This is a genomic window from Halalkalibacter lacteus (genome assembly GCF_036663595.1).
Taxonomy (GTDB): domain Bacteria; phylum Bacillota; class Bacilli; order Bacillales; family Bacillaceae_D; genus Halalkalibacter; species Halalkalibacter lacteus.
Genome location: NZ_JAWRVL010000002.1, coordinates 115343 through 230685, shown reverse-complemented (window position 1 = coordinate 230685; position 115343 = coordinate 115343). Strand labels below are relative to the sequence as shown.

Annotated in this window: 108 protein-coding genes, 1 pseudogene and 3 riboswitches (2 of these 112 running past the window's edge); of the genes and pseudogenes, 3 read left to right on the top strand and 106 right to left on the bottom strand. The window is 38.3% G+C overall.

Annotation, left to right across the window (positions count from 1 at the left end):
- Window positions 1-783, bottom strand: partial view of a GTP-binding protein gene (locus tag SAZ04_RS02565; RefSeq protein ID WP_332690544.1) — the 5' portion only. The gene continues 420 nt to the left of window position 1, outside the view; only the first 783 of its 1203 coding nucleotides appear in the window; it begins with the start codon at window positions 781-783; its stop codon lies off the left edge, out of view.
- Window positions 784-952: 169 nt separating this feature from the next.
- On the opposite strand from SAZ04_RS02565, the gene SAZ04_RS02560 reads away from it, so the two are divergent.
- Window positions 953-1294 carry a hypothetical protein gene (locus SAZ04_RS02560; RefSeq protein ID WP_332690541.1) on the top strand — a complete coding sequence of 114 codons (342 nt, stop codon included), beginning with the start codon at window positions 953-955 and terminating at the stop codon, window positions 1292-1294.
- Window positions 1295-1571: 277 nt separating this feature from the next.
- Here the strand turns inward: SAZ04_RS02560 and SAZ04_RS02555 are convergent, their stop codons facing one another.
- From SAZ04_RS02555 to SAZ04_RS02410, 30 genes are all read right to left on the bottom strand, one after another.
- Window positions 1572-2000 carry a bifunctional adenosylcobinamide kinase/adenosylcobinamide-phosphate guanylyltransferase gene (locus SAZ04_RS02555; protein ID WP_332690539.1) on the bottom strand — a complete coding sequence of 143 codons (429 nt, stop codon included), beginning with the start codon at window positions 1998-2000 and terminating at the stop codon, window positions 1572-1574.
- Complete coding sequence (locus SAZ04_RS02550; RefSeq protein WP_332690536.1) at window positions 1955-2590, bottom strand: histidine phosphatase family protein; 636 nt, start codon at window positions 2588-2590, stop codon at window positions 1955-1957. The genes SAZ04_RS02555 and SAZ04_RS02550 overlap by 46 nt, the downstream gene beginning before the upstream one ends.
- Complete coding sequence (cobS, locus tag SAZ04_RS02545; RefSeq protein WP_332690533.1) at window positions 2542-3300, bottom strand: adenosylcobinamide-GDP ribazoletransferase; 759 nt, start codon at window positions 3298-3300, stop codon at window positions 2542-2544. Before cobS ends, SAZ04_RS02550 begins: the two co-directional genes overlap by 49 nt.
- Window positions 3297-3842, bottom strand: coding sequence for a bifunctional adenosylcobinamide kinase/adenosylcobinamide-phosphate guanylyltransferase (locus SAZ04_RS02540; RefSeq protein ID WP_332690665.1), 546 nt, complete (start codon window positions 3840-3842; stop codon window positions 3297-3299). Before SAZ04_RS02540 ends, cobS begins: the two co-directional genes overlap by 4 nt.
- A gap of 2 nt (window positions 3843-3844) precedes the next feature.
- Entirely contained in the window at window positions 3845-4933 is a 1089-nt protein-coding gene (cobD, locus tag SAZ04_RS02535; RefSeq protein ID WP_332690530.1) for a threonine-phosphate decarboxylase CobD, read from the bottom strand.
- Between the two features lie 15 nt (window positions 4934-4948).
- The gene (gene cbiB, locus SAZ04_RS02530) at window positions 4949-5929 is read right to left on the bottom strand and encodes an adenosylcobinamide-phosphate synthase CbiB (RefSeq protein WP_332690527.1); all 981 of its coding nucleotides are present in this window, start codon (window positions 5927-5929) and stop codon (window positions 4949-4951) included.
- Window positions 5930-5985: 56 nt separating this feature from the next.
- Window positions 5986-7512, bottom strand: a complete 1527-nt coding sequence (locus SAZ04_RS02525) for a cobyric acid synthase (protein WP_332690524.1) — start codon at window positions 7510-7512, stop codon at window positions 5986-5988.
- Window positions 7513-7744: 232 nt separating this feature from the next.
- Window positions 7745-8296, bottom strand: coding sequence for a cob(I)yrinic acid a,c-diamide adenosyltransferase (locus tag SAZ04_RS02520; protein ID WP_332690521.1), 552 nt, complete (start codon window positions 8294-8296; stop codon window positions 7745-7747).
- Window positions 8297-8325: 29 nt separating this feature from the next.
- Window positions 8326-9369, bottom strand: a complete 1044-nt coding sequence (gene cobT, locus SAZ04_RS02515; protein WP_332690518.1) for a nicotinate-nucleotide--dimethylbenzimidazole phosphoribosyltransferase — start codon at window positions 9367-9369, stop codon at window positions 8326-8328.
- Window positions 9366-10754, bottom strand: coding sequence for a cobyrinic acid a,c-diamide synthase CobB (locus SAZ04_RS02510; protein ID WP_332690513.1), 1389 nt, complete (start codon window positions 10752-10754; stop codon window positions 9366-9368). The genes cobT and SAZ04_RS02510 overlap by 4 nt, the downstream gene beginning before the upstream one ends.
- Window positions 10755-10797: 43 nt before the next feature.
- Window positions 10798-12264, bottom strand: a complete 1467-nt coding sequence (locus tag SAZ04_RS02505) for an adenosylcobinamide amidohydrolase (protein ID WP_332690510.1) — start codon at window positions 12262-12264, stop codon at window positions 10798-10800.
- Window positions 12261-13331, bottom strand: a complete 1071-nt coding sequence (locus SAZ04_RS02500) for a FecCD family ABC transporter permease (protein WP_332690507.1) — start codon at window positions 13329-13331, stop codon at window positions 12261-12263. Before SAZ04_RS02500 ends, SAZ04_RS02505 begins: the two co-directional genes overlap by 4 nt.
- A complete protein-coding gene (locus tag SAZ04_RS02495; RefSeq protein ID WP_488803316.1) occupies window positions 13297-14310 on the bottom strand; it encodes an ABC transporter substrate-binding protein in 1014 nt (337 codons plus the stop codon). The genes SAZ04_RS02500 and SAZ04_RS02495 overlap by 35 nt, the downstream gene beginning before the upstream one ends.
- A 166-nt stretch (window positions 14311-14476) precedes the next feature.
- Window positions 14477-14674, bottom strand: a riboswitch (cobalamin riboswitch).
- An 81-nt stretch (window positions 14675-14755) separates the two neighbouring features.
- Entirely contained in the window at window positions 14756-15397 is a 642-nt protein-coding gene (gene bluB / locus SAZ04_RS02490; protein ID WP_332690501.1) for a 5,6-dimethylbenzimidazole synthase, read from the bottom strand.
- 54 nt (window positions 15398-15451) lie between these two features.
- Complete coding sequence (locus SAZ04_RS02485; RefSeq protein WP_332690498.1) at window positions 15452-16234, bottom strand: ABC transporter ATP-binding protein; 783 nt, start codon at window positions 16232-16234, stop codon at window positions 15452-15454.
- Window positions 16231-16947, bottom strand: coding sequence for an ABC transporter ATP-binding protein (locus tag SAZ04_RS02480; protein WP_332690495.1), 717 nt, complete (start codon window positions 16945-16947; stop codon window positions 16231-16233). Before SAZ04_RS02480 ends, SAZ04_RS02485 begins: the two co-directional genes overlap by 4 nt.
- Window positions 16944-17771, bottom strand: a complete 828-nt coding sequence (nikC, locus tag SAZ04_RS02475) for a nickel transporter permease (RefSeq protein WP_332690492.1) — start codon at window positions 17769-17771, stop codon at window positions 16944-16946. The genes SAZ04_RS02480 and nikC overlap by 4 nt, the downstream gene beginning before the upstream one ends.
- 14 nt (window positions 17772-17785) lie before the next feature.
- Entirely contained in the window at window positions 17786-18715 is a 930-nt protein-coding gene (gene nikB / locus SAZ04_RS02470; RefSeq protein WP_332690662.1) for a nickel ABC transporter permease, read from the bottom strand.
- Window positions 18716-18730: 15 nt separating this feature from the next.
- Window positions 18731-20269, bottom strand: coding sequence for an ABC transporter substrate-binding protein (locus SAZ04_RS02465; RefSeq protein WP_332690489.1), 1539 nt, complete (start codon window positions 20267-20269; stop codon window positions 18731-18733).
- Window positions 20270-20318: 49 nt separating this feature from the next.
- Entirely contained in the window at window positions 20319-20885 is a 567-nt protein-coding gene (locus SAZ04_RS02460) for a nitroreductase family protein (protein WP_332690486.1), read from the bottom strand.
- Window positions 20886-20969: 84 nt separating this feature from the next.
- Entirely contained in the window at window positions 20970-22094 is a 1125-nt protein-coding gene (locus SAZ04_RS02455) for a cobalt-precorrin 5A hydrolase (protein WP_332690483.1), read from the bottom strand.
- Window positions 22091-22864, bottom strand: a complete 774-nt coding sequence (gene cobM, locus SAZ04_RS02450) for a precorrin-4 C(11)-methyltransferase (RefSeq protein WP_332690480.1) — start codon at window positions 22862-22864, stop codon at window positions 22091-22093. Before cobM ends, SAZ04_RS02455 begins: the two co-directional genes overlap by 4 nt.
- Entirely contained in the window at window positions 22864-23565 is a 702-nt protein-coding gene (cobI, locus tag SAZ04_RS02445; protein WP_332690477.1) for a precorrin-2 C(20)-methyltransferase, read from the bottom strand. Before cobI ends, cobM begins: the two co-directional genes overlap by 1 nt.
- Before the next feature lie 2 nt (window positions 23566-23567).
- Complete coding sequence (gene cbiE, locus SAZ04_RS02440) at window positions 23568-24776, bottom strand: precorrin-6y C5,15-methyltransferase (decarboxylating) subunit CbiE (protein WP_332690474.1); 1209 nt, start codon at window positions 24774-24776, stop codon at window positions 23568-23570.
- A complete protein-coding gene (locus SAZ04_RS02435; protein ID WP_332690659.1) occupies window positions 24760-25872 on the bottom strand; it encodes a cobalt-precorrin-5B (C(1))-methyltransferase in 1113 nt (370 codons plus the stop codon). Before SAZ04_RS02435 ends, cbiE begins: the two co-directional genes overlap by 17 nt.
- A gap of 9 nt (window positions 25873-25881) precedes the next feature.
- Complete coding sequence (locus SAZ04_RS02430; protein WP_332690656.1) at window positions 25882-26529, bottom strand: precorrin-8X methylmutase; 648 nt, start codon at window positions 26527-26529, stop codon at window positions 25882-25884.
- A gap of 16 nt (window positions 26530-26545) precedes the next feature.
- Window positions 26546-27322 (bottom strand): precorrin-6A reductase, encoded by a 777-nt coding sequence (gene cobK, locus SAZ04_RS02425; protein WP_332690471.1) that lies wholly within the window; start codon window positions 27320-27322, stop codon window positions 26546-26548.
- Window positions 27319-28158 (bottom strand): sirohydrochlorin chelatase, encoded by an 840-nt coding sequence (locus tag SAZ04_RS02420; RefSeq protein ID WP_332690468.1) that lies wholly within the window; start codon window positions 28156-28158, stop codon window positions 27319-27321. Before SAZ04_RS02420 ends, cobK begins: the two co-directional genes overlap by 4 nt.
- A gap of 21 nt (window positions 28159-28179) precedes the next feature.
- Window positions 28180-29820, bottom strand: a complete 1641-nt coding sequence (cobJ, locus tag SAZ04_RS02415; protein ID WP_332690465.1) for a precorrin-3B C(17)-methyltransferase — start codon at window positions 29818-29820, stop codon at window positions 28180-28182.
- Between the two features lie 218 nt (window positions 29821-30038).
- The gene (locus SAZ04_RS02410; RefSeq protein WP_332690462.1) at window positions 30039-30422 is read right to left on the bottom strand and encodes a (2Fe-2S) ferredoxin domain-containing protein; all 384 of its coding nucleotides are present in this window, start codon (window positions 30420-30422) and stop codon (window positions 30039-30041) included.
- 151 nt (window positions 30423-30573) lie between these two features.
- Window positions 30574-30757: riboswitch (cobalamin riboswitch) on the bottom strand.
- Between the two features lie 168 nt (window positions 30758-30925).
- Window positions 30926-31108: riboswitch (cobalamin riboswitch) on the bottom strand.
- 343 nt (window positions 31109-31451) lie between these two features.
- Here SAZ04_RS02410 and SAZ04_RS02405 point away from each other — a divergent pair.
- The gene (locus SAZ04_RS02405; RefSeq protein ID WP_332690459.1) at window positions 31452-32633 is read left to right on the top strand and encodes a GTP-binding protein; all 1182 of its coding nucleotides are present in this window, start codon (window positions 31452-31454) and stop codon (window positions 32631-32633) included.
- A 97-nt stretch (window positions 32634-32730) separates the two neighbouring features.
- Here the strand turns inward: SAZ04_RS02405 and SAZ04_RS02400 are convergent, their stop codons facing one another.
- The 11 genes from SAZ04_RS02400 to SAZ04_RS02350 all read right to left on the bottom strand — a co-directional run bounded on the left by SAZ04_RS02400 (window position 32731) and on the right by SAZ04_RS02350 (window position 42119).
- The gene (locus SAZ04_RS02400) at window positions 32731-33123 is read right to left on the bottom strand and encodes a (2Fe-2S) ferredoxin domain-containing protein (protein WP_332690456.1); all 393 of its coding nucleotides are present in this window, start codon (window positions 33121-33123) and stop codon (window positions 32731-32733) included.
- Between the two features lie 58 nt (window positions 33124-33181).
- Window positions 33182-33904, bottom strand: a complete 723-nt coding sequence (locus SAZ04_RS02395; RefSeq protein WP_332690453.1) for a class I SAM-dependent methyltransferase — start codon at window positions 33902-33904, stop codon at window positions 33182-33184.
- Window positions 33905-34056: 152 nt separating this feature from the next.
- On the bottom strand, window positions 34057-35232 hold the full coding sequence (locus tag SAZ04_RS02390) for an FAD/NAD(P)-binding protein (RefSeq protein ID WP_332690450.1): 1176 nt from the start codon (window positions 35230-35232) through the stop codon (window positions 34057-34059).
- A gap of 56 nt (window positions 35233-35288) precedes the next feature.
- Window positions 35289-36287 carry a CobW family GTP-binding protein gene (locus SAZ04_RS02385; RefSeq protein ID WP_332690447.1) on the bottom strand — a complete coding sequence of 333 codons (999 nt, stop codon included), beginning with the start codon at window positions 36285-36287 and terminating at the stop codon, window positions 35289-35291.
- A 72-nt stretch (window positions 36288-36359) separates the two neighbouring features.
- Entirely contained in the window at window positions 36360-36515 is a 156-nt protein-coding gene (locus tag SAZ04_RS02380) for a hypothetical protein (protein WP_332690444.1), read from the bottom strand.
- 72 nt (window positions 36516-36587) lie between these two features.
- Window positions 36588-37748 (bottom strand): nucleoside recognition domain-containing protein, encoded by a 1161-nt coding sequence (locus tag SAZ04_RS02375; RefSeq protein ID WP_332690441.1) that lies wholly within the window; start codon window positions 37746-37748, stop codon window positions 36588-36590.
- Window positions 37732-38850, bottom strand: a complete 1119-nt coding sequence (locus tag SAZ04_RS02370; protein ID WP_332690438.1) for an NAD(P)/FAD-dependent oxidoreductase — start codon at window positions 38848-38850, stop codon at window positions 37732-37734. The genes SAZ04_RS02375 and SAZ04_RS02370 overlap by 17 nt, the downstream gene beginning before the upstream one ends.
- Window positions 38851-39039: 189 nt before the next feature.
- Window positions 39040-39987, bottom strand: coding sequence for a CobW family GTP-binding protein (locus SAZ04_RS02365; RefSeq protein ID WP_332690435.1), 948 nt, complete (start codon window positions 39985-39987; stop codon window positions 39040-39042).
- A 6-nt stretch (window positions 39988-39993) separates the two neighbouring features.
- Window positions 39994-40512, bottom strand: a complete 519-nt coding sequence (locus SAZ04_RS02360; protein ID WP_332690432.1) for a MogA/MoaB family molybdenum cofactor biosynthesis protein — start codon at window positions 40510-40512, stop codon at window positions 39994-39996.
- 22 nt (window positions 40513-40534) lie between these two features.
- Window positions 40535-40975 carry a Fe-S cluster assembly sulfur transfer protein SufU gene (gene sufU / locus SAZ04_RS02355; protein ID WP_332690429.1) on the bottom strand — a complete coding sequence of 147 codons (441 nt, stop codon included), beginning with the start codon at window positions 40973-40975 and terminating at the stop codon, window positions 40535-40537.
- A 172-nt stretch (window positions 40976-41147) separates the two neighbouring features.
- The gene (locus SAZ04_RS02350; RefSeq protein WP_332690426.1) at window positions 41148-42119 is read right to left on the bottom strand and encodes a metal ABC transporter substrate-binding protein; all 972 of its coding nucleotides are present in this window, start codon (window positions 42117-42119) and stop codon (window positions 41148-41150) included.
- 508 nt (window positions 42120-42627) lie between these two features.
- Here SAZ04_RS02350 and SAZ04_RS02345 point away from each other — a divergent pair.
- Complete coding sequence (locus SAZ04_RS02345) at window positions 42628-43620, top strand: tyrosine-type recombinase/integrase (RefSeq protein WP_332690423.1); 993 nt, start codon at window positions 42628-42630, stop codon at window positions 43618-43620.
- A gap of 427 nt (window positions 43621-44047) precedes the next feature.
- Here SAZ04_RS02345 and hfq read toward each other — a convergent pair whose 3' ends face one another.
- The 64 genes and pseudogenes from hfq to hslU all read right to left on the bottom strand — a co-directional run.
- A complete protein-coding gene (hfq, locus tag SAZ04_RS02340) occupies window positions 44048-44275 on the bottom strand; it encodes an RNA chaperone Hfq (RefSeq protein ID WP_332690420.1) in 228 nt (75 codons plus the stop codon).
- A gap of 30 nt (window positions 44276-44305) precedes the next feature.
- Window positions 44306-45247, bottom strand: a complete 942-nt coding sequence (gene miaA / locus SAZ04_RS02335; RefSeq protein ID WP_332690653.1) for a tRNA (adenosine(37)-N6)-dimethylallyltransferase MiaA — start codon at window positions 45245-45247, stop codon at window positions 44306-44308.
- A 43-nt stretch (window positions 45248-45290) separates the two neighbouring features.
- Entirely contained in the window at window positions 45291-46070 is a 780-nt protein-coding gene (locus tag SAZ04_RS02330; protein WP_332690416.1) for a class I SAM-dependent methyltransferase, read from the bottom strand.
- A 219-nt stretch (window positions 46071-46289) separates the two neighbouring features.
- A complete protein-coding gene (gene mutL / locus SAZ04_RS02325) occupies window positions 46290-48206 on the bottom strand; it encodes a DNA mismatch repair endonuclease MutL (RefSeq protein ID WP_332690413.1) in 1917 nt (638 codons plus the stop codon).
- Between the two features lie 19 nt (window positions 48207-48225).
- Window positions 48226-50820: a DNA mismatch repair protein MutS gene (mutS, locus tag SAZ04_RS02320; RefSeq protein ID WP_332690410.1), complete on the bottom strand. Its 2595-nt coding sequence runs from the start codon at window positions 50818-50820 to the stop codon at window positions 48226-48228.
- A gap of 301 nt (window positions 50821-51121) precedes the next feature.
- Complete coding sequence (locus tag SAZ04_RS02315) at window positions 51122-51685, bottom strand: outer spore coat protein CotE (protein ID WP_332690407.1); 564 nt, start codon at window positions 51683-51685, stop codon at window positions 51122-51124.
- A 368-nt stretch (window positions 51686-52053) separates the two neighbouring features.
- Window positions 52054-52485, bottom strand: coding sequence for a YlbF/YmcA family competence regulator (locus SAZ04_RS02310; protein WP_332690404.1), 432 nt, complete (start codon window positions 52483-52485; stop codon window positions 52054-52056).
- Window positions 52485-54098, bottom strand: coding sequence for a tRNA (N6-isopentenyl adenosine(37)-C2)-methylthiotransferase MiaB (gene miaB / locus SAZ04_RS02305; protein WP_332690402.1), 1614 nt, complete (start codon window positions 54096-54098; stop codon window positions 52485-52487). Before miaB ends, SAZ04_RS02310 begins: the two co-directional genes overlap by 1 nt.
- A gap of 420 nt (window positions 54099-54518) precedes the next feature.
- Window positions 54519-55385 carry a 2-oxoacid:ferredoxin oxidoreductase subunit beta gene (locus tag SAZ04_RS02300; RefSeq protein ID WP_332690399.1) on the bottom strand — a complete coding sequence of 289 codons (867 nt, stop codon included), beginning with the start codon at window positions 55383-55385 and terminating at the stop codon, window positions 54519-54521.
- Window positions 55372-57150 (bottom strand): 2-oxoacid:acceptor oxidoreductase subunit alpha, encoded by a 1779-nt coding sequence (locus tag SAZ04_RS02295; protein WP_332690396.1) that lies wholly within the window; start codon window positions 57148-57150, stop codon window positions 55372-55374. Before SAZ04_RS02295 ends, SAZ04_RS02300 begins: the two co-directional genes overlap by 14 nt.
- 345 nt (window positions 57151-57495) lie before the next feature.
- The gene (locus SAZ04_RS02290; RefSeq protein WP_332690395.1) at window positions 57496-57756 is read right to left on the bottom strand and encodes a stage V sporulation protein S; all 261 of its coding nucleotides are present in this window, start codon (window positions 57754-57756) and stop codon (window positions 57496-57498) included.
- Between the two features lie 169 nt (window positions 57757-57925).
- Complete coding sequence (locus tag SAZ04_RS02285; protein ID WP_332690392.1) at window positions 57926-58720, bottom strand: TIGR00282 family metallophosphoesterase; 795 nt, start codon at window positions 58718-58720, stop codon at window positions 57926-57928.
- Window positions 58721-59000: 280 nt separating this feature from the next.
- Window positions 59001-60563, bottom strand: coding sequence for a ribonuclease Y (gene rny / locus SAZ04_RS02280; protein ID WP_332690390.1), 1563 nt, complete (start codon window positions 60561-60563; stop codon window positions 59001-59003).
- 168 nt (window positions 60564-60731) lie between these two features.
- Window positions 60732-61397: an OLD family protein gene (locus SAZ04_RS02275; RefSeq protein WP_332690388.1), complete on the bottom strand. Its 666-nt coding sequence runs from the start codon at window positions 61395-61397 to the stop codon at window positions 60732-60734.
- On the bottom strand, window positions 61390-61638 hold the full coding sequence (locus tag SAZ04_RS02270) for a hypothetical protein (protein WP_332690386.1): 249 nt from the start codon (window positions 61636-61638) through the stop codon (window positions 61390-61392). Before SAZ04_RS02270 ends, SAZ04_RS02275 begins: the two co-directional genes overlap by 8 nt.
- 15 nt (window positions 61639-61653) lie before the next feature.
- The gene (locus SAZ04_RS02265; RefSeq protein ID WP_332690384.1) at window positions 61654-63078 is read right to left on the bottom strand and encodes an AAA family ATPase; all 1425 of its coding nucleotides are present in this window, start codon (window positions 63076-63078) and stop codon (window positions 61654-61656) included.
- Window positions 63071-64060: a metallophosphoesterase family protein gene (locus tag SAZ04_RS02260; RefSeq protein WP_332690382.1), complete on the bottom strand. Its 990-nt coding sequence runs from the start codon at window positions 64058-64060 to the stop codon at window positions 63071-63073. The genes SAZ04_RS02265 and SAZ04_RS02260 overlap by 8 nt, the downstream gene beginning before the upstream one ends.
- A 60-nt stretch (window positions 64061-64120) precedes the next feature.
- The gene (gene recA, locus SAZ04_RS02255; RefSeq protein WP_332690379.1) at window positions 64121-65170 is read right to left on the bottom strand and encodes a recombinase RecA; all 1050 of its coding nucleotides are present in this window, start codon (window positions 65168-65170) and stop codon (window positions 64121-64123) included.
- Window positions 65171-65401: 231 nt separating this feature from the next.
- Window positions 65402-67012 (bottom strand): DEAD/DEAH box helicase, encoded by a 1611-nt coding sequence (locus tag SAZ04_RS02250; protein ID WP_332690376.1) that lies wholly within the window; start codon window positions 67010-67012, stop codon window positions 65402-65404.
- A complete protein-coding gene (locus tag SAZ04_RS02245) occupies window positions 67009-68262 on the bottom strand; it encodes a competence/damage-inducible protein A (protein WP_332690373.1) in 1254 nt (417 codons plus the stop codon). The genes SAZ04_RS02250 and SAZ04_RS02245 overlap by 4 nt, the downstream gene beginning before the upstream one ends.
- A gap of 21 nt (window positions 68263-68283) precedes the next feature.
- Window positions 68284-68862: a CDP-diacylglycerol--glycerol-3-phosphate 3-phosphatidyltransferase gene (gene pgsA, locus SAZ04_RS02240; protein ID WP_332690650.1), complete on the bottom strand. Its 579-nt coding sequence runs from the start codon at window positions 68860-68862 to the stop codon at window positions 68284-68286.
- Window positions 68863-69163: 301 nt separating this feature from the next.
- The gene (locus SAZ04_RS02235) at window positions 69164-70054 is read right to left on the bottom strand and encodes a helix-turn-helix domain-containing protein (RefSeq protein WP_332690370.1); all 891 of its coding nucleotides are present in this window, start codon (window positions 70052-70054) and stop codon (window positions 69164-69166) included.
- 12 nt (window positions 70055-70066) lie between these two features.
- A complete protein-coding gene (locus SAZ04_RS02230; protein ID WP_332690367.1) occupies window positions 70067-70840 on the bottom strand; it encodes a DUF3388 domain-containing protein in 774 nt (257 codons plus the stop codon).
- Window positions 70841-71099: 259 nt separating this feature from the next.
- Window positions 71100-71351 carry a DUF3243 domain-containing protein gene (locus tag SAZ04_RS02225; RefSeq protein ID WP_332690365.1) on the bottom strand — a complete coding sequence of 84 codons (252 nt, stop codon included), beginning with the start codon at window positions 71349-71351 and terminating at the stop codon, window positions 71100-71102.
- Window positions 71352-71602: 251 nt separating this feature from the next.
- Window positions 71603-72331 (bottom strand): elongation factor P 5-aminopentanone reductase, encoded by a 729-nt coding sequence (gene ymfI, locus SAZ04_RS02220; RefSeq protein ID WP_332690362.1) that lies wholly within the window; start codon window positions 72329-72331, stop codon window positions 71603-71605.
- Window position 72332: 1 nt separating this feature from the next.
- The gene (gene yfmH / locus SAZ04_RS02215) at window positions 72333-73628 is read right to left on the bottom strand and encodes an EF-P 5-aminopentanol modification-associated protein YfmH (RefSeq protein WP_332690359.1); all 1296 of its coding nucleotides are present in this window, start codon (window positions 73626-73628) and stop codon (window positions 72333-72335) included.
- Complete coding sequence (gene yfmF / locus SAZ04_RS02210) at window positions 73625-74917, bottom strand: EF-P 5-aminopentanol modification-associated protein YfmF (RefSeq protein WP_332690647.1); 1293 nt, start codon at window positions 74915-74917, stop codon at window positions 73625-73627. Before yfmF ends, yfmH begins: the two co-directional genes overlap by 4 nt.
- 34 nt (window positions 74918-74951) lie before the next feature.
- Window positions 74952-75671 (bottom strand): GntR family transcriptional regulator, encoded by a 720-nt coding sequence (locus tag SAZ04_RS02205; RefSeq protein ID WP_332690356.1) that lies wholly within the window; start codon window positions 75669-75671, stop codon window positions 74952-74954.
- 34 nt (window positions 75672-75705) lie between these two features.
- Window positions 75706-78030, bottom strand: a complete 2325-nt coding sequence (locus SAZ04_RS02200) for an FtsK/SpoIIIE family DNA translocase (RefSeq protein ID WP_332690353.1) — start codon at window positions 78028-78030, stop codon at window positions 75706-75708.
- Between the two features lie 118 nt (window positions 78031-78148).
- The gene (locus tag SAZ04_RS02195; protein ID WP_332690350.1) at window positions 78149-78370 is read right to left on the bottom strand and encodes a YlzJ-like family protein; all 222 of its coding nucleotides are present in this window, start codon (window positions 78368-78370) and stop codon (window positions 78149-78151) included.
- A complete protein-coding gene (locus tag SAZ04_RS02190) occupies window positions 78367-79110 on the bottom strand; it encodes a ClpP family protease (RefSeq protein ID WP_332690640.1) in 744 nt (247 codons plus the stop codon). Before SAZ04_RS02190 ends, SAZ04_RS02195 begins: the two co-directional genes overlap by 4 nt.
- A 270-nt stretch (window positions 79111-79380) precedes the next feature.
- Window positions 79381-81048, bottom strand: coding sequence for a ribonuclease J (locus SAZ04_RS02185; protein ID WP_332690348.1), 1668 nt, complete (start codon window positions 81046-81048; stop codon window positions 79381-79383).
- 333 nt (window positions 81049-81381) lie between these two features.
- Window positions 81382-82263 carry a 4-hydroxy-tetrahydrodipicolinate synthase gene (gene dapA / locus SAZ04_RS02180; RefSeq protein ID WP_332690346.1) on the bottom strand — a complete coding sequence of 294 codons (882 nt, stop codon included), beginning with the start codon at window positions 82261-82263 and terminating at the stop codon, window positions 81382-81384.
- 26 nt (window positions 82264-82289) lie between these two features.
- On the bottom strand, window positions 82290-83522 hold the full coding sequence (dapG, locus tag SAZ04_RS02175) for an aspartate kinase (protein WP_332690343.1): 1233 nt from the start codon (window positions 83520-83522) through the stop codon (window positions 82290-82292).
- A 15-nt stretch (window positions 83523-83537) separates the two neighbouring features.
- Window positions 83538-84578, bottom strand: coding sequence for an aspartate-semialdehyde dehydrogenase (gene asd, locus SAZ04_RS02170; RefSeq protein WP_332690340.1), 1041 nt, complete (start codon window positions 84576-84578; stop codon window positions 83538-83540).
- Between the two features lie 149 nt (window positions 84579-84727).
- The gene (gene dpaB / locus SAZ04_RS02165; RefSeq protein WP_332690337.1) at window positions 84728-85321 is read right to left on the bottom strand and encodes a dipicolinate synthase subunit B; all 594 of its coding nucleotides are present in this window, start codon (window positions 85319-85321) and stop codon (window positions 84728-84730) included.
- 14 nt (window positions 85322-85335) lie between these two features.
- Window positions 85336-86220 (bottom strand): dipicolinic acid synthetase subunit A, encoded by an 885-nt coding sequence (gene dpaA, locus SAZ04_RS02160; protein WP_332690334.1) that lies wholly within the window; start codon window positions 86218-86220, stop codon window positions 85336-85338.
- Window positions 86221-86598: 378 nt separating this feature from the next.
- Window positions 86599-86841 (bottom strand): YlmC/YmxH family sporulation protein, encoded by a 243-nt coding sequence (locus SAZ04_RS02155; protein WP_332690331.1) that lies wholly within the window; start codon window positions 86839-86841, stop codon window positions 86599-86601.
- A gap of 195 nt (window positions 86842-87036) precedes the next feature.
- Window positions 87037-88278, bottom strand: coding sequence for a M16 family metallopeptidase (locus tag SAZ04_RS02150; RefSeq protein ID WP_431308943.1), 1242 nt, complete (start codon window positions 88276-88278; stop codon window positions 87037-87039).
- On the bottom strand, window positions 88262-89269 hold the full coding sequence (locus SAZ04_RS02145) for a polysaccharide deacetylase family protein (RefSeq protein WP_332690325.1): 1008 nt from the start codon (window positions 89267-89269) through the stop codon (window positions 88262-88264). The genes SAZ04_RS02150 and SAZ04_RS02145 overlap by 17 nt, the downstream gene beginning before the upstream one ends.
- Window positions 89270-89375: 106 nt before the next feature.
- The gene (gene pnp / locus SAZ04_RS02140; protein WP_332690322.1) at window positions 89376-91490 is read right to left on the bottom strand and encodes a polyribonucleotide nucleotidyltransferase; all 2115 of its coding nucleotides are present in this window, start codon (window positions 91488-91490) and stop codon (window positions 89376-89378) included.
- Window positions 91491-91651: 161 nt separating this feature from the next.
- Window positions 91652-91921 carry a 30S ribosomal protein S15 gene (rpsO, locus tag SAZ04_RS02135; protein ID WP_332690319.1) on the bottom strand — a complete coding sequence of 90 codons (270 nt, stop codon included), beginning with the start codon at window positions 91919-91921 and terminating at the stop codon, window positions 91652-91654.
- Between the two features lie 464 nt (window positions 91922-92385).
- Window positions 92386-93333: a bifunctional riboflavin kinase/FAD synthetase gene (ribF, locus tag SAZ04_RS02130; protein ID WP_332690316.1), complete on the bottom strand. Its 948-nt coding sequence runs from the start codon at window positions 93331-93333 to the stop codon at window positions 92386-92388.
- A gap of 29 nt (window positions 93334-93362) precedes the next feature.
- A complete protein-coding gene (gene truB, locus SAZ04_RS02125) occupies window positions 93363-94286 on the bottom strand; it encodes a tRNA pseudouridine(55) synthase TruB (RefSeq protein ID WP_332690313.1) in 924 nt (307 codons plus the stop codon).
- Window positions 94287-94414: 128 nt separating this feature from the next.
- Window positions 94415-94765 carry a 30S ribosome-binding factor RbfA gene (gene rbfA / locus SAZ04_RS02120; RefSeq protein WP_332690310.1) on the bottom strand — a complete coding sequence of 117 codons (351 nt, stop codon included), beginning with the start codon at window positions 94763-94765 and terminating at the stop codon, window positions 94415-94417.
- Between the two features lie 23 nt (window positions 94766-94788).
- Window positions 94789-95070, bottom strand: coding sequence for a DUF503 domain-containing protein (locus SAZ04_RS02115; protein ID WP_332690307.1), 282 nt, complete (start codon window positions 95068-95070; stop codon window positions 94789-94791).
- Window positions 95067-97187 carry a translation initiation factor IF-2 gene (gene infB, locus SAZ04_RS02110; protein ID WP_332690304.1) on the bottom strand — a complete coding sequence of 707 codons (2121 nt, stop codon included), beginning with the start codon at window positions 97185-97187 and terminating at the stop codon, window positions 95067-95069. The genes SAZ04_RS02115 and infB overlap by 4 nt, the downstream gene beginning before the upstream one ends.
- Before the next feature lie 16 nt (window positions 97188-97203).
- On the bottom strand, window positions 97204-97506 hold the full coding sequence (locus SAZ04_RS02105) for a YlxQ family RNA-binding protein (protein WP_332690301.1): 303 nt from the start codon (window positions 97504-97506) through the stop codon (window positions 97204-97206).
- Window positions 97503-97775, bottom strand: coding sequence for an RNase P modulator RnpM (gene rnpM / locus SAZ04_RS02100; protein ID WP_332690298.1), 273 nt, complete (start codon window positions 97773-97775; stop codon window positions 97503-97505). The genes SAZ04_RS02105 and rnpM overlap by 4 nt, the downstream gene beginning before the upstream one ends.
- Before the next feature lie 15 nt (window positions 97776-97790).
- A complete protein-coding gene (nusA, locus tag SAZ04_RS02095; RefSeq protein ID WP_332690295.1) occupies window positions 97791-98912 on the bottom strand; it encodes a transcription termination factor NusA in 1122 nt (373 codons plus the stop codon).
- Window positions 98913-98973: 61 nt separating this feature from the next.
- Entirely contained in the window at window positions 98974-99444 is a 471-nt protein-coding gene (gene rimP / locus SAZ04_RS02090; RefSeq protein ID WP_332690292.1) for a ribosome maturation factor RimP, read from the bottom strand.
- 218 nt (window positions 99445-99662) lie between these two features.
- On the bottom strand, window positions 99663-103964 hold the full coding sequence (locus SAZ04_RS02085; protein WP_332690289.1) for a PolC-type DNA polymerase III: 4302 nt from the start codon (window positions 103962-103964) through the stop codon (window positions 99663-99665).
- Window positions 103965-104169: 205 nt separating this feature from the next.
- Window positions 104170-105870, bottom strand: a complete 1701-nt coding sequence (locus SAZ04_RS02080) for a proline--tRNA ligase (protein ID WP_332690286.1) — start codon at window positions 105868-105870, stop codon at window positions 104170-104172.
- A gap of 33 nt (window positions 105871-105903) precedes the next feature.
- On the bottom strand, window positions 105904-107160 hold the full coding sequence (rseP, locus tag SAZ04_RS02075) for an RIP metalloprotease RseP (RefSeq protein WP_332690283.1): 1257 nt from the start codon (window positions 107158-107160) through the stop codon (window positions 105904-105906).
- A gap of 20 nt (window positions 107161-107180) precedes the next feature.
- Entirely contained in the window at window positions 107181-108329 is a 1149-nt protein-coding gene (locus SAZ04_RS02070; protein WP_332690280.1) for a 1-deoxy-D-xylulose-5-phosphate reductoisomerase, read from the bottom strand.
- A gap of 51 nt (window positions 108330-108380) precedes the next feature.
- Complete coding sequence (locus SAZ04_RS02065; RefSeq protein WP_332690277.1) at window positions 108381-109178, bottom strand: phosphatidate cytidylyltransferase; 798 nt, start codon at window positions 109176-109178, stop codon at window positions 108381-108383.
- A 16-nt stretch (window positions 109179-109194) separates the two neighbouring features.
- Window positions 109195-109962 carry an undecaprenyl pyrophosphate synthase gene (gene uppS, locus SAZ04_RS02060; protein ID WP_332690274.1) on the bottom strand — a complete coding sequence of 256 codons (768 nt, stop codon included), beginning with the start codon at window positions 109960-109962 and terminating at the stop codon, window positions 109195-109197.
- Between the two features lie 146 nt (window positions 109963-110108).
- Entirely contained in the window at window positions 110109-110666 is a 558-nt protein-coding gene (gene frr / locus SAZ04_RS02055) for a ribosome recycling factor (protein WP_332690271.1), read from the bottom strand.
- Window positions 110666-111385, bottom strand: coding sequence for a UMP kinase (pyrH, locus tag SAZ04_RS02050; protein WP_332690268.1), 720 nt, complete (start codon window positions 111383-111385; stop codon window positions 110666-110668). The genes frr and pyrH overlap by 1 nt, the downstream gene beginning before the upstream one ends.
- Before the next feature lie 75 nt (window positions 111386-111460).
- A complete protein-coding gene (gene tsf, locus SAZ04_RS02045; protein ID WP_332690266.1) occupies window positions 111461-112342 on the bottom strand; it encodes a translation elongation factor Ts in 882 nt (293 codons plus the stop codon).
- Between the two features lie 123 nt (window positions 112343-112465).
- Complete coding sequence (rpsB, locus tag SAZ04_RS02040; protein WP_332690264.1) at window positions 112466-113185, bottom strand: 30S ribosomal protein S2; 720 nt, start codon at window positions 113183-113185, stop codon at window positions 112466-112468.
- Window positions 113186-113361: 176 nt separating this feature from the next.
- Window positions 113362-113666, bottom strand: a pseudogene (locus SAZ04_RS23320) (FapA family protein).
- A gap of 159 nt (window positions 113667-113825) precedes the next feature.
- Window positions 113826-114605 (bottom strand): GTP-sensing pleiotropic transcriptional regulator CodY, encoded by a 780-nt coding sequence (codY, locus tag SAZ04_RS02030; RefSeq protein ID WP_332690259.1) that lies wholly within the window; start codon window positions 114603-114605, stop codon window positions 113826-113828.
- Window positions 114606-114624: 19 nt separating this feature from the next.
- A protein-coding gene (hslU, locus tag SAZ04_RS02025; RefSeq protein ID WP_332690256.1) for an ATP-dependent protease ATPase subunit HslU crosses the window boundary here: on the bottom strand, window positions 114625-115343 show its 3' portion. The gene runs 673 nt beyond the window's last position; 719 of the gene's 1392 nt are visible here — the last part of the coding sequence; the start codon falls outside the window, past its right edge; the stop codon is at window positions 114625-114627.

The window sequence follows — 115343 nt, the reverse complement described above, 5'->3', positions numbered from 1 at the left end:
AGAAATCCCATACTCTTCTGTTTCTGGCGTATGTTGCTCGTGCCCAGCTGTCAGTTCACGAATCCATCCAGCTGAATTGCTTGCTTCTTCAAAGTTAAACAAATGTGTATTCAAGATCTCTTTTGGGTCAACATCAGCTTGAACAGAGCGAATGATCTTTGCCTTTGGTTGCAATGTTCTTAATACTGTTTCTAGTTTTTCTAACTCTTGTTCTAATACAAGATCACACTTATTTAAAATAAGAACGTCACAAAATTCTATTTGATCGATAAGTAAATCAGCAATCTCTCTTGTATCATCCTCACCCAATGATTCTTTTCGATCGAGCAAGCTATCTCCTGAACGAAAGTCTTGCCAAAAACGATTCGCATCAACGACAGTCACCATCGTATCTAAACGGCAAAATTTTGTTAAATCAATATTTAATTCCTCATCTATATATGAAAACGTTTGTGCAACTGGCGTTGGTTCACTAATGCCAGTTGATTCAATGACGATATAGTCAATATTTCCAGCAAGAGCCAACTTCTCCACTTCAATTAATAAATCTTCCCTAAGCGTGCAGCAAATACATCCGTTAGACATCTCCACTAATTTTTCTTCGGTTCTTGATAACTCGCCACCTTGCTTGACTAATTCAGCATCAATGTTGATCTCGCTCATGTCATTCACTATAACTGCCACTTTCAGTCCTTGACGATTTTTCAAAATATGATTTAATAAAGTCGTTTTCCCTGACCCGAGGTAGCCACTTAAGACTGTTACCGGAATAGTGTTATTCATAAATACCTCCTGTCACCTAAATAAATCGTAATGATTACTATTTTCATATTTTAAACTAGGTCTTCACTATTGTCAAAGGGTTTCAATTAACGAGCATCTGTTTAAACGTCGATTTATGCGGATAAGATATAAGAAACGAATTCATACTACATAAAAAGGAGGGTTGAAAATGGAACAAGAACATCATATTCATGAAAAACATCCACATAAGCACAGTGTGGCATGTGGTCATACAAAGATTAAGCATGATGATCATATTGATTACGTACACAATGGTCACCTTCATCATGAACACAATGGACATTGGGATGAGTGCAAGATTCCTGTTACAGAGAATAACCCAGACAAATGCCTTCCCATGAATTGTGGTTGTACTCACGATGGAGATTGCGGTCACGAACTAGTACCTCATGGCGATCACATGGACTATTTAGTCAATGGACGCTTGCATCACGTTCATGGCGATCACTGTGACGATCACGGACCTGTAGAATTGGTAAGTGTTCACTAACCCTATATACACCCAATTACTTTAAGGTGGAACTAATTGGAACATAAACATCCCCTTGCAACACAAGAGGGCTTGAAAAAGTCCTTTTTAGCAGATTCGAGGAAGTAGCAATGGCTCCACACGTTGCGCGGTTGCTATGAGAAACCCACTCATAGCAGCCTTTAAAACAAAGCAACGGTTCCGCTCATTGCTTCGAGGCCACTGAAAAAGGTGAAAAACGTACCTTTTTCAGTGGCCTTGCAACGCAAGGGGATTATCTTATGACTGATAAAGATAGTTATTTCAATTTTTTTGCCAATCCATTCCATGCATAATGGACCTCATTTGCAACCTCGGCTGCATCTTGCGCGATCCATCCAGCAAGATCTCTCAACATTCTCTCATCCTTATGCAAAGGGACAATCCCTCTACCGACCTCTACCATAATAAGAACGATTTCATTCGCTCTTTTCCGTTCTTCTTCCTTTAATAACTGAAAAAAAGATTGCATACTCCTTCGAATTTCATGACTGTTCTCTTTTTGCTCTAACTCATCAGCTACCCACTTTTCCCAACCTTCCATCACTAACGTTGAATCTTTTTCCCATCGTGCTTCCCACTCTGAAAGTGCATCGCGGTTGTATGCAGATAGCCAATTACAATTTGGATTTCTTTCTCTCACTATTTTTCTTTTTCCCGAAAAGGCACCTCCGATAACGAGCTGCATACCCATTCTCCTTTCTGCCAAACGAACGACAACCTTATTCCTTGTCCATGTTTCACTATAAGGTTCCAAAAAGTGTGAGACGAAACCATTTTTGAAACAAAATAGCGAATGACCCCTCCATGAGTCATGACCAGAACTTGCTGTTTGGAATGTAAAGTATTTTCTAAAATACGTTGAAATAATTCGTCAAAAAAAGCGTTGATTCTAGCTTTAAAATCTTCACCAGACTCTCCATTTGGCACGTCAGAATGTTCCCAATTATCGATCCATTTCCGATATGCTGGATCATGTTTTAACTCTTCATAGGTTTTCCCTTCCCAATCCCCAAAGTTCATTTCTCTTAATCTCGTATCAATAGAAGTATGCGAAGAAAGATTTAAATAGGACAAAGTTTCCTGGCAACGACGTAAATCACTCGTAAATACATGATCAAAATGCATTCTCTTTAATTCTTCTTTCAAATCTGTTAACTCAGTTAGTTCACTATTTATCACTTCTCGGTCAGTATGTCCTAAGTAACGTTTCTCTTTATTCCAATCCGTTACCCCATGACGAACGAAAAATAAATCCATGTAATGGCAAGTCCCCATAGTTCGCCTCCTTCAATAGCTGTTCCTAATAAGTCCCCATTTGTCCCTTTAAACGTATGTTTGATCCAAAACCCAAACAATACGATGAATAGAAAATATGCTGGTAGTAAATAGAGGAATTCATGAAAGAAGAACAGGATTACACCAATAGGGACAGCAGCATATAAACAATCAAGTCGATTTATATTTTTCTTCCATTCCCATGCCAAGCCTTGTTGTCTTGCAGTAGGTAGAAAAATCATTAAAGCAACAGCTCCTAAGCGGGAAAAAGCTAAAATGAAAAGGAACAAATATAGGGGAACAAATGACTCGAGCAAAACATAAATCAACATCACTTTCCAAGCCAATAAAAATAGAAGCGCAATGTTACCAAAACTCCCGACATGAGGGTCTTTCATAATCTCCCATTTTCTTTCAAGCGGGGCGTTTGAACCTACTGCATCAGCTACATCCATCCAACCATCTAAATGTAATCCTCCTGTAAGCCATACCCATAAAGTAATAATGAGTAAAGTCATAATACTTATAGGAAGATACGATTCAAATGACCACGTAATGGCCGTTATAATTGAGCCCAATACAATACCGACAAGAGTGTAACTTCTAATTGCCCACTTACTCGTATGTTTGTTCCATGGACAATGAAAAGGAACTGGTAGCCGCGTAAGAAATTGAACGGCCAGTATAAAACCAAACATCATTTGTTTCATTGTTCTTCTCCCTTCCAATAAGTGGGGAGTCCTGCAATAACTTGAATAGCATGTTCTGCGTCTTCCACAATGGTCTTATGTATCGATTGCAAAGCATACATATATGTCAGAACTCCTTCAGAAGAATGAGGGAACCCTTCATTTACATCATTGGATACAAAAATAAGATGAAATCGCTTTTCTTGTGCAATGGTTAACCAACTGTTCACAGCATCTTCTAATGTTTTCGTGCTATATTCTAAATCGAACATGACATTACTTAACCAGATGGTTAAACAGTCGATAAGGATAACATCTTCTTTGTTACAATTTTTAAGAAACGATGAGAAGTCATAGGACTCTTCAATCGTCTCCCACTCTTTTACTCTCTCTTCTTGATGAATTCGGATTCGTTCTTCCATTTCAGTATCGCTTCTTTTGGATGTTGCTATGTAATACAAGCGCGCATGTTTATTTGCTCTTTGCGTTTTTTTAAAAGTAGAAACAGCTATATGTTCTGCAAAACGACTTTTACCCGAACGAGCACCACCAGAAATAAACATGATCACGATTCATTTCTCCACTTCCTAAGAACAGAAAGTAATTGCTCATTTTCTTCCTTAGACCTAATCGCAATTCGTATGAACTCTCCATTTAGTCCTTTAAAATTATGAGTATGCCTAGTGACTATTCCATGTCGTAATAAAAATTGAAAGAGCTCATTTGTTCGTTGCAGATGCATTTTATCTTGCAAAATATAAAAGTTTACTTCTGAGGGCGAAACGTAGAAATCTAAAGCTGTTAAGGTCTTCGATACATATTGAGATTGATCAATTAGCCATGTTTTTGTATCGTCAACAAACGTCGTATCTTCAAGAAGTTTTGGAACAATAGCATCCGCCATCGAATTAATGCTCCATGGAATTTGCTCATCTTTTAACACGGTAATTATTTTTGGATGAGCCATAATATATCCGATTCTAAGCCCAGGAATTGTATACATTTTTGTTAAAGAACGTAATAGAATTAAATTGGAGTATGTAGATAACCATTTAGAAAGAGAAGGAATAGAGGACGGTAGAAAATCTACAAACGCCTCGTCTACTACAATGCTCGTTCCCGTTTTTTTTCCTTCTTCTAAAAGCAGTTGTAATTCTTCCTCTTTCACTACCGTACCTGTTGGATTATTAGGGCGACACAAAAAGATAACATCTGTTTTATTTAGTTTTTCACAAATGTATTTTAACGGTAACTGAAATTCATTTTCCGACTCAAAAAAGACATCTTCCACATCAATATGATAGTGGTTACATGCTCGTTCATATTCCAGGAAGGTGGGATGAACAATTAATGCTTTCTTATTTTCAAAATATTTCGCCACTAAAAAGATAGCTTCCGCTCCACCATTTGTTAGTAGTAGCCTATCCTCTTCTATTCCTTCATGATTAGCTAACGAGACGCTGCTGCTAGAATACGCCGGCTCAGGGTAACGAGTAATCGTATCATAAGAATCACGTAATGCTTCTTTTAACCAAGATGGAGGTCCTAGAGGGTTTAAATTCGCACTAAAATCAAGGATTTCAATATCCTTTTCCATCTTAAAAAGTTGTTTTATCGTTTCTGGCTGCCCACCATGATTTGGCCACTTCATCATTTCACCTCATTTAAACTATCTAAACAAAAATAAGAAACCCACTCCCATAACAAAAAAAACAATCCAACCGCCATGCATATATAAAATTGATTTTTCTATATCTGATCGTACTAACTCTCGTAACGGATCCCCCATTGTTGCCCGTATAGATTTGACCCCGCTATAATAATTAATTCCACCTAATTGGATTCCTATTAATCCAGCTACCATAGCCTCTGACCAACCACTGTTAGGACTAGGGTGTTTCCTTGCGTCTCTCCATGTTATTTTCAACCCATGTTTCATTTTAGATCCTCTTATAAAAAAAGAAGCAAGCCACATCGAAAGTGCTGTTACCCTTGCAGGAATCCAATTTACTACATCGTCAAGCTTTGCTGAAGCCCATCCAAATTGCATGAATCTTTCATTTTTGTATCCAACCATGGAATCTAATGTATTAATGGCTCGATAGACCAATGCAAGGGGTGCACCACCAATTATGGCCCAAAATAATGGAGCTGTTATTCCATCGACTGTATTTTCAGCTACTGTCTCGACCGTCCCTCTAACGACTTCACTTTCAGGTAAGCTTTTCGTATCACGGCCTACAACCATGCTTACATTTTTCCTTGCTTTTACTAAATTGCCGTGAACTAGAGGAGTGAGGACGTTTTTGGCAGCTGTTCGAAGACCTTTTATCGCAATGGTAGTTGAAATAAGGTATATTTCGACTAAAACACCAGCAAGCGGATGTAATTGATACGCAAAAAAGACGATCGAAAAGGAAATGCAAAATATACTTAAAATGACTGTTGCTGTCAAAATAATCCCTTTTCTCATTCGCCTTTCTCCTCGGTTCCACCTAGTCTCTAAAAATGAGATTAGCTTGCCCATTTGTACGACAGGGTGTGGAATCCAACAAGGATCACCGATTATCAAATCTAATAAAATAGCAGCCAATAAAATGACACATAATATAATAATTGGATCGTTAAATGTACTAAGATAACCTAACATTTTTTTTGATTCCTTTTTTCATAGTTTCGTTTTTCATCCTCTGTATCATATATCAATCAACCTTGGATCCCGGTCTCCTGTTCCTTTGCTTGAAAATCGATGATCATTCTATGTATGCGATCTAACTGAATATTTTCTCTAACAACCTTGGCTAATAAATCAAATCCTTCTTCTCTTTTTATGGCAAATGAGGCTCTGTTATGAATGGGGGACAATCCTTTTGTCTGCCTTATCTCATTTAGTAAAACTTCTCGGAATAAATCATTATGAAAGATACCGTGAAAGTAAGTCCCGATTATTTGCTTATCATGAGTGATCATTCCTTCATTTCTTTCTGATAATTGAACAAAATGATTGCATTCCTTTTCATAGTGAGACTCCCCCATATGAATCTCATACCCAGAAACTGGAATGTTTTTCTCGCCAAATATAGCAATCCCTCTAGACTGAACCGTAGTTTTTTTTGATGCCATCGAGGTTGTCATCGGAATGAATCCTAATCCTTCAGCCATTTTTTTCGACGATTCCATTCCGTACTTATCCTCAATTCTATTCCCTAACATTTGGTACCCACCACAAATACCAACTATCATCGTCTCTTTCTGCTCCAAATCTAATATCCGATTGGCTAAGCCGGTGCCGTGTAAGAACATCATATCTTCAATTGTATTTTTACTACCGGGCAATATAAGTAAGTCAGGTTCTCCTAGTTCTTCTGCCTTTCTTACAAACCGAACATGACAATCTGTTTCCTCAAAAAAAGGATCGATATCCGTAAAGTTTGAAATCATTGGATAACGTATGACAGCAATATCAATCTCTTTTGAGGAATCTACTTTAGACGTATAATTGCTTAAAACGACTGAATCTTCTGCCTCAATCAGTAAGTCGTCCATATATGGAACAACGCCTAAAATAGGAACGCCCGTATATTCCTCAAACCAAGTAAGTCCTGGCTGTAATAATGATACATCTCCCCTGAATTTATTGATAATAACACCAATCACTCTTTTTCGATCTTCTGGTTCAATGAGCTGCAATGTCCCGACTAAACTAGCAAAAACGCCCCCCTTTTCAATATCCCCAATTAAAATCACTGGTGCGTTAGCAATTTGTGCGACACGCATATTCACAAGTTCCCGGTCATTTAAATTCACCTCAGCAGGACTCCCGGCCCCTTCAATGACAATTCGTTCATATTGTATTGACAATCTGTCGTAAGATTCGCGGATTAATTGTAACCCTTTTTGAAAAAAGTCTTGCCTATATGCCCCAGCTTTCATATTTTTATAAGGTTTACCATGAACAACAATTTGAGATTGGTATTCTCCACTTGGTTTAATCAAAATTGGGTTCATATCCGTTGTCGCAACGACGCCCGCTGCTTCAGCTTGTACACCTTGTGCACGACCAATTTCTTTTCCGCAAGCAGTAATGTAGGAGTTTAAAGCCATGTTTTGTGATTTAAAAGGGGCTGTGTTAAAACCATCTTGAACAAATATCCGACATAAAGCGGTAACGAGAGCGCTTTTGCCAGCATCTGAATGAGTACCTTGAATCATTAGAGGAATCGCTTTATTCATGAGTTTTACTCCTGACTTTAGGTATTTTACTGTATGAAAAGAATAGTTCGATTGTTCAAAAAGAATTAAGAGCGACCTTTTTTCTTTAGTAGTGCGAACATGTTTGCAATGGCTCCACTCGTCGTGCGCTTTTTTGAGAAGACCACTCAAAAAGCTTAAAACATAACGGCGGCTCCGCTTCATTGCTTAGAGTTGGTGCAAAAAGGTTAAGTTCGACCTTTTTGCACCAACTCTAAAATTCAATTCCTTTAACAGCTGGGATGCCTTCGTTGTAATAGTGCTTTTCGGGTTCAATGACGGAAACGAGATCAGCTAACTGTTTAATTTCTTGTAAGGCATCTCTTCCTGTAATCACAAGATGGACGTGAGTTGGTTTATTTTGAATCAAATCAATCACTTCTTCTAACGGTAAGACATCATCAATTGGAAATTTGTTAATGGCTAAAGCATTGTTTAATTCATCTAGAATAACGAGATCATACTCTCCACTCATAACGGCTTCCTTTGCTTTTGGCCATCCCTTTCTTAAGGCTTCTCTGTGTTCTTCGGGTGTTTTCGTCCAAGTGAATCCTACTCCCAGTTGAACCATTTCAACACCTAGCTTCTTAAGCGCAATTTGTTCACCGTACGAACGCTCTGGCGATTTAATAAACTGATAAATTTTCACCTTAAATCCTCTGCCTATACCCCTTAGAGCTAATCCTAAAGATGATGTCGTTTTTCCTTTTCCATGACCTGTATAAACGAGGGTTAACCCTTGTTGGTTGTGTTTTTCTTTGCTCATGCCAACCTCCTGTAATTGTAAAATTCAAATTAGTTTTTATTCGAAATTCCCGCTGAGCTAAACGTTGCCATTTCTTTTAACATTAATGTAGCTGATTGAATAATAGGGTATGCAATGGCTGCACCAGTTCCTTCTCCTAACCTGAAACCCAAATCCAAAATAGGTTTCTTCCCTAATAATGAAATTGCTATTTCATGCCCTGGTTCAACGGACTGGTGTGTCATGATCATATAATCAACAACATTAACCGCGATTGATTTTGCAAGTAATGCTGCCGTTGTACTAATAAATCCATCAACAAATATCGGGATTCTATTTTCCGCTGCAGCAAGCATTGCTCCTGTCATCCCCGCAATCTCAAACCCGCCTACTTTAGCCAAAATATCTATAGGGTCATGTGTATTGGGCTTCCGGTGTAGAATTGCCTGGTTAATAACTTCTACCTTATGTAGTAATTGTTCGGATGAAATCCCGGTTCCATGCCCAACTAATGAATGAACCTCTTTATTACTAAGTACAGCTAGTATCGCACTGCTTGCCGTCGTATTTCCAATACCCATCTCACCAAGAATGAGACAATTAACTCCTCTTTTTATCATCTCTACACCTTGAGAATAACCTGCTTCGATTGCTTCTTCTGCTTCTGCACGCGTCATGGCATCTTCTTGATAAAAATTGGCTGTACCGTAGCGAATCTTTTTATTTACAAGACTAGTATGCTCAATATCTGTTGCGACCCCAATGTCGATAATTTCGAGCAATGCCCCGATCTGTCTACTAAAGACATTAATAGCTGCGCCCCCGTTTAAAAAGTTTAAAACCATTTGCTCGGTCACCGCTTGCGGATATGCCGAGACACCTTCAGCCGTTATCCCATGATCTCCAGCAAAAACGAGGACTCCGGGTACGTTCACACTTGGAAAGGCCTCATTTTTCATTTCTGCGAGATTAATAACCAATTCTTCTAACCTTCCTAGACTTCCAATTGGCTTTGTTAATGTGTTGATATATTCATTGACTTGTTTACCCATTTCTTTGTTTAACTTTGGGATAGAATATACTTGTTGATTCATACCGTTTTTCCCCTACTAGGTTTACTTTCTATACATTTTTCAATCCAATTCTCAACCATAGCTAGACAAGACGCAAAATGAAAATGAGTGTAGCCTGCTACTAAATTGTGTGTTACATAGCCTTCCTTTTTTGTGCCACGCATGCCTTTTGTTTCGTAAGCATAAGGAATATCTTCTTCGGTAGGATGAAAGGATGAATAATGAAATTCATGCCCTCTAGCTATCTGATTTTCAAGTAAAAAATTTTTATTTTGTCCACTAATCTCTCTGTAGCCGAGTGCCGCTAATTTTGATTGCATTTGGACTTTGCCCGGGATTATTCCTACCATTGGATACTTCATCTTTTCCGTCGTTTCAATTGACTCAGTCAAATACATAAACCCACCACATTCTGCGAGTGTAGGCAATCCATTTTCAATGTTCTCTTTTATTGAATGCTTTGCTTTAGCACTACAAGCAAGTTCATCTGCAAATTCCTCAGGAAAACCTCCACCAAGATAAAGCCCATCTACATTTTCCGGTAAACCTTCGTTCGCCAATGGAGAAAAATAAACAATTTCAGCCCCATAAGACTCCAAGATTTCTATATTCTCCGGATAATAGAAATTAAACGCCGCGTCTTTCGCTACGGCAATCCTTACTAACGTTTCTTTCTTTCTTCCAAAAAGTGAAGAATTTTCTTTTATCGTTAATGGCTCCGCTACAGATAATTCAAGAAGTTTGTCCATATCAACTGTTTCAGAAACGAGCTCTCCTAATTTTTCAAAAAAAGAATCAAGTTCTCCTCTTTCAATAGAAGGAATAAGTCCTAGGTGCCGCTCAGGAATTTCAATGTCTAGTTCTCGTTTCAAATAGCCGATAACAGGAACGTGACATTCTTGTTCAATTGCTTTCTTCACTAGATGAAAGTGACCTTCACTTCCCACTTTGTTTGCAATGACCCCTACAATGTTTGGACCGTCAGCAAACAATTGAAACCCTTTTACAATCGCTGCTGCACTCCTGGCCATACTCGCGCAATTAACTACTAGTACAACAGGGCTTGTCGTTATCATACTAATCTCAGCCGTACTACCTTCATTCGTTTCTGGGTTTTTCCCATCAAAAAAGCCCATAACTCCTTCCATAACTGAAATGTCTGCTTCTTTGCTACCATTCGCGAATATATCTAACACTGTATCTTTTGTGAGCATCCAACTATCTAGATTACGAGAAGCTCGGTTCGTTACAGCTGTATGATAGGACGGATCAATATAATCAGGTCCACATTTAAACCCTTGGACTGTCAATCCGCGCTTTTTTAATGCTGACATCAAGCCAATTGTCACTGTTGTTTTGCCGACACCGCTACCTGTACCCGCAATTACGATTCGTCGTTCTGTCAAATCAACTCCACCTTTCTAATAATATTACTGTTCGAAACAATTACTACTTAACTCTTTTTAAATATTTTTTTATCGCTTCCTGTGTCGCCTGATAGACTATTTGTCCAATTCCTTTTCCTACAACTGTTCCTGATCCGGCATAAGGTGTCTTTTTGCCTTGCTGCGTGAGGGCAAGAAGTAAGGAATCGGTTGATGTACCTGTCGCGATCGTATTAGACGCAGGATCTTTTATGTTAAGATCTTGTAAAGCCTTTACTTTTGCTTCTGTTGCAGACATATATCCATTTACGATGGCTCCATCTGTAAAATGCGTATCTATAAAAACCATCGTATTTATAGTCCCTATTTGACTCGTTGCCCCTACTAAAGACCCTGCTGATATATCAACGGCATTTCCAACCCCAGCTGTCACAATGACCAACATGTTAATTCCTTCTATCTCTTTCGTTACAATAACCTTATCCACTAGTTTTACAGCCGTCATCATCCCGACTGCTTGTTCATGAGGAATGTGATATTTATCCATCCACATCTTTATATCTTGTGTAGGGTCGGAACAATCATAATTCTTATCGACATGAAAATTACAAAAATGCTTTAACCACTGTATGCCCTCTCCTATTACGCCATTGGAGATGGTTCGAAGCGGCCTATCAAATTGAACATGAATATATTCATCATTTTGTTCTATTTTATAAGCATCACTAAAATTCAACAGACTACTCGAAGTTGTGTAATTTGGTGTCATTAGGAGCTGTGGTTTCGGAACAGTTGGATGGGATTGAGCTTTGACCTCGACTTCATAAACTTTTTTTAATTGATCTTCTTTCCTTAACGTGTCTACATCTCCAACTTCTAAAAATGTTCCTTTATGAAGTAAAGCAATGCGATCTGCATATAACGAAGCAACATTCAGATCATGCAATATCGAAAAAATCGTTAAATCCATTGTTTGTTGCCGTTCTTTTAGTACATCCAACAGTTGGAATGTATGTTTTATATCTAGATGATTTGTAGGTTCGTCTAAAAGTAAGATTTCAGGTTCTTGTGCCAATGCTTTAGCTAATAAGACCCGTTGTTTTTCACCACCGCTAAGCATTCGGAATTGAGTCTTTTGAAATTGGCTTATTTTTGTTAATTCCATGACCTCTTCAATGACTTTCCAATCAGCTTTTGATAGCTGTTTTAGAATCCCTTTTTGATGAGGGTAACGTCCAAGACTAATAATTTCTTCAACGGTATAATCAAATGACACTTGAACTTCTTGTGACAAGACAGCTACTTTTTTTGCTTTTTCAAGCTTCGAAAGAGACTTAATTGCTTTTCCAGATAGTAGAATATCCCCTTTTTGAATAGGTAACTGACCTGTAATGAGTTTAAATAGGGTTGTTTTTCCACTCCCATTTGGCCCAAGAAGTGCAAAAAACTCTCCTTTTTTAATTTCTAAATTAAGATCTTTAATAATGGGGGTATTTGTATATCCACCTACTAAATTTTCAACTTTCATCATCTTTCTCCCCCCCTCCCAATTCTTTCTCTAATCAATAATAGTGCAAATACTGGTGCACCTATTAAAGCCGTAATGATACCAATTGGTAGTTCTTTAGGAGCTATAATCGTTCTTGCAACTAAATCAGCTAAAATGAGAAAAGCTCCGCCTATTAACATTGATAAAGGAAGGACGTGTCGATGATTTGGGCCTGTTATAAGACGAACTAAATGTGGAATCACAAGACCGACAAACCCAATTGAACCAGATACAGCAACTGCTGCTCCTGTTAATAAAGATGCACCAATTAAAATATATGTTTTTCCTTTCTTTACATCTACACCAATATGATCTGCTGCGTCCTCGCCTAGCGCAAGTGCATTTAATTCTCGATAATGGATAAGTACAATGAATGATCCGACAAGCATAAATGGGATGATCAGGTGAACGTGGCTCCATCCCCTCATTCCAACACTTCCGTATAACCAATAAAGAATCTGTGTCATCGCATCTCGATCCCCTAATGAAATGACCAAAGAGGTAATGGCACCGATAAAAGCACTAATAATAATACCTGCTAATATAATTGTTTCAACAGCTAGACTTCTACTGCTTAACCTGACTAACCCAAACACAACAAGTAACGTAATAAAGCCACTAATAATCGCAACGATTGGAAGAGTGAAACTTCCTAAACCAACGATAGTAACTTGAAAAAACAGCACGAATACTGCACCTAGAGCAGCACCTGATGATACCCCAATCGTATAGGGATCAGCTAATGGGTTACGCAGGAGCCCTTGGAATGCTGCGCCTGCTAATGCTAGTGATGCTCCTACACAAAGAGCAAGTAGAACTCTTGGGAGACGGATATTCCAAATGATCATTTCTTCATTTCTCGGAATATCATCGAGCCATCCAATATTAAAAGTATTTTCTAATACGATATGTAAAATGGCAGGGACTGGAATGGTCACACTGCTTACTAATAAACCAAGGAGGGTTGTACCAAGTACAAACCCTCCGCTTAGCATATACAACCAAACAATTTTATTACTTAAATATTTCCGGATAGATGAGTTCCGCAAGTGTCTCCACTCCTTCGATTAAACGAGGACCAGGTCTAGTAACTGTATCGTTATCAACATCAAACACTTGTTCATTTTTTACAGCTGGTACCTCAACCCACCCATCACGTGTCAATACTGTTTCACTTGGATTTTCTACATAATATCCATAAGTAGTTATGATTACATCAGGATTTAATTGAACGATTTCTTCTTCCGTCAATTTCACCCAACCGTCATGATCTTCGGCAGCGTTAATAGCGTGAATGGACTCAAGCATTTCATGCATAAATGTATTTTGACCTGTCGTAAAAATATCTGGTGCCGGTGAAACTTCGACCCAGACTTTCTTTTTGTCAGTAATTGAATCTGCTTTTTCTTTGATTGCTTCATGGCGCTGTTGCATATCAGAAATGATTTCTTCTGCTTTATCCTTACTTCCTGTTGCAGCAGCAATCATTTCAATATTGCCATAAACATCAGTAAATGAAGTTGCACTTCCAACGACAAGCACGTTTATACCTGCTTCTTCAAACTGTTCTAATATTTCTGGATGAGAATTGAAATGATAATCCGATACAAGAGCCACATCTGGAAGCAGGGTTAGAATCAACTCTGCGTTCATATCTTGCGCGCCAACTTTTTCAACCTCTAATGCCTCAGCTGGATAGTTACAATAATCCGAAACACCGATTATTTTATCGCCCAATCCAAGTACAAAGGCAATTTCTGTGTTACTAGCTTGAATAGAGACGATCGATTCAGGCTCTGACTCAATTGTAACTTCTCGACCAGCATCGTCTGTGATCGTTACAGGAAACTGTTCTCCTTTATCCTCGTCCAACTCTACATTGTCATCAGAAATTATTTCCTCTTCCTCTAAGTTCACTTCATCTTGAATGCCTTGTTCTTGATCTTGTGTACCACAGCCTACAATAATAGCCATACTTAACAGAAGAACAATACTGAAAAGCCCCCACTTTTTGAAAATCTCGTTAATCACTGTTTTTCCCCCTTCTATTTTCAAGCACAAAAAAACGCTATTCCAGAGGAAAGCGTAGTGTAAAAAGGCATTTTATGTATACTTAGTCTACTCGAGACTGACTATAAACTTGCAACCTTCATAAAAGATTACTATGCACTTTAAACATTCCTTTCCTCGAGGAAGATTAAAAACATAATAGGCAGGTCTCCTGACTTACGAATCAACGGTTGGTTATCCCTTCCCATGCAGAATACACAGTGGATATTTGCTAACCTTCCTCAACGCTTACAGTGGCGGGACCGTGTTGGACTTACACCAACTTCCCTCTTAGTCTTAAATATTTATTATCATTTAAGAAACCTATTTGTTTACTATTCATTTTTTTGTTCTAAACGCTATTATAATAGAGTTTCCGTCCCTTGTAAATTGATTAATTCTTTTATCCGAAGCCACTTATAACTTATGACCATTTATTTTTGAAAATGAGGGGCTCTAACTGTTTTCTTTCTTCCCATTTAGAGGTTTCAAGAATTGGCTTATCTGGATATTCATCTGTGTAACCAATCGTTAGCAATGCAACAGGGTCAATGTGCGGTGGAATTTCTAGTATGTCGCGTACGTCTTGTTTTTTATAAAAGCTAACCCAGCCCATCGCTAACCCTTCAACACAAGCTGCTAACCACATATTTTGAATCGCACAAGCAGTTGATAGTTGATCCGTTTCAGGAATTGAGTTGCGTCCTAAGACATGGGATCCACCTCGTGTCGGGTCACATGTCACACAAATAGTTAGAGGAGATTCTTTTATTCCTTCAATTTTCAAACTCAGAAAATGAGATTGTTTCTTTTCTTGTTCTTCATAATGAATAGCAAGAGCTCTTCTTTCTTTGTCAGCCGCCCAGGCAAGACGTTCTTTCACTTCTTGTGACGTAACCATTATAAAATTCCATGGTTGCATAAATCCTACTGATGGTGCATGGTGAGCAGCATGAAGTAGGTTATATATCAATTCTTCAGGAATAGGCGTTGGTTGAAATGTTCGAATATCTCTTCTTTTATAAATGACCTTATAAAATGCTTTCTTTTCTTCTTCGGTAAACATTTGATTCCTCCAACTCGTCTAATTCGTTAAAGTCATACTGCCTTTTCTTCAAAATCACTTTTCACCAAGAGTGTGGACCAATGAACGTGTATAAGGATGTTTTAGCTGTCGTAAGTCCCAATTTCTAAATGTTTCTACAATTTCGCCTTGATACATAACAGCTACTCGATCACACAATGTTTGAGCAGATTGAAGATCATGAGTAATAAATAAATACGATACCTGTTCTTTTTTTTGGATATGTTTTAACATATTTACAATGGATTCTTGAGAGTCCCTATCTAAACTAGCAATCGATTCATCAAAAATAATAAGATCCGGTTGTACTGCTAATGCCTTAGCGATACATACGCGCTGTTTCTGCCCTCCACTTAATTGATGCGGGTACCTTGATAAGTATGAATGATCAAGACCTACTAGCTTTAACAATTTGAAAAACATTTTTTCCCACTCTACTTTTTGTTCAGGAAAAAAATTAGTAATGGGTTCTTTCAAGATTTCTTCTACACGCATTTTTGGATGTAAGGAAGTAGATGAGTCTTGTAATACTAGTTGGATACGTTTATAAATAGCTAAATCTGTCATCTTTTTCCCATGTATAGCTTGACCGTCTAGAAGAATCTTTCCTGCTGATAATGTTTCCAATTTCATAATTAATTTAGCTAATGTACTTTTTCCACTACCACTTTCTCCAACAACCGCCACGCATTCGCCCTTATTTAAAGTCAAATTAACTTGTTTAACCGCTTTAAAGCTTGGATTGGTTCTATACCACGTCTTTCTACTTGCTCTCAAAGGATATTCTTTTGATACATAGCATAACTCAAGTAGACTCATATAACAATTGTTCCTTGACGCATTTGTACAACACGATCTGCAAATCTATTTATGCTTTGATCATGAGAAATAAGTAAAATCGTTAGCTCAAAATCATGTTGTAACTTCTTAAGTAAGGATAAAACTTTGTCTCTATTAATAACATCAAGAGCTGTTGTTGGTTCATCAGCAATTAAGATCTTTGGACGTAAGCTTAACATCATCGCTAACAATACCCTTTGACGCATCCCGCCACTTAATTCAAAGGGATAAGAGGATAAAATATGTTTCGGATCTGTAAATCCAACTTGGCTTAAAAGGGAATGTAAATATAATTCTATATCTTTTTTCAACCACTTTTTCTTTTGTTTTATTGTTTCTATCATTTGTTTTTTCACGGTACGGATTGGATTTAAACCGTTTAATGAATCTTGGATTAATAAGGCTATTTCTTCTCGACGAAGCTTTTGCCAGTCTGAATCTTCATAATAGAGAATATTTTCTTCTTTGTAGAGAATATGGCCACTTGTTATTTCAAATCCCGTTTCCAATAATCCAACAATCGCTTGTGAAGTTACACTTTTCCCGCAACCACTTGGACCTGTGAGCGCAACCGTTTCAGCTGAATATAATTGAAACGATACATCATGAATAACCGGTCTTAACTTAGTAGCTTCATAATAAGATATTTCTAATTGTTCAATGTTTAATAAAGGTTTTATGTTTGTACTCATATTACACCTCTTGGAGTAGAGCCTTCCTGCTTTCTATACCGATCACTGATTAGTTGACAAGATAAAACGAAGAACATAATGGCGAGACCAGGAAAGATCATAACATGTGGAGCAATTTGAAAATACGACGTAGCATCATGTAACATAACACCCCATTCTGGTATTGGAGGCTGAGTACCCAATCCTAAAAAAGAGAGCCCCGCAATTAAAAGAACAATTCTCCCCATATCCAAAGCTCCAAAAACAATGACAGGTGTAATAATTTGAGGAAGGATATAACGTTTCATAATGTGTATATGTGAATTCCCAGACATACGGGCTGATAATAGATAATCTTCCTTACCTATTTTTAAAACAAGACTACGAATGAGACGAACATAGGTAGCCCAGCGAACCATAATAATCGCTACAATCATATTAAAAAAACCCGGCCCTACTATACCAACAATAGCGATCGTTAGTACAATGTCTGGGAGAGCAAGAGTTCCATCAATCACCCTCATAAAAGTATGGTCCATCCGGCCACGCAAGTATCCGGTTAAAAGTCCAATAGGTAGACTGATTATCACAGTAAAAATCATAATTAAAAACGATGCTGTTACGGTTATTCTAATTCCGTACATAATCCGTGTTAACAGACAACGTCCTAAATGATCTGTTCCTAAAAGATAATTCCAACTCGGTGGTGATAGTCTATTTGAAAGATTAATAGCCAAAGGGTCGAATGGAGTTAGCCACGGTGCTAAAAGACCGATTAAGATAATGCTTATAAGGAATCCGCCCCCAAAAAGGAATCGTATATTTGTTTGCAGAGCCTCTTTCATAAATGGCTCTCCTCCTAACTAACTCTTAAACGTGGATCTAAGAGTACATAAATGATATCGACAAGAATATGGATTGAAACAAATAAGAACGAAGCAAAAATTACATATCCTTGAATGACTGGATAATCTCGAAGTGAGATAGCATCTATTATATATTTTCCTAATCCTGGCCAGGCAAAGATAGACTCAATAATGATGCTTCCACCTAACATAAATGCAAAGCTCGTCCCTAGCATCGTTACAATCGGTAAGAAAGCATGTTTTAAAACTTGAAATACAAGAATACGACTTTTTGATAATCCTCTTGCCTTTGCTGCTTTTACAAAGTTTTGATTCATTAATTCAATCATATTTGCACGCAACACACGGGCATAGACGGTGCCCATTCCTACGCCGAGTGTAACAGCTGGTAAGACAAGGTTCTTCCAGTTACTCCGACCCATAGGAGGAAGCCACCCATATTGTACAGAAAAGATATAAATCAATATAAAGGCTAGCCAGAAGGATGGAATGGATGAACCTAAGAGAGCCATAAATTGGCCAAGTCGATCCAAATATCCATTAGAAAAAATCGCAGTGCCAATACCCATAATAAATGTGATCGATACCATAACGAGTAAACCGGCAGTTGCCAATTCTAACGTAGCAGGTAACCTTCTCAACAATTCATCAATTACAGGTTCTTTAGAAACATATGAGGTCCCCCACTGCCCAGTAAAAACATCAATTAACCACTGCACATATTGACTCCATAATGATTCCGTTAACCCCAGTTCTATTCGTAAGTTTGTTAAGGCTTCTTCAGATGCAGGTACATCATTCATTGAAAGTAAAATAGAGGCTGGGTCTCCTGGGGACAACCTTAAAAGAATAAAAGTAAAAGTTGAGACACAAAACATAACTACTATCAATTGGAAAATCCGTTCACAACAAAAGCGAATCATATCAGCTTGCACTCATTATTCATGCACATCAATTTGTGAATGAATATAGTAATACTCAATAGGGTCAGGAATAAAGCCTTGTACTTCTTTCCTCACACCGAAAACCGTCTTCGGATGAACGATAAATGATTGTGGAAGATCTGCATTGATTGTTTCTTGTGCTTGTACAGCCAATTGGTTTCGACTTGTTATCTCTGTGGTCTCGTTTAATTGATTGACAGTACTATCCAAAGAATTTGAAACATAGTGACTAACATTTGCTTGGCTATCAGAACGATAGAAAACATTTAGAAAATATTGTGGATCGCCAGTATGTGCCGTTAACATACTATACATAGATAAGTCCCAATCTTCCTTTTCTAAAGCATCATCAATGTTTTCAACTTGACGAATGTTAACTTTAATTCCTTCATTTACTAATCTACCTTGAATAATTTCAGCCATTACAGACAGTTCTGGTCGTTGCGGAAAAGATAACATCGTAACTTCGAACGGTTTTCCTTGCTTTTCCCAAATACCAATACTATTTTTCTGCCAACCGCCTTGTGTCATCAATTGTTCGATCGATTGTTTTTCTTCATTTCGTTCCACTTTACCAAAAGGAAGAATATCTGAAAATGGGCTGTTTGCTACTGTACCATGTCCCATCATGACTTTACTGACTATCTCTCCACGCGGAATAACTCTGTCAATAACTTTTCGATGATTCACTACCTCAAATAAAGGAGAATTCATATTAAAAAGTAGCATATGCGTTCGCAATGATGGAGCTGTTAATACCTCAATTTTTTCATCCTTTTCTAATATGGAGATATTATCAATTGGAATATCTGTTGCAGCGTCTACTTCCCCGGATTGTAACGCTAGTAATCGCGTATTTCCATCAGCTATATAGTTGATTTTCACTTCTGATAACAACGCTTGCTCTCCCCAGTAGTCTTCATTCCTCTCTACAAGAAGTGACTCATCTTTGTTAAATTGTTTAATTTTAAATGCCCCTGTAGAAGCAGGATAGGTATTCTTATCTTCAATCGTCGTTACATCAACAATGATTGTAGAAGGGTCAGCCAAATGAGCAATCAAAGCTGAATTAGGTTTTTTAGTGACGATTTTTAATTCATTTGCTGTCAACACTTCGATTTCTTCTATTTGTAATAAATCATTTGCCTTTTGATTTTTCTCTAAAGATCTTAACAATGACTCTTTAACACTATTAGCGTCCATTGCATTCCCATTATGAAAATTCACTTGTTCCTCAAGCTTAAATACCCATGACGTTTCATCTTCTTGCTTCCACTCTTTTGCTAGCCAACGTATTGGCTCCAATTGGTCGTTTAGTCTAACCAATGTTTCTCCTGTACCTGAGCGCATTACTTCCCAACTGTTGCTGCCATGTGGATCAAGACTTGCCGGACTCCACGGGAAAGCCACTTTCATCGTTTTACCAGATGCTATATCCGTAGGTACATTTGATGTTGCACATCCAGTCAATACTAAAGTAAGTAAGAAAAAAGATGCTATAGCTAATGCAATATGTTTTTTACTACCTTTCATTCCTATATCCTCCATTAAGTTAATAACACCATATCTGATCATTGTTTCGTTACAGCCATACTGTTTTTTCTTCAAAAGGTGTACGTTTTTTAGACTTTTCTTCTTCTAACTCTTTCTGATCTGGATATCCTAAAAAGACCATACCAATAATTTTCTTATCTTTAGGTGAACCAATAAAATCATGCAAACGTCCATCATGAACGAGACCAACTCCTCTTGTTCTCCACACAAACCCTAAATTTAATTCTTGTGCCACTAGCCACATTGAATGAATCGCACAGCATACCGCATATTCATTGTCTTTTGAATCAGCCTCTTCTGGAAGGGAGTCAGAGGTCACAACAATCATAACCGGTGTTTGACTCACAACTTTAATTGAACTCTCTATTAAATGAGGTTTAGTCGGAAAGCGCTCCTGTAAATAGTCATAGGCTACTTGCTCATATCTTTTTTTCGCTTCACCTTGGATAACAAAAAAGCTCCAAGGCTCTCGCATGCGGTCATTTGGAGCCAAAGTAGCAGCTTCTAGTAATCTCTCAATCTTTTCTCGTTCTACCTCTCGATTCGCATAATTACGAATAGCTCTTCTAGACTGTAGTATTTCAAATGCGTTCACTTATAATCTCTCCCCTATCTTTAAACAATTTACTTTCTTTGTCTCAAACCATTTCAGTCTTTTTTGTAACTGCACTCCAACTTTTTAATAAGGAATAACGGCAACGGATATCGTTACATTACCTGATTTTTTCTTAATAAGAGACAATGAATCTGCACCACTATACAAACGAGCAGCGGGTTCACTCACACCATAGGCGCCAGTAAATTTAAATACGGTTTCAGACGGAGCATCAATTTGCACACGATTTAATTCTTCTGCTGAATAACAAGTAAATCCCCAGTTGTACTTTTGTGATACAGCAAGTATCCCTTCCTCATCTTTTTTAAGATCAATCGAGCAAATGGCTTTCACGCTTTTAATTGAAAATTGCAATGCATCTAGCGTTTCTTGAATAACCTGATCAATTTCTTCCTTCGATGTTCCTCTATTGCAACCTAAACCAATCACGATTACCTTTGGACGATAAAGTACGCCATTAGATAATATTTCTTTTTCGTTATTATCCAATTTTCTATGAGTCACAACTAAAGCTGCATTCGGTTTAGCTTCTAATGCTTCTTCAATCGTTTCATAAACTTTGATCGTTTCCGGAAGAGGTCGATCGTAATTCCACCATTCTTTTTCCCCAGATTCCTGAATTACAGCAACTTGTTCTTCATTTACGACTGATGCACTGACCGGAGTTAGCTTTTCTCCCGATTCCCAAACCCAACCAAACCTACTACCAAATAAGTCAACAGGGATCGTTTTTTGAACATCCGATGCTGTCGTAATGACTGGTGTTGCACCGAGTAACTCTGCAACTTCCTTTGTTAATTCATTTGCTCCACCTAGATGTCCAGATAACACGCTAATTACGTGTTCTCCTTTATCATCAATGACAACAACAGCAGGATCAGTCTTTTTGTCTTTTAAAAGAGGGGCAATCATGCGGACAACCGCACCTAATGATACAATCATGATGATGCCTTTATAAGCTTGAAAAAGCGATGGCAAAAGAAGTCGCACATTGCCCTCAAATAACGAGATATGGCGTCTCCTTTCATCTCCCCTTTCAAATTTACTCATATAAAATAAATCTGCCTGTGGGAATTTCGTATGTAAACCTCGGGCAAGCTCAACTCCATGCTTTGTAATCGCTACAACTGCATAAGTGCTTTTTTGCTCTAGTGCTACTTGCTTTCCTTCTTCTAAAACAAGTGTCATTGTTTCACTCCTTTTCGAAATCCGTGCGTAAATTCTTTGTCATAAAGCTTTGATTTAAAATCTTTATCATGAATATTTTTATCTAGTGCCCAGCCCGCTAGAATCATAGCTTGTTTTCGAATTCCATTCACACGCATATCTTCATCCAAACTCTCAAGTGTTGAACGAACTACTTTTTGGTCTGGCCATGTTGCCTTATATACAACCCCAACTGGTGTATCTTTGCTCCAACCTGCAGCCAAGAACTCTTTTACGATTTTCTTTGTTAAGGTCGCACTTAAAAATAAAGCTACCGTGCAATTGTGTTTTGCTAAATCTCTTAGCTTCTCTGCTTCTGGAACAGGTGTACGTCCTTCCGCACGAGTTAAAATCACCGTTTGAGTCAGTTCAGGAATCGTCAACTCAGCACCTAGCGCAGCTGCAGAAGCAAAGACAGAGCTAACGCCTGGTATAATTTCCACACTCACATCCTTCTTATTAAGAATCGCTATTTGTTCCATAATGGCTCCATAAACAGCTGGATCACCTGTATGAACACGAACAACTTTCTTTCCTTCTTGAACGCGCTCAACCATTACTTGAACCATTTCTTCAAGATGCATACCAGCAGTCTTAATAATTTCCGCTTCAGGTTTTGCTTGCTCAATGAGCTCTGCGCTGACAAGTGAATCCGCATATAAAACAACATCTGCTTCTTGCAGCAACTTCAAGCCTTTTACCGTAATTAAATCTGGATCTCCAGGACCGGCCCCTATGATTGTTATTTTCATTATTTTCTCACCACCATTAACGTTAAGTATTCTAGCTCTGCTCTCTCTAACTCTCGAATATCCCAAACAACCTCCTCATCAGACGTCACCTTCGTTACAACAGAAGCCTTGTCTAATAAATCTAGGTCACGTAAAACGTCAAGCATTAGATCCATTACTTTTGCTACTTTAATAAAGATGACACAGTCATTTTCTATAATCGCTTTTTTCATCGTTTCATAGTCATCTCGAGCTGGAACAATCGCAACGTGGTCATCGCCTTCTGCAAGGGCAATACCGAGTCTTGAAGCCGCACCATTAATCGATGAAATTCCAGGTACCGTCTTGATTTCCACTTCTGGATGACGCTCTTTTACGAGATTCATCATATGAATGAACGTACTGTATAGAAGTGGATCACCTTCTGTAACAAAGGCAACATCCTTCCCCACGTTAAGATGCTCCCAAACTTGATCAACGGTATTTGACCATTCACGTTCTAAAATAGTAGGATCTTTTGTCATCGGAAAAACAAGTCCTAACATTTCTTTTTCGCCAGGTGTTATGTACACATCAATAATCCGATGAGCGTAGCTTTTGCTTCCTTTTCTCTTTTTCGGGTAGGCGATAACATCTGCTTCTTTCAATTTTCGAAAAGCTTTGATCGTAAGTAATTCTGGGTCCCCAGGGCCTACTCCTAAGCCGTATAGTGTTCCGATCATTATTATTCCCCTTTCTTATGGTGTGCTGTAATAATATAGATAGGATTTAACGCATCAAACCGTGTTAGATTTAAGATTGGTTTACTTCTTGAAATTTGAGCAAGGGTAATGGTCGTTTCAAACCCATTGTTTTTAAACCCTTCAACTGCTTGCATTAAATTTTCAATGGTGACGGCATTTAATACGATTCTTCCTCCCTTTTTTAGTCGAGAACAACAGGTTGATAAAATATCATCCATACTCCCCGCTGTTCCCCCAATAAAGATCGCATCAGGATCTGGGAACGTTTCTAACTGGTCTGGCGCCTTGCCTTGGACCGCTGTGAAATCTGTTCGAAATTTCACCTGATTCAGGCGGCAATTTTCTAAATCCTGCTCATTTTTTTCGATCGCAAACACTTGTCCTTCTTTTGCAATCAGACAGGCCTCAATGGCAACAGATCCTGTGCATGTTCCAATATCCCAAACCGTACTGTTTTCACGGAGGTTTAAAGCCATTAAACTTAACGTTCTAATTTCTTTTTTCGTCAATAAGCCTTTTTCTGGTTTTCTTTGATGAAATTCTTCATCGTCAATTCCCATGTTCCATTTTTTTACTTTTTCTATCTTTTGAAGAATCACAACGTTTAGTCGAGAAAACTCCTTTGTCTCCATCTCCTTGAGTTCATAAAAACCGCAACGTTCATTTTCACCCCCGAGATTTTCTGCAACAAATGCTCGGTACTCATTCATTCCAAATAAACGTAAATAACGACCAATTTCAGAAGGATTATTCTCGTCATCCGTTAAGAGAGCTACTTTATCACGTCCATTTATTCTTTGAGCGAGCCCTTTTATGCTCCTGCCATGAACACTCGTCACATAAGCATCCTGCCAGCGTTCATTCATTCTAGCAAAAGCAAGTTGAATTGAACTTAAATAAGGATAGATTTCTACATCTAATTTCTTAGCTAAGTAACTTCCGATTCCGTAAAACAAAGGGTCACCAGATGCTAAGACAACGATCTTTTTCTTTTCTTGACTTAAATAGGTAACTAGCTCTGATAAGCTCCCTTTTATGATCCTTTTCACACCTGAATAATCTGAGAAGAAAGATAATTGCCTTTCGCCCCCTACTAATATCTCACTTTCATCAATCCATTTTTCATAAATTGGAAGAAGACTTTTTTTTCCCTCATCGCCTATTCCAATAATTTTAATCTTCTCTGCCATCTATACCTGCCTTTCCAAGAAACGCACCCTTCATCGAGTACAGACTTGTTTCAATCGAGATTCCACCGGCAACTTCTTTTAATCCAGATGTACAGCAATAGTCACAAAGGATGGTAAAGAATTCCTTGTATCCATGCTCAAGCATTAGATCTCCTACTTGTGATGCTGTGTTGGCACCAACAACCTTCTCAAGTAACTCTTCATTGGTTACACCGGCATGACGCGCTACATCCGCTAAGAAGTTAAAATCAACTGGAGCACTTTTGGAATGAACCATCATCACTCCTTGTGCCACTTTCGAAAATTTCCCCATCATTCCAACTAAAGATACTGTTTTCACACCTTGTTTCTTACATTGCTTTAAAGTAAATCCAACAAAATCGCCCATCTCAATAAATGCCTCTTCCGGAAGTTGGGGGTATTGTTGGATTCCGTATTTTTCGCTTCGTCCACCAGTTGAAATTACGACGTGTTCACAATTACTTGCTCGCGCCACACTAATGGCTTGAACAATACTAGCCATATATGCAGAACTAGAAAATGGAATAACTGTTCCTCTTGTCCCAAGGATCGAGATTCCACCAATAATTCCAAGACGCTTATTAAGAGTTTTCTCTGCCATTTTTTCTCCCTCAGGAACAGAAATAATGATGTTAATTCCCCTTTGAATACCGTATGCTCTAAGTACTTCTTCGGCCGTTTCACAAATCATTTTTCGTGGCACTGGGTTGATTGCCGCTTCTCCAACAGGTACAGGGAGACCTTCCTTTGTTACACGCCCAACCCCAACACCACCATCAAGAGTTATACCCGGTTCCTTAGACCAACTCACCATTGCTTTAATTAGAGCACCATGAGTGGCATCTGGGTCATCACCAGCATCTTTTATCGTTGCAGCTTCAGCAAAATGAGGCTCAACGATACAACTATCCATTTCAAAAGTGGCAAATTTCCCAACCGGTAAATAGATCGTTGCATCCGCCTGCTCTTCACTTGTAATAAGAGCTACAATTGCTGCTTTGGTTGTGGCCGTTGCACATGCGCCCGTTGTAAAGCCTGAGCGCATCTCTTTTTTGTCTTTCTTTTTTGCTTTCATGTCCATCTTTTATGCCTTTTCAGCTAAGAGTGAAATTGCGTTTAATGCCGCAACTGTAATCGTACTACCGCCTTTTCTACCAACATTTGTAATAAACGGTACATCTAACTTTGCTAATTCTTCCTTTGATTCAGGAGCCGATACAAATCCAACCGGAAGTCCAATGACTAAACTTGGTTTTGCATATCCTTCTTTAATCAAGCGAATTAACTCAAGTAAAGCCGTCGGTGCATTCCCAATTGCAAAAACCCCACCGTCAAAATGTTGGATCGCTTTTCTCACTGAAATAATAGCACGAGTCGTATTTAAACGTTTAGCCTCTTCCATTACATCAGGGTCAGAGATATAAACATTCACGCTTCCACCATGTTTTTCAATTCTCCCTTTACTTACACCGCTAAGGATCATTTGTACGTCAGCATATACTTGTTCGCCTCTTAAAATAGCATTTATCCCTGCTTGAATTGCTTCTTCATGAAAAAGCATACTATGACCTAATTCAAAATCAGCAGAAGCATGAACAACACGTTGTACAACTTTATATTGATGTTTTGTAAATGCATGCTCACCAAACTCTTCATCAATCATGTTAAAACTCTTCCCCTCAATTTCTTGAGGTTGTACGGTTAATGGCTTAAATTCAGTACGAAAATCCATCATAACGTCCTCCATTTCATAGATTTAATTTTTTTAGAACTCCATTTAAATGTGTAAGTACATCTGAAAAATCAGAATAGACATTTCCATAATCAATCTTAGGTCTCTTAATCATGATCGTTTCAATACCGAGTTCGGTTGCCGCTTCTAATTTTTCATCAACGGACCCGGCTTTTCCGCTTTCCTTTGTGATCATCGTGGTTACACCGTATTGTTTGTAAAGGGCCTGATTAAACTCTTTTGTAAAAGGACCTTGTATTGCTATGATGTCTTTTTGCGGAAAGCCTAACTGCTCACATTTTTCCATATTATCTTTTCTTGGAAGCATACGAGCAATGACACGAATGTCAGGCTGATCTAATAGTTTCTCAGTAAAGGTTTGAAGTGTTTTACTTCCGGTCGTTAGCATGATCACGCCTTTTTTTTCAAATGCTTTTTCAGCAGCCTGGGCGTAGCTCTCGACCATCGTTATTCCTTTATCTTCGTAGGATTGCGATTCTCGTTCGTATCGAATGTATGGAACGTTCGCTGCTCTCGCTCCTAAAAGAGCATTTTTACTAGCTTCTTCTGCAAATGGGTGACTCGCATCAACCACCGCCTGAAAACCCTGTTCTTTAATGACTCGGACAAAGTCTTCACTTGTGAGGCGCCCTACATAAACATCGAGTTCCGCCTTACGTAATTCAATCGCAGCATTTTCTGTAACAACAGTAGTTAGCAGCTTATGCCCAGCTTCTTTAATCGTAATAGCCAACGCTCTGGCATCACTTGTTCCTGCTAAAAATAGAATCATAGTTTTTGAACCTCATGGTGGTGATGATCAATATGTTCCATTGCTTCAATACGATACTGACATATGTCACAATTCATTTTCACGTCACCTTGTAATGTTTCCTCAATTCGGTCTTGAATAATTGTTTGTAACCTAGTGTGGAATCCAAAGTAACCTGCTAGCTTGAATTCAATTTCCGGGTTCTCTCGTTCAAAATCTTCAATCATTGTTTCTAGGCGCTTAATTAAAATACCAGTAAATAAGAAGTACGGTAGAATGACAATTTTCTTCGCACCTAGTTTGATACAGCGCTCTACTCCCTCTTTAATGAGTGGATCAGTCACCCCCATAAAAGCTGGTTCCACTAACTTATAATTTAGCTTTTCCCATAATAAACGAGTGATTTTATAAAGGTCACTATTTGCATCAGGGTCACTACCGCCACGACCCAGCAAAAGAACAGCTGTATCGGGGTCTTTTTCGTTTGTATTCTCACCAACTTCTTCTAAACGACTTTTGCAAATTTCGATCGTTTCCTCATGGATTCCAAACGGCCTCCCATAAGAAAACCGAACTAAAGGATATTTCTCTCTTGCTTCATCAATAGCTGCTGGGATATGAATTTTGGAGTGACCAGCTGCTAATAACATTAGTGGAATAACATGGACGCTCACTGCTCCCTTTTCCACACATGCTTGAATACCTTGTTCTATCGTTGGTTTCTCAAATTCCAGAAAACAGGTTTCAATAAGAAGGATAGAGTCTAATTTCGGCTCTAATCCTTTGATCATTTGCCTTACTTGCTCATTTCCTTCAGGATCTCTACTTCCATGACCAACTAGTAAAACAGCTTTCATATAATTCTCCCCTATCTTCATTTAGTCCCCACACGGAGCTGGTTCAATTTCAATCTTCGGTGTCATATCCTTGTATGTATAGTCCTGAATACTTCCTACTCGTTTAAAGTACTTAAAGAATCGTTCGTTCGGATGACCTTTCTCTTTGTACTCATATATAATTTTTTCAATGAGTTCAACAATTTGATCTGGCTCAATGCCCTCTGCCACTGGCTGACCAGCATGAGCTGTTCGACCAACCGTTTTTGCCCCTAAAAACAAATCAAACTTTCCTTTCCGAAATATAATACCGATATCGTCATTAACCGCTCCATAACAAGCCATGCCACAGCCATTGAATCCAACCTTCAACTCTTTTGGTAGTTCAAGACCACTTAAGTTTTGATGTAATTCTTCTGCATATGGAATTGAATCCTTTTTTTCACCGTCACAGAAATCACACGCTTTTAATTGAAAAACATCACCAAGAGGTTCAAGGATAAACCCGGCGCTTTTTAATTTCTCCGTAATGATCTCTGGAGTAGCTGTAGGAATTCGAAGATGAATTTGATGGTGCGGCGTATATTCCATCGTTCCTTCGTCACCAACAACTTCAGCAAGAGCCAACATTTGTTTCGGAGTGAATTGCTTGTTAGCAACACCCGTACTAACAGCCAGTTCAAAAATAGAGACAACAGGGTTATTTACGGTCTTCGTTTCTTGTATTTGACTGGACATACCTTTTACTTTACTAAGCGCCTCTTGGGCAAGTTCTAGAGACGTCTTCTTAGGAACAACCGTTTCAACTGCTGTGGCAGCCGTTTGATCCTTTGCGAGGTCCATATCATTTTTTCCTTCGTGCAACGCCCAAGGTTCATTTTCGTGTCGTAATCGTTCATGCGGCTTTAATCGCTGTTCCGTTGTATGTAACGTATACTTCCGTTGATACCCCCTTGGTGTGATCATTTTATTATCATAGAGAACGGTAGATGAATTTCCGATAACAACCGTCGTTAACATCCCAATATCATAGTTCAGCATGTTTTCAAGGTCTGTAATGACAATATGTTCGCGCTCACGATAAGCACTTTTCACAAGACCAACTGGTGTTTTCGGTGAACGATACTCAAGTAGAATTCTTTGAGCCTCTTGAATCTGTCTCGTTCTCCGACCACTTTTTGGATTATATAAACTAATAACAAAGTCAGCTTGTGCGGCTGCTTCAATTCGTTTTGCAATAAGATCCCATGGAGTTAAGTGGTCACTTAAACTAATCGTACATGCATCGTGCATAATCGGTGCTCCTAGTAAGGATGCGCACGAGTTACTGGCAGATACACCTGGAATCACCTCGACACTTACCCCAGTTGCTTCTGTCCAGCCTTGTTCCATTAACACCTCATAAACCAGTCCTGCCATCCCATAAACACCAGCATCACCACTTGAAATAACAGCAACTGTTTTCCCTTCTTCAGCGAGACGAACGGCCGCCTGCGCACGACTCACCTCTTCAGACATACCCGTACTAATAATTTCTTGATTCGTTAATAAATCTTGTACCAAATCAACGTATGTTTTATAGCCAATGATGTAATCACTTTCTTGGATTGCTGTTTGTGCCCTGTTCGTCATATGATCAAAACTACCAGGTCCAAAGCCGATAACAAGTAATTTTCCAAGCATTATGCATACCTCCTTTTATAAGATGTTGTTCAAAAGGGTTGGTTTTTACCTTTTTGAACAACATCGAAGCAATGAGCGTAGTCGCTGTATATGGTGAGAGAAGTATCTCTCACCTTAAGCATGCTATGAGTGAGTTTCTCCATAGCATGCGCACAGCGAGCGGAGCCATTGCATCACCTTTTTGAATCCACACTCTTAGCTCAATAAACAAGAACAACCTATACCTTTGTCTTTGCCACTTTCGAAACGCCCTTAATTCTAGCAGTCGTATTCTTAGCTAGCATTTCACTATTTTCAAAGTCATAAATTAAAAATTCTTGTAAGTCAACTGACGGATCTAGATGGCTTTTAATAATAGAACGCCCGATTTCTGTTGAAGTAGCTGAGTACCAATTTCCCTCAGGGTAAACAATAACAACACACGCATCCTTACAACGACCATTACATCTTGTCCGCGATGTATGAATTTGCTGATCTAATTCAAGGTTCTTTATTTCTTCTCGAATAGCTATAGTAATTTCTTCCCCATCCTTCCTCATACAGCTAGATCCATTACAAATCAGAACATGTTTTTTTGTACCCGTTAAATTCCAAGTAGTCATAATCTATTCCTCCTTATTTACTTCCAGAATTTATTGATGAAAGTTGAAAATAAAAATACACCTCTATCAATAGATAGAGGTGCAGATAAATGGCATACAAGTTTACGTAGCATCTATTCTACATTTCTCTACCTATGACCCGTAGGTATTGAAGCAATTTCAAACAAAGGCAGGTTTCCTGACTTAGGTTCATCATTTCAATGCGTCTTCCCGATATACTCAGTGACTTTATACAATGAAATTCCCCATTACAGTGGCGGGACCGTGACGGATTTACACCGTGCTTCCCTTTTAAACATAACCAGTGGTTATGCACCTTTGTTTGGATTCTTAACTTAAATTATAGTTCTGGCTTTCTATTACATTTACAGTAGCGTGGATACGGCTTTTCCTCTTTTAAATAAAAATGCACCTCTATCTATAGATAGAGGTGCAAAATAAATGGCATACAAACATAAGTAGCATCTATTCTACACTTCTCTACCTATGACCCGTAGGTATTGAAGCAATTTCAAACAAAGGCAGGTCTCCTGACTTAGGTTCATCATTTCATTGCGTCTTCCCGATATACTCAGTGACTTTATACAATGAAATTCCCCATTACAGTGGCGGGACCGTGACGGATTTGCACCGTACTTCCCTTTTAAGCATAACTAGAGCTATGCACCTTTGTTATTGCATTTTTTTAAAATCATTTTTCTAAATGGTTTTATAAATTATTTCGATATATACAGTAGCAGGACATTAGACTGTAACTGTATTCCCTGCTACCTAAATAAAAAGAGTAGTTTATATTCACTGTCTATTAAACTACTCTTCAGTATATTTAGCAAGTATATATTTTGTACAAGTACTAAAAAAAACCTTTTATTTCATAAAATAAATCCTTCTATTTACAAAGTGACAAAAGAAAGATAAAATTTAAATCGTAACAATTACTATTTAAAACCACGTGTAAATGGAATTTTCACTTACATTAATATTTATACATGATCGCATGTGTAAGAGTTTAAAAGGAGGATTTATTTAATGAAAAAAGTACCTGTTACTGTACTAAGTGGTTATTTAGGTTCCGGTAAAACCACTTTATTAAACCACATCTTAACGAATCGTGAAGGGTTGAAAGTCGCTGTTATCGTAAATGATATGAGTGAAGTGAACATTGATGCTAAGCTTGTTAAAGACAATGGATTTTCGAGAACGGAGGAAAAACTAGTAGAGCTTCAAAATGGCTGTATTTGCTGTACTCTTCGTGAGGACTTAATGCAAGAAGTCGAGCGAATAGTTGATGCAGGAGATATCGATTATATCGTGATTGAATCGTCGGGCATTAGTGAGCCTGTACCAGTCGCCCAAACATTTACGTATATTGATGAAGAAATTGGTGTAGATTTAACGAAAAAGTGTAAGCTAGACACAATGGTGACCGTTGTTGATGCGAATCGTTTTTGGGATGATTATGCATCAGGTGAATCATTACTTGATCGTAAAGAAGGTACAGATGAATCTGATACGCGTGAAATTTCAGACCTTCTCGTTGATCAGATTGAATTTGCCGATGTGATTATTCTTAATAAAGTTGAAATGTTACAAGAAGTTGATAAAAATGAATTACTGAACTTCATGAGGAAATTAAATGCAGACGCAAATATTATTCCTACATCATTCTCTAAGGTAGAATTGTCTTCTATTTTACATACAGGCAAATTCGACTTTGATAAAGTGAGTCAGTCTGCTGGATGGATTAAGGAATTAAATGAAGAGCACAAACCAGAAACGGAGGAATACGGTGTCTCTTCATTTGTTTATCGAAGTAGAAAACCATTTCACCCAGAGCGTCTAATGAACTGGCTGGAAAATTGGCCTGTTGATGTTGTACGAGCGAAAGGGTTCATTTGGGTCGCTTCCAGAAATCAGATGGCTGGATTGATTTCACAGTCAGGGTCTATCGTTACCATTCAAGGTGCCGGAGAGTGGGTTGCAGCGTATTCTGAAGAAGAAAGACAGAAAGCACTCCTTGAGGAGCCTGAGCTACAAGCAAAATGGGACCCAGAATTCGGTGATCGAATGACAGAATTAGTCCTAATCGGTATTGATATGAATCATGAACAAGTTAGAGGTTCCCTTGATCAATGTGTATTAACAGATAGTGAGATGACTTCAGATTGGACTAAGATTCCCGATCCACTTCCACAATATGTTGAAGCTTAAAAAAAATCGTATAAATCTTTTATGTGAATGTTGAAAAAAGGCTGTTGATATCAATTGATCTCAACAGCCTTACTGTTTATAGATTTCTATAAAAGAATTATAACTTTTTTGAAACTTTCTTTACTATTTCCCTGTCTTTTTCAACACCTTTCATCGTTCCTTCACTTAGTTCAAAGCATCTCCCATTAAATGAATGACTTACTTTGTCTTCTAGCCTATTTCCTGTCATTAGCGATTCAACAAATCGTGGAGCATCCTCACTAGACATTTCCTTATACCAGTGACCATCGGGGTAAGTAATCAAAACACATTTATCTTGACAGCGTCCATTACAAAGCGTTCTTGACGTATGGATCATAGGATCTAAACCTTTAGCACTTATCTCATTTCTAATAGATTGAGTTAATGCTTCTGCTCCTGCTCTATTGCAACTACTTCCATTACATATAAGAATGTGATGTTGTGTGTCCGTTAAATTCCATGTAGCCATTCCTTCAGCTCCTTTTTTACTTAGAGTTTAACAACACGATAATAGATATCATTACGATTTATTTTCTGCAAATATATATCAATCTAGGTGAACTATGATCATATTTTCTCGCATCATAGTTACCAAATAAATGCATGACTTTTAAATTATTATTCTCTAGCATTTCTCTAATCTTATCCTCTGAATACAGTTTCACTCGTTCTTCATAATTACGATTTGAATAGTTATCTTTTACGACTATTCGTTTAATAACGGTGTCGTTGTCAATCTTTCTATACTGGTAGATGGATGTTTGATCAAATGTTTGTTGTGAAAAGGGAACTAAATTTTTTCTTAAAAATGCTGGATTTAAATAATCAAACAAAAAATATCCACCTTCCTTTAAAGAAGAATGTACTCGTGTAAAAACACGTTCATTATCTTTATCCTTATCAAAGTAGCCAAAGCTCGTAAAGAGATTAGCGACAATATCAAATTCATTTTTAAATGTTACGTCTCTCATATCAGATCTTATGTATGTTATGTTTAATGTATGTGACTGCCTCTTTGCTTCTTCTATTAGGGTATTAGATAAATCTACCCCTGTAACGTTCATTCCTCTATCAGCAAACCAGCGGCTATGCCTTCCAGCACCACAACAAAGGTCAAGCACTTTCTGATTTTTCCGGTATGGAATAAAATTCATTAGATTGCTTAACTCTGAATTTGCATTTTCTTCACTGCGATGTTTATAAATCATTAAATAGTCTTGTTGAAAGTGATCTTCATACCAACGCCCCATAAATATTCTCTCCCTTTCACAAATAAAAGTACCTAAATGTTAGATTGTCGAGAATGTTCATTATACAAATGAACGGTTTCTCTTTTTATTATAAATAGTTCATGTTAGAGAAAGAACTTTCCTTAACAAAGACCGCAATACCTCTTACTTTACTAAGTTGAGTGCAATTGAACAATCTTTTCAGCTCCTCTTCGAGCTCCCGATATATTTCGTGAAACGGGTCCAATAACTAGTTCGGCAAGTGCTCCTATGACATACAAGTTCTGCCCCCATTCTAAGGAATTTTCAGAAACAATCGGATAACCACATGTTGCACAACGTAAACCTTCACTCTCTATCGTTGAGGTTAACCAATCGAATCCCGGTGGAGTAGCATGAAATCCGGTTGCTAACAGGATACGATTTGCCACCATTGACTTCGTTTTAAGCTCTACTTTTATCTCACCACTCTCATAAGACGCCCCGGAAACCTCATCAATAACAATATCCAGTCGTCCTTTCCGTTCTTCTCTTAGAGCCTGTAAGTTTAATTCTTTTGGGATTGACCCTCGGTATCGAGCCTGACTAATCATTTGTCTTCTCTGGTTAAGATTAGTAACCTTTTTAAATGAATTCATATATTTCGGTCCGAGCCAGCCAGGATCAGAATCAAATGGTTGTATACGGAGTGGATGTCTTGTGAGCAGTTTTATCCTCCCAGGATGTATTTTACTCAGTTTTAGTGCAGTATGTATGGCACTTATCCCTCCACCTACAATTAAAATTTCTTCTGTCTCTTTAACCTTTGTATTGGTATGATCATCGTAAATATGATTGACAGCCGCTCCCTGGTTTTGTAATTCATTTGCCCACAAAGGCCAATAAGGATGGTCACTTAATCCCATCGCTAACACAACATTTTCACTTTCAAACTGTGTTCCATCTGATAATTTTATTTGCCAGTGTTGCCTTATTCTGCTTAATTGTTCAACTCTTCCTTGAATCCAACTTTTCTGTAATTGAATATCATGAAAAAGTGATTCACAATGCTTATTAAAGAGGGTGATAGCTGGTCTATCATAAGGGCCATAAAACTGATCATACTGCTTACCACTTTCTGACTTTGCGAACTTTTCAAGTGAAAATGGGTCAATATCAAGATGATGGATTGATGGCGATCGCAAATATGGCATTTCAATTGTATTTGTACACCTTTTCCAAGTAGATAGTGGTTCTGGATTCGGATCTACTATGGCAAGATTTGATGTTGTTGTACGTTTTGCTTTCAATAAATAATTTGCCAGGGTGCATCCTTGAATCCCGCCCCCTATTATTGTCCATTCAAACAATTAATGTCACTCCTACTTCACGTTTGAGAAAATTTTCACTCCGTTTATCTTCCGATTTATCCTGAAATACACTTTTCAAATTGTTCTTGAAACCATTGTTCATCTAACTCTTTTCCGATAACAACCATTTCGCTTATTCTCTTTTCATTAGATTTCCACTCTCGGTCAGCATTGCCGGCAAACATCATATGAACTCCTTGAAATATGACTCTTTTTTCTAGATTCTTAATATTAAAGATCCCTTTATAGCGATACATATTTGGGCCAAGATTTTGAATGACTGTATCCATCCATTTTTCAACTTTTTCTAAATCAAGTGGATCATCTGACCTCATCACAATAGCCTTGACACTGTCATCATGATGGTGGTGATGATGCTCGTCTAAAAAGTTAGGTGCTATTTCAAGTTTTTTGTCAATGTCAAATGAATATATATTAAGAATTTTCTCGATACTTATATGCCCATATTCTGCCTGTTGAAATTGAGCAGATGGATTCATTCTTCTTAATCTATTTTTCAAACTGGTAAGCTCTTCTTCACTAATTAAATCTACTTTATTCAATAACAGTACATCAGCAAAGGCTACCTGTTCTTGTGCTTCATGAGAGCGGTCTAGCTGCTTGTGGGCATGGTAAGAATCAACCACAGTCACAATCGAATCTAAATGGTAGTACTCAGAAAGAGAAGGATCAACAAAAAATGTTTGAGCAACAGGACCAGGATCTGCCAATCCAGTCGTTTCAATAATGACCCGGTCAAAATTGAATTGCTGTTTCCCTTTTCGATTCATCCTTTTCTCCTTTAAATCATGGAGAATTCGAAGCAAATCTCCACGAACGGTACAACAGATACATCCATTATTCATTTCAAAGATCTCTTCATCTGCACCAACGACTAATTTATTGTCAATCCCTACTTCTCCGAACTCGTTTACAATCACGGCAACCTTTTTTCCATGATTTTCTGTTAAAATATAATTTAACAATGTTGTTTTTCCAGCTCCAAGAAATCCAGTTAAGACAGTTACAGGGATTTTCTTACTTTTACTCATCATGTTAGACACCTTCTTTATCAATTTGATTATAATAGTTATCATTACGATTTATCTAACATAAAAAATATATTACTATTCATCTTGATGATCAAACTCTATCATATCAAACCACTCTTCTATTACATGATCTTCCCATAAAATCATTGAAACACCATTATGTTTATCAATAACTACTCCAACTTCCCCCTCGGCATTTACTACTTTCATGCCTTGATAATTTTCCATCACGATCATACCTCAGTCTAATTAATACAGGTGGCTAAGACCTTTAAGTTTAAGCATTGCTCACATTATTAAATTTCATACATTCCCACCAAAAGTTTTCCACACGATTACTAAAAGTAAAGACGAAGCAATCGATGTTATTGCTTGTTTTGTTGCAATTTGAAGAGCGATAGACTTACTTACATCCTTAGCAATGGCAAAAAGCGTCACAAGACAAGCGGATAATGTCGATGCTAAATAGACAAGAATAAACATTTCCATTGAAGTTAGGCCTAAAAGCAGTTGTCCATTTCCTTCATTAAAGAGTAATATTCCATCCTTTCTAAGAATGGAAAAAAGAATGCCTAGACTTGCTTCTGCTGGTAAAGAAAGAAAAGTTAATATAGGGCCGATAACTTGTGAGAGAACGTCAAGTATTTTATAATTATGAAGAATTGCAGCAATGACACAGATTACTAAAAAAATAGGCATAGCCTGAAAAAAGAATTGTTTAATCGTTTCTCGAATATTAGACAAAACAGCAATAGGACTAACCTTTTGAAGAGGTCGAGTTTTCGTTAGGTCGTGACTGTGAAACTGATGTTGTTGCGGATACCATAACTTTGTGTGAATGATCCCCATAACTGCTAGAACAATAATATACGGGAAAAACAGCCAAGGCTTCCCTGCCACACTGAATAAAGATAAGGTTGCCCCGACTTGATAGCTGCATGCCGAACTAAACGAGATCATTGAGAGACATTGCTTCCTTGTACAGGCGGAGCATCCTTTACTTTGATAAACAGCGACAACATTGCATCCATATCCAGTAATGACCGGGATGATATCTCTACCTGTGAGACCGATCTTTCTAAGCCAAGGATCTACAGCGACCGTAACTTTGTCTTTTATACCGCTATCATTTGTTATCGATATGGAAATACCGATAAGAACAACAACAGGAAAAGCCCAAACAAATGAATACATCCCTAACGTTAATAAACCAAATGGGCCAACTACGATTTCTGCTAGTAAGGATGGAGCCGAGCTAAACCATTCTTCTACTCGAAGGATAAAATACGTCTCAACGATCGGTTCAAAAAAAGTAGCAATTACATATGCTCCATACACAGGCAAGCCATATATCGCAAGAATAATAAGTAAGCAACCGGACATACGCCAAACACTTAGAATAGATAAGTCTCGTTTTATCTCTTCCTTCTTTAACTGTATCATCGCTTTAACAAATACACTCATTTCCGCAACATGATAAGTCATCAAGATACATATTTGAACGTCGATAAAACTCAATCAACTCTGAACCAACCTCAATCCCTAGACGATCGCAGATCTCTTTTGCTACAATTGCAAATCGCTGTCTGAACTTATAAATAAAACAAAAGATAATCGGTTCATGACGAACTTGCGGTCCAACTAAAAACAAACCTTCTGAAACTGTTGATTCGTCTATCTCATTCAACTCAATGTGATTTTCTTCATCCCAATAAAAATGCTCCAAAATAAGTGAAAGACTATTTTTAAAACCTGTTGCCAAAATAGGCTGGGTAGAGCTTTCAATCTTTTCTCCATTAGAAAGATAAATCTGATAGTCTTCCTCTTCTTTTTCTACCTTAATCACTTCTGCATTTCCTCTCAAGACAAGTTGGTCGGAGTCGTGAAATTCTGCAAGACGGTCACACGTAAAAGGTGACAATGAAATACTTGGATCAGGGCTATAATTTGTCCAAGTATCTTCTCTCGCCAATACTGTCACATCCTTATCTAAATGGCTAAGGTGTATGGCCGAATCCATTCCACTTTCATAACCACCGATGATGAAAAACTCATCTCCATCTAAATCCTCCCAAGAGTGAACTTTACTATTATGACGACATAGTTCTCCGCCTTCGAATGGTTGTAAGTTCGGATACTGGAATTCTCCCCCTGCCCATACGACATATTTACAAATTATTTCTCCTTTGTTTGTGTTTAAACGAAACCCGTCTACAGTTTTTTCCATTTCTTTTACATCAATACCTAATTCAATCGGTAATTCAAAATGATTGGAAATTGCTTGAAGATAGCGGGCATATTCCTCACCACTTAAATGCTCTGATTGAAACGTGAACCCTGGGGAAGTCTCTGGGACAATAGCATTTAAATCAAGAAGACCAAATCCATGGCCAGGGAAGGACGGAGTAAGTAATCTCATTTCTTTTGGCCATTTGTTAAAAGTACTACCGACTGAATTCCTCTCTACGATGACATAATTATGTAAACCCATTTGCTTTAAAATGGTACCGACACCAATTCCTGCTGGCCCCGCCCCAACAATGACAACATCATATTCTTTTTTCATTGCTCTTTTTACACCTCTTTCCATTTCAAAAAACACTTAATTCGTAATGATTACTATTATTGATAATTTTATCTACTTCACTCCGATTTGTCAAAGTTTAATATTCGTAATGCAGTCTTGTTTACAACTATAGTTATGTCTTCATATACCCCAAAAAAGACCACCCCTTAAAGAGTCGTCTTCAATTGGTTATTTTAGTTGTAACTTACTTAACCCCTGTTCAATGCAGCTCTGATCTAAGCCCTCTCCAATAAAAACAAGTACAGGCTGATATTGTTTTTCAAATGTATATCGTTCAAAAACGGGATCGCCGTAAGCATAATTAAATAAAAATAAGCCAGGAGTCTCTTTTAAATAAATAAATCCTTTTGCTCGGTACAGTTGCCCTTTCATTCTTTCTAACCAATGTAAAAATTGAATTCTATCAATAGGTTTACTAACAGGCGTTGATACAGTTCTTAAATGTAAATGATTATGAACATGTGACTCATGATTGTGTTTTTTAACCAATTTACTAGATATTTCTATTTGTTGACCTTGTGTATGTAGGAATGAAGGATTCCATTTTGCAAACAAAACACTCGAAATAACAGCCTGTTTATTGATTTCCTCAATACTCTCCTTTATTGAATCTAGAATACGCTCTTCCACTTGATCCTTTTTATTAATAAGAATAATATCTGCATACTTAACTTGCTCTATTAAAAGCTTTTTGAGCTTAATACTCATTTTATTTTCATACCATTGTTTTGCATTCACCACTGTAACCACTGCTTTAATCGTTACTCTACTAGCTAGTGTGGGATGCGTACATGCATCAACGACTTCTAATGGATGGGCTGCTCCAGTTGCCTCAATGTAAATAACATCTAAATCATGCTCTTCTAAAAGCGAGTTTAATTGTAAACTTAACTCTCCTTGAATCGAACAGCAAATACACCCATTAAGCATTTCTTTTAGAGGGGTATCATTAGGAATGATGGCAGAATCTATGCTAACATCGCCTAACTCATTCATTAATACACCAATACGTCTACCTTGCCTTTTCTCTGATTGAATTAATTCCTTCAACAACGTGCTTTTTCCACTTCCTAAGAAGCCACTCAATATAAAAATATCTACTGTTTTATTGTCCATGAGCTATTACTTTTTCAAATCCTTTCTAATTTCTCTAATCACATGCGCTAATTCAGAACTAATCAATTTATTCATAGCCAATTTTACTGCACCGCTTGATCCTGGCATTGCAAATACAGCTGTGTGATTACTCACACCGGCAATAGCACGACTTAGCATTGCTGCCGCTCCAATATCTTCTGTATAACTGAGCATTCTAAACAGCTCTCCAAAACCAACAATCTCCTTATCCAGCAATTCTTTTACCGTTTCAATAGTAACATCACGATCCGCTATTCCCGTTCCACCATTTAACAAGATCGCATCAATCTGAGGTGCTTGAATTCCTTTTTGAAGAGCGCCACTAATCTCTATTTTTTCATCTCTGACAATCTCATAATCTTCAATTATGTGCCCTTGATTAACTACAAATTCTCGAATTAACTTTCCACTCTTATCTGTGTCTTGCGTACGAGTATCGCTTACTGTTATAATTTTACATCTGACTTGTTTCGGTGCTTCTTTTTTATGCTCCATTACACTCATTGTTACATTCTCCTTTTTATAGTTAACTTTTATAAGATTCAACATCATGCAACGCTTTATCTAACGCCTGCCAAGCCATTAAAGCACAATTATGACGAGCTCTTAGTTTGTGTACTCCATCTAATGATAAAGCATCTCCTAAATCAACATGATCATTTGGTTGTTTACCTTCTCTTATTAACTGTTCAAACTCTCCCCTAATTATGGAAACTGTTCTCAAATCTTTGTGATGAATTAACTCTGTCATCATAGATGAAGATGCCATACTAATGCTACACCCCTCTCCTTCAAAGGATACACTGGTTAGCACTTCCCCTTCGAGTTTAAGATAAAGAGTAATTACATCCCCGCATGTTGGATTTTTATAAAAAACTCTTTGAACTTCTTCACCTTCAAGTTTCCCGTAATTTCGTTTAAATTTAGCATGATCCATAACAACCTTACGATACAGGTCATTTAGCATTTCCTCTCTCCTTTCATACGCTTCGATTAGAGAATTATTTATAAAGTCAAACTACCAAAACGTAACTATTACGATTTGATATCCATTGTAAAGGAAAAGATCAAACTAATCAAACATTATACAAAAGAGGATGACCCAGAAACGTTCCATCTGAGACATCCTCTTTCCTTACTTATTTCAATCCATTTACAAACGTTTCTACATTATGTTTCATCATTAATAGATAGGTTTCTGCTCCACTACCATCTTGCCCTACAGCATCAGTATACACTTCACCAGCAATTTCAACGCCAGTCCCTTCTGAAATTCTTTCCATATAGCGTTTATCTACCGTTGTTTCAACAAAGATAGCTGGTATGTTTTGATCACTCACAAGATCAATCACGCGTGCAATTTGACTTGGTGTTCCTTCTTCGTGTGAATTTAGTTCCCACACTCCTTCTGTTTCAAAACCATACGCCTCTCCAAAGTATTTGAACGCATTTTCAGTTACGACAATTACGCGAGTTTCTTCTGGAACGGCTTCTACTTCTGCTTTAATCCAAGCTTGCAAATCATCTAATTCAGTAAGGTATGCTTCTGCATTCGTACGGTATGTCTCTTCTCCACTTGGGTCACGCTCAACCAAATCTTCTACAATATTTTCCACATACACTTTAACGTTTTCTACACTTAGCCAAGCATGTGGATCTTCTTCTTCGCTTCCTTCAAGTAAAATAGGCGTTATTCCCTCACTTACTGTAACGACTGGAACATCTCCAACATTTCCTACTAACTTTTCAAGCCACCCTTCTAAACTAAACCCATTAACATAAAACACATCGGAGTCACTTGCCTTTTGAAAATCACTCGGAATTGGCTCATATTCATGTGGTTCTTCGCCAATTGGAACAAGATACTCGACTGTTCCTCTTTCACCAATAATCGTACCAACGATATCTCCTAGTATCGAGAAGCTAGTTGTAATCGATAGTCCTTCTTCTCCTGCCTCAGTTGCCTCTTCAGTTGAATCCGTTTCTTCTGTTGTATCCTCTTGTTCACTACCTTCAATTTCTTCTTGCTGTGTCTCATCAGCACTACACCCAATTGCAAATAAAAACGTCAAGCTTAAAACAATCGATAAAAACCATTTTTTTCTAATCATGCTTTTCCTCTCCTTTTCTTCTTATCGCCTTTCCTATAACTAATTGTTTTGAACAAAGGAAACTCTTTGGGTAAAAAAATAAATGTTTCTCTTATGCAACAATTATCATTTTTTCACATCTTTTCTCTTTTGTCTAGACTTATTCGTGATTTTTCTTTTTAAAACTTCTTTCTTGATCTGAAAAACGTTTCACCATCTACACTGCACTTGTAAGAAAAAGAATTAGTTTAGGAGGTACATTCAATGACAGTATTAGTAGGCATTTTTATCTGCTGCTGCTTTGTGTTTCAATTCTTTTCTTCGCCTCATTGACGACTTGTCAATATGAAGAACATGAAAAATCAAAGACAGACCCCTTTAGTTATTTATTCGCTGTGTATGGAAAATAGAGATTTCGCTCGTAGACAGAAAATCAACCTACTTTATTATTTTAGGTTGATTTTTTGTCTGCTTTTAGCAGGATAATTGACAAAAAAATCAAATAGTTAATAAAGGAAGGGGTGTTTTCATGCAGTATCTATTTCCCTCATTTATTTATGATTATCTTCACTATTTAACACAAAAAGGAAGGAAAGAGTCTACAATCCGCCGTTATATGTATGATTTGAATGATTTTTCCTATTGGTTGCATAAATCACGATCGACAACAAATGAAATTAATTGGAAATCGATCACAAAGGAAGAACTCGAGCTCTTTTTTCAAGATCTTATTGAGGTAAGACAATACAATGTTCGAACCATTAGGCGCATTCATAGTGTGTTAAAACAACTAGCCCGCTATCAACAATCGCTTGGGAAAAGCGAACTTACACCTATTGAAGAGATCGATCCCCCTGAACTTGTTACGGGCCCACTACAAGAATCAGAGTGGGTGGCAGTACAAGAAAAGAAACAATTACTTACTACTCTTTCTTCAACCATCGGTTTATCTGATCAACAAATTAAGACGTTTCCTTTTTACAAGGAACGAAATGAATTCATGATTCGATTGTTTTTAGATTATGGACTTACTCTACACGAAGTACAACAGCTATCGATGAAAGATATAAGGTTTGAACGAAATCAAATTCTCCTTCGAGAAGATAACCGAACGATACAATTGCAAACAGAACACAAACATTTAGCATACACTTATTTTAAAATGATACCAGAGCCCGTACGACCACGGTATTATAGTGATGATCCCTTTATTGTAGCGTTTGACTTTAAACGAAAAACGTTTCATTGGTCATACGACGATGATGAACCAAAAAGAATGTCTATGATCGCAATTCAGAAAATGCTACGAATGGAAGTAAAGCGAGCCCATTTACGAAAAGGAATCAGCGCTCAAACGCTTCGTAATACATTTATTCTATCAACTTTATTAAGAGGGATGTCATCTGAAGAATTAGTTCAATCGATAGGTTATACAACACCTCTTTCAATGAATCGCTATCTCAATACGATTCAATCGATTACAAATAAACAGAAAATCCGCCTTCTAACAGATGGGGCGTAACTTGCCCCGATTCTCTTCATACCAATCAATTAGTCCTTTTGTATTTAAATCAATTTTTTTTGATTAAGAAGATAAACAATTGATTTAAATGGATGTACGATTAAAACATCAAAATAATTTGATTTTCCGGTCACCTTTTACAACAGATTGTTAGTGATCACCTTTGTCCTTTCTGTCATTACCATGTCAACAATTTCAGGTTTTATCTTTTATTTAATCAAAAGGAGTCGAGTATTATGTTCCCTTTTTTCAAAAAAGAGCACCATCAGCTGCTGCAAAGTTGTAATTGAAGAAGTTAAGGAAAACGGCTGGCTGTTGTACTTCAGGAGAAACAAAGAAAAGTGACAAAATTTCTGACAATAAAGAGATAAATCATAAAAGAAACAGAAAAAGCGCCCTATTCAAAGCGCTTTTCTTTTTCTTATACTTATTCCTCTGATTTCAACTGAATATTACGCTGCGGTGCAAACGTAGATATCGCATGCTTGTAAACAAGCTGTTGCTTCCCTTCCGTTTCTAAAATCACAGTAAAATTATCAAAGCCTTTTATGTGACCACGGATTTGAAAACCATTTGTTAAAAAGACTGTAACAGAGATGTTATCTTTTCGTAATTGGTTTAGGAATTGATCTTGAATGTTAATAGGTTGCTTCATCGGGGTGTCCTCCTCTAATTGACTCTCTCTTTATTTCGATATAAATGGAATTTCTCCTTCAATAAATGTACAAATTTCGGTAAAAGTTTGCTCATTTAACCCGTTGGACATGTCAAACCATGTCGCATCTGTTTTATTACGAAACCAAGTTAGCTGCCTTTTGGCATAACGTCTTGAATTTTGTTTTAAGTTTACAATCGCGTCTTCTAAGGAATAAAGACCTTCAAAATAATCATAAAGTTCCTTATAACCGATTGCTTGAACAGATTGACAACCGCGTATACCGCTATCATACAACGCCTTGGCTTCTTCCACTAAACCTTGTTCAATCATGATGTCTACTCGTTTATTGATTCGTTCATACAGCTTACTTCGCTCCATAGTAAGACCGACCATAGCAGTCGTATATGGTGATACGGTTTGTTCTTCTGTTTGTTGCCTTGAAAACGGAATGCCTGTCACTCGTGTTACTTCTAGTGCACGAATAACACGACGTATGTTATTTGGATGGATTGATTCTGCTGCTTTTGGATCGACTTCCTTTAGCATAGTATGTAATTCATAATTTCCAAGCTTACTTGCTAGTTGTTCAAGTTCATCTCTGTATCGTTTATCGGTAGGCATTGATTCAAATTGATATTGTTTGATAATCGCATTTATGTATAGCCCAGTTCCACCAACTAAAAGAGGCACATGCCCCTTCTTATTTACCTGCGTGATGAGTGGAATACAACTTTCTTGAAATTCAGCAACTGAAAAGGTTTCTTTCGGATGCTTAATGTCAATTAAGTGGTGTGACACTCCATCTTGTTCTTCGGCAGTCACTTTTGCAGTACCAATGTCCATTCCTTTATAAACTTGCATCGAATCTCCGCTAATCACTTCGCTATTATATTTTTTTGCTAGACTGACACCTAATGCCGTTTTTCCAACAGCAGTTGGACCAACAATTACAATCAATTGTTCTTTCATCATCTTCTCCCTAATTCTTGGAATTAAAACATTTGACAAACGATTAACTTGTACATTCTATATATCCATAGTGAAACGTTGCATGTTGCCTTTTTTTGACTTGAAACCCGAAATGTTTGAACCGTTCACTTTGATAGTGATCTTTTAAGACGACTCGCGATTTCGCAACACGTAATGCATGATTTATAACGTCTTTAGACAAATCATCGTGACAAGCAAACTGCTTTAATGCCTTCATTGCTGTTGAACCTGCTAAATGTTGTTCAAACATTGGATCAAAATAGACAACATCAAATGAATGATCAGAAAGAGTTGCAAGATAGCCCGTATGATGAGCATGTATAACTTCAATTCTCTTCATTGCTGCTAACATCAAAGGACCCCCATCTTGCCACATTTTAAGACCGTTACGTACGAGTGTTGCAAGAACCACATTGGCTTCTAACCCAATAACACGTCCACTTTCGCCAACAGCAACCTGTGCTACAAGACTATCAGAGGCATGTCCTAATGTACAATCTAGAAACGTCATACCATCTTTTAGACCCGCCACACTTACTAGTGGATCATAACCTGTTTTTAAAAGTTGTTTCACTCTAAACATAGCAGAACTCGGATGATAAAAGAATGGATCACCACCAAACTTCGAATGCAGTGTTACCTTGCTTTTCCCTACTACAAGTACGTCTTCCCCATATAAATCAATTAACTCCTGAACAGAAGTTTCTTCACGAAGAATAAAACGACTTGCAAGATCCACACTGAACATATGTGCTTTCTCAGCTAAGACATCCGCACCTTTTCTTGCTGTTGTCACAATCATTATGTTAACTCCTATATCTATATTCCGATAGATCGATTTCTTTTTTTTTCTATCGCTCTTATTTCGGTCGTTCTTCTCATTATTCCGTTAAACTGAACTTTTTTTTCGGTCTAACGCTCTAACAAAATCGACTGTGTTAAATCTTGATATGCTGTAGTGCAATGCTCCTCTCGCTGCGCGCCTTTCCTGAGAAAACCACTCAGAATTGGCTTAAAACTCTTACATAACCCGTTTAAACATTTTTTCTAGAGCATACGTTGAGAAGTGAACAAGGATCGGTCTTCCGTGTGGGCATGTGAAGGGATCACTACTTTTTCTTAGTGATTCTAATAAGGCAAACATTTCATCTTGGCGAAGGTGGCGGTTAGCTTTGATTGCCGCCTTGCAAGACATTAAGATTGCTGCCTCTTCTCGTAGTTTTGCTAAATCTACTTTACGATGCTTGAGCAAATAATCAATGATCTCACGGATCGTTTCTTCCTCGTGCCCTTTAGGTAACCACGTCGGATGTGCACGGACAATAAATGCTTGCGTACCGAACACTTCAAGAAAGACTCCAACAGCATGTAAGTCTTCAATATGGTCGTTAATTGTCATAAATTCTTGAGCCGTACACTCAAGCGTAATCGGGATGAGCATGTCTTGAACGCTTAGATCAACTTCTGCCACTTTATCGCGGAAAAATTCATACTTCACACGTTCTTGTGCAGCATGCTGATCAATTAAATACATTCCTGTCTCATTTTGAGCAACAATATACGTCCCATGCATTTGCCCAACAGGATAGAGAACTGGAACTCTTTCAGTGGATTGCCCTTGTTCATTTAGAGTAGATTCAATAGGTGCTTGTTCATTTTGAATAAAAGGTTCTTCTTCTCTTTGATCAAACGTTTCTTCTTGTTCTTGATAATCCTTTATTTCTTTCTCTTCTATAATTGTCGTCCATGGGCTTGTTTCTACCTTTTCTGATTGCTTGTTCACATCAGACTGAAATCGTTCTAGTGATCGCATAGACTCCTGAATTTCTTCTTTTACTTGAATTGGCCGGTTGGATTGTACCTCAGTAGATTTTTCAAAGTCTAGTGATACTTGCTCACTTTTATAACTAGAAAAAACAGTACGCTTCTTCGTATCTGCTGCTGGAATCAAGCTTTGTTGTTTAAAGACTTGCTTGATCGAACTTGTAATTAATTGACCAAGTTCTTCTTCCTTACTGAGTCGAACTTCTAACTTAGAAGGGTGGACATTGACATCGATTAACTTTGGATCCATATGAATCGACAATACAACTAATGGGTAACGTCCTATTGGGAGCAACGTATGGTATCCTTCTTGAATGGCCCTTGCTAGTGCATAATTTCGAATGTATCTTCCATTTATGAAGATGGACATATATTGTCTAGATGCTCTTGTTAACTCGGGCATCGCCACAAATCCATTAATCTCATAATCGAGTGATTGACCTTCAATCGCTTGAACCTTCTTCGCAACATTTCTCCCGTATATAGCGGCAATCACTTGACGAGTATCACCATTCCCTGATGTCTTTAACACTTCTTTTCCATGATGGGAATATTCAAATGCTACACGTGGATGAGCTAGGGCTAGACGGTTTATAATATCACTTACGTTCCCAGCTTCTGTATGAACAGTCTTTAAATATTTTAATCTAGCTGGTGTATTATAAAAAAGATTTGTAACAATAATTTCTGTACCTTTTCTACCTTTGGCAGCCTTCTTATGCTTTACGATGCCACCTTCAAGAACAATTTCTGTGCCTGGGGCCTTACCAGTACTCGTTGTAAGACTCACATGTGCAACGGAAGCAATACTTGGCAAAGCCTCTCCTCGAAATCCTAATGTTGCAATTTGAAACAAGTCTCGATCAGTCCGAATTTTGCTTGTTGCATGTCGGTAAAACGCAGTCTCAACATCTTCATGGTTGATTCCATCTCCGTTATCAACAATACGGATCGATGATAATCCACCTTCTACAATTTCAATTACAATGTGTGTGCTGTTTGCATCAAGCGCATTTTCAACTAATTCTTTCACAATCGAAGCAGGGCGTTCAACAACTTCACCTGCTGCTATCTTATTGGACAATGCATCATCTAGCTTTATGATTTTGGTCATCGAACCCCTCCTCTAACTTTTATTTCAATAATCGTTGCAACTCATTAATAAATTGAATCGCTTCAATTGGTGTCATATGCAGTACATCTTTTTTTACAAGCTTTTTCAAGACTTTTTCTTCCTGCCCAGAGGAAACGGTAGGTTGCTCATTCTTTTTTATTTGTGGGCGCTCTTCTTCTATAAATAACGATAATTGTTGTTCCGCTGGTGTTGGTTGAATCAACGATCCTTTTACAGAAGCCGTGTTTTCTTCAAACTGTTTCAATAACGTTTCAGCTCTTTGCGTTACTTGCAAAGGCAATTCTGCTAACTCCGCTACGTAAATTCCATAGCTGCGATCTGCTTGTCCATCAACAACTTTATGCAAAAATACTACGTTTCCATTTTCTTCAACTGCTGAAACATGAACATTCTTCAAATCTTCTAACGATTTATCAAGTTGTGTAAGTTCATGATAATGGGTCGAGAATAGCGTTTTTGCACGAACTGTATCGTGAATGTATTCAATGATTGCTTGTGCAAGTGCCATTCCATCATATGTCGATGTACCTCTTCCAATTTCATCAAGCAAAATCAAGCTATTTTGGGTTGCTTTTGTTAATGCATATTTCGTTTCAAGCATTTCAACCATGAACGTACTTTGCCCGCTTGCGAGATCATCGGCAGCTCCAATTCTTGTAAACACTTGATCAAATATCGGTAATTCAGCAGCTGTTGCTGGCACATAACATCCAATTTGTGCCATAACAGCAAGTAGAGCTAATTGACGCATATACGTACTTTTCCCGGCCATATTTGGTCCGGTGATTAACAGCATTTCACGCCCTTTATTCATTTGAACATCATTTGCTACATACTGACCTTTTTCAATAACCGTTTCCACAACCGGGTGCCTGCCATCAATAATTGCAATTTCTTGCTTCGTTGAAAATGTAGGTTTTACATAATGACGCTGTTCGCTTATGGTAGCAAATCCAGCTAATACATCAATCTCGCTTATCGAATGAGCCAATGCTTGAATCTGTTCTAAATAACATTTTGCTTCTTCGCGTACATTAACAAACAAATCATATTCAAGCTGTTCCATTTTTTCTTCTGCTTCTAATATTAAAGCTTCTTTTTCTTTTAACTCCGGCGTAATATAACGTTCCGCGTTTGTCAGTGTTTGCTTCCGTTCATAGCGTCCTTCAGGCAGCAAATGAAGATTGGCTCTTGTCACTTCAATGTAATAGCCAAACACTTTATTAAATCCAATCTTAAGCGATTTAACGCCTGTTTCAAGCCGTTCTTTTTGCTCAAGCTCAGCAATCCATTGCTTACCATTTTTACTAGCATCTCTATACGTATCTAATTCATCATGAAAACCTGGTCGAATCATCCCACCCTCTGTCACGGAAATCGGCGGGTCCTCGACTAAGCTTCGATGTAACAATTCAATTAATTGATGAACTTGCTGCTCTTGTCCAAACCATCGGTCAACAGATTCTGGTGCCATTTTTTTAATGAGTTCTTTTAACAATGGAACCTTTTCTAATGATCGTTTTAACTGAACTAACTCTCTTGCATTGACACTCCCATAAGCAATTCTACCTGCTAACCGTTCTAAATCATAGACATGTCGTAATTCATCTCGTAATTCTTCTCTCTCAAAATAAGCATGTAAGAAAGACATTACAAGCTCAAGCCTTTCTTCGATTGCTGTTTGATGAATGAGTGGTCGCTCTAACCAATTCTTTACAAGTCTTCCTCCCATCGCTGTAACCGTCTGATCGACAATAGATAGCAATGAGCCTGCTTTCTTCTTTTCTCTAAGGGACTCTGTTAATTCAAGATTCCGCTTCGTGTGGGTGTCCATTTTCATAAAAGAATCTAATTGGTAGACTCTTACTTTTTGCAAATGATTTAGGGAACGTTTTTGCGTACGAACTAAATATTGTAGCAGTCTAGCAAAACTGACAAGCAATTTATCTGATTGTAAGTCCTCGCATAAATGGAGATAATCATCGGTAAGTTCTGACGCGTTTTCATATGAAATTGTCACTGAACGTTTTTCTTGAATTCGTTTAATAATGTTCTCATCAAGATCTGTTGCCACAACAAGTTCTTTCGTTGCAGAACTTGCGATATCATGTATGACATCCTCAAAATCGGCAATAATCGTCGCTGCACACTCTCCTGTAGTTAAATCCGTCCGTGCTAGACCGAATGTTTTGTCTTCAAAATATGTTAATGAGACTAAATAATTGTTTTCCTTCTCTTTAATCACATTACCGTTCATCATCGTGCCAGGGGTAAGAAGCTTTACCACTTCACGTTTGACAACACCTTTTGCTTGCTTAGGGTCCTCGACTTGTTCACACAAGGCAACTTTATATCCTTTTTCAACTAAACGAGACATATATTGTTCAGCAGAATGATAAGGTACTCCACACATTGGTATCCGGTCCTCACCTTGTCCACGTCCAGTTAAGGTAATTTCTAATTCTTGCGCTGCTAATTTCGCATCTTCAAAAAACATTTCATAAAAATCACCAAGACGAAAAAATAAAAAGGCATCTTGGTACTGTGCCTTAATTTCTAAATATTGGTTCATCATCGGGGTATTTTGTGCCATGATTGTCCTCCACCGTACATAATTAATACGGTTTATTATATCATAGGCTCTAGCATTCTCGCATTAGAGAGTCTTTAACTGTTTAGTCTAAATTCAGGCAGTCTATAAGAGCGTATCCAAAAGTGGATGCATTGGCTTCTCTCGCTAAGCGTCCTATGAGAAAACCACTCATAGGACTTTAAACCATGTAGCGGTTCCGCTCATTGCGGTCTGAGGTTGTTCAAAAAGGGCAAAATCATCCCTTTTTGAACAACCTCTATAAAAAAATGGAGCAAGCCTGCTTTTGGCTTGCTCATTCGTCTTATTTATCAAACTCACCGTGTAGAAAATTTGGATCAAGACGCTCATACTCCTCATCACTAACTTCATCTGTGTATTCTGCAGCAGGAAAATCTTCTAATAGGCCATCAGGGTTTACAGCTACCGCAACTTTTGTCTCTCCGATGCATTCAACAATAAATTCACGCTCTACCTGTACATCCACATTAGAACCATTCTCAGAAACCGTTGCTTCAAGGGTGTTAGGTTGCTGAACAGCGCGTGCAATAACATCCATTTCATCTGATAAGACATTCTCATCTTGCATGGAAAGTGGTATTGCATCAGAATAAGTAACAGTTTGTGTTGCAACGTCTGTTTTCGTATTTTTGTTATACGAGAACCAAACGTTGATATCGTAGCTGCCTTGCACCACTACTGAATTGCCCTTCTTCTCTGCTGAGTACTTATGATTGATAATCCAGCAGCCCAAAATGCTAGACGGTCTGTGTGAAGGGCTAATCGTATGAGTTGCTTCAGAAAACTTACGACCTTTTCCACATACCGCTTTTGTAATAATTTCACGATAGTTAAAGTTTTGAGACATGAAACAAAACCCTCCTCTTTCTCATATCATATCGAGTTGTCGGTCGCTCGTATCGGCTCCTCGTGCCTAATTCGCTCCGCCAAATGCTTCACTGTCATCCTATGCAGGGCGAATAACCAATGTGCGAAAAAAGAATGAAAGATGATAGCAAAGCGTTATCTGTACCACGATATGATGAGATGACGAAGTTTAGTACATGAATCGATAAAACTTCTTGTAAATCATTCAAAATATAGAGTCAAGTTTATAGGTTAAGAGGCTTGCTTGAAGTCGCTCTCTCTCTATCATATAAACTTCCACTCCTATAACAAACAGACCTATTCATTTTTTAAAATAGGTCTGTTATGTTTAGAACAAAGCAGTTACTCTTAGTGTTGACATCCACCATCAAAATAAGGGTTTTTTGTCGTTGTTCCTTTTAATAAGTCTCCGTCCATTGACGTAATGATTTCGTCTGTAATCGTTTTGGAAATAGTATTCGAAACCATTTGCAACAGTTCGTTTACTTCTACTTGACTAGACTTAAACTCTTCTACAAGTGGAATGGAATCAATTTCCTGATGTAATGCATCAATTTTCGCTTCCACTTCTTTTAACGCTTCTGACTTCCCGTAGTGTTGAAGATTTACTGCTTCTTTTTGGAACTTTTTAATTTGGGCAATTAACTCTTGCACCCTAAGGTGTTCGTTGAGTTGTTTTTCCGCACGTTTAAAGAAGTCAACTTCTTCTGTTTCCGCCATCATTTTTGCTAGTTCTTTTGCTTTTAAGCGTATATCATCTCTTGTATAAGTTGTTGTCATTATCTATTTACCTCCGCTGTCTCAACCATTTCACCATTAAGTGACCATGTTTTAGCTTCTGTCACTTTTATATAAACAATTTCCCCGATAACTGATTTAGGAGCTCTGAAGTTCACTAATCGATTTGTTCTCGTACGGCCTGCAAGAACGTCTGGATTCTTCTTACTTTCTCCTTCTACAAGGACTTCAACAATTTGATCTTGGTATTCAAGATTTTTCTTTGCTGAAATTTCATTTACAAGAGTATTTAAACGTCCTAGACGTTCACGTTTTACTTCCATTGGGACATTGTCTTTCATTTTTGCAGCTGGTGTTCCTTCACGTGGTGAATAAATATAAGTGAATGCACTATCAAACTCGATCTCACGAATTAGAGAGAGCGTTTCTTCAAATTGTTCCTCTGTTTCATTTGGAAAACCAACAATTATATCCGTTGTAAATGACGCGTTTGGAATTGCCATTTTAATTTTGTGAGCAAGTTCTACATATTGCTCACGCGTATATTTTCTAGCCATCAGTTTCAATATTTCAGAGTTACCGTGTTGAACTGGCAAGTGAATGTGCTCAACTAGATTGCCGCCTTTTGATAACACTTGAATCAAATGATCATCAAAATCACGAGGGTGACTTGTTGTAAAACGAACACGTGGAATATCAATTTTATGGATTTCATCCATTAAATCCCCCAGTCCATACTTCACACCTTCAAGATCTTTCCCATAGGCATTAACATTTTGTCCTAATAGTGTAATCTCCTTATAGCCTTTTCTTGCTAAATCACGTACTTCGGCGATAATATCTTCTGGAAGACGGCTACGCTCTTTTCCACGTGTGTACGGGACGATACAGTACGTACAAAATTTATCACAGCCGTACATGATATTTACCCATGCTAGTGTTTTTCCTTGACGAGCGCGCGGCATATTCTCTACGATATCGCCTTCTTTTGACCATACTTCTACAACCATTTCTTTTCCATATAACGCATTTTTAAGAAGCTCAGGTAAACGATGAATATTATGTGTGCCGAAGATTAAGTCGATATGCTGATGCTTTTGCATGATGCGATTCACGACATTTTCTTCCTGTGACATACAGCCACACACTCCAACAATGAGTTCTGGACGTTCAACTTTTAATGTTTTTAAGTGTCCAATTTCACCGAATACCTTATTTTCTGCATTTTCACGGATGGCACAAGTGTTTAAGAGAATCACATCTGCCTCTGTTGTTTCCTCAGTTGGCTCAAAGCCCATTTCAGCCAACAGACCAGCCATATTTTCTGAATCATGCGTGTTCATTTGACAGCCATACGTACGAATCAAATATTTCTTTCCATTCCCGATACCTTTCATTTCTTCAGGTATTAAGCTATCAGGACGCAAGACTTGTACATCCTCTTTCCCACGGCGTTTTCCTTGCTTGTAGTCCGGTTGGTCGTAGATTGAGATTTCTCGACCTGCAATTCGAATGATCTTTTTATTCTCTTCTTCAGAAATTACTTTTGCATTTGTAAAGTCAAAGTATTTGCTGTAATCCTTTTTTGGTTTATCAGTAGAATCAGTAGATTCTTGTGTATTTCCTAAACGTCCTAGACGTTGATCTTCATTCATTTTTTAAACTCCTTCCATCAAGCTTCTACAAGTAAACAAATAGAAAGCCCACTTTATGTGAGCGAGATTTTTTGCATCGGTTCTTTCATACATTATACGTGGATCTGTCAAGAAACTCAATGAATCTTGTTTGTCTATCTTTTTACAACCCTGCTCTACACTGAAAACAAGCAAAAATCGACGCTCTTTTTAATGTGAGCGTCGATTTCTACTATGCCTGAGTTAGTTAGTACAAAAATGGTAAACATCGACCTTTTTGAACTGGTTTTTATCTGCTTTTTCATCGAAGCACAATGGCTTCTCTCGCTGCGCGTCTACTAGAAGAAACCCACTCCTAGTAGCCTTAGAACCCTGCAGCGGTTCCGCTCATTGTTTCGAGGAGGTTCAAAAAGGTAAAAATCGACCTTTTTGAACCTCCTCTTACATAAATTCTGCCATTAGTTCATTAAATTTTGCTTCATCAAGTTGTAAATCTTGATGTGCTAATGGTTTTTCGTCATACGTTGGAATTAGCTCTTGGTATGATTTTTGCTCTCTGTTTTGATATATAAGACCCGTGACAAGGCCTTTATGTTCCATAAGTGTTTGCATTGCTTTCATTCGATTAGAAGGATCATATTCCTCTACGTCAGAGAGCTTCGTAATATTTTCCTTAAACCAGTCGTACGTGTTGACTTTATTAAACGTCACACATGGACTGAATACGTTAATCAGTGAGAAGCCTTTATGATTAATTCCTTGTTCAATAAGAGATGTTAGTTCTTTTAAATCACTAGAAAAGCTTTGCGCTACAAATGTTGCACCAGCTGTTAGAGACATCTCCATGACATTTAACGCGGATTCAATTGAGCCACCAGGTGTACTCTTTGTTTTAAAGCCTACATCACTTCGAGGTGATGTTTGCCCTTTTGTTAATCCATAAATTTGGTTATCCATTACGATGTACGTTACATCGATGTTTCGACGAATAGCATGAATCGTGTGTCCCATTCCAATCGCAAATCCGTCACCATCACCACCAGAAGCAATTACCGTCAAATCACGGTTTGCCATTTTCACACCTTGTGCGATCGGTAAGGCACGTCCATGCACTCCGTGAAAACCGTATGAATTAATATACCCAGAAATACGACCAGAGCAGCCAATCCCTGAGACGACAGCAAGATCATCTGGTTCTAAACCAACATTTCCAGCAGCACGTTGAATCGCTGCTTGGACTGAGAAATCACCGCAACCAGGGCACCAGTTTGGTTTTACCTTATTACGAAAGTCTTTAAATGTTGCCACTTAATACCAACTCCTTGCTTGCTTGATATAATTCTTTACATGTTTGATGTAATTCCCCTGGTAAGAATGGATTGCCGTCATATTTAAGCACATTCTCAATTTTCACATCGCCTACATTCATTTTAATGATATTTGCCAATTGTGCTGTAGCATTGTTTTCAATCACTACTACTTTTTTTGCTTTGGCAATTTGTTTCTTTACTTCATCTGTAGGGAATGGATGAAGTAAGCGAACATGTGCATGATTGACTTTGACGCCATCAGCTTCAAGTCTTGGCATTGCTTCTTCAATTGTTCCACGAGTAGAATTAACCCCAATTACAAGCAAGTCAGCATCTTCATGCTTGGCATTGACAAAAAGTGGATTCTTGAATTGTGCAGGTAAGTCAGCTACTTTACGCAAACGCTTATCCATTTGGTTAACACGGTTTTCTGGGCTCTCAGACGGCTTTCCTGTTTCATCATGCTCAACACCTGTTACGTGGTGAATTCCATTTTTCATTCCCGGAATCACTCGATTTGATACGCCTGACTCTGTTACTTCATAACGTTTATAGTAAGCTTTATCTTCTCGCTCAACAATTTCTTCGCCTACTTGTAGGGCTCCACGACGAATTTCAATCTTACTGAAATCAAGTGGTTCCACTGTTTGCTTACCTAAAGACAACGCCAAATCTGTTACTATAATGACTGGGCATTGGAACTCTTCAGCTAAGTTAAAGGCTTCCACTGTATCATAAAAAGCTTCTTCTACTGTACTTGGCGCCATCACAATTTTAGGAATATCACCATGGGTGCTATAAATCATCGCCATCAAATCAGATTGCTCTTGTTTTGTTGGGAGACCCGTACTTGGACCACCACGTTGTGTATCCATAATGACGAGTGGTTGTTCCGTCATTCCAGATAACCCAATTGCTTCAGCCATTAATGACAGACCAGGACCCGCAGAAGCTGTAAAAGCACGTACACCTGCATAGTTAGCTCCAATTGCCATTGTACATGCTGCAATTTCATCCTCTGTTTGAATAACCGTTCCACCAAACTGAGGGAGTTTATCAATCATATACTCCATGATTTCTGAAGCTGGAGTAATAGGATACGCCGCCATAAAACGGCTACCTGCAGCTATAGCTCCCATTCCAATCGCATCATTCCCGATCATAAACATTCTTTTTTTACCATCAGCTGGAGTAAGCTGTAAATCAGGCATGTTATCGCCAGCTTCATTACGGAAATAGTCAGCTCCTGCTCGAATTGCTTTCATATTCTTTTCAACAACAGAAGCTCCTTTTTTTAGAAAGAGATCTTCAACTACATCCTGATAAGAATCAGGATCTAATCCAAGGATTGCACTTGACGCTCCTACAGCAACCATGTTTTTCATTAATGAGGTGCCCAGTTCTGTAGCAATTTCTGTAAATGGAACAGCATACAAGCGTACATCGTATCCTTCTGTGACAACAGGATTAAACTTTGCATCAGCAATGACAATTCCATCTTCACGTAATTCATGAATATTGACATCGATCGTTTCTTGGTCAAATGCCACAAGAATATTTAAATCATCAGAAATTGAATTTAAAGGCTTAGTGCTTACACGAATTTTATTATTTGTATGTCCACCTTTAATACGTGATGAAAAATGACGATATCCATATAAATAATAGCCTTGACGATTTAATGCAGAAGCAAAAATTTCACCTGTACTTTCAATTCCTTCTCCTTGCTGACCGCCAACTTTCCATGATAATTGTTCTCTCACGCTCTCCACCCCTTACTTGTCTAGTAAACTTAAACCACGCAATCTATAAATTATTACAATTTTATCACATTTCCGAGTAAATTACTAGACTTACTCGTTTTTAATATTCTTATTTGTCTTAAACGTCATTATAATAGTCCCTTTAACAGGAAAAAGCAAGACTTTTCAATAACTATATAATGTATGATGATAGTCAAATTGAACGAAAGTCCTTCATCATTCATTGTTCGTGCGTTGTGTTCTTTCTTCTCCTATTTAAATCTCTCATACTTTGTTATCGTTCGATTCTTAACAAAAGAAAAAAACCTACTTACATTTTGCAAGTAGGTTCGATGCAGGTGCCTATTATCTAGGCTCAACAATTAACTTCATTGCTGTTCTCTCTTCTCCGTCAATTTTAATATCTGTAAAAGCAGGGATACAAACAAGATCAATTCCGCTTGGGGCAACAAATCCTCTGGCAATCGCAATCGCTTTTATAGACTGGTTAAGCGCTCCTGCTCCAATTGCTTGAATTTCTGCTGCTCCTCGCTCACGAATCACTCCTGCTAGGGCGCCAGCAACAGAATTGGGAGTAGATTTTGCTGAAACTTTTAAGACTTCCATTTCTTGTACCTCCTCTTTATACCAAAAGTGGGCTGTCCATGATTACGATCGTCTTCATGCTACAACAGTGCAATTAGCAGTTCCGCTAATCGTACAAGATGTGAATCTATTTCCATCTTATTTCAGAAAACCTATCCTTATTCCTAAAAGAACAAAAATACTTGACAATTTACGTATAAAACGGATGATCCTCATTAATCTGAATTCGTTTGATTGACTTGGCTAGTCCATTTTTTGGATTAATGTCAATTATAACGCCATTTAATTGTTCTCTTCCCTCTGCTACTTCAAACCTCACAGGTAAATTCGTTAAAAACTTGTGTAATACAGCTTCTTTTTCAACACCAAGTATTCCATCATATGGACCTGTCATTCCTACATCCGTTAAATAAGCCGTTCCTTTAGGTAAAATGCGCTCATCTGAGGTTTGTACATGTGTATGGGTTCCAACCACAGCAGAAACTCGACCATCTAAATACCAACCCATTGCTTGCTTTTCACTTGTAGCCTCTGCATGAAAATCAACAAATATATAGGGAGTTCGACCTTTTATCTCTTCTAAAATCTCATCCATCTTTGCAAAAGGACAATCAATGGCAGGTAAAAACGTACGCCCCATCGCATTAATAACAGCAATTTCAATATCATTGTACTTTACAAGAGTGTAGCCTTTACCTGGTACTCCTGCAGGGTAATTAGCCGGTCTAATCAGAGCTTTGGCCTCATCAACAAATTCAAATATTTCACGATTATCCCATGAATGATTTCCAAGTGTAACAACTTGTGCACCAGCATCTAAAAAACCTTTATAAATCTTTTCTGTAATCCCTTTGCCAGAAGCCGCATTTTCACCATTTATAATCGTAATGGTAGGTTTATATAATTGCTTTAGCTTCATTGTATATTCTTTAATCATTTTTCGTCCCGGTGCTCCTACAACATCACCAATAAATAAAATTCTCATATTGACTCCTTCGTAATGATTGATTGTTTTTGTATTAAAAAAGTGAATAAAGCGTATGTGAAAGGGGAAAGGAATGCTTCCGAGGTTATTCCAAAAAGGAAACCCACCCTTTTGGACTGATTTGCAATGGCTTCGCTCGCTACGCGACCTATGAGAAAATCACTCATCGGCCTCAAAACCTTGTAGCGGCTCTTCTCATTGCGTCGACGTTTTCCAAAAGGGAAACCCACCCTTTTGGAAAAACGTCTATAAAACAAATAAAGTGGCGATAATCGCCACTTTATTTTGCATACTCAACCGCTCGTGTCTCACGAATAACCGTTACACGTATATGCCCTGGATAATCTAATTCTTCTTCAATTCTCTTAGTAATATCCCGAGCAAGCTTATGTGCAAGTGTATCATCAACAACATCTGGTCTAACCATAATACGCACTTCACGTCCAGCCTGTATAGCATAAGTCTTTTCAACGCCTTCAAAAGACTCTGAAATTTCCTCTAGTTTTTCAAGACGACGAATGTATGTTTCTAACGTTTCTCTTCGCGCACCTGGTCTTGCAGCTGAAAGGGCGTCTGCTGCAGCAACAAGTGTCGAAATAATCGAAGTTGATTCTGTATCCCCATGATGAGATGCAATAGCATTAATCACAACTGGATGTTCTTTATATTTCGTTGCAAGTTCTACACCAATTTCAACATGGCTCCCCTCAACCTCATGATCAATTGCTTTCCCAATATCGTGAAGAAGTCCAGCGCGTTTTGCCAACTTTACATCTTCGCCTAATTCAGAAGCCATTAATCCAGCTAAGTGAGCTACTTCCATAGAGTGCTTTAACACATTTTGACCGTAACTTGTTCTAAACTTCAGTCGACCGAGAATTTTAATTAAATCTGGGTGTAACCCATGAATTCCCATCTCAAATGTTGTTTGTTCTCCATACTCTCTAATCGCTTCATCCACTTCGCGACGAGATTTATCGACCATTTCTTCAATTCGAGCAGGATGGATACGACCATCTTGTACAAGTTTCTCTAGGGCTGTACGAGCAATTTCACGACGAATTGGATCAAATCCAGATAGAATAACTGCTTCAGGCGTATCATCAATAATTAAATCGATTCCTGTTAGTGTCTCTAAAGCACGGATGTTACGACCTTCACGACCAATGATTCGTCCTTTCATCTCATCGTTAGGTAAGTTTACAACCGAAACAGTTGTTTCTGCTACGTGATCAGCAGAACAACGTTGTATTGCAAGAGACAATACTTCTTTCGCCTTTTTATCAGCTTCTTCTTTTGCTTGTGCCATCCGTTCCTTAATAAGGAGAGCCGTTTCATGCGCAATCTCTTGTTCGACCTCACTACGAATAGTTTCACGAGCTTCTTCGCGGGAAAATCCAGAAATACGTTCAAGCTCCGCTTGCTGCTTGTTCAAGATTTCCTCCACTTTGCTATCCATCTCTTCAATTTGTCGTTGTTTTTTGGTGAGAGATTCCTCCCTTTTATCCAAAGACACTTCTTTCTTATCTAAGGTTTCACTCTTCCGGTCAAGAATCTCTTCTTTCAGTACCAAACGATTCTCTTGTTTTTGAATCTCATTTCTTCGTTCACGAATCTCACGTTCCGCCTCCATACGAATTTTATGGGCCTCATCCTTCATTTCTAGGACTGCCTCTTTTTTACTCGCTTCAGCATCACGCTTCGCATCTTCAACAATTTGTTTCGCTGCATGTTCCGCACTGGAAATTTTCGCTTCTGCAATGGATTTTCGAACAAGATATCCAACAACTGCACCAATACCTGCAGAGACAACAAGCAAAATGGAGATGATCAATATTTCCATACTCTTTCACCTCCTCTTGCTATCTAATTGTTGGTTTTTCAATTTGTCATACTTTTCTTCATCATTATAAAAAAACAAACGCATATTACATTTGATCGCGGAAAAAAATAAATATGACATAAAACTTCACCGCATTCTACTTAATTTTAAAGCTCGTTCTAGTCAATGTCAAGTGTTGTCAATTTTCGTGACTTCACTTACCCCATCTTTGATTGTAATTTCGTAGGCCAAGTCACCCGACTGCGCAAGGTGATAGTTATGTGTAATCATGATTATTTGTCGATTAAACATCGTACTTAATGATTTCAAGAATTCATATAAATAAAGTACGTAATCTCCTGACACATGCTTCCCTGGTTCATCTAATAGCAAAGGACCAACTCTCTTTGGCTGAACGGTTTCAATTAACGCGACTCGAAGTGCAAGTGTAACAATATCAACGACACCACCACCACGAGAATCTTGCGGCCTCGTTTTCACTTTTACCCCCTCGTATTCGGAAACTACGTAAAATTCTGCAACAGCTTTATTCCCATGCTCTTCAAGTTCAATTTGAAATGAAAACAAAGGTCCAAATACATACTGAAGAGCATTCGTTACTAATGCTTCAATTTGTTGCTTTGCTTGTTCTCTTGCATACTCAGCTGACTGTTGCAAGAGAACTCTAGCCTTTTCATACGTATCAATCGTCTCAAAATAAGAGTCAAGTTCTTTCATTTTTTCAGCCAACTGTTCTTGTAATAGGTTCCGTTTCGCGTCAAGTCTCATCCACTGATTTTGCGCTCTTTTAAAGCGCTCTTCAAGTTGCCTTACTTGAGCTAATCGATTACTCATTTTCAATCAGTTCCTTAGGAATAAGTTCCCACGTCTCCTTTAAGGACAAATCAATTTCACGCTCAAGCCGCTTAATTTCTTGATCTAAATCTTCTGGATGCACTCCAAGTTCCTCTAATTCTACTAAAAGTCTGTTTTTTTGATTTTCTAACTCTTCCAGTTTTGCTTCTGCCCTATATCGCATATCTCTTGCTTTGTCTATTGCCTTTTTGATTTGAGCTAACTGTTGTTCAACTGTCACGATAGTCCCTCCCACTTACTCTTTCGCATGCTTACAAATTTCTTGACCACAAGTTGGACAAGCTCCTTCTGCAAACAACACTTCTTGTAATTGTTGTTCAGCACGGTTTTGTTCCTCCGCTTGTTTCTTCATGTAGCGTTTGCCGTCTTCCAATCTTGATTGAAAATCTAATAAACTTCTTTGAATTAGCTTGATTTGCCTAAATCGTTCTGATGACTTCGCAATCATGTCATGCTTCTTCAATAATCGAGTTTCATCCGGTAATTGCTTACTAACTCTCATAACATGTTCTAATTTACCTTCATTTATTTGAAATTGCTCCTTCAATTGAAGTAACCGTTTCTGTTTCACACGCTGTTCTCTCATTTGATCTATTGTAGCAGCATCCACAAAATCAATAAATTTCGATTTTGATACCTTTTGCTTTTCATCCACTACAGAGTGATCTAAATTCCTTTTTTCAATAACTCTTGATTGCAATATCTTTAGAAGTGATACTTGTTTCCTTATTTGTTCAAACTGGTCATGAGCTCGATTTGTATGCTCAGTTTTTTTTAACCATACGTGGCATATATCGATTGCCCTGTTTAATTCACTTGCTCGTTTTTGTTTTTCAGTAAAAACAACAAAGCGTTCGACCATTGTTTGTAATGTTTCGACCTTGCTCTGCCATTTATCAACATCTTTTACGAGCCGTTTTCGAATTAACGCTTCTACTTCTTCTTGTTTTAATTGTTCCCATTGTCTTTTTTTATTCACTAGTTTATCCCTTTTAACTAGCAAGCTCTTAATCTTCTCGACTCTTTCTTCTGAATCTACCAACCGACTTTTTAGTTCATCTAATTGCGAAAAAGGTTGAAGTTCATCTTGTAACTTTTCAATTACTGCTTGTTCTTGCTTCATTCGTACGTTTAATTGAGAAAGGTCTTTTGTTGTATCTCTTATAGCCATATCTAGAAAGTGTGCTCCACTAATTCTTCCGAGCGTTTTTGCTCGAATCGAGCTTGTTTGTTCTAATAGAAAGGGACCATCTAGTTGTTGAGAAAGATGAATCATTAAATCATTATCTTGATCAATTCTCAAGTTAGACATGCCGTGAGCTTCCATTACTTCATTAGGGACATGAATTCCAAAGCCCTCAAGAACCAGTTCTTCTTTCCCTTTTTTTCGTAACGTATAGCGATTCTTAGAACTTGTCCGCTCGCGAGTAATAATGGTCTCATCTTCAAATGTAATCGTAACTCTGACAAAGTCTGCAGAAACCCGAACGAAATCTGATCCTCTCGGCTGATTATATAAAGCCCAACGAATCCCACGTAAAATTGCGGTCTTACCACTATCTGACTGACCAACAATAACATTTAAGCCATCACTAAATTCAACATATGTATCTAGATGTGATTGGAAATTCTCCAATCGCACTGCTTTGATGTTATTCATGCTCCTCGTCCTTCCATACCTCTTCAATTACTGTCATCCTACGTAATGCTTCTTGCTTCACTTTTTCTTCCACATTTTTCAACGAAGCTATTTCTAATATAATATCGCTCATATTCAATGTATGAAACTGCGCCGATTCCTTCACTTGCTGAACAAAACTATGTAGCTTTTCTTCCTGATGTACTGCTTTTTCTAAAAAGGAACGATCTAAAACTTCTTCTCCTTTTCTAGCACAGTTAATGGACACTTCCCTCAATAAAATATCATTATTACGTATCGTGCCTATCACCACTTTGGGCATCCTAGTGACTTCTGACCAATGATTATTTACACGTGATAGCGCTCCTGGATTGCACATGAATTTCCCATTCCGTTCTTTGATCCCAAAGCCTCCGTGAAAGTGTCCTGTCAAAATGATATCTGCTGTCGTTCCCCAAATATGGTCAATAAGCGTATGTGACACACCTTCAGGTAACGCCTTCTCAACGAGCATACTATGGACAATATGAATTAATACGTCGGCATTCGAACCGTTCGGTGGATAATAATCTAATTTTGGGTCGCGTTGATCTAAATCATAATGGTATGGTTGACCACTAATTTGAACCTTCACTCCAGCTTTCTCAATTAATACCGGTTTTTCCTGGTCTATCACAGTCATGACACCAAAAGAATCCATTAACCCCAGCATCGTTCTTGAGATCGTTTCTGGATTATGTCCAAATGTGTCATGGTTCCCTGCAACAACATAAATTGGCATGTTCGCTTTCATAAAGATTTTCGCAAATTGTCCAACCACATTAGGAGATAAATCTGGTCTATCAAACACATCTCCACCATGCAAAAGGACATCCACATCTTCTTGATTTGCCAATGTAATCACTTCTTCTAATTTCTCTTTTAGTGTATCAACATACACATCTAAGCGATTCTTGGGTGTCGTTCCACGTATATGCGTATCTGTCACGTATAAAAATTTCATCTTACACCTCCTTCAACTGAAAAGAATAAGCACCTCTAGCAAGGTGCTTATTCTAAGTATTTACTTCAAATCAAAAGGAACTTCGTCAATTTCTTCTTCGGTTGCCGCTGCTACTTCAATCTCACCATTTAATCCATGATGATCACGAATCAGTGTTTCGATTTGTTCAGTGATTTTCGAGTTTTCTTTTAAGAACTGCTTCGAATTTTCGCGCCCTTGACCGAGGCGTTCCTCATTAAAGGAATACCAGGCACCACTTTTTTGGACAATATCCAAATCAGATCCAATATCTAAAATCGATCCCTCACGAGATATGCCTTCTCCGTACATGATGTCCACTTCAGCGACCTTAAATGGAGGAGCTACCTTATTTTTCACAACTTTAATCTTCGTTTTGTTCCCAACCATGTCATTACCTTGCTTTAACGTTTCTGCACGACGAACTTCTAATCGAACGGAAGAATAGAATTTAAGTGCACGTCCCCCTGGTGTTACTTCAGGGTTACCAAACATAACCCCTACTTTTTCACGAATTTGGTTAATGAAAATAGCTATTGTCTTCGATTTATTAATTGCTCCTGAAAGCTTACGCAACGCCTGAGACATAAGACGCGCCTGTAAGCCAACATGGCTATCTCCCATGTCACCTTCAATCTCAGCTTTTGGCACAAGGGCTGCAACACTATCAATAACGATCATATCAACCGCACCACTTCTTACAAGAGCTTCAGCAATCTCTAATGCTTGTTCTCCTGTATCTGGTTGTGACAGCAATAGTTCATCAATGTTTACACCTAGGTTTTGCGCATAAACCGGATCAAGGGCATGTTCAGCGTCAATAAATGCCGCTTGTCCCCCTTGACGTTGAACCTCTGCAATCGCATGTAACGTAACAGTTGTCTTACCTGATGATTCTGGTCCATACACTTCAATAACACGTCCCTTTGGGTACCCGCCAACTCCAAGTGCAATATCAAGAGCCAGAGCGCCACTAGAAACCGTTGAGACGCGTTGCTCGGCTTGTTCGCCAAGCTTCATGATCGACCCTTTACCAAATTGTTTTTCGATTTGACGTAGCGCCATATCTAAGGCAGCTTTACGATCACTCATTATGAATCTCTCCTCTATTATCAAAAATAATGTATTGTAAATTTGAAAAAGCGAATCTATGTTTTGTTCTTCTATATCATACCTTGTTTTTTTGCTTTTGCCAATACTTTTACGAACATTTATTCGCTTTCTAGTAGTAGGAAAACATTACATGAGGAAAGGGAAGGAAAAAGAGTCCTATCAAAACGGACTCTTCCTTACGTTGTTTTTAGCATACGGTTTAGATTCAGGTTAGCTACGCGATGGTGTACGGCGTGGTTCGCGTTTTGGACGTGGTTTAGCTGGTTCTAAGTTCACTCTTGCACCACTAATTCTTGAATAACGGAGTGCCTCATACACAAATGGAGCAGCTTCTTCAGGAACTTCCACAAATGTAAAGTTCTCAAAAATGTCGATTTTCCCCACAGCATTTCCAGGAATTCCAACAAGCTCAGAAATGGCATCGACCAACACTTTTGGAGTCATATTTACATTTCTACCTACATTAATAAAGAAACGAACCATCCCTTTTGCACCGCCAGTATCGCCAAAGTTATAGCCGGATTCCTCTGTCGCAGAAGCAGGTGAGAAATTCATTTTTAATAAAGCATTTACAACATCACTTGCTGAAAATTCTGCCAGTACTTCCTCTACAAGAGAAGCAAACAACTCGTCTTCTTTCCCACTAGTTGCAATCGTATCAGAAATCAACTTTTTCCACGACCCTTGTTGCTTGACAACCACTTCCTCAATTGTCGGTACATCTTGAGAAGGAATACTCATTTTAATTTCTTGTTCTATCGAACGCAAGTGTTTCATTTCACGCGGTGTAACAAGTGTTAATGCAAGTCCCTTACGTCCAGCACGACCAGTTCGACCAATTCGGTGAACATAGCTTTCAGGATCCTGAGGTATATCATAATTGATGACATGGGTTACGTTTTCAACATCAATTCCTCGTGCAGCAACATCTGTTGCAATTAAGAACTCAATCGAAGAATCTCGGAATTTCTTCATAACTGCGTCACGTTGCGATTGTGTAAGATCTCCATGCAAGCCATCTGCTAAATACCCTCTAGCTTGAAGTGCTTCTGCGAGCTCTGCCACTCCTTTTTTTGTACGGCAGAACAAAATACCCAGCTCAACATCTTCACTATCAATGATGCGACAAAGTGATTCAATTTTATTACGCTCTAGCACTTTATAATACATCTGATCAATTAATGGCGCTGTCACCTCACCTTTATTAATCGTAACTGTTTTTGGCGCTGTCATATATTTACGCGACAACTTCTTAATAGCTGGTGGCATCGTGGCAGAAAAAAGGAGGGTTTGACGGTCAGTATTTACTTCGCGAAGAATGGATTCAATATCATCTACAAATCCCATATCAAGCATTTCATCTGCCTCGTCAAGAACAACCGTATGAACCTGATCAAGCTTCAATGTGTTTCTACGTAAGTGATCGAGTATACGCCCAGGCGTCCCTATAACTACTTGCACACCTTGCTTTAGAGCACGAATTTGATGACCAATTGATTGCCCACCATAAATAGGCAATGTACGAATTGATTTATGCACAGATATTTTTTGTAATTCACCTGATACTTGAATAGCTAACTCTCTTGTTGGTGTTAAAATAAGTGCTTGTACATGACGGTCTGACGTTACTTTATCTACTACCGGTATTCCAAAGGCAGCAGTCTTTCCTGTACCTGTTTGCGCCTGACCAATTACATCTCCACCTTCTAAAATAACAGGAATGGCTTTTTCTTGAATCGGAGAAGGCTCTTCAAAGCCCATATCTTTAATTGCTCGTTTAATTGAGTTTGAAATCTGAAAATCATTAAAATACGTTGTCATTCTGCTTTATTCCACCTTTTCATTTCGTTCAATAAATAAAAACACCCATATTTAATAGCACGATCCCTAACGGCTTCACGTCTTCCATCTAGGTTCAATCCATAACACAATGGATCTTTGGAAAGACCAGCAATCCCAATATAGATCGTACCAGGTTCTTTGCCTTCTTGTTTACCAGGACCGGCTACACCGGTAAAACTAATGGCAATATCAGTATCATATTGTTTTTTTGCACAGCTTGCCATTTCAAGCGCACATTGCATGCTAATAACCCCATAATTCATTATTACTTCTTTCGACACTCCGAGAACATTCTCCTTCACATCTGTCGCATATGAAACGGTTCCACCTCGAAAAACAGAAGAAACTCCTGAAAAAGAAGTCAGCATGCTTGAGAATTTTCCTCCAGTAAAACTTTCTGCTGTAGCTATCGTACAGCGTTTCTCTTGTAATTGCAAAAAGAGTTGCTCCATAAGTGACGTATCATCATAGCCATATAAATATTGACCGACACGATTTGTAATACGTTCTTCCGTTTCATCTAGCAATCGTTTTTGTTCCGCTTTACTTGCGTGTTTAACTGTGAGCCTTAATGTCACTTCTCCTTCATTAGCTAAAGGAGCAATCGTTGGATTTGTTTGCGATTCTATTATATCCAATAGATCTGTTTCTAACTGAGACTCCCCGATATCAAAAAAACGAAGGACTCTTGATGTAATAGATGTTTGTTCACCCAACAAGTTGGATAACTCAGGTAATAAATGATTTAAAAACATTGGTTTCATTTCTTGTGGTGGTCCAGGTAATAAGACAATCTTTGTACCATTTACAGAAACAATCATTCCAGGTGCCATCCCATAATCATTATCAAGAACATTGCTTCCTTCAATTACAAGTGCCTGTTTACGATTATTATCAGACATTGGTCTGTTGCGCTTTTGAAAATATGACTTAATATTATGTAATGATTTCTCATGATGCACTAATTTTTTCCCAACTAATGATGCAAGCGTTTCTTTTGTTAAGTCATCTTTAGTAGGACCTAAACCACCCGTTATGATGATTAAATCAGACCGAGATATCGCTTGCTTTAGTGACACTGTAAGTCTACTATCATTATCGCCAACTGTTGTTTGATAAAACACATCAATTCCAACTATCGCCAATTCTTGAGAAAGAAACGCTGCATTCGTATTCACAATCTGCCCTAGCAAAAGTTCGGATCCTACAGAGATTAATTCAGCATTCATCGCATCTACCGCCTACTCTACCTATTTTGATTTAAGGAGCACATGTTGATTTTTTTGAAAGTATTCAACTCCTGAAACGATCGTTAAAAATGTTGCAACATAAATCGCAATCATATCAAATGGCAACGATAACGCCTGAAATGGCCAGTTATGTAACATCAAAGCAGAAATTGCAACAATTTGACTCACTGTTTTTAATTTCCCTAATTGACTTGCTGCAATAACATCTCCATCTGCTGCTGCAACTAAACGAATACCCGTTACCGCAAACTCTCGACTTATAATGATAATGGCTATCCATGCAGGCAGAAGCTGTAGTTCAACAAGAGCAATAAGTGCAGCTGTGATTAGCAATTTATCTGCAAGCGGGTCGAGAAATTTCCCTAAGTTTGTAACAAGATTATGTTTTCTAGCATAATAGCCATCTAGCCAATCAGTAGCAGAAGCGATAATAAAAATAATAGCTCCAATGAAATGAGCAAGAGGAATCGCCGTACCTAGAAACTGAATGTCACCAAATGAAAAAGGGACTAATAGAAAGATCATAAATAATGGAATAAGAAAAATTCGAGAGATCGTGATTTTATTTGGTAAATTCAACATAATTCCCTTCCTTCATAACGATGATATCTAATTTACATAGTGAGCTATACAAGGTTAAAACCGCCCTTTGGAACAGTCTCCATAAACATTGTACCACAATTACTGAAAATTGATAAATTCAACCAATTGTCTACTTATAGAGCCTGATATGAGTGGGTTTTTCAATCCGTAAGCGAGTAGCATGCGGAGCCGTTGCACCCACTTTTGAACACGCTCTAATAAGAAAAAAGAGAACTCAACCCTATTCACTACCCAAGATTGAAGGCAGTATGAAAAAGGTTTATGAGTTCTCTCTCTCTTATTCTGAAGGCTCGACAATTGTAATATCAACCTTTTGGTGGGTTCTGTCTAATGGAAACTCGAATTGTTTACCATTAATAAACAAATCAACAAACTCTGATGCACCAAAATTAAAAATAATTTGTTCTTCCGCTTCTATATCTAAAGGTACTTCTTCCCCCTCTGAAGGCGTTCCACTATAAAATGTTTTCCCTTTTGCATTTTTCACATCAATATAGGATCTACCCGTTAATTCAATGCGAACATCTGAGAACTGACCATTTTCCAATTCGAAATAAGACGTATTGCCTTGGCTTTCTATGAAAGTAAGCGTAAATTCAGTTTCGGTTTCTGGTTCAACCTCTTCCTGTTCTTCTTGCTCAATCTCTTCAGGTTCATCTGATTCTAGCTCATCTTCTTTTGTCGCTTCACCTACATCTTCAGAAAAATCTGCTTCGAGATTTTCACTATTATCGGGAGCAACAACGCCATCGTCTTCCATTCCCCCTCCTTGTGCCATTAGCCAAATTCCTACAATAATAATGGCTATAAAAACAACGGCAACTAAAGCTGGTAAAAAGGAACCTTTTTTTCTTCGTTTTTTTGGCGTGGAAGCCGGTTTACTACGTTCAGTTCTTGAAGGCAACGTTACAGCTTCACGTTGTGGATTTGGAAGCTCACTTTTATATTGATCAAATAACGGTTCTGGATCAAGTCCAATTGCCTCAGCATACGTTTTGACAAACGCCCTTGCATAGAAGATTCCCGGTAAAGTATCGAAACGCCCTTCTTCAATGGCTAATAAATACCGCTTTTGAATTTTGGTTGTACGTTGAAGGTCCTCTAGTGAAATCTGCTTTTGTTCACGTGCTTCTTTTAAATGCTGGCCTAATTCTGACAATCTTAACACCTACCTACACCTTTAACTTATATCAAAAGAGGAAAATCCTGATTCTACTACTTCGTATGAAATCTGTTCTCCCTCATCATTTCGTAGTTCAATAATACAATCGAAATCATCTAATTCGTATTCTGTTTCACGAACAAAAATATCTGGATGCTCGACTACTTTAACAGCGGGCAATCTCATAATATCACTGACAAGTGTGCGATGTTTCTCTGTTGAACGCATCGTTGTCACGATTCCATCAATAATAAAAATGTGATCTTCACTCATTTCATCATCGGCCAATTGACTGCGCACCGTTTGTCTTAACAAAGTCGAAGAAATAAATGACCATCTCTTATTTGCACATACACTTGCTGCTACAATTGATTCTGTTTTTCCGACACGAGGCATACCACGAATTCCTACTAAAAAATGACCTTCACGCTTGAACTGTTCCGCCATGAAATCAACAAGTAACCCAAGCTCTGTACGGATAAAACGAAATGTTTTCTTGTCATCAGCATCACGCTCAATGTAGCGCCCGTGCCTGATAGCAAGTCGATCGCGGAGTCTAGGTTCTCTTACTTTTATTACAGAAATGTCTTCAATTGTTTCTAATATAGCTCTAAACCTAGCTACCTGATCATCACTAGAGCTTCGAATTAACATCCCACGTCGCATATTATCAACACCATTTATTGTCACGATGTTAATTGCTAACATCCCAAGTAAAGATGAAATATCACCAAGAAGTCCAGGACGATTATTATGTATTTGATATTCTACATACCATTCTTTTAAAGCCATTTGCCTCACCCTTTTAAACTAATTGAGTTATCTGTTTAGGCTAATCGAGATTCTCTTCCTCCAATGATAATTGATTTTGATTATAAATGAAAGAACTTTGTCGGAAATAATTGTAGGTTGACAAACTAAGAAAAATTATGTGAAAGTTTCTATAAGAGGTAGTATGCTACACAAATGTTTCCACTATGTATAAAGGGCTAGGCGTTTTCGCTCTAATAAGATGAAAAAACGCCGCATTTGCGGCGTTTTCGATCATTGTTTAGCCTTCATTCTCAACAAGCTTAACCATCATATTTGCAATCGCATGTTGCTCTTGCTCATCAGCCACTTTCCATAGCTCAGCTAGGACACGCTCTTGTTCATTTTTTGGGTCGACTTGTTGCGACAAATATTCACCAACTTGATAGGCAACATCAGACACAACACTTTGACTCATTCCTTCATTCTCTGCCTGGTTTAAACGACTACCTAAAAAATCTTTCCATTGTTCCCAATTGTCAAGTACAGACATGTAAGACCCTCCTTGATAATGTACTTCAGTACTATTTTTTTCTTATTCCAACTAGAATATTCATCATTTCTTTTGTTTTTTAGAGTATGTTCAAAAAGGACGGTTTTTCCCTTTTTGAACATACTCTAAGCAATGTGCGGAGCCGCTGCCAAAGGTGTGAGAAGGGTCTCATAACTTACCCTTTTATGAGTTGGTTTCTCATGAAAGGCGCCCAGCGTACAGAGCCATTGCATCCACTTGAACACTTTCTTCTAACAATACCATGCACCATTTACGGATAGAATATGACCATTTATGTAATTTGCTTTATTCGAACTAAGAAAAGCTACCGCATGAGCAATATCACTTGGTTGGCCTAGTGCGTTAGCGGGAATATCAGCTTTTAGCTCTTCCAACGAATCGATCACTTGATTCGTTAGCATATTTGTCTCTATAGCCCCAGGTGCTATCCCGTTAACTTGGATATCACTCGGTGCTAATTCTTTTGCCAACCCTTTTACAAAACTATTCACCCCTCCTTTTGCAGCTGAATAAATCACTTCACAAGAGGCACCGGTCAATCCCCAGATCGACGAAATCATAATAATTTTACCTTGACGCATACGAATCATGTTCGGTAACAAACTTCTTGTGATTTTCATCGGATTCAGTAAATGAATGTTCATCATTTCGCTCAGTTGCTGATTCGTTACATCAGTAAAAAGGTCAATTTGACTCAATCCAGCATTATGAACTATCGTATGCAAATTGACTTCTTTTGGGATTTTCTCAAGCAATTGTTCATCCCCATTATTACTCGATAAATCAGCCTGTACAAGTTCCACTTTTGCCCCTTTCTCTTGACATTCTTGTGCTATACGTTGCACAGCGTCTACATTTTTATAATAATGCAAAAAAAGAGAGCAGCTAGGAGATGCCAGCTCTCTTGCTATCGCTGTACCGATTCCTCCAGATGCTCCAGTAATTAAAATCTGTTTCATTCTATTCTTCAAACCCTTCTGCCTTCACTTGACATACGGTAAAGCGCTCGAATTGAAAATGATCTTTTAATACTTGTTGTAAATGGTCTGCTGTAAGGCTCTCAAGCATTGCAACGACATCAAACAAATTCATATCGTTAAATTCGTACCGCGTAAATTGATTGGCAATATATTCTGGTGAATTTAATGAACGTAAAAACGACCCAATTTTCTTTTTAATAGCTCGGTTCACTTGCTCATCTGTTAATGTAACTTGTTTAAACGCTTCAACCATTTCTTTAATTTTGGCAGCTAACCTATCAGGGTACTTCGTATCTCCGCCTATAATCGTAAATCCGAACCCTTCTTCAGCTGAATGATCGAATGAAAAAGAATCGTCAATTAACCCTTCGTCAAATAAAGTTTGGTAATTCTCAGAACTTTGTCCAAACATTAGGTCAAGTAAGATGTTAAGTGATAATTCACGCTTTAACAAATCATCACCTTGACGCATTGCCCCCGTTTCTTTAAAGCCGACCAAGCATTTTGGTGTTTGAACTGGCATCGTAATAACATGTTTTTCTTTTGCCACTCGCGCAGGCTCATCTTCAAAGAATCGTTTAATCTCTTCAGGCTGAGAAAATTCTTTATTTGCTTGATTTTCTTTCACTTGTTTCATGATTGTTTCTGGATCGACAGGCCCGATAACAAATAAGAGCATGTTACTAGGATGATAAAAAGTCTCGTAGCACGTATAAAGCAAGTCTTTTGTAATATTTGAAATCGATGCAATCGTACCAGCAATATCAATTTTGACTGGATGATGGTGAAACATGTTCTCAATCACACCAAAATATGCTCGCCAGTCAGGGTTATCATCGTACATCGTAATTTCTTGATTAATAATCCCTTTTTCTTTTTCCACACTTTCTTCAGTAAAATATGGATGTTGAACAAAATCAAGTAACGTATTCAGGTTCATTTCTACATTTGTCGTACTCGAGAACAAATACGCTGTACGGGTAAAGCTTGTAAATGCATTTGCAGAAGCACCTTGCTTACTAAAATCTTGGAATACGTCCCCTTCTTCATCTTCAAACATTTTATGTTCAAGAAAGTGAGCAATTCCATCAGGGACGTTAATCGGCTCATCTTTACCAAGTGGGGTAAAGTGCTGATCGATCGAACCATATTTTGTTGTAAAGGTTGCAAATGTTTTATTAAACCCTTCTTTTGGCAAGATATAGACATTTAATCCATTCTCTAACTTTTCATGATAAAGAGTCTCGTCTATTTGTGAGAATTGAACTGGTTTCATTTAATCTCCTCCTTGCCTTTTAAGAAATAAATCGTGTCTAACTGTACTTTCCCGGCCACTCGCACAATATCTTCTTTTGTCACAGCATCAATTTCTTGCAACCATTCATCAATCGAGCGTTTCTTCCCGCTTACGACTTGATGATAAGACAACTCCACGAACCCTCTTGCAACATCAGCTGTTTCTAGAAGTTGATTTTTTAACATAGCCTTCGTTTGTTCCACTTCAGCGTCTGTAAAATCTCCTTGTTTCATCGCTTCAAATTGCTCTTTAATAATTTCAACAGCTCGATCGTATTTGGAGAATTCAATGCCAGACATAACCATCATAATTCCCTTATGACTTTCAAACCTTGACGCTGCATAATAAGCTAAACTTTCTTTTTCTCGAACATTTATGAACAACTTTGAATGGGAAAAGGCTCCATAAAGACCATTACAAACTTGCATCGCAACATAATCTTGATCTGCATATGTTGTGTATGTTCGAAATCCCATATGAAGTTTGCCTTGCTTCACATCTTGTTCCTCATCTACAACATGAATGTCTTTTATCTCTGGGCTGGATGAAGTTTGAAAAGATGACGCTCCAGTTTTAGTTGAAAGCTGCTGGAACTTTTCTCCAACGATCGTTTCTGCTTGTTGTGCATCAATTGCTCCGACCATATATAAATCAAATTGATCAGAACTTAGTATCTCTTGATAATAGTCATAAATAGATTGTGAAGTAATCGCTTCCACTTCTTCTTCTGTCCCAAAAGCGGTAAGCGCAAATGGTTCGTCTTTACACATTTCCTCAGTAACCCGGACATTTGCATATCGCATTTTGTCATCATAGACTGACTGAATTCGTTGTTTCAGTGAACGTTTTTCACTTTCTACGACATTATTACTAAAGGCTCCATTTTCAACATGAGGTTGAAATACAACTTCTGCTAACAACGATATTGCTTGTTCAAATAAAGGCGTTGTATCAGATAGAAAACGCTCATTTGCTACATCTAAACGAATGGTAATAACATGCTCTTCACCTTTTTTTTGAACATCCGTAGCCAGCATCGCCCCATACATATCATCTAATCGCTCGCGTAATTGTTTTCTTGTTGGGCTATTTGCCGTACCATTTTGCAAAATGTGAGGAAGTAAGGCTCGCATGGCTACCGTTTCTTTAGTTAATGGTGCTCTCATCATCAAGATGAGAGAATTGGTTTTGTATTTATCAGTCCTTACCGTATGAACCGTTAACCCTTTCAATTCTTGAATGCGTTCCTCTAATTGAATCAAGTCCATCATCTCCTTTTTACCAATCACGCTTATGTTATGCTTACACTCTTTTTCTTACTACGTGGAATTTAAATTTATCTGCACGAAAATAATTTAATGAATAAAGCAAAGGTTGTTCAGACTGATCATAATGCATTTGCTTCAATAATAAAAGCGAAGAACCCGGTTCACATTCTAAAATTTCAGAAACATGCTCGTGATAACCAATTGGCTCAATATACGTAACAGCGTATGTAATCGTTCTGCCTAGTTCCTCTAAAAAACGAAAAATTGATTTTGTTTCGTGGATGGAATGATTTTTCACTAAATCATTAGGAATCTGGTCCAAACAATAAACAACAGGGGAACCATCGGCCGTTCTTACGCGCTCTATTTCCATGATTTCTGTTAATTCACTTATATCAAATTTCCGTCGATCATCATCTGTCGCTTCTTGAACAGATGATGATAAGAAAATAGTACCTGGATTCATCTTTGCTTTTACAATCATGTCTGTAACACTATACAATTCTTCAATACCTGCGGAAAAAAGTGGTTTTGAATGAACAAACGTACCTACTCCATGCCTACGAACAACAACTCCTTCTTCTTCTAACAGACGCAAAGCTTCACGTAGTGTTGCTCGACTTACACCGAGAATTTTTGAAAGTTCGAATTCTGAAGGTAGTTTCTCACCTTCAACATACACTTTCTTCTCAATATCTTCTTTTAAACGATCTATTACTTGTAAATACAATGGCCTATGGTCTGCTCTTATCACACTCTCCACCCCTTCTACTTTTCCCCTTTTCAAATTAAGACGAAGTCTCATCTTCTCTAGGTTTCTCAATAAGGACTTCTCTAGGTTTACTTCCTTCGTATGGTCCAACAATTCCCCTAACTTCCATCTCATCAATTAATCTTGCTGCTCTTGTATAACCAATTCTAAATCGCCTTTGTAACATAGAAACAGAGGCTGTATTCATATCTGTAACCAATTCAACGGCTGAATCATATAAATCATCATTTACTTTTTCATTAACAACTTGCTCTTCTGAAGGTGCCATATCTTCTTGATACTGGGCTTTTTGTTGAGAAATGACAAAATCGACCACTTCTTCCACTTCACCATCTGATAAAAATGCTCCTTGTAATCTCTTTGGCTTTGTTGCCCCTACTGGCATGTAGAGCATATCCCCACGTCCTAACAGTTTCTCCGCTCCACCTGAATCTAAAATCGTTCTAGAGTCAATTTGCGAAGAAACACCAAATGCAATTCTAGAAGGAATGTTCGCCTTGATAACACCGGTGATAACATCAACTGATGGGCGCTGTGTAGCAATAATCATATGGATACCTGCAGCACGAGCCATCTGTGCAAGTCTTGCTATCGAGTCTTCTACGTCTCCTGATGCAACCATCATTAAATCTGCTAACTCGTCGACTATGACCACAATATATGGCAATGTCGGTTGTTTTGCCTCTTCTGTTTCATTTTGACGCTTTACGAGATCATTATACCCTTCAATGTTCCTCGTTCCGCTATGTGAAAATAAATCATAACGTCTCTCCATTTCTGCTACGACTTTCTTCAACGCTTGAGAGGCTTTTTTCGGTTCGGTTACTACTGGAGTTAACAAATGGGGAATTCCATTGTAAACTGTCAACTCGACCATTTTTGGATCAATCATCATTAATTTCACTTCATGTGGTTTTGCTTTCAGTAAGATACTTGTAATGATTCCGTTAATACACACACTCTTACCGCTACCTGTCGCTCCAGCAACGAGTAAATGCGGCATTTTGTTCAAATGTGCAAGAACTGGTTCTCCCGAAATATCTCGCCCAAGACCGACTGCCAGTACATTTTCCTCAGAATTAGACTCTGGTGAATCTAGTACTTCTCTAAGTGTCACAATCGCCACCTCATGGTTTGGTACCTCAATACCTATTGCTGATTTCCCTGGGATCGGCGCTTCAATTCGAATATCTTTTGCTGCAAGTGCAAGTGCTAGGTCATCAGCTAAGTTTACGATTTTACTTACTTTTACCCCTACACTCGGGTTTACTTCATACTTTGTCACAGCCGGACCTAAATGCACTTTCGATACTCGTGCCTTCACCCCAAAGCTTTCTAATGTTTGTTCAAGTTTTCTCGCATTTGCCGTCAATTGTTTCTTTTCGTTTATTTGACTTGGATTATTTGGTAACTTTAAAATATCAACATCTGGCAACTTATATGATTCATTCGTTTCTTGTGCAGTAACTAAAGGGACTTGAACTTCTTCAGCAACATCTTCCTTTTGTACTGGCTTCATTTGCTCTTGTTTTTTCTTTTCTTCGACTTGAGGTCTGTAGGATTTTTGAGTAAAATCAACGATCTCCGGCTCAATTTCTTCATTCAGCTCTTCCGAAGCTTGAGGGTTACTCGATTGTTGCTTTCCTTGTTCTCGTGCCTTTTTTCTAGCTTGCTGAGCTACTCGCTCTTCTTGTATGCGTTCCTTTGCCTTGTTGCGCACAAGCTTTATTTCGTCTAATAGACTACTTAGCGTATCAATAACAAATAAATAAAATCTTCTAAAGCCTTTTCCTACTAACTCAGATAGCGATTTTCCGGTCATTAAGATAAATCCAATAATAAAAAGAATAAAGCACAAAAAGTATGTACCCATCTCAGCAAATAAGAAATGACTCACTGCAAAAGCAACAGATCCAACCATTCCACCACCTAAGTCAGAAGGAGGTGTTTCACCGCGCATTTCCATCCAGAATAATTTCCACGTGTTTCGGATAACCGATTGATCTTGAAACCCTTCTCTGGCATTCAGCTGATGAAAAAGTCCAACATGACTAAATAACACAAATGAAAGGATCAATACATATACTCCTGAAAGCCTTCTTGTCCAAAGCTTTGGGTTTTGCCGCTTTATCATGATATACAATGAAACGACTAAAAGTCCGATTGCCAGCACGACAAACCACTCGCCAAGGAAAAAACGAAATAGTCGGACAAACGTCTCTCCTACCGAACCTAATCGTGCAAATGTAACGACGGCAATGACTAGTAAGCCGAGACCGATCAATTCATACGTTAGCTGCGATTTCCACTCGGTTTTTCTTTTTTTCTTTCGCCTTGCCATACATTTCACCCTTTACTACTATATCTAACCATTACATTTAAAAAGCAGCCAAAATTGGCTGCTTCGACCATGCTTGGATGAAATTAATTATAGCATAAGACAAACACTCTCTACATAGCTAAAGTTGAGGATTTGCTTGAATGATTGATCCCGGAGCATATTTTCCATCAAGATAACTCATGGCATTTCCACTTATTAAGCGGACAACACGATATTGACTATGATTAATCTGTTCAACGACTAAATGCCCTGCTTCACAAGATATCACTTGCTGTTGCGTATAGTTTTGATCATCTTCTGGAAAAATCATTTCATGTGGCATCATCGTATAGAGAATCATTGAACCATTTCTCCTTCAACATTTTGCTTATTTTGATCAATTAATTCATTTAACTTTTTCAATGATTGTCCAATCCCACCAACTTCATTAATCAATCCATACTCAACTGCATCTGTCCCAACAACATTTGTACCAATATCTCGTGTTAAGTTACCTTTTGATAGCATTAATTCTTTAAACTTCTCTTCAGAGATTGAGGAATTTCTTGTCACAAAACTAATCACACGTTCTTGCATTTTATCAAGGTATTCAAAAGTTTGTGAAACACCTATGACAAGACCAGTTAATCGGACTGGGTGAATCGTCATCGTAGCTGTTTCTGCGATGAATGAATAATTCGCAGCTACAGCAATTGGAACTCCTATAGAGTGCCCTCCTCCTAAAACAAGCGTAACAGAAGGCTTTGACATCGATGCAATCATTTCTGATATCGCAAGGCCTGCTTCTACGTCCCCTCCGACCGTATTAAGGATTAAAAGTAAGCCTTCTATTTTCGGGTTTTGTTCAATTGCAACAAGTTGCGGAATAATATGTTCATATTTCGTCGTTTTGTTTTGTGGCGGGAGTTGCATATGCCCTTCAATTTGGCCTACAACCGTCATGCAATGAATATTTGATTGGTCCATGTCTGGAACGTTTGTTTGACCTAGTTCTTGAATCTTTTCAATGATACCTGAGTTTTTTTGATCTTTTTGTGGTGTGGCAGGTGCTGGTTGCTGTTCAGGGTTCGGGTTTTCCATTGTCATCAACAACTTCCTCCTTTAACATATCTAGATGTAGTATGATCCGGTTGTCCCTTTATCATCCAAAAAAGTTCAGTGATTTGTTTAGGACTACATTTTTAAAAACCGCACACGACCGTGTGCGGTTTTTTCTTAAAAGCTAAGAATTCACAAAAATTCGAATGCCGATTCAAGCAGTGTGAAGGTTTGTTCGAAGTGGTTTTTTGATTACTCGAAGAAGGAAAATCGCTCCACACGTTGCTTTTTAAGACGGATACGCCGTCTATTTTATACTTCCATAATAATTGGTAAGATCATAGGACGTCTTTTTGTTTTTTCAAAAAGGAAACGACTTAATCCTTCTCTTACATTGCTTTTTAAGGAGGACCATTCATTTACATTTTCACTTACGCATTTTTTTAGAATAACACTTACTAATTCATTGGCATCTTCAAGTAGTTTCTCTGATTCGCGTACATAAACAAAACCACGTGAAATAATGTTTGGTCCTGATACAAATGCACCTGTTTTCTTATTGAGCGTGACGACAACAACCAAAATTCCATCTTTTGAAAGTAAGCGGCGATCTCTGAGGACAATATTTCCGACATCTCCTACACCTAATCCGTCAATCAACACGTTACCAGATGGAACCTTACCAGTTTTGCGAGCCTGTCCATTTGTAAACTCAACCACTTCACCTTTATCAACAAGAAAAATATTTTCTGGTGCTGTCCCTGTTTTAATAGCAAGATCACGATGTGCATGTTGCATCCGGAATTCTCCATGAATAGGAACAAAGTATTTTGGCTTCATTAAGTTCAGCATTAGCTTTAATTCTTCTTGGCTACCATGTCCAGAGGCATGTACCTTAGCTTGACCATATACGACTTCTGCACCAATTCGGTGTAATTTATCAATAATCGCTGAAACTGATTTTTCATTACCTGGTATAGCTGAGGCAGCGATAATAACTGTATCTTCTTCTGTAATGGTAATTTGGCGATGTGCTCCTTTTGCCATACGTGTTAGAGCAGACATCGGTTCTCCTTGGCTCCCTGTTGTTAAAATCGCTAGTTGCTCATCACGATATTTGCCAATCTCATCAATTTCAATAAACAACTCTTTTGGGGCTTCAATATACCCTAATCTCGTTGCAATGGTTATGACACGAATCATGCTTTTTCCAACTACAACAAGCTTTCTTTTCGTTCTGATCGAAGCCTCTATTACCTGTTGGATCCGATGAACATTTGAAGCAAACGTCGTGACAATAATACGCCCTTCTGTCTTTCCAAAAACTTCAGATATTCCCTTCCCAACCTCTGTTTCGGACTTTGTAATACCTGGACGTTCTGCATTCGTACTATCTGATAATAAACAAAGAACACCACGTTCTCCTATTGCAGCCATTTTTCCAATGTCTGCTTGTTTGCCATCAACTGGTGTTTGGTCAAATTTAAAATCTCCTGTATGAACGACAGCTCCTTGAGATGTTTCAAAACAAATACCAACTGAATCGGGAATACTATGATTTGTACGGAAAAACGACACTGATGTTGATCCAATTGTAAGACGGGAATTTGCATCAATTAATCTTAATGTGGTATGACGAATGATACCTGCTTCTTTTAACTTTTCTTCTACTAGGCCAAGGGTAAGTTTTGTCCCATAAACAGGGACATTTAATTTTTTTAATACGTAAGATAAACCTCCAATATGATCTTCATGACCATGCGTTAGAAAGATCCCTTGCACTCGCTCGGCATTTTCAACGAGGTATGAAACATCTGGTATAACAATATCAACACCTAGCATATCATCATCTGGGAACATTAAACCAGCATCGACAACAAGGATGTCTTCACCTACTTCAACTACGTACATATTTTTACCTATTTCACCGACTCCACCTAAGGCAAACACACGTACTTTCTCTGTATTTTCTTTTGACAATGGACGTTCCTCCTACTAAAACGAATCTCTGACTGAATTTGTTTTGTTTTATTTATATTTTTCTTAATAACGTTACTACCGTTCGCTCACCCTTGGCGTAGAGATGATAAACTTTCCGCTAAAATAACAGATGATCATAATTGCGATCATATTCGACCCGAACAAATCAATTACACCTAGTATACCTTATCGAGGAATTGAAAAACAAGACTGAACTTCCTATATTGGTAAGGTGAAGCAAAATATATAAAAGTTAGTCATATAGGTAAAATCAAACATTTGTAAATGATTGTGAGCTATATACATCCTGTTTCTGCAAAAAAAGCCAACCCATTAAGATGGATTAGCTTTTTGCTCTAACGTTTGTATAATAATTTGTTGCTGCTCGTAAGAAAGAGGAACAAGTGGGAGACGTACCCCTCCAACATCAATTCCGATAAACTTAAGTGCGTATTTCACACAAGTGGGATTCGGCGCAGCGAACATTGCTTTCATCGTCGGTAATAATGCACGGTGAAGATTCGCTGCATCCATTACTTCTCCACTTTTAAATAAATCAATCATCTTTTTCATCTCATTACCGATCACATGTGAAGCTACCGAAACAACTCCATGTGCTCCAATCGCCACAGCCGGAAGCGTATTGGCGTCATCACCTGTATAAAGCAGAAAATCTTTATCAGTCGCCGTAATAATTGCTGCCATTTGTTCTAAATCACCACTAGCTTCTTTTATCGAGACGATATTTTTCACTTTAGACAGAGCAATAGTCGTGTCAGCCTCAATCTGTACTCCCGTTCTCCCTGGGACGTTGTAAAGCATGACTGGAAGAGGAGTCGCTTCCGCAATCTTTTTAAAATGCTCATACATCCCTTGTTGTGATGGTTTATTGTAATAGGGAGCAACAAGCATTACGCCATCTACACCAATATCTGTCGCTTTTTTTGTTAACTCAATCGAGCTGTGCGTATTGTTACTCCCCGTTCCAGCAATAATCGGAACTTTTTTATCAACATATTCAACACATAACTGAAATAGCTCTAGTTTCTCATTCGTTGTGAGTGTCGGAGACTCTCCTGTAGTTCCAGCTACAACGATTGCATCTGTACCATGAGCTAATAAATAGTCTAGTAACTCCTTTGTGCGGTCTTTATCCACTAAGCCTTCTTGGTTAAAAGGAGTTACCATTGCAGTCAAAATATGGCCAAAGTCCATAACACCCAACTCCTTGTACGGTATTTCTAAGAGGTTCCTTCTTGTTGTTTCCCTACCTGTTCAAGTTGAAACATATGATGGAGTGCATTTACTGCTTTAACCATATCTTGTTCTTTGACTAAAACCCATATCGTTGTATGAGAATCAGCTGATTGAAGTATTTGAATGTTTTGCCCAGATAATGCACTCACAATTTTTGCAGTAACACCGGGAACGCCGCTCATCCCAGCTCCTACCGCTGACACTTTTGCACAATTTCTCATTACTTCTGGCTCATATCCCAATTGATGAAGAACTGCTATTGCTTTATCAGCGACATCCTCCATTACTGTGTAGCAGACTCCTCGAAGATTGATATTTATAAAGTCAACACTGATATGAGCTGTTGCCATTGCTTTAAATACTTTTTCTTGTAAATCGTATTCCCCTTCTTTAGCGAATACTTTGATTTGTGCTACATTGGCTAAGTGCGCAATACCAGTGATAACTCGATCTTTCACTTCTGCCTGTGGTTTGGCGATTTTAGCCGTTACAAGTGTCCCTGCTCCTCCTGAATAAGTAGACCTTATTCGGATAGGAATCTTTGCTTGCATGGCAACCTCGACAGCTCTTGGGTGAATAACTTTGGCACCTTGATAAGCCATATTGCAAATTTCTTCATATGACATAGCATCAAGCGCACGAGCATCTTCCACTATACGCGGATCTGCTGTCATAACACCTTCCACATCTGTAAAAATGTCGACCCACTCAGCTTGAACAGCTGCACCTAATGCAGTTGCTGATGTATCGCTCCCACCTCTTCCAAGTGTCGTAACCTCTCCAGTGAACGTTTGCCCTTGAAAACCGGCGACGACAACGACGTCACCCTTTTCAAGCTGCTTCAATACATCATCGCATTTCATATCAATGATTTTTGCATTAGCAAAATCTTCATTTGTTCGAAATCCAGCTTGCGCACCCGTAAAGGCGATCGAACGAAGCCCTATGCCTTGCAATAGATCTGAAAAAACGACAGACGAAATCACTTCACCACAAGAAACGAGAAGGTCTTGCTCTCGCTTTGGTAGTTGCTTTTGATTAATCAAACCGAGCAATGTGTCGGTTGCATATGGTTCGCCTTTACGTCCCATGGCAGATACAACGACAATGACCTTATAGCCATCTTCAACAGCTTTTTTGACATGGTTTGCTGCCAGCAACCTACTGTTGTCATCTCTTACAGACGTACCACCAAACTTCTGAACAATTATTTTCATATGACACCTTCTTACTTACGATAAGAGATCTAACTTCACAAGACTTTCAGCAATTTGGACTGAATTCCACGCTGCACCTTTGAGTAAGTTATCTGAAACGATCCACATATGGTACCCATTATCACGGTCAAGATCATGACGAATACGTCCAACAAATACATCGTTCTTACCTACACATTCTGACGCAAGTGGGTACACTTGATTTGCTGGATCATCTTGTAATGTAACTCCTGGAGATGATGCGAGAAGCTCTTTGATTTCAGCAACTGTTGCCCCACCTTTTTCTGTTTCAATGTAAACTGATTCCGAGTGCCCCGTTTCTACTGGAAGACGGACACAAGTTGCAGCAACTTCAAGCTCTGCCATTTCCATAATTTTCTTCGTTTCATTAATCATTTTCATTTCTTCAAATGTATAGCCATTGTCTTGGAACAAGTCAATTTGAGGAATCGCATTAAACGCAATTTGATAATGCTTTTTGTCTCCACCTACTGGCAAAATTTCAGGTGTAAATTCATTTCCTTCTAAAATATCTTTTGTTTGTTGCTTCATTTCTTCAATTGCCTCAAGCCCTGCTCCAGATACAGCTTGATAAGTTGAAACAACAACCTTTTTTAAGCCATACTTTTCACGGATAGGCTCTAATGCCACAACCATTTGAATCGTTGAACAATTTGGATTGGCAATAATGCCATTATGATTTCGTAAAGCTTCTTCATTTACTTCTGGAACGACAAGTGGAACAGTTGGATCCATTCTATAAGCACTTGTATTATCAACAACAATCGCCCCACGCTTCACAGCTTCTGGTGCTAATGCCTTTGAAACAGACCCTCCTGCTGAAAATAACGCAATTTGAACACCATCAAAAGCCTCAGGTGTTGCTTCTTCTACTATATATTCATTCCCTTTAAAGGTTAGGACCTTCCCCGCAGAACGTTTTGAAGATAATAGTTTTAAACTAGCAATCGGAAAATCTCTTTCTTCTAATGTTTTAAGCATTTGTTGCCCCACTGCACCTGTTGCGCCTACTACGGCTACATGATAACTTGACATCTTGATAATCTCCCCTCATTTACTTGCATTTTAATAGAGTTTTTTTCACTAAGATGGAATGATTATAGCATATCCCACTTAGTTTGTGTCTTTGTTTCCTCTATTAAACTTTAAGGGAAATATTTCATTTGTGCAACTACGTGAATTGCTTAATCTCTGAATTTTTCAACTAGGACAGGCTGATATTGCTTGCCAGCTAAGGCAGACTCAACTGTATCCACTAATGCTCCCATTCTAGCTACTAACGAGTTAGGTTTTTTGACAGGATCATCTTGACCATATGGAATGAAATATATATTTTTCGTCGCCATCAGTCTCATAATATTAACACCATTCAGACCAAGTGCATCGTTTGTTGAAATACCTAGTACAACTGGGTTTCCACTTCGAAGAGTTGCTTTTGCTCCCATTAGGACTGGTGAATCCGTTAATGCATTTGCCAGTTTACTTGTTGAATTCCCAGTTAACGGTGCAATCACCATACAATCTAATGGTGTTTTCGGACCAAACGGCTCTGCCTTTACAATGGAATCAACAATTGGTTCTGACGTAATTTCTTGAATTCTTCTCAACCAATCTGCACTATCACCAAACTTTGTATCCGTTGTTTGTACTGTATGTGAGACAAATGGTGTTACTTTTGCACCTAAGCTAACTAACTTCTCCATTTCCGGGAGAACCGCATCATACGTACAATGTGATCCTGTTAACCCAAATCCAATGTGCTTTCCTGTTAATGACATGATTCATCCTCCTCCTAATTGGTCGCTTCGTTTGTTAATAACTCCGCCAAAACGTCAGCCAAAATTTGCCCAGCTGTTTTCGGAGCTACTATTCCTGGTAACCCCGGAGCAAGTAGCGCCTTCATTCCCCGTTTTTCTGCATAACGAAAATCAGTTCCACCTGGCTTAGAGGCTAAATCAATAATAAGAGTGTGTAGAGGCATTTCAGCTAAAACATTTGCTGTGATTATAAGAGCTGGTATTGTATTAATGCATAAATCAACATCTCTAAGCTCTTCTTTTATATGTGAGGTGTGAAACGGAGTTAAACCCATTTCCGTTATTCTTGCTAGTTGATAGGATTCATTAGCACCCACTTTCACATCTGCCCCTAGAGCACTAAACGTTCTTGCTACCGACATGCCAACTCTACCTAATCCAAGAACCGCTACTTTTGCACGATGAATCGTAATATCCGTATGTTGAATCGCCATCATGATCGTACCTTCAGCTGTTGGAATTGAATTGTAAATAGCAATATCATCACGTTCCATTAACTTAACTAAAGAACGGTTAGATTTCTCCACACAATCATCAAGGAATTCATTGCTTATACCTGAATAAATCACACAATGCTCAGGTGTTTTACTCAATTGTTCTGTTTTTAACTCGAGTTCCTCATTTGAAAATACAGTATCAATTTTCCCATCAGTGCTCATTCCACTTACTGGGAGTAAAATAGCGTCAACAGTTGACCAATCAATGTCATCCATCGTTTGCTTTGATGCACCAATAAAGCCATCATTCAACTGATCAAACCCTACCATAGAAATTTTGGCATCTAGCGTAGATAGTTTTCTGATGATTTCTAGTTGCCGTGCATCTCCTCCAATAATTGCTACATGTTTGTCTGTTAACATCTGTTTTGTTCTCCTTTCATTCATGCGAATCTGATCATCATCGCAGGCCGCTTAAGAAAGAGAAATTACGCATTAACGAGTAGCAAGAACTCTATCACAAGCGACACAAAATACTCCTCTTCCCGTGAGCAAAGGATGAACAGCAACGATTCACCATAGCATATGTACCAAGTAATCGATAGGTGATTATCATCCCATAATCAAGTAGCCTAGTTCTGCGACCATCCTACTTAGGGAATACTTCAAATTATGAAATTACATGCAAAAAAGCCCTCCTATTAAAGGAGGGCACTAAAAAAAGTAAAAAACGACCTAAAAAAACCTCGAGGAAGCGACAATGGCTCTGTAAGAGAGGACTTCTGAATCGTTAAGTTCTCCTTATTCAAATTGATCAAGATTTATAATAATCATGTCTTCACCAATTTTTTTAACTTGCTCCCAATATACTGTTACTTCCTTATCCTTTTTTCCAAACCCAAACCATTTCATTGTCGGAATAATAAATGCTTCAATTTCCCCTGTTTCTTTATTTACCAATAAATCAGTTTGACCTAAAATTCCTAGCCGTTCTCCTTTTTGATAATCTATAATCTCTTTGCTGCTAATTTCACTAAGTCTCATTAGATTACCTCCTCGTCCTTCATGTAGTAAGCGTATGAGTAGAAGTACAAAAAAAGACCAGCCTTTTAATAAAAGAGCTGGTCTTAAACAAAGCCACTACCATTGACGTGAAAAGCGTCTCCCGCCTTAGGCCTGCTATGAGTGGTTTTTTATTACAAGTTGCTAAGAGAGTCGGAGCCTAACCCTCATAGAAAATTACTGGGATAGCGCTGTCGGAAGCTCACCGGATGAGTTAATCAATGAAACAGAAGGTGCTCCTGTTAGGATCGATGCTGCCAATTGATTAACTTGTGTGATCGTTACTTGATCGATCTCTTCTATGATATCGTCAAGTGATCGGTGCTTTTTAAGTAATAACTCATTTTTGCCGTTACGACTCATTCTGCTATTCGTACTTTCTAAGCTTAACATTAAACTACCTTTTAATTGTTCTTTTCCATTCTTGAGCTCTTTCTCTGTCATACCTACACTCGCTAACGTATAGGCCGTTTCTTGCAATGCTTTTGTTAAACCTTCTAATTGTTGATGAGCCGTAGCAGCATATATCGTTAACATACCACTATCTTGATACGAAGAATGGTAAGAAAAGACTGAATAACATAATCCTCTTTTTTCACGAATTTCTTGAAATAATCTGCTGCTCATGCTCCCTCCCAATAAATTATTTAGCAAAACGAGAGCATATACGTTCTTTTCTCCGATGGCAAGACCTGGATACCCAAGACAAAGATGCGCCTGTTCTGTTTCTTTTTTACGAACGATAGCCTCTGTTAAAAAAGGTGGTTTTTCATTCTGATGTTGATAAGTTGTCGGATCAACTTTAGAGAATGTCTCTTTTAATTGTTCTATCACTTCATCCGTAATATTGCCAGCAATCGAAATGACAACATGATCACCAGTATAAAACCTCGACATATACTCTCGTAACGAATCTCCATTAAAGGTCTCAAGTGTATCGACCGTACCTAGGATTGGATAGGCGAGGGAGTGACCACCATAACTTGCTTCACTCAATAAGTCGTGAACAATATCATCTGGCGTATCATCTACCATTTTAATTTCCTCAAAAACGACATTCTTTTCTTTTTGAAGTTCCGTTTCATCGAAAACAGAATCAAAGAACATATCAGCTAATACTTCAACCGCATATTCTGCATGATCATCAAGTACCTTTGCATAATAACAAGTATACTCTTTTGACGTAAAGGCATTAACTTGGCCACCAATTCGATCAAATGATTCAGCAATTTCAGCCGCTGATCTTGTCTTTGTCCCTTTAAAGAACATATGCTCCAAAAAATGTGAAATCCCGTTTTCTTCTTTCTTTTCAAACCTTGATCCTGTTCCTACCCAAACACCAATTGAAACAGAACGAACAGTTGAAATATTCTCTGCTAAAATACGTACACCATTTTCTAATTCAATTCTCGTTACCACTTTTAGTCCCCCTATTGTCATTAAGGGTTACACCTAACGTAACTCGCTCTTCCGATAAAACTTCAGATACAGTGCCAATTTTATATCCTTTTTCTTGTATTCCCGTAATTAACTTATCAAGCCCTTTTGCAGTTGGTTCTGTCGGATGCATTAAAATCATTGCTCCATTATGAACTTTTGAAAGGACACGATCAACCATTTCCGTTGGATCTGGTTTTCTCCAATCAATTGTATCAACAGACCATAACACTGTCTTCATACCTTGGTTATCGGCATGATCAATTACCGCTTGATTATAACTACCACTTGGAGGCGCAAACCACTTAGGTGTAACATCTATTGTTGCTTCTATGACAGAATTTGTTTTCTTTATTTCTTCGTCTATTCTCCCGGTCGTTAATTTACTCATATCAGGGTGAGAATAGGCATGATTTCCAATTTCGTGTCCTTCTTCATCAAGCATTGTCGCAAGGTTCGGATTGTTCTTGACCCATGAACCATCTAAAAAAAATGTTGTATGTAGTTCATGTTTCTTTAATGTTTTTAACATCTCTGGTAAATATTCATTTCCCCAAGCAACATTCACTAAAAATGTAACAACAGGCTTATGTTCATTCCCTTTATAAATCGGAGTTGGAGGTAAATCATCGAGATGAATATTTGGACTAGTTTGTCTAAAGATAAGTCTATTTTCATCAAACATATCAAGCTTCTTCATCTTATCATAGGAGGCTTCAACGTCAACCTCTAACCCATTATACCCAGGTACAGCTTTCCATACTCTATCAATTCGTGCATCTCTTGCCGGTTCCAAATAGGACTCAGCCCTTGCTACTATTTCTTCGTAAAGGGAGTCCTGTTCTTTTAAAACCATCTGACTGTCACGTTTTAATTCACCTATATAATTTAATGAGAATGGGTTTTGGACAGCACCAATAGATAGGATGACAACGATACAGAACACACTTACGTGAACCACCTTTTTCTTCATTCACCAGTCCCTCCTCTAGTGCGATTGTATGCTGTAGGAGGACAGGTTAGAACGCAAAAGGAGACTAGGTATAATCCCCAGTCTCTTTTTTTTGAACATGCTTTAATTATTTTTGTGCCTGTTGTTGACGTTCTTTCTCTTCTTTTAGGATAACCTTACGTGAGAGGTTTACTCTTCCCTGATTATCTATTTCTGTTACTCGAACAAGAATTTCATCCCCAAGCTTAATTACATCTTCTACTTTTTCAATACGTTCTTCAGCTAATTGCGAAATATGAACTAAGCCATCTTTTCCTTTAAAAAGCTCAACAAACGCACCAAACTTTTCAATTCTTTTCACTTTCCCCAAATACGTTTGTCCAACTTCTACTTCTCGAATAATGTCTTCGATAATAGAGCGGGCTTTTTCGTTCATAGCCATCTCCACCGAAGAAATATAGACTGTACCATCTTGTTCAATATCGATCTTAACGCCTGTTTCTTCAATGATTTTGTTAATCATCTTTCCGCTCGGTCCTATTACATCGCGGATTTTATCAGGGTTAATTTTCATTGTCATAATTTTAGGTGCATACGTAGAAAGCTCTTTACGAGACTGAGCAATTGACGAAAGCATATTATCTAAAATATGCATACGACCACTTTTCGCTTGGTTTAGTGCTTCTTTTAGGATATCACGATTAATACCATCAATTTTAATATCCATTTGTAATGCAGTAACCCCATCACGAGTACCCGCTACTTTAAAGTCCATATCTCCTAGGGCATCTTCCATCCCTTGAATATCAGTTAGAACGGATACGTGTTCCCCTTGTTTTACTAGACCCATTGCAATACCTGCAACGGGTGCTTTAATTGGAACACCTGCATCCATCATTGCTAATGTACTCGCACAAATACTCGCTTGTGAAGTTGACCCATTTGATTCTAACACTTCTGATACAAGACGAATGGTGTACGGGAAATCGTTTTCATTCGGAATCACTGGCTCAAGAGCACGCTCGCCTAGTGCACCGTGACCAATCTCACGACGACCTGGTCCACGAATGGGTCCTGTTTCACCAACACTGAATTGAGGAAAATTATAATGATGCATAAAACGCTTCGATTCTTCAATTCCTAGCCCATCAAGAATTTGTACATCACCTAATGCTCCTAAAGTACAAATGCTTAATGCTTGCGTTTGTCCTCGTGTAAACAGACCTGACCCATGTGTACGTGGGAGAAGATCTACTTGTGAAGCTAGTGGACGAATTTCATCAACTTTCCGTCCATCTGGGCGAATTTTATCGACTGTAATGAGACGTCGAACTTCTTCTTTCACAATTTTATGTAAAACTTCTTTAACGTCACCTAAATTAACATCTTCTCGTTCTTCAAACGCAACGACTGTTTTATTTTTTACAGCATCAATTGCTTCAGCACGAGCATGCTTTTCTTGTACTTGTACAGCTTCTGTTAATTCCGCCTCAGCCAACTTACGAACTTCTTGCTCAAGGTCTAGGTCAACTTGCTTTAACTTAACTTCTGATTTTTCTTTTCCTACAGCTGTTGCTATCTCTTCTTGGAAGGAAATAAGCTTTTTAATTTCATCATGACCATACATGATTGCTTCTAACATAACTTCTTCCGTGACTTCTTCAGCTCCAGCTTCAACCATGTTAATAGCATCTTTTGTACCTGCCACAACAAGATCAATATCACTTTGTTCAAGCTGCTCCGTTGTTGGGTTAATAATAAATTTCCCGTCCAAACGACCAACCGTAACCCCTGCTATTGGTCCGTCAAATGGAATATCTGAAACACAAAGCGCAAGAGATGATCCTAACATTGCTGCCATCTCAGAAGAAGCATTTTGGTCAGAGCTCATAACAATACTTATGACTTGAACTTCATTACGAAATCCATCTGGAAATAAAGGACGGATCGGACGATCAATTAAACGACTCGTTAAAATTGCGCGTTCGCTCGGACGTCCTTCACGTTTAATAAATCCACCAGGGATCTTACCAGCAGCATAAAGTCGTTCCTCATAATTAACCGTTAGTGGAAAGAAATTTAAATCTTTTGGTTCTTTCGAAGCAGTAGCTGTTGATAGTACAGCCGTATCACCATACCTAACAAGCACTGCGCCGTTTGCTTGTTTTGCTAATTGACCTGTTTCAACAGTCAACTCTCTTCCAGCCCATTCCATTTTATATACATGTTTTGTTTCTTCCATTACGCGTACTCCTCTCGTACACCAGTATTCATTCATCTTACTTTATTATTACCAAACTCATTGAAAACTAAAAGAATATCTAAAGGTTGGTTAATTTTAGTCATTTTACCAATGTTATTAGATCAAGAAAAAAGCGGGACATTATCCCGCTTTCATCACGATTATCGGCGTAAGCCAAGCTTGTCAACTAGGTTACGGTAACGTGTAACATCCTTGTTACGTAAGTATGTTAACAAGTTACGACGTTGACCTACCATTTTAAGAAGACCACGACGTGAATGGTGATCTTTCTTATGAGTACGTAAATGCTCATTTAATGTGTTGATTTGCTCTGTAAGGATAGCAACTTGAACCTCTGGAGAACCAGTGTCAGTGTCATGCGTTTTGAAATCAGTGATTAACTGATTTTTGCGCTCTTGTGTTAAAGCCATCCTATTCACCTCCCTTTATATTATCTCCTATTCCCTAGCAAACGTCGGTGACTCGATCTGCCAAGAAACGGATTCGTACTTGCAGTACAAACAATACTATACCTTTTTTTATACAAAAATGCAAGTTTTCCTTCTAGAGGTTGATCGAAAGGGACGGTTTCCACGGCTACTGAAAAAGGTCGGTTTTCGAGGGCACTGAAAAAGGTTGCTTTTTACCTTTTTCAGTGCCCTTTAAGCAATGCGCGTAGCCGTTGCCTTGTTTTAAGCCCGATATGAGTGGGTTTCTCATAGCAGGCGCGCAACGTGCGGAGCCATTGCCGCTTCCTCGATGGACTTTTTCAGTGGCCTCCGGTTTTCACCTTTTTAGTAGCGTCTAAGCAATAGAGCCGCTGTAAGGTTCGAAGCCATTGCACCAGCCACTCATTTTTATAAGGTTCAAAAAAAGTCTATTTTTCCCACGTGCCTTATTTAACAGACTTAGAAGTCAAAAAAGTTATAGCTTCCTCTTTATCAAGAGTAATTTGTTTTATAAGGTCATCTACACTAGAAAATTTTTGTTCTGATCTAATACGCCAATACCAATACACTTCAACTTCTAATCCATAGATATCTTGATTAAAATGAAAGAGATGTACTTCAATTGAAGGCGCTGTTTCCAATTCATCATGAAAAGTCGGCTTATAACCTACATTGCAAACCCCATCATATTGTTCGTTGTTAATAGTCAATTTCACAGCGTACACACCAGTTCTAGGAATAATGTAGCGTTCAATTGGCTTTACATTAGCTGTCGGGAACCCTATTGTCCTACCACGCTTTTCTCCATCTATAACGATTCCCTTCAAGGAATATGTTTCTCCTAAAAGCTCCGATACATGAAGAACATCTCCTACTTCAAGAAGCTGACGGATTTTAGATGAACTAACTTTTTCGTTGTTCTCCTCATACTTTTCAACAATGGTTGAATCTAGTCGATTACGCGCATGAAAAGGTAGAGTCTCCATCGTTCCTTTTCCTAACGAACCATATGTAAAATCGAAGCCTGCAACTGCATGTACAACATGTAATCCAATTAGATAGTCGTCAACAAATTGTTGCGGGGTTAAACTAGCAAATGACGGTGTAAACTTAACGACATAAAGCGTATCAACGCCTAGTCTTTCAATTTTTGTTATCTTATCAGACAATGGGGTTATGTAATTCATTTTTGTTTTCCTCAACACTTCCTTTGGATGAGGATGAAAGGTCATAACTGATGTTGATGCTCCAATTGAAGCGGCAATTTCTTTCGCCTTTTTTATAACTGTTTGATGGCCAATGTGAACTCCATCAAAGTAGCCTAATGCCATAACAGTTCGATTGCGATTTAACGTTCTTCCATCTATAGGATGTTTCAAATAAATGGTATCCATTTAAGAATCCCCTTTTCACTCCCAAATTCTTAAGATGACTCTCCTCCAGTCCAGAACATTTTCTCTGGTTTGACGAAGCCCTCCTTAGTTGGATGGCGCTTATAAACGGCTAAGCACTCTCCCTTTTCATTATAAACGGTAAATCTCATTTGTTCTAACCCTTTCTTTACAGGCAAGACTGAACCATTCTTAATCTGCTGTTCCGTTTCTGGATCTATTATACATTTCGGTAAATAATCAACAGCCGTTTCAAAAGGAATTAATTGTGTATATAACGTATTTTCTTCCTTAAATTCTTCTAATTGTTCAAACGTTTTGCTGTCTTCTAACGTATAGGGACCTGATGAAGTTCGAACTAAATCAGACATATGTGCTGGATATCCAAGTTTTTGTCCTATATCAACCGCTAGTGTTCGAACGTATGTCCCTTTACTACAATAAACTCGGAATCTAAACGTCGCTGCCTCCTCCTGAAAAGAGAGATCTGAAAGAAGTTCAAGTGAATGGATTGTAACGTTCCTTTCTGGCCGTTCAACTTCTTTTCCAGCGCGAGCATATTCATATAACTTTTTGCCATTAACTTTCACAGCAGAATACATTGGTGGTATTTGAACAATATCACCTATAAAAGAATTAAGGACCTTTTCTATTTCCTCTTTTGTCCACCTTCTTGTTACTGGTTTCGATTCAACAACTTCTCCACTTTTATCTTCTGTTGTTGTCGAGATTCCGATAGTCACTTCCCCTTCATATTCTTTTGAGTAACCAGACATGTATTCTACGACTTTCGTTGCTTTGCCAATACAAATTGGCAACACTCCATTTACGTCTGGATCTAACGTACCTGTATGACCTACTTTTTTCGTTTGGTAAAGACGTCTCACCTTCATCACACAATCATGTGAGGTCATTCCTCTTGGTTTATGTAAAATTAAAATTCCGTTTGGTTTCATTATTTCCTCCAAATTAGATGAAACTTGATTTTGTATTGGTTTAGGTTTGAGTTTGCAATGGTTCCACTCATTGCTACTAAGGCAATCAAAAAGGATAGAAGAGCATTTGCCCTTCTATCCTCTTATGATTACCGTTCATTTTTATTTAAATCTGAAAGAAGAGTTTCTATACGATTTCCGTACTCGATCGACTCGTCGAATTCAAAGACAATCTCCGGTGTTTTACGAAGGCGGATTCGTTTCCCAATTTCAGAGCGAATAAATCCTCTTGCTTTCGATAATGCTTGAAGAGTTGCTTCCTTTTGTTCGTCACTGCCAAGAACCGTTATGAATACTTTTGCTTGCTGAAGGTCTCCCGTAACGTCTACTCCAGTTACTGTCACAAAGCTAACACGAGGGTCCTTAAGTTCACGCATAATAATATCACTTAGTTCTTTCTTCATCTGTTCACCAACACGGTGTGCACGAACATTACTCATATCTTTCACCTCTGTTCTCTACATTAGAGCCATTCATAATCCGTAATCGTTCTTTCTGCGTCAGGCTCCCCATCAATTAATGCAAGAGCTTTTTGTAATTCACGTTCACAAACGGCACGGTCATTTGAAACAGTTACCATCGTTAATTCAGCACGTTGCCAAACATCATGATGATCCGTTTCTGCAACAGAAAGGTTAAAACGCTGCTTCACTCTTGTTTGAATACTTTTTAAAACAGAGCGCTTTTCTTTCAGTGATTGAGCATCATAAATGAGAAGCTCGAGGCGTACGAACCCTATAATCATTTACGCTCGATTTCTTCCATTACATACGCTTCAATAACGTCGCCTTCTTTAATATCATTATATTTCTCAAGAGTAATACCACACTCGTATCCTGCAGCAACTTCTTTAGCGTCGTCTTTAAAACGTTTCAACGCATTGATTGATCCCTCATAGACAACAATCCCATCACGGATCAGGCGTACTGTCGAATCTCTTGTTACTTTTCCTTCTGTTACATAAGCACCCGCAATCGTACCAACTTTTGATACTTTGAAAGTTGTACGAACTTCAACTTGACCAATGACTTTTTCTTCAAATTCTGGATCAAGCATCCCTTTCATTGCTGCTTCAATTTCATCAATTGCATTATAAATAACACGGTGAAGACGAATATCAACTTTCTCAGCCTCTGCCGTACGTTTTGCATTCACGTCAGGACGAACATTAAATCCAATCACAATCCCATTAGAAGCTGATGCCAGCATTACATCATACTCTGTAATTGCCCCAACACCTGCATGAATGATATTTACTTTTACACCTTCAACATCAATTTTTTCTAATGAACCACGCATTGCTTCAACAGAACCTTGAACATCCGCTTTAATGATAATATTGATGTCTTTGACTTCCCCTTGCTGAATTTGATTAAATAGATCATCTAAGCTAACTTTCGAGTTTTCTGAAAGATTCTCTTCACGTTGACGAGACATACGTGCCTCACCAATTTGACGAGCCTTCTTCTCATCTGCAAACGCTTGGAATTGATCTCCTGCCAGTGGAACTTCATTAAGTCCAGTCACTTCAACTGGAGTAGATGGGCCAACTTCTTTTACGCGACGGCCAAGATCATTTACCATTGCGCGAACACGTCCAAAGGAAGAACCAACTACAATTGGGTCACCGACTTTTAACTGACCGCTTTGTACAAGAAGAGTAGCAACAGCTCCACGACCTTTATCTAGCTCAGCCTCAATTACAGTACCTTTTGCTAATTTGTTTGGATTGGCTTTTAATTCTTCCACTTCTGAGACTAGAAGAATCATCTCAATTAATTCATCAATACCTGTTCCTGCAAGAGCTGATACATTTACAAAAATCGTATCGCCTCCCCATGCTTCAGGAACAAGTTCAAACTCAGTTAACTCTTGCATAACACGATCTGGATTCGCTGCTTCTTTATCCATTTTATTCACAGCTACGATGATTGGTACACCCGCTGCTTTGGCATGGCTGATTGCTTCTTTTGTTTGTGGCATAACACCATCATCTGCAGCAACAACAAGGATTGTAATATCTGTTACTTGAGCACCACGTGCACGCATTGTTGTAAATGCTGCGTGACCTGGCGTATCAAGGAAGGTAATTTTTTTACCGTTAGACTCGATTTGATAAGCACCAATGTGTTGTGTAATACCCCCTGCTTCTCCCGCAGTTACTTTTGTGTGACGAATGGAGTCAAGTAGGGTTGTTTTCCCATGGTCAACGTGCCCCATAATTGTGACAACAGGTGGTCTCTCTTGTAAGTCTTCCTCTGAATCGTCATCAACATAACTTTCGAAGTCCATTTCATCAATAACAATTTCTTCCTCGACCTCAACACCAAAATCACCAGCTATTAATTCGATTGAATCTTTGTCTAATTCTTGGTTAATTGTCGCCATAACACCTAGGCCCATCAGTTTCTTAATGATTTCTGAAGGTTCCTTATGTAACTTCTTAGCAATTTCACCAACGGTTAGAGACCCAACAAACGTAATTTTATCTGGCAATGGCTTTGGTTTCGGTGGTTCTTGACGTTGTTGCTGCTGTACACCGCCTCCACGCTTGTTCGGCCCTTTATTCCCACGGTTTTGTGGACCTTGCATTTTATTTTTTGGAGGTCTTGCTTGATTGCGTTTCGCATCATTCTTTTGTTGCTTAGGTGGACGATTGTCCGTTTTCTCTTTACTCTTCGTAGCTGTAGCTGTACTCTGAGATGAATTAGTCTGCTTTCCTGTTAAAGACTCCATCATCTTTTCATCGATTACAGACATATGATTCGTTACTGTAAATCCTGATTCTTTCAATTGATCAATGATCACTTTACTTGCTACGTCTTTCTCTTTTGCATATTCATATATTCTCATTTTTTTCATGTATTTACCTCCAGAATCATTGGTCGATTAATGCGGTCATTTTCTTCGCAAATCCATCATCCATTACACCAATGACGACTCTCTCCGCTTTCCCGATAGCTTGCCCAAGCGTTGCTCGATCTGACGTTATTCGTATCGGTATGTTGTAATGGCCGCATTTGTCCAATACTTTTTTCTTTGTTTGTTCTGCAGCATCAGAAGAGAGAATGACTAATCGAACCGATTTTCTTCTGACTTCTTTCAAAACGAGCTCTTCCCCTGTGACAAGTTTTCTTGCTCGTGCTGCTAATCCTAGTAACGACAGCCACCCTCTAGTCATTTTCGACTCCGTTTGCTTGCTTCACGTAATTCATCATAAATAGTAGCATCAACTTTTGTTTGCAAATGCCTTGATAAAACATCTCTTTTCTTTGCTAATTCAAAGATTTCATCATCATTAGTCATGTAGGCTCCTCGCCCATTCTTCTTTCCAGTTATATCAATTGAAACAATCCCCTCTGGAGAGCGAACGATACGAACCAATTCTTGCTTTGGCTTCATTTCATTTGTTACAATGCATTTTCGAAGAGGAACTTTTCGTTGTTTCAATGGCCCCATCTCCTTTTATTCTTGATCGTTAAAGTCTGGAATAAAGACGTCTTCTTCATTTGATACAGGTCGAAGCTCTTCTTCATCACTAAGTAGTCCAAGCTCTCTTGCATCTGATTCGCTCTTAATATCAATTTTCCAGCCTGTTAGCTTAGCCGCTAACCTTGCATTTTGCCCACGCTTGCCGATAGCAAGTGAAAGTTGGTAATCTGGAACAATAACTTGAGTTGTTTTTTCTTCTTCATTCACATTTACTTTTAATACTTTAGACGGGCTTAATGCATTGGCTACATATTCCACAGGATCTTCTGACCAACGAACGATGTCAATCTTTTCACCCTTTAACTCATTTACAATTGTTTGAACTCGCTGTCCTCTAGGACCCACACACGCACCTACTGGATCCACTTCTGGATTATCAACATGTACAGCTATTTTCGAACGATCTCCTGCTTCACGAGATACCGATTTAATTTCAACTGTACCGTCATAAATTTCTGGAACTTCTAGCTCAAACAGACGTTTCAAGAGGCCAGGATGTGTACGAGAAATTAAAATTTGCGGACCTTTAGTCGTTTTCTCAACCTTCGTGATAAATGCTTTGATTCGATCATTATGTTTGTAACTTTCATTTGGCATTTGCTCACTTAGCGGCAAAAGTGCTTCAACTTTTCCAAGGTCAACATAAATGAAACGATGATCTTGTCGTTGAACAATTCCTGTCATAATATCCTCTTCACGATCTATAAAATCAGAATAAATAATTCCACGCTCAGCTTCACGTACTCGTTGCGTCACCACTTGCTTTGCCGTTTGTGCGGCAATTCGGCCAAAATCTTTCGGTGTAACTTCAATTTCAACAACATCATCAACTTCATAGCTTGGATTTATCTTTTGTGCCTCATCTAATGAAATTTCAAGACGCGTATCAAAAACCTCTTCAACTACTACTTTTCTTGCAAAAACTCGAATACTACCGTTGTCTCTGTTTACATCAACACGTACATTTTGGACTTGATTAAAATTACGTTTGTAACCAGATATAAGGGCAGCTTCAATTGCCTCAATGATAACATCTTTTTTGATTCCTTTTTCTCTTTCTAATGTTGCCAACGCATCCATAAATTCACTATTCATGGACTATACTTCCCCCTTTCAATCGTCAAAACGAGCATACTTTTCTCCCTAACAATAATTTTTAGAAGATAATAGCTAGCCTTGCATTTGCTACTTTATTATATGGTATAGTGTAAACCTTTTTACGCGTTTTTACTTTCACTTCGATTTCTAAGCTTTCACCATCAAAGTGAATCAACTTTCCTTCAAATGCCTTTTCCCCTTCAATGGGCTCATACGTTGACACGTAGACATTTTTCCCGATCGACTTTGTCAGATCTTTTTCTTTTTTTAGTGGGCGCTCTGCCCCTGGTGAAGAAACTTCAAGAAAATAAGCTTGCGGAATAGGATCAAGTTCATCAAGTTTCTCACTTACTTTTTCACTCACTTGTCCACAATCTTCCAAGTCTACACCTTTATCTGAGTCTATAAAAATACGTAGGAACCAATTCGGACCCTCTTTTTTAAACTCGACATCAACAAGCTCTAGATTCAAATCATCTAATATAGGCGTTACTAATTCGCTTGTTAATTCAGTAACTTTCTTACTCATCTGTACCCTCCTCGCTGTTCTACTATTTCATGTATAATAGCTAACCGAATGATCGTTACTTTCTTTGTCTTCAGTTACGTCGCTTTTTTTATGAGAATAAAGTAGAGCGAACAACGAAAGAGTGGGTTTCCCCACTCTTTTTGCGTAACGTATTCTAAGTATTACCATTTAACAGAATACCATACTCTGCTATGCATTGCAACAGAACGGTGGCTTGACTAGAACAGAGAAAGTTGATTAGAATCAGGCATTCCCGCTAAGCAACCATGTTCATCTAAATGCTCTAGAACCGTTTTTGTTAACTTACTCCTCTGTTGCAAATCTTCTTTTGAGAGGAACTCACGATCTCCTCTCGCTTTTACGATGTTGAGTGCTGCATTCGTTCCAACACCTGTCATAGAATTAAAAGGTGGTAACAGTGTCTGATCTTCCACAATAAACTCAGTGGCACTTGAACGATACAAATCAACTTTTTGGAACGAAAATCCTCTCTCACACATTTCAAGAGCTAGCTCAAGAACAGTTAAAACAGACTTCTCTTTCGGAGATGCATCTAACCCTTTAGCATTAATTTCTTGCACTTTTGCTTTAATTGCCTCCGACCCCTTAATCATTGTATCTAAGTCGAAATCATCTGCACGAACAGTAAAGTATGATGCATAATAAATAATTGGATGATGAACTTTAAAGTAAGCAATGCGGACCGCCATTAATACATAGGCTGCAGCATGCGCTTTCGGGAACATGTATTTAATTTTAAGACATGAACCAATGTACCAATCTGGGACATCATGCTTCTTCATTTCATCAATCCACTCTGGTTGAAGTCCTTTTCCTTTTCGGACAAATTCCATGATTTTAAAAGCCAGGGAAGGATCAAGCCCTTTATAAATTAGATAGACCATAATGTCATCACGACAACCGATCACATCCTTCAGTTCACATGTACCATTGTAAATTAGTTCGTTCGCATTGTTCAGCCAAACATCGGTACCGTGAGAAAGCCCCGAAATCTGAACGAGCTCAGAGAACGTGCTCGGTTTCGTTTCTTCAAGCATTTGACGCACAAACCTAGTGCCAAACTCTGGAATTCCGAGTGTCCCTGTTTTACACATAATTTGCTCTTCGGTTACACCTAACACTTCAGGACCACTAAAGATCTTCATGACTTCAGGATCATCTGTCGGAATGGTTTTCGGATCAATTCCGCTTAAATCTTGCAGCATCCGAATGACTGTTGGATCATCGTGGCCAAGAATATCAAGTTTGAGCAAGTTATCATGAATCGAATGGAAATCAAAATGAGTCGTCTTCCATTCAGAATTCTTATCATCAGCTGGGAACTGAATTGGACAGAAATCATGGATGTCCATATAATCTGGGACAACAATAATTCCACCAGGATGTTGTCCCGATGTCCGTTTTACTCCTGTACAGCCAGAAACAAGTCGATCAATCTCCGCACCTCTCATATGAAGGTCATGATCTCCTTGATAGCCTTTTACATATCCATAAGCTGTTTTTTCTGCAACCGTACCTATCGTTCCCGCACGATACACATATTTCTCACCAAACAATTCCTTCGTATAATGATGGGCCCTTGGTTGATACTCCCCTGAGAAGTTCAAATCAATATCTGGAACTTTATCCCCTTTAAATCCTAAAAATGTTTCAAAAGGGATATCTTGTCCATCTTTCACATAAGGTGTTCCACATTCTGTACAGTCCTTATCCGGTAAATCATAGCCTGAACCGACAGAACCGTCGTCAAAAAAATGAGAATGATGGCAACTAGGACAGACGTAATGAGGAGGAAGTGGGTTTACTTCTGTGATTTCGGTCATCGTGGCCACAAACGAAGATCCTACAGATCCACGAGACCCAACTAAATAGCCGTCAATCAAGGATTTCTTAACGAGTTTATGTGAGATTAAATAAATAACCGCAAACCCGTGTCCGATAATACTCTTTAGTTCTTTCTCAATTCGTGCCTCAACAACCTCCGGTAAGTCATCCCCATAAATGCTTCTTGCCATGTTGTAGCTCATTTCTCTTATCTCATCATCCGCACCTTCAATTTTAGGTGTGTACAAGTCATCAGGAATCGGATGAATTTCCTCAATCATGTTTGCCACTTTTTGTGTATTTGTTACAACGACTTCTTTTGCCTTTTCTTCACCTAGAAAAGAGAATGCATTAAGCATTTCATCAGTTGTACGGAAATGGACTTCAGGTAATGTTTGTTTGTTTAATGGATTCGCCCCACCTTGGGAAGCAATTAAAATTTTTCGATAAATATAGTCTTCTTTTTGTAAATAATGAGCATTACCAGTTGCGACAACTGGCTTTTCTAACTTTTCTCCTAGACGAACGATATTGGCTACAATTTCTTGCAATGCTTTTTCACTTTTCACTAACTCTCTTTCAATCAAATGTTGATACGTTACGAGTGGCTGAATTTCAATATAGTCATAGAACTTAGCAATTTCTTCCACCTCATCCGCTGACTTTTGCATCATTCCTTCAAAAACCTCACCTTTATCACAGGCTGATCCAATTAATAAGCCGTTCCGATGTTTTTGGAGTTGCGATCTAGGAATACGTGGTGTTCGAAAGAAATAATCAACATGCGCCATTGACACAAGCTGATACAAATTTTTTAACCCTTCCTGTGTTTGAGCTAAAATCGTACAATGTGCTGGCCGTTGGCGATGAAAATTCCCTTGTCCCATATGCTCGTTTAATTGGTCGTGGTATTCAATTTCGCGTTCATTCGTGTCTTTTACCATCTTCCAAAGTAAATAGCCTGTCGCTTCGGCATCATAAATCGCTCGGTGGTGACTAACAAGTTCAATGTCAAACTTTTTACACAATGAGTTAAGCCGATGATTCTTTAACTCTGGATAAAGAAAACGTCCAAGCTCTAACGTATCAATAACAGGATTCGTCGCTTCGCCAAGACCAATCTTTTGGTATCCCACATTTAAGAACCCCATGTCAAAGCTAGCATTATGGGCAACTAATATGGCATCACCAATAAACTCTTTGAAATCACGCAAAACATCAGCGACTTCAGGCTGACCTCTCACCATGTCATCTGTAATTCCAGTTAACTCAATGATTGTATTGGTTAACGGTTCATGCGGGTCAGCAAACGATTCAAACCGATCGATAATCTCCCCGCCTTTCATTTTAACTGCAGCGAGCTCGATGATCGTATTGTACACAGCAGATAATCCCGTTGTCTCAACATCAAATACAACATATTCATCTTCTATTAATAAACGATGAGCTTCATTATATACAATGGGAACACCGTCATCGACAAGATTGGCTTCAAGCCCAAACAAGACTTTAATTCCGTGCTTTTTCCCTGCAGAATAAGCTTCTGGAAATGCTTGTACGACTCCATGATCTGTTACGGCTATTGCTGGATGGCCCCATTTTGCAGCTTGCTCGACGTACCTTCCCGCCGAACCAAGTCCGTCCATTTGGCTCATCGTCGTATGGAGATGCAGCTCAACTCTTTTTTCTTCTTCACTTGCTGAATCCATACGTTCAACAGGGCTTAGCTGATTCACATCATTTCCGATCATGACAAGGTCACGTACAAACGTATCGTTTTGTATACCGCCTCGAACTTTAAGCCACATTCCTTTTTTAATTGCTTGAAGGAGAGGCACATCTTCTTTATCTCTTGAAAACATTTTGACTAATATTGAATCCGTATAATCGGTTATTTTAAATGTTAATAAAGTTCGCCCGCTTCGTAGTTCCCTTGTTTCTGCATTAAATACGTACCCTTGCACTGTAACACGGCGCTCTTCATCCACAATCGCTTCAAGAGGCATTGGCTCATCTTTTATTGGATATCCGATTACTAAAGGCTTACCACTCAGTTCTTTTTCAGCTTGCTTTTCATTTTTCTTCTTCTCAAGTATTGCTTCAACAACCTTTGAGTGGTCTTCTTGATCTCGTTTTTCAACAAACTTCTCAAACTCTTGTTTTGATTCATGGATATAAGTATCAATTTTAATCGACGGCAAACTTAATGATGAAATCGTTTCTTGAAACGGTTCCGTTAATTTACGCTTTAACGCTACAGCTTCCGTTTCATTACGAACTTGGATGACAAGTCTTTTCCCATCATAAGTAGGAGACTGCTTCTTTAAAAGTTCACGTATTCCATCTGAAATTTGAGACAATTTAGAAATAATTAATGGCCAATAGTCAATCCACTGTGACTCTTTCAGTTCATTGTTTGAATAGTAAAAGGTAAATGTAGCATTCGCAATATGCTCAAATGTTACACGTAACCGATCTGAAAACAATTCAAATATCGCAGCCGGTACGACAACTGGTACATCAATATGAAAATGCCATGCTCTTTTTTCTTTCGATATGACTAATTTACGTATCATTGCGTTTTGAAAATGAGTCTTCATTACTTGTTCTGGTAATTGTAACTGCTGGAGAAGCAATTGAAGTCGTTCTTTGCGGAGCTGTTCATCTTGTGACATTGATTCATTCCCCCCCATATTTCATACTTTTTATTAAATTAAAGAGCCTGTCATTGCTTCGAGGTTGTTCACATGAAAAGAGAAGAGGCTGACTCAGAACGACCTGTCCTAGTCTACAATATGTGAAGCGAGATAAACACGCAACCTATTGCCACTAGGAATCAGACCCTTTATTGCTGAGTCACCCTCAATTGTTCATTTATAATTAATTTAGCAACTTCTTTAATGTATCAACTAAGTCTGAAACATGTACTTCTATCATATCCCCGGTTTTCCTTACTTTCACTTCAACAATGCCTTCTGACGCTTTCTTGCCAACTCCTATTCGTATTGGAAGACCCATTAGATCTGAGTCTTTAAACTTAACACCTGCACGTTCAGGTCGATCATCAAACAAGACGTCATATCCCTCTTGCTTTAATGCTTGATAAAGTTCTTCACCTAGTTGCTTTTGTTCTTCATTTTTCACATTGATCGTCACAAGGTGAAGGTCAAATGGCGCTACTGTTATAGGCCAAACAATACCATTTTCATCATAATGCTGTTCGACAATAGCTGCTACCGTTCTTGAAACACCAATGCCATAACAACCCATGATCATCGTTTGTGACTTACCATTTTCATCTAGGTATTTTGCTCCAAGCGCTTCACTATATTTCGTTCCTAATTTAAATACATGACCGACTTCAATTCCCATCGCAAATTGAATCGTACCTTTTCCATCAGGTGAAGGATCCCCTTCTTGGATAAATCTAATGTCCTCGTAACATGATACTTGAAAATCGCGACTAGGATTTACATTGTTATAATGCTTTTCCCTTTCATTTGCCCCACATACACCGTTCACTATAAACTCAACAGCATGATCGGCGATAATCTTTACCCCATCAGGAATGTTTATTGGTCCTACATATCCAGTTTCACAACCTAGAATGGTAGCCGTTTGTTCAGGTGTAGCTAATTGTACTACAGAGTTTCCAAGAATATTACCTACTTTGATTTCATTCACTTCATGATCACCACGAACTAAGACAAGCACTGGTTCTTCATTGACAATATAAAGAAGTGATTTAATCGTAGCACTTGAGTTTACCCCTAATAGTGAAGTTACTTCATCAATTGTTCTAGTATTCGGAGTGTCAACGACTTGAAGTTCTAATAATGCTTCTTCTGATTTTATATAATTTACGCGAACAGGTGCAATTTCAATGTTTGCTGCAAAATCAGATTGATCAGAATACGCTATCGTATCTTCCCCGATGTCACTAAGAACCATAAATTCATGTGTATCCGTTCCACCAATTGCTCCTGAATCAGCTTCTACAGCTCTAAAATTCAGGTTACAACGCGAGAAAATATTTTGATACGCATCATACATTTTGCGATAACTCTCATCTAAGCCTTCCTTAGTAGTATCGAAAGAATAGGCATCTTTCATTATAAATTCACGCGAGCGGAGAACACCGAATCTAGGTCTTCTTTCATCACGATACTTTGTTTGAATTTGATACAAATTCATTGGCAATTTTTTGTATGATTGAACGTCATCACGAACTAACGTTGTAATCACTTCTTCATGAGTTGCCCCAAGAACAAAGTCACGATTGTGACGATCTTTTAACCTCATTAATTCAGGACCATAATCTCCTAATCGACCAGACTCCTCCCAAAGTTCAGCTGGTTGAATAGCTGGCATTAACACTTCCTGCCCACCAGCTGCATCCATTTCATCACGAATGACCTCTTCGACTTTTCTAAGAACCTTTTTTCCTAATGGAAGATAAGAATAGATTCCTGAAGCTGTCTGGCGAATAAGTCCCGCTCGCAACATGAGCTGATGACTTTTAATTTCTGCATCAGCCGGTACGTCACGTAAAGTTGGTGATAAATAATTCCGTTGTCTCATTGTTAAAGTCCTTTCCAACTCGTCTTTTCAAATTTACATAAAAAATTTATTTATATCGTTCCAAGTAACAACAATCATTAATAGCATAAGTAAAGCAAACCCGATAAAGTGAACAAGCCCTTCTTTTTGCGGATCCATCGGCTTCCCTCTAACGGCTTCAAGTCCAATAAATATTAACCGGCCACCGTCCATTGCAGGAATAGGAAGTAAATTTATTATCCCTAAATTGACACTTAAAGCCGCAGCCCATTGCATTAATACAAATATCCCCATTGCAGCTGCCTCACCCGTGTAGTTGTAAATTCCAACAGGTCCAGCTACATAATCCAATGAAAAGTTTCCTGTAACAATCATTCCTAACACTTCAAAAATCATTGTCATAAACATATACGTTTGCGTGAAACCAAACATAATTGAACCCATTAATGAAAATTCAGTCGGTCTAGCAATCCCAACAAACCCCTCAGGGTCTCCAAATTGTCCAACCCGTTCTGCTGGAGTAACCGGAACCGCTAACGTTTGATCCCCCCGCTCTATTTCAAAGACAATTGACTCATTTGGATGTTGTTGAATGATACTTGTCATCTCATCCCACGTATCGATCGGTTGCCCATCAATTGCTACAACCTGATCCCCCTCTTGTAAGCCAGCTTCAATCGCTGCACTATCCGGAGATACATCACCTATTCGTGCTTCATCTACAGGCATACCTTGGAATAAGGCAAATGCGATTAAAATCACAACTGCTAATAGAAAATTCATCATAGGACCAGCAAAAATAGCTAAAGCACGTTGACCAACTGTTTTTGAACCAAACTGACGATTCCATGGGGCAATTTGCGTCTCCTGTTCATCTTGAATCAGTACAGCTTGATCATCAATTTGGTACTGCATTCTCTCGCCTTCGTCATTATAAGCTTCAATGATGAGTTCACGTTCTAAATCTATTTTCTCAACTTGTACAACAAGTGCTTCTGGGTGTTTAGACTTGTTATTAATAACAATTTTGCTTACTTTACGTGCTGTATTAAATACAAGTCCAATCTCATAACCAGGTTTAATATCAATCATTTCTGGGTCTTCGCCGGCCATTCTTACAAAGCCACCTAACGGAAGCAAGCGAATGGTATAAACTGTTTCATTTCGTTTAAATGAGAAGATCTTTGGTCCAAAACCAATCGCAAACTCCCTACATAAAATCCCTGCACGTTTTGCAAAGTATAAATGTCCCCATTCATGAATGAAAACAAGAAGACCGAAAATAACAATGACTGACAGTAAAGTATTCATCGCTTAAGTGTCCACCTTTCTTATTTGATCATTGAGTGGATAAAGGCTCTCGTCTCGGCATCAACTGCAATAATTTCTTCTAATGTTGGCTGTTTAATAAGGGAATGTCTTTCAAGAGCTTGTTCAATTACATGTTCAATTTCTAAGAAAGAAAGTCGATTTTCTAAGAAATAGGCGACGGCTGTTTCATTCGCTGCATTTAAAACCGTTGGCATCGTTCCGCCAATTTTTCCAGCTTCATAAGCAAATGATATACATCGAAATCGCTTCATATCAATCTTTGTAAAGTGAAGAGCTCCTATTTCCCATAAATTCAATCGCTCATGTGAAATCGACTGTAGTCGTTTCGGATACGTAAGAGCATATTGAATAGGCACTCGCATATCTGGTGTTCCTAATTGGGCAATAACACTTCCGTCTATGTATTCAACCATTGAATGTATAATACTCTCTTTATGTAGAACGACATCAATTTTCTCATAAGGCATATCGAAAAGCCATCGTGCTTCAATTACTTCAAGACCTTTATTCATCATCGTTGCAGAATCAATCGTAATCTTTGCACCCATAGACCAATTCGGGTGGTTAAGCGCTTCGCGAACCGTTACATTCACAAGGTCCTCGCGCGAACGGTCACGAAAACTCCCACCAGAAGCTGTAAGAATCAAACGGTCAACTTCTTTTATGCTCTCTCCGTTCAATGCTTGAAAAATGGCAGAATGTTCACTATCAACGGGAAGTAGGGCTACATTATGTCGTTTAGCCTCCTCCGTCACAATATGACCAGCTGTTACTAACGTTTCTTTATTTGCAATAGCAATTGTCTTTCCCGCTTGAATCGCAGCTAAAGTTGGCGACAAGCCCACACTACCAAGAACAGCATTTACAAGAATTTCTGATTCCTGTGCTGTTGCTACTTCAATTAATCCTTCACTCCCATAAACAACTCTTGTAGAACTTGGCACTTCATGTATTAGTTTATCATAATCTTCTTTCGATTGTACGGATAAAAGCTTTGGGGCAAACTCATGAACTTGTTCAATCGCTAACTTTATATTCTTTCCTACTGACATTGATTCTAACCTAAAATGATGAGGATGCTTACGGATAACATCTAACGTTTGTGTTCCAATCGATCCCGTAGCACCTAATAAACTAATATGCTTCAACTTACTCACCTACTATTATAAAATATCTCATTACATACTTTCCTCTTAAGCTTAGATTAGTTGAAGCAAATGGAGAATAGGCATAACATAAATCAGACTATCAAATCGATCCAATATTCCCCCATGTCCTGGTAAAACATTACCTGAGTCCTTCACAGCATAATGCCTCTTTAAAGCTGATTCCACTAAATCACCCAGCTGGCCAAATATAGATGCGACAATAATTACTAATAAAGCCGTAATATAACTCGAAAAAATCGGAAAGAAAAAATAAAAAATAGTACCGACAATCGTGGCTGCTACAATTCCACCAATAGAGCCTTCAATTGTTTTTTTCGGACTAATATCTGGCCATAACTTATTTCTTCCCCATTTTCGCCCAACAAAATAAGCACCTGAATCGGTTGTCCAAATTAAAAGTAAAACATAAAACACAAGAATCAAACCATGCTCTGGTATATCACGTGTCATAATTAAATAATGAAATCCAAAACCGACATATACCGAAGATAGGATAACAAAACCGACTTGGTCAAATGTAAACGAGTTCTTAGTAATAACCGTAAACATTAGCAATACTAATATCATAAAGATAAAAATTTCCACTTTTGTAAAATAAGAAGGAACAACTTGGTCAAACCAATTTGTCGGTACAAGTAACAACCACATCGAAAATAAACTGATGATACCCATTAACGATATAGGAGCTATTTTTTTCATTTTCAATAACTCCATCATCGCAACTGATGCCACAATCGAAATAAACAATGCAAATACCCATCCACCAAATAGAACCATCGTAATAAAGAACGCTCCGCCAATAATCCCTGTTATTATTCTTTCTTTCAATTTAACATCGCCCCTTTTAAACGCCACCGTATCTACGCACGCGTTTTTGATAGACGGCAATGGCTTCTACAAGGTGGTGTTCATCAAAATCTGGCCATAGAACATCTGTAAACCAAAACTCACTATACGCGACTTGCCATAGCATAAAATTACTCAAGCGAATTTCTCCGCTTGTTCGAATTAATAAATCTGGATCTCGCAATTCAGCAGTCATCAGATTCTCTTTCAAAACAGATTCAGTAATATCTTCTGCTGATAACGACCCACTTTCTATTTGGTTTGCAATTTTCTTTACAGCTTCCATTAATTCAAAACGGCTTCCATAATTAAGTGCAAAATTTAAAATGAGACCTGTATTCTGTTCTGTATCTTTTACAGCTTTAGTAACAGCTCGTTTCGTATGCTCAGGCAAGTTCTCGATAGTTCCCATTAAACGCACTTTCACATTTTTTTCCATTAACATTGGTAATTCTTTATTCAGAAAACGCTCAGGTAGTTTCATTAAAAAATCTACTTCTGTTTTCGGACGCTTCCAGTTTTCAGTTGAAAATGCGTATAATGTTAAGATTTCAACACCAAGATCATCTGCTTTTCGAACAACTTTATTAATAACTTTCATTCCTTCACGATGTCCAGCAATTCGTGGTAATCCCTTTTGTTTTGCCCAGCGACCATTTCCATCCATAATGATAGCAATATGCCGAGGGACATTAATATCATCTATCTCATTTGTTCCTTCTTGTGAAGAGAAAGATGATTTCCATTTTGTTAACTTTTCAAGCATGTTCGCGCCCTCCATCTATGTAGCAGCAGGTTCATCTTCTTCTAGCTTTGCCTTTTTTCAGAAGACTCATAACAAGTAAGAAAGTGTAAAAAACCCCCTAAGATAAAAGAGGGTCTTTTACTATGTCTATTTTACATGGAACTGGCTTACACTTCCATGATTTCTTTTTCTTTCTTTTCTGCAACGTCATCAACTTGCGCAATAATCTTATCTGTTAATTTTTGAACCTCATCCGTACTACGGCGAAGTTCATCTTCTGTCATTTCACCATCTTTTTGACTTTTCTTTAAATCGTCATTTGCATCACGGCGAACATTACGAACGGCAACTTTTGCTTCTTCAGCCGACTTCTTTACAAGTTTCACAAGATCCTTCCGACGTTCTTCGGTTAATGGCGGTATCTGAATACGAATGACCGTACCGTCGTTTGATGGAGTTAATCCAAGGTCAGCCATTTGAATAGCTCGTTCAATATTTGCAATAGAGGACTTGTCAAATGGTTGAATTAATAGCAACCTTGCTTCTGGTACAGAAATAGTCGCCAATTGATTAAGAGGTGTTTCAGCACCATAATATTCTACCGTTACACGATCAAGCAATGCCGGGTTAGCACGCCCCGCTCTCAACTTAGCCAATTCACGGTTTAGTGCTTCTATCGCTTTTGCCATACGTTGTTCTGCATCTTTTTTCACTTCTTGTGACATTATGAATTCCCCCTTACTAATGTACCAATTTCTTCACCTAGTACTGCTCGTTTAATATTACCTTCTTCCATAATAGAGAAAACAATTAGTGGAATATCGTTATCCATGCATAATGATGAAGCGGTTGAATCCATAACAGCTAACCCTTCTTTTAATACATCCATATAAGAAATCTTTGTATATTTCTTAGCAGTAACATCTACAGAAGGATCTGCACTGTAAACTCCATCTACTTTATTTTTCGCCATTAAAATAACTTCAGCTTCAATTTCCGCCGCTCTTAGTGCAGCCGTAGTATCAGTTGAGAAGTATGGATTACCTGTTCCTGCTGCAAAAATAACAACACGTTTCTTTTCAAGATGACGGATTGCCTTGCGGCGAATATACGGCTCAGCCACTTGACGCATTTCAATTGATGTTTGAACTCTTGTTTCAACTTCAATATCTTCCAAACTATCTTGCAAAGCCAATGAATTCATAACAGTTGCTAACATACCCATGTAATCAGCTGTCGCACGATCCATTCCCTTTGCACTCCCAGCCATCCCACGCCAGATGTTTCCGCCTCCGACAACAACAGCTACTTCTACTTCTAGTTCAACGATTTCTTTAATTTGTTTTGCTACAGATTGGATCACAATTGGGTCAATACCATAACCTTGTTCCCCTGCTAATGCTTCACCACTTAGCTTTAATATTACTCGATTATATGTTTGCATGAAAACCTCCGAAATGAGATGAAGTTTTTTAGTACCTCTCTGAAAAAAGGGACACATTGTGCCCCTTCATTTTGATTACTTCTTCACTTGAGACATTACTTCTTCAGCAAAGTTATCTTCGCGTTTTTCAATACCTTCTCCAACTTCATAACGGATAAAGCTCTTTACTGCCGCACCTTTACCTTGAACATATTTCCCTACTTTTTGATCCCCATCTTTAACGAATGGTTGATCAAGCAAACATACTTGCTCAAAGTATTTAGAAAGGCGACCTTCTACCATTTTCTCAACGATATTAGCAGGTTTTCCTTCGTTTAGTGCTTGTTGCGTTAAAACTTCGCGTTCACGTTCCACTTCTTCTTGTGATACTTCGTCACGAGAAACATATGTTGGGTTAATTGCTGCAACGTGCATTGCAACATCTTTCGCTAATTCAGCGTCAGATGAGCCACTTACAACTGCAAGTACACCAATACGGCCACCCATATGTAAGTACTCACCAAATGCATCTCCGTCTTCTTTTTCAACAATTTCAAAACGACGAAGAGAGATTTTTTCTCCAATTTTTGCAATCGAAGCATTAATGTATTCTTGAACCGTTTGTCCATCTGCAAATGGTTGCTCTAGAGCTACTTCAACAGATGCTGGTGCATTTGAAATAAGGTGTGAAGCTAAATCTCCAACAAGCTTTTGGAAATTTTCGTTTTTAGCAACGAAATCCGTTTCAGAGTTTACTTCAACGATAACCGCTTTGTTCCCTTCAGATTTAACAAGAGCAAGACCTTCAGCAGCTACACGATCTGCTTTCTTAGCAGCATTTGCAATCCCTTTTTCACGAAGAAAATCAATTGCTTTCTCCATATCACCGTTTGTTTCTGTTAAAGCCTTCTTACAATCCATCATCCCTGCGCCAGTTTTTTCACGCAATTCTTTTACCATGCTCGCTGTTACAGCCATCAAAAACGCCTCCTTAAAGTGTCAGTATGTACAGGTACATCATCTTATAAACTTAATAACAAGTTCACAAAAAAGGTGGTAAAAGGGTAATACCCCTTTACCACCCTTTTTTAGTAAATGAAATTAAGCTGTTGTTGTTTCTTCAACTTCTACTTCTTCTTCAGCAGAAGTAGATTCGATTACTGCATCAGCCATTTTACCCGTTAAAAGCTTAACAGCACGAATTGCATCATCGTTACCAGGAATTACATAATCAATTTCATCAGGGTCACAGTTTGTATCTACAATCGCAACAATTGGAATGTTCAACTTGTGAGCTTCCGCAATTGCAATGCGCTCTTTACGAGGATCAATAACAAAAAGTGCATCAGGAACACCCTTCATATCCTTGATACCGCCTAAGAACTTCTCTAGACGATCCATTTCCTTCTTAAGAAGAATAACTTCTTTCTTAGGAAGAACATCGAATGTACCGTCTTCTTGCATCTTTTCAAGCTTCTTAAGACGAGTAATACGTTTTTGGATTGTTTCAAAGTTCGTTAATGTACCACCTAACCAACGTTGGTTAATGAAGTACATACCACAACGCTCAGCTTCTTCTTTAACAGAATCTTGAGCTTGTTTTTTTGTACCTACGAAAAGGATTTTTCCTCCGTCAGCAGCTAAGTCACGTACAAAGTTATACGCTTCCTCAACCTTTTTGACTGTCTTTTGTAAGTCAATAATGTAAATACCGTTACGTTCTGTGAAGATGTAGCGATCCATCTTAGGGTTCCAACGACGAGTCTGGTGACCGAAGTGTACCCCAGCTTCTAATAATTGCTTCATGGAGATTACTGCCACATCAAACACCTCCTTTAAAATTGGTTTTTTTTTAGCCGCCGCTCTCATCATCTTTATGTGACACTGGGAATCCAGCACCACCACATAAATTAGAAAGCGTGTGTGATTAACACCGTTGATTACTATATCATATCAAAAGTGGGGGTGCAAGCAAAATTAGACATTATGATAAAATTTCAACATTTATATTTTCGAAACTGGACTTCTACGTTCTGGTAAAGAGTTCGGTCAACTTCAATTGATCCACCTACAATAACAGAGCCTTCATTTATAAGGGTCGTTTGAAGGTTTCCTTTCGCCTCTATAAATGAATTGTTTTGTCCTACTATACCACCACTTATAAAGACAGACCAGTTTTCAACGTTGCCGCCTCAACCGTTCCTAATACTCGAATATCGCCACCTGCGACAACTTTAAAACCTGTAGGAATGTTTTCACGAAAGATTACGTTATCACCAAATGAGGTGTTACCTATTTTCATATTTCAACAGGTGGAATCTCAAGACAATCCACAAAGAAATCTGTAAAACTTTATGATAAAAAAAGAACAAGGGCGTCTCCAAAGCCATTGTTAGCTTGGGAGACATCCTTGTTCTTTATAATCATACATTATAAATGGAATTAGTAGGTAAAGAAGCATTTATTTCGCTTTCAATTTATCCAATTCAAGTAAAAACTTATCATTTAAGACTTTAATATATGTTCCCTTCATTCCTAGTGAGCGTGATTCTATGACACCAGCACTTTCAAGTTTGCGAAGAGCGTTAACGATTACAGAACGGGTAATCCCAACACGATCAGCAATTTTACTAGCAACTAGCAAACCTTCTTTTCCATCTAATTCATGAAAGATGTGTTCAACCGCTTCTAATTCACTATATGAAAGCGAACTAATAGCCATTTGTACAACAGCTTTACTTCTTGCTTCGTCTTCAATTTCTTGTGTTTTTTCATGCAAGATTTCCATTCCAACAACCGTTGCTCCGTACTCAGCTAAAACTAAATCATCATCACTGAAGGAATCATTCAATCTGGCTAGAATTAAAGTACCAAGCCTCTGGCCACCACCTTGTATTGGGACAATGGTTGTTAATCCACTTCTAAATAAATCTTTATTCTCTACCGGAAAAGCGGTATAGTCACTTTCAATATCAAGGTTTGCTGATGTTTCTTCAATTTTGAAAAGGCCACCTGTATATTGTTCTGGAAAGCGACGATCCTCTAACATTTTTTTCATACGGTCATTTTCAATCTCTTGTTTAAGAGCATAACCTAAAAGTTTGCCACGACGACTTACGACAAAAATATTTGCACTAATCATATCACGAAGTGTTTCAGCCATATCTTTAAAATTAACATGCTGTCCACCCGTTTTTTGAAGCATTTCATTAATCTTTCTTGTTCTTGATAATAAATTCATTCTTTCTCCTCCTACAACTTCACAAAATAAATTGACTAAGATCTCGATTCTTTGCAATAGAAGCTAGTTTTTCTTCTACATATTCTGGCGTGATTGTAATTTCTTCCAAATTAATATCAGGCGCTTCAAAAGATAGATCCTCAAGCAATTTTTCAAGAATTGTGTGCAAGCGTCTTGCACCTATATTTTCAGTATCTTGATTTACTTCCGTTGCAATTGTCGCAATCTTATGAACAGCTTTGTCCGAAAACGTCACTTTTATACCTTCCATTCCAAGAAGTGCTGCATATTGCTTAATTAATGCGTTATTCGGCTCAACTAATATACGTACGAAATCATCAACTGTTAAATTAGTAAGCTCAACTCTGATTGGAAATCGCCCTTGGAGCTCCGGTATAAGATCCGAAGGTTTTGCCATATGGAATGCTCCGGCACCAATAAAGAGAATGTGATCTGTTTTTACTGATCCATATTTCGTTACAACATTCGATCCTTCTATAATAGGTAAAATATCACGTTGAACGCCTTCACGTGATACGTCTGCTGATTGTTGACCTTTGCTAGCAACTTTGTCAATTTCGTCTATAAATATGATACCCAGCTGTTCAGCCTTCGTCACAGCCTCTTGGCTCACTTCATCCATATCGATCAGCTTTTGAGCTTCTTCTTCTGTTAGAACTTTTCTAGCATCTGAAACCGGTAAACGTCTTTTCTTTCTTTTTTTCGGCAACATTCCAC

Bases quoted from the DNA above. Each gene is read 5' to 3' on its own strand.
- SAZ04_RS02560 (WP_332690541.1), top strand. From the start codon at position 953: ATGGAACAAGAACATCATATTCATGAAAAACATCCACATAAGCACAGT.
- SAZ04_RS02555 (WP_332690539.1), bottom strand. From the start codon at position 2,000: ATGCAGCTCGTTATCGGAGGTGCCTTTTCGGGAAAAAGAAAAATAGTG.
- SAZ04_RS02550 (WP_332690536.1), bottom strand. From the start codon at position 2,590: ATGGGGACTTGCCATTACATGGATTTATTTTTCGTTCGTCATGGGGTA.
- cobS (WP_332690533.1), bottom strand. From the start codon at position 3,300: ATGAAACAAATGATGTTTGGTTTTATACTGGCCGTTCAATTTCTTACG.
- SAZ04_RS02540 (WP_332690665.1), bottom strand. From the start codon at position 3,842: ATGTTTATTTCTGGTGGTGCTCGTTCGGGTAAAAGTCGTTTTGCAGAA.
- cobD (WP_332690530.1), bottom strand. From the start codon at position 4,933: ATGATGAAGTGGCCAAATCATGGTGGGCAGCCAGAAACGATAAAACAA.
- cbiB (WP_332690527.1), bottom strand. From the start codon at position 5,929: ATGTTAGGTTATCTTAGTACATTTAACGATCCAATTATTATATTATGT.
- SAZ04_RS02525 (WP_332690524.1), bottom strand. From the start codon at position 7,512: ATGAATAAAGCGATTCCTCTAATGATTCAAGGTACTCATTCAGATGCT.
- SAZ04_RS02520 (WP_332690521.1), bottom strand. From the start codon at position 8,296: ATGAGCAAAGAAAAACACAACCAACAAGGGTTAACCCTCGTTTATACA.
- cobT (WP_332690518.1), bottom strand. From the start codon at position 9,369: ATGAATCAACAAGTATATTCTATCCCAAAGTTAAACAAAGAAATGGGT.
- SAZ04_RS02505 (WP_332690510.1), bottom strand. From the start codon at position 12,264: ATGATGAAAGTTGAAAATTTAGTAGGTGGATATACAAATACCCCCATT.
- bluB (WP_332690501.1), bottom strand. From the start codon at position 15,397: ATGTTTACCGAAGAAGAAAAGAAAGCATTTTATAAGGTCATTTATAAA.
- SAZ04_RS02485 (WP_332690498.1), bottom strand. From the start codon at position 16,234: ATGAGTCTACTTGAGTTATGCTATGTATCAAAAGAATATCCTTTGAGA.
- SAZ04_RS02480 (WP_332690495.1), bottom strand. From the start codon at position 16,947: ATGAGTACAAACATAAAACCTTTATTAAACATTGAACAATTAGAAATA.
- nikC (WP_332690492.1), bottom strand. From the start codon at position 17,771: ATGAAAGAGGCTCTGCAAACAAATATACGATTCCTTTTTGGGGGCGGA.
- nikB (WP_332690662.1), bottom strand. From the start codon at position 18,715: ATGATTCGCTTTTGTTGTGAACGGATTTTCCAATTGATAGTAGTTATG.
- SAZ04_RS02465 (WP_332690489.1), bottom strand. From the start codon at position 20,269: ATGAAAGGTAGTAAAAAACATATTGCATTAGCTATAGCATCTTTTTTC.
- SAZ04_RS02455 (WP_332690483.1), bottom strand. From the start codon at position 22,094: ATGACACTTGTTTTAGAAGAAGGAAAGCAAGTAGCACTAGAGCAAAAA.
- cobM (WP_332690480.1), bottom strand. From the start codon at position 22,864: ATGAAAATAACAATCATAGGGGCCGGTCCTGGAGATCCAGATTTAATT.
- cobI (WP_332690477.1), bottom strand. From the start codon at position 23,565: ATGATCGGAACACTATACGGCTTAGGAGTAGGCCCTGGGGACCCAGAA.
- cbiE (WP_332690474.1), bottom strand. From the start codon at position 24,776: ATGGCAGAGAAGATTAAAATTATTGGAATAGGCGATGAGGGAAAAAAA.
- SAZ04_RS02435 (WP_332690659.1), bottom strand. From the start codon at position 25,872: ATGAAAGCAAAAAAGAAAGACAAAAAAGAGATGCGCTCAGGCTTTACA.
- SAZ04_RS02430 (WP_332690656.1), bottom strand. From the start codon at position 26,529: ATGGATTTTCGTACTGAATTTAAGCCATTAACCGTACAACCTCAAGAA.
- cobK (WP_332690471.1), bottom strand. From the start codon at position 27,322: ATGATTCTATTTTTAGCAGGAACAAGTGATGCCAGAGCGTTGGCTATT.
- SAZ04_RS02420 (WP_332690468.1), bottom strand. From the start codon at position 28,158: ATGAAAGCTGTTTTACTAGTTGGTCATGGAAGTAGAGATCCTGAAGGA.
- cobJ (WP_332690465.1), bottom strand. From the start codon at position 29,820: ATGCTTGGAAAATTACTTGTTATCGGCTTTGGACCTGGTAGTTTTGAT.
- SAZ04_RS02410 (WP_332690462.1), bottom strand. From the start codon at position 30,422: ATGACTACTTGGAATTTAACGGGTACAAAAAAACATGTTCTGATTTGT.
- SAZ04_RS02405 (WP_332690459.1), top strand. From the start codon at position 31,452: ATGAAAAAAGTACCTGTTACTGTACTAAGTGGTTATTTAGGTTCCGGT.
- SAZ04_RS02400 (WP_332690456.1), bottom strand. From the start codon at position 33,123: ATGGCTACATGGAATTTAACGGACACACAACATCACATTCTTATATGT.
- SAZ04_RS02395 (WP_332690453.1), bottom strand. From the start codon at position 33,904: ATGGGGCGTTGGTATGAAGATCACTTTCAACAAGACTATTTAATGATT.
- SAZ04_RS02385 (WP_332690447.1), bottom strand. From the start codon at position 36,287: ATGATGAGTAAAAGTAAGAAAATCCCTGTAACTGTCTTAACTGGATTT.
- SAZ04_RS02375 (WP_332690441.1), bottom strand. From the start codon at position 37,748: ATGAGTGTATTTGTTAAAGCGATGATACAGTTAAAGAAGGAAGAGATA.
- SAZ04_RS02370 (WP_332690438.1), bottom strand. From the start codon at position 38,850: ATGAAAAAAGAATATGATGTTGTCATTGTTGGGGCGGGGCCAGCAGGA.
- SAZ04_RS02365 (WP_332690435.1), bottom strand. From the start codon at position 39,987: ATGGACAATAAAACAGTAGATATTTTTATATTGAGTGGCTTCTTAGGA.
- SAZ04_RS02360 (WP_332690432.1), bottom strand. From the start codon at position 40,512: ATGAGTGTAATGGAGCATAAAAAAGAAGCACCGAAACAAGTCAGATGT.
- sufU (WP_332690429.1), bottom strand. From the start codon at position 40,975: ATGCTAAATGACCTGTATCGTAAGGTTGTTATGGATCATGCTAAATTT.
- SAZ04_RS02350 (WP_332690426.1), bottom strand. From the start codon at position 42,119: ATGATTAGAAAAAAATGGTTTTTATCGATTGTTTTAAGCTTGACGTTT.
- SAZ04_RS02345 (WP_332690423.1), top strand. From the start codon at position 42,628: ATGCAGTATCTATTTCCCTCATTTATTTATGATTATCTTCACTATTTA.
- hfq (WP_332690420.1), bottom strand. From the start codon at position 44,275: ATGAAGCAACCTATTAACATTCAAGATCAATTCCTAAACCAATTACGA.
- miaA (WP_332690653.1), bottom strand. From the start codon at position 45,247: ATGAAAGAACAATTGATTGTAATTGTTGGTCCAACTGCTGTTGGAAAA.
- SAZ04_RS02330 (WP_332690416.1), bottom strand. From the start codon at position 46,070: ATGATTGTGACAACAGCAAGAAAAGGTGCGGATGTCTTAGCTGAGAAA.
- mutL (WP_332690413.1), bottom strand. From the start codon at position 48,206: ATGACCAAAATCATAAAGCTAGATGATGCATTGTCCAATAAGATAGCA.
- mutS (WP_332690410.1), bottom strand. From the start codon at position 50,820: ATGGCACAAAATACCCCGATGATGAACCAATATTTAGAAATTAAGGCA.
- SAZ04_RS02315 (WP_332690407.1), bottom strand. From the start codon at position 51,685: ATGTCTCAAAACTTTAACTATCGTGAAATTATTACAAAAGCGGTATGT.
- SAZ04_RS02310 (WP_332690404.1), bottom strand. From the start codon at position 52,485: ATGACAACAACTTATACAAGAGATGATATACGCTTAAAAGCAAAAGAA.
- miaB (WP_332690402.1), bottom strand. From the start codon at position 54,098: ATGAATGAAGATCAACGTCTAGGACGTTTAGGAAATACACAAGAATCT.
- SAZ04_RS02290 (WP_332690395.1), bottom strand. From the start codon at position 57,756: ATGGAAGTCTTAAAAGTTTCAGCAAAATCTACTCCCAATTCTGTTGCT.
- SAZ04_RS02285 (WP_332690392.1), bottom strand. From the start codon at position 58,720: ATGAGAATTTTATTTATTGGTGATGTTGTAGGAGCACCGGGACGAAAA.
- rny (WP_332690390.1), bottom strand. From the start codon at position 60,563: ATGGAAATATTGATCATCTCCATTTTGCTTGTTGTCTCTGCAGGTATT.
- SAZ04_RS02275 (WP_332690388.1), bottom strand. From the start codon at position 61,397: ATGAGTAATCGATTAGCTCAAGTAAGGCAACTTGAAGAGCGCTTTAAA.
- SAZ04_RS02265 (WP_332690384.1), bottom strand. From the start codon at position 63,078: ATGAATAACATCAAAGCAGTGCGATTGGAGAATTTCCAATCACATCTA.
- SAZ04_RS02260 (WP_332690382.1), bottom strand. From the start codon at position 64,060: ATGAAATTTTTATACGTGACAGATACGCATATACGTGGAACGACACCC.
- recA (WP_332690379.1), bottom strand. From the start codon at position 65,170: ATGAGTGATCGTAAAGCTGCCTTAGATATGGCGCTACGTCAAATCGAA.
- SAZ04_RS02250 (WP_332690376.1), bottom strand. From the start codon at position 67,012: ATGACAACGTATTTTAATGATTTTCAGATTTCAAACTCAATTAAACGA.
- SAZ04_RS02245 (WP_332690373.1), bottom strand. From the start codon at position 68,262: ATGAATGCTGAATTAATCTCTGTAGGATCCGAACTTTTGCTAGGGCAG.
- SAZ04_RS02230 (WP_332690367.1), bottom strand. From the start codon at position 70,840: ATGGCTTTAAAAGAATGGTATGTAGAATATCAAATACATAATAATCGT.
- SAZ04_RS02225 (WP_332690365.1), bottom strand. From the start codon at position 71,351: ATGTCTGTACTTGACAATTGGGAACAATGGAAAGATTTTTTAGGTAGT.
- ymfI (WP_332690362.1), bottom strand. From the start codon at position 72,331: ATGAAACAGATTTTAATTACTGGAGCATCTGGAGGAATCGGTACAGCG.
- yfmH (WP_332690359.1), bottom strand. From the start codon at position 73,628: ATGAAACCAGTTCAATTCTCACAAATAGACGAGACTCTTTATCATGAA.
- yfmF (WP_332690647.1), bottom strand. From the start codon at position 74,917: ATGGACTTGATTCAATTAGAGGAACGCATTCAAGAATTGAAAGGGTTA.
- SAZ04_RS02200 (WP_332690353.1), bottom strand. From the start codon at position 78,030: ATGGCAAGGCGAAAGAAAAAAAGAAAAACCGAGTGGAAATCGCAGCTA.
- SAZ04_RS02195 (WP_332690350.1), bottom strand. From the start codon at position 78,370: ATGATTCTCTATACGATGATGCCACATGAAATGATTTTTCCAGAAGAT.
- SAZ04_RS02190 (WP_332690640.1), bottom strand. From the start codon at position 79,110: ATGGAAAACCCGAACCCTGAACAGCAACCAGCACCTGCCACACCACAA.
- dapA (WP_332690346.1), bottom strand. From the start codon at position 82,263: ATGGACTTTGGCCATATTTTGACTGCAATGGTAACTCCTTTTAACCAA.
- dapG (WP_332690343.1), bottom strand. From the start codon at position 83,522: ATGAAAATAATTGTTCAGAAGTTTGGTGGTACGTCTGTAAGAGATGAC.
- asd (WP_332690340.1), bottom strand. From the start codon at position 84,578: ATGTCAAGTTATCATGTAGCCGTAGTAGGCGCAACAGGTGCAGTGGGG.
- dpaB (WP_332690337.1), bottom strand. From the start codon at position 85,321: ATGTCATTAACAGGAAAGCACATTGGATTTGGGTTAACAGGATCACAT.
- dpaA (WP_332690334.1), bottom strand. From the start codon at position 86,220: ATGTTAACAGACAAACATGTAGCAATTATTGGAGGAGATGCACGGCAA.
- SAZ04_RS02155 (WP_332690331.1), bottom strand. From the start codon at position 86,841: ATGAGACTTAGTGAAATTAGCAGCAAAGAGATTATAGATTATCAAAAA.
- SAZ04_RS02145 (WP_332690325.1), bottom strand. From the start codon at position 89,269: ATGAAGAAAAAGGTGGTTCACGTAAGTGTGTTCTGTATCGTTGTCATC.
- pnp (WP_332690322.1), bottom strand. From the start codon at position 91,490: ATGGAAGAAACAAAACATGTATATAAAATGGAATGGGCTGGAAGAGAG.
- rpsO (WP_332690319.1), bottom strand. From the start codon at position 91,921: ATGGCTTTAACACAAGAGCGCAAAAATCAGTTAATCACTGATTTCAAA.
- ribF (WP_332690316.1), bottom strand. From the start codon at position 93,333: ATGGATACCATTTATTTGAAACATCCTATAGATGGAAGAACGTTAAAT.
- truB (WP_332690313.1), bottom strand. From the start codon at position 94,286: ATGAAACCAAACGGAATTTTAATTTTACATAAACCAAGAGGAATGACC.
- rbfA (WP_332690310.1), bottom strand. From the start codon at position 94,765: ATGAGTAATGTTCGTGCACACCGTGTTGGTGAACAGATGAAGAAAGAA.
- SAZ04_RS02115 (WP_332690307.1), bottom strand. From the start codon at position 95,070: ATGATTATAGGGTTCGTACGCCTCGAGCTTCTCATTTATGATGCTCAA.
- infB (WP_332690304.1), bottom strand. From the start codon at position 97,187: ATGAAAAAAATGAGAATATATGAATATGCAAAAGAGAAAGACGTAGCA.
- SAZ04_RS02105 (WP_332690301.1), bottom strand. From the start codon at position 97,506: ATGACTAGAGGGTGGCTGTCGTTACTAGGATTAGCAGCACGAGCAAGA.
- nusA (WP_332690295.1), bottom strand. From the start codon at position 98,912: ATGAATAGTGAATTTATGGATGCGTTGGCAACATTAGAAAGAGAAAAA.
- rimP (WP_332690292.1), bottom strand. From the start codon at position 99,444: ATGAGTAAGAAAGTTACTGAATTAACAAGCGAATTAGTAACGCCTATA.
- SAZ04_RS02085 (WP_332690289.1), bottom strand. From the start codon at position 103,964: ATGTCACAAGATGAACAGCTCCGCAAAGAACGACTTCAATTGCTTCTC.
- SAZ04_RS02080 (WP_332690286.1), bottom strand. From the start codon at position 105,870: ATGAGACAACGGAATTATTTATCACCAACTTTACGTGACGTACCGGCT.
- rseP (WP_332690283.1), bottom strand. From the start codon at position 107,160: ATGAATACTTTACTGTCAGTCATTGTTATTTTCGGTCTTCTTGTTTTC.
- uppS (WP_332690274.1), bottom strand. From the start codon at position 109,962: ATGCTTGAAAAGTTAACAAAATGGAAATCATCTTTCTCTTCACAAGAA.
- frr (WP_332690271.1), bottom strand. From the start codon at position 110,666: ATGTCACAAGAAGTGAAAAAAGATGCAGAACAACGTATGGCAAAAGCG.
- pyrH (WP_332690268.1), bottom strand. From the start codon at position 111,385: ATGCAAACATATAATCGAGTAATATTAAAGCTAAGTGGTGAAGCATTA.
- tsf (WP_332690266.1), bottom strand. From the start codon at position 112,342: ATGGCTGTAACAGCGAGCATGGTAAAAGAATTGCGTGAAAAAACTGGC.
- codY (WP_332690259.1), bottom strand. From the start codon at position 114,605: ATGAATTTATTATCAAGAACAAGAAAGATTAATGAAATGCTTCAAAAA.